The organism is Bacillus sp. RIT 809, assembly GCF_016892495.1.
In the GTDB taxonomy this organism is placed as follows: Bacteria; Bacillota; Bacilli; order Bacillales; family Bacillaceae_G; genus Bacillus_A; species Bacillus_A cereus_U.
Genome location: NZ_JAFEMR010000015.1, coordinates 1 through 115,343 on the forward strand (window position 1 = coordinate 1; position 115,343 = coordinate 115,343).

Sequence of the window (115,343 nt, forward strand, 5' to 3'; positions counted from 1 at the left end):
TGAATCGAAATATTCATAATAAACGCCATCCTTTCTGTATATTTCTACAAAAAGAATAGCGTTTTTTGATTATATAGGTACAAATTTAGTTTAGCTTGATAGCAATACGAAAAGTTCCGAAGAACCAAATTTGAGAATTAATGCAATCTTCCATTCCAAGCTATCCACATAAGAATCTATAGTACTTTGAAACTTTTTGTTTCAGATTAATATTTAGTTTTATCCTATAAAGTTAGCTTTTTACTATATCAACCGCACTATCCCACATACAGCTAAAGAATGATCCGATTTCGCGCATAAAACGTGTAAACCAATTTGCTTGTTCTACATCAGATTTTGTTACAAGGTCTACTTGTAATGATTTATCTGATAAAAATCCAGGATCTGTAATATCTTTAGGTGATATAATCATTTGACTAATTGTTACACCTTTTTTAATAGGCGCTTCTTGTTCTTTATTCGATACTTTAAATTCTTTTTTATAAACGTCATTGTTGCCCTTTGGCATTGGAAGTGAAACAGCTTGCTTCGTTTGAACAACTACATCTTTGTCCTTTGCATTTGCTACTCGCACTGTTTCATGACCTTTTACTACTGAATCTTTTCCATAGACCTTCTTCACTTCAAAATTCGCAAATCCATAATCATATAATTTCTTTGTTTCATCAAAACGTGCTGTATGAGAGTTTGCTTTTATCACTACAGAGATTAGACGCATACCGTTTCTTTCTACTGTACCAGTAAAACAATCTCCGGCTTCTGGAGTAGTTCCTGTTTTCAAGCCATCTACACCTTCGTATTGCTTAATTAAACCTTTTAACATCCAGTTAAAGTTCGTCATATCAATCGGATACTTTCCACCCTTTTGGAATGTTTTTTTAGGGATTTTTGCTATATCTAATATTTTCGGGAAATCTTGAATAAGACGTTGTGCTAAAATTGCACAATCTCTTGCAGACATTTTATTTTTCTCGTCTGGAGTTGTCCCTTCTGGGTGATGTCCTTTTAAATCTTGGTTTGTTAAACCTGTAGAGTTTACAAATTTAAAATTTTTCATTCCAAACTCTTTTGACTTATCGTTCATCATTTTTACGAAATTAACTTCTTTTCCAGCAATCTCTTCAGCTAAAGCAATTGTTGCACCGTTTGCAGAATAAATTACCATTGCCTCATATAACTCTTTGACCGTATAAGAGCCACCATTTTCTAATGGAACGTTTGATAATGAGCGATCTTGTGAAATCTTATATGCATATTCAGAAATTTTAACTTTTTGATCCCATTTAAGTTTTCCTTTATCCACCGCTTCATAGACTAAGTATTCACTCATCATTTTTGTCATACTAGCAATTGCTAATAATTCATCTGCATTTTTTTGATATAAAATTTTTCCGGAATTTGCTTCTACTAAAATTGCTGATCCTGCTTCTACGTCTAAAGCAGGGACTGTTTCCGCTGATGCACTCCCAGATGTAACAACTATGCTACAAAATAGTGTAAGCACTGTTACTATTGTAATAAATCTCTTGCAAAACATACCTTTCACTTCTGTTACCTCCAATATCTTTGTACTCAAAAAAACGTTATTCTAACATAATTCCCCAAAAAATAGACAGTGTTATCAAATTCTATATACATATAAGACATTAGGATCGCTTTCATATAGACGATCTCATCACACCCTTTTAGGCACACTGACACTTCGTATTCCCACACACATCCCTATTTTTAATACCCTTGTATTTTTCAAAATGATCCGTACTTTCATATTTTTTAGGATTACACTTAATAGACAATCTAAGTAATACATTTGTTCCACATTTACAAAAAAATAAAACCAGTGTGCCCCGATTAAATATCGAAACACACTGGTAACAGTTTTTTGTAATAAAAAAACTACATCCTATATTGAATGTAGTTTTTCTAGCTGATTTATTTATTTTTCACTTCATTTTTATAAAAAGCAAATAATGGTTCAATGGCTGGACTAGATAAAAGAGGAATTGCCTTCTTAATCAATTCTCTATCCCAATCAAACCAACGCATTTCCATTAGCATATTAATTTCTATATTAGTGAACCGTTTCTTTATTTCTTTAGCAGGATTACCACCTACTATTGTATACGGCGGAACATCTTTACATACGACAGATTCAGCTGCAATAATTGCACCTTCACCAATAGTAACGCCAGGCATTATAATAGCATTCATACCAATCCAGGCATCGCTTTTAATGACTGTATCACCCTTCGGTTCATATGATTGCTCTATTTGCTCAACGAATGGATAAACTGTAATCCATTCAGGGTGATGATTATGATTCCCACCCATTAAAATGACAACTCCACTTGCAATACAAACATAATTTCCAATAATGAGTTTATCAAGTTGCCAACCCATCTGTTCAGTTGGATTGAAAAGTACTCGAGACTTAGCATCGCCCCATAAATATCTTACACAGCCATCTTCAAAATTTTGATGACCATAATAACCTGAATAATAGGAGTACTCTCCTACTTCAATAAGTGGATTTGTTACTATGTCTTTTAAATACTTCGTTTCAGACCAATGATTATATAATGGATGCTTCATAACTATATTCCTCGCTTCTAAGTATGGTAGATTTTTGCAATTTACTTAGAAGCTTAATACGACAGCTACATTTTTAAATTTTTTCAAACGACGAATCATTATCTTCAAGCCTTTCTTTTATACTAAAAAAAGCATAACGCAATAAATTACACAAGTCAAATTGTGTAATTTCGAACACAACTTAAACTGCGTAATAATGCAATAAGAACATTAAAACAATAATAAATAAAGCCTTATTAATATAATTAAAACCATCTTCACTAGATTGCTGAAGTTCTAATAAATTTGAACCTTTTTCGAAATTTAGTTCCCCTAATAAGTATAAACTATTTATATTAATGGCTAATTTGATACCTACTGTACTTTATTGCTTCTACATGTTCATATGTAAGATGTAAACATTTTGTTAAGGTATAAATAATTCTTAATTTAATTTCTTTATTTCTAGGAAATTCCATCCTATTAAAATTACTTAAACATTTCTTTAATATGCCTATACTTTTTTCATATTCTCCATTTTTCGCAACAGCAAGTATAGCTTTTAATTTAGAAAATCCATCCATTTTGATTAAGCTTTTTTTCAAAAAGGGTGGGTTTCTTCAGTTTATAGGAAAGTAATAATTAACTCATAAAAAATACAATAAAATAGGTAAAAATGCCATGGCATCTTTACCTATTTTATGGATAAACAGGTTCTCATAAGAAATAGACAACTTCCCAAAGAACTATAAATATATTATTTTAAATTAATTGGTTGTTGTTGAGTAATACAATGAATCATACCACCATTTTTATAAAGCTCTCTTACATCAATCCCCACCACTTTACGATTAGGATAAAGTTTTTGAATCATCTCATTTGCTATTTTATCATTAGGATCATTATAGTTAGGAACTAAGATAACTTGATTCGCTATATAATAATTAATATAGGAACCTTTATAATCAAGCTGCTTCCCATTTTTTAATGTAACATTATTCTTGCTTAGCGGTAGATATACATACTTGTACTTATTACCTGTAGCATCTTTTGCCTGCAGCAACTTGTTAATATCTTTGTCAGACGCTCCCCATTCAGCTAAATCTTTTTCTTTTAACGTTATAATAGTAGATTTATCGTGGAATTTGGCGAATCCATCAATATGAAAATCAGTAATATCTAAGTTAGGTGCTCCATCTAACCAAATAAAATTTGTTACCCCAAGTTCACTAATATATTTTTCAATATCCTTTTCTGACAATTTAGCGTTCCTATTTTTATTCGTCACAGCACTTCTAGTTAATAAAGCAGTTCCATTACCATCTAATTCAAATGCGCCGCCTTCAAGAACAAATTTATTCCAATTAATTCTTTCAATGCCTAACTGTTTGCTAAGATTCTCACGAAGACGAGCATCTTTCTTATATGGCGTTTTCTTTCCCCATCCGTTAAATCCTGGATCTAATATCTTTAGATTTTTGTCATTATCGTAAACAAAAATTGGACCAGTATCTCTAGCCCATACATCGTCAGTAGGTGCGATAAAGAAATCAATTTTCTCCATATTCACTCCTTGATCCGTTAAAACTTCAATAATTCTTTCTTTCTCTTCTTGATCATATGCAACAATATGAACTTTTTCGCCTTTGCTTAAAGATTCTGTCATTTGAATCCAAATCGGTTCTACTTCTTGCTGATATTTTGGCCCGTATGTAAATTCATGAGGCCATTGTAGCCATGTTCCTTCATGTTTGCTTTTTTCATCTGGCATTGTATACTTTCCTACTTTTTTTTGCACCTCTACTTTCTTCCTATCTTCTCGCTGCGTTTTTTCAATTTCCTTCGCCTGAACTTTCTCAATTCCCTTAACTTGAGCATAACCACTAATAATAGATGTGGTTAGTACAGCACTCATACACAATTTCGTTATTTTTTGCATTTCTTAACCTCCTTTTCTGCCTTACTGTAAACCTTTACATAGTGTTAAGGTCAAGCTTTTTTAATTAAATCATTACATATGAAGCACGATTTAAATCGAACCTTTTAAAAAAATTCTGGAATTCATATAAAAGGTTTATAACAGTATAGATGAGGTACCCTAATACTGCCATTAATCCTAACGTGAAGAGTATACGAAATCGCTACTATAATCACTATTTATTCCTATAACATCCCGCGCTTTTTTCACTTGTTATCTTTTCTGCTTCTTCTATTGTATTTTTTATGAATGTATTCATTTCTAAAATTAATACAGTACATGAAATTTTATATTACATACGTATATATTTATTCAGTTTATAATTAACTATTCAAAAGCAGTTACGATTCTCTCTTTCATTTTCTGTATTACTTCACTGCTCAATACTTTTTGATCAGCAGGAAGTTTTAATATAGAAGCGGCACCCTTACTAAGGTATATTTCTTGGTCATTATTTTGATTTACTACCAATATTCCTTGCCCTTCAAATTCAAAATAACTAATATTTTTTGTATCATTTGTATTATTTTTTATTGCTTTATATAACCCATATAAATCTTTGCTTCTATTTTCTCCGCCCATTCGAATCGGTTCAGTATCATTCGCAACAATTAGTCCTTCTGGTTGCTCACCCTTCATAATAAACCACAACTTTTCATTTGTTGGTAATAGTATATGCTTAAATTCAGAGCTATTTAAAATTTGCTGTGCTGGAATCGTTTCATAGATTGGTAACTTTACTAGCGAAAATAATAACAGTCATTAAACAAATGCATGGTAGCACAAGCTTAAGTAGTTTTCCCATTAATGAACCCCCACACTTTTAATATTATTAGTTCGCATGGATATTATAAACCGTTTCATTCCACCAAAAATTATTATTGTTATAGAACGTACTGAAATTATGATTATAATGATCACCATACCAAGGGTCCATGTATGTTATATAGTCTGTTCCATTTGTACCTTTATAGAATCCATCAAGTACTAGAAAGTGTCCGATGTTAGCTCCATTTTGCCACATAATGAGTGCAATCATCGGTTGATTACTATTAATTTGATTTTTGAACCAATCATACGATTTTGCTCCAGAACTTATAGCTGAGCTAACACCATATCCCGATAATCCATATTGTATTTCACGTGAAGTTGCAGGATTATTATATGATCCACCTTTGACATACCTAACATACTGATCTTGTGAAGGAGTTTTCCCAAAATAATTTAAAACTGAAACCAAAGTGCCCGCCCAACACCAATTTGATCTTTCTTGTAATATGTTAGGAACAGATAATTTACGATTTGTTGATATATTTGGAGGATTCCCATTAATATAAGCTGACGTTCCATATACTTTTTTCCCATCTTTAAAATAATAAAACCAACGATTATCTAAATTTCCTGTCCAGTAATCTTTAACCGCTTCACCATACTCCCATCCTTTAAAGGATACTTTTGTATTTCCGGGAATCACATCTACAATATTTGCATTCAAACTTTTTTCTTCTCTAACATTTACATTCAATGGAGCAGTTGTTCCTGAAAATCCAACTTCTTCTGCTATTATTTTGTGAACTCCAATAAAACTAAATGTGAAGAACAATAACAGCATACAAACAATAAATTGCTTTCTTCCCTTCATAAGTACTAAAAAACATCAACAATTCATCCTTATTAATTGTTCAAGCTTAATATTACATACTAGCGGAAAATAACTTCTAATAAATTCCAACACAAAAAAGTAGCCTATAAATTTTTATAGGCTACTTTTCATTTTATCGTTATTACTTAGCTAATTCTTTCGTTCCCTGCATTACGTCAACGAAGAATCCCCAGTTGTTCACAACAGAAGAAATACTAATATGCTCATCTGGAGTGTGGACGTTGAATATATCTGGCCCAAATGAAATTGCATCTAATTCAGGCATTTTTTGAACAAATACACTGCACTCAATTCCTGCATGTACAGCAAAGATTTCAACATCTTTATTGTATTTTTCTTGATGCACTTTTTCAAACAAATTACGAATCTGTGAATTCGGATTGTATGGCCATTCTGGATACTCTGACTCTATTTCAAATGTTGCACCAACTAATTCGGCAATACATTTAATTTCATCTGCAACATGTTGTTTTAAACTACTTACAGAACTTCTCACTTCGTTACGTAATTTAATTTCATCTTGCAACGTTTCAATAACGCCTAAATTTGTTGAGCTTTCTACTAGACCTTTAATATCCATGCTCATACTTTGAATGCCGTTCGGAATTAAGAATAATGAAGAAATAAGCTGTTTTTGTGTTTCTTTAGCAAATACTTTTTCTACTTTCTCATCTAATTTTGTAAGTGTAACATGAACATCCGGATCAACAGCACGCATTTCTTCTTGTAATACTCGTGTCCATGATTTTAACTTTTCTTCAACTTGCTCTACATCTTCTTGACGTAATAAAATTGTAGCTACACTTTCACGTGGAATTGCATTCGTTTTTAATCCGCCGTGAGCATCACTTATATCAAATTGAATATTTATTGATAAATCACGTAAAACTCGTCCTAGTACTTTGTTCGCATTCCCACGTTGTTTATCAATTTCCATACCAGAATGTCCGCCCTTAAGTCCACCAACATATAGACGGTATGTATCCATATCAACTGGTGCCTCATCCCAAATTACTGGAATTGTTTCAACTGCTTTCGCACCACCTGCGCTACTCACTAGTAATTTATGATCTTCTTCAGAATCAATATTAATAAATATTTTTCCGTCAAAATGATTTGAATCGACAGCGAATGCACCGCCCATTGTCGTTTCTTCTTCAGTTGTAATAACAACTTCTAAAGCTGGATGCGGAATGTCTGTTGAATCTAATAATGCTAATGCATATGCAACGGCAATACCATTATCAGCACCTAAAGTAGTTTCGTTCGCATATAACATATCTCCAATAATTCTTAATTCAATTGGATCCTTCTCAAAATCATGAACTGTCGCTTGGTTTTTTTCACACACCATATCAGAGTGCCCCTGAATGATAATAGCTGGAACATTCTCATAACCAGAAGTAGCTTCTTTTTTTATAATGACATTTAACGCTTCGTCTTGAATAACTTCTAAATTACGTTCCTTTGCGAAACTCACTAAGTAATCACTAATTTCTTTTTCATTACCTGATCCTCTAGGAATCTTTGAAATTTCTGCAAAATGATAAAATACAGGGTGCTTTGTTAATTGTTCTAAAGTAGAATACATTTTTCAAGCTCCTCTCAAAATGACGAAATAATATGTAAGTCCTTTATCATTATACCACGATTCATTATTTTACCTTTCTTTTAACATTTTAAAAATTTGTTATTTTAATTAATAAGGCTTTTCATACTCTACTACTTATTAATCCACAAATAACGAAAAAAATAAAAGAAAATGCTCTATGCATTTTCTTTTATTTTTTTTACCTGTATATATTTCGAACTATTACTATTCATAAGCTTTTCTAAACGATTTATATTTTCCGTTAATGCACCCTTCACAAGAGAGAAATCTGTATTTACTTCTTCTTTTTTTTCTTTAAAAAACGAAGAATTTTGTACATTTATTTCAGCCATCTCTTCTCCCCCTTTTCAAAAAGATACAACCTTTTATTTATATTATATAGCAAATGCAAACAGAGTGTACACGTATCATTTTCTTTTTAATTCTTCTTCTAACTCTTCTACTTGCTGCAAAGTATCTCCTTTTATTAAAGAAAAATCTGTTGTATCTTCATTATCTTCTTTAAAAAAATCATTGTCATAATCTTTTATCACTACAATCACCTCTACGTGCTAGTGTAGGAATGATTGTCCGATTTTATACAAGCTTGTCTGAATTTGTTCTCCCTTTATGTATAGGTGAAAAGGACAGAAAAAGATTCTGTCCTTATTTACTAAAATAACTATGATGAATTGTTAAATTATATACATTTTCAAAATCTCGATCTTGAAGGTTATTTTTCTTCCCATCAATAACAATGAAAACATCACTAACTATTTTTGCTGGTATAATTCCGACATTTTCTACTTGCACTGCTTTCTGTTCATTCAATTGCTCGATGTGTTCTAATGGAACAATACTACTAAATTGAGAGCGGATACCACGAAAGTTTGTATTTAATTCCTTCACCGCTTCAAACACAACAATTTTCGCACCAATCTTTTCCCCATATGAATCTAAAAATGCGTTTAAGTTTTTTGTATATTCCTCTTCCGTATGCCATTCCATTGTCCCAAAGGCTGCTGGATTCACATTTTGAATAATTGTCGTATATATTTCTCCTCTTGCTTTTGAAGCAATTAATGACCTTTTAATTGATTGGACCGTCTTTCCAATATCGCTGAATTTTGCGCCCCATATTTCTGAAATATTAGGTGTCAAAATGAATGCAATATCAACGAAAATTACCATCGCAGTGAACATTAAAAGATTTTTCCAGAGGGTTAAATCTATTCCTTTTATCATGAAATAAACTGTGACTGATATTACAAACAAACCATACCAAGTTTTTCGAATTCGTTGTTTCTTCTCCTCGTACAACTCTTCATTTCTCCAATAAAAGAAAACAAGAACTACAAAGGCGATTACTAGAATAAATAAACCGATTCGAATGTTAGAGATCGTCAATCACATCACCCTCCATTCAAAAACTCTTCACGATATCATTACATGCGCAAACAGCTCTCTTTATGACAAAAGACGTGGACAACCTTCTAAATTTAGCTATATCGCATATAATTAGAAAGTGCCACGTCTTTTATCATGAATCTACATTGTATATGTAGACAAGCATGCGTTTCAAATTTTCATGTTAAAAAGAAATATGTTTCGGAATTTTCCCTTCAGGTACTTCTCCGTCCATACTTAAGTAATAATGACGAATCGGATGTAAATTTTCGTCCAATTCATAAACAAGCGGAATGCTAGTCGGTATATTTAATGTTACTACACCATCATTTGAGAGATTGTCTAAGTATTTCACAAGTGAACGAATCGTATTGCCGTGTGATGAAATAATTACTTTTTCACCATTTTTTAATGCCGGTGCGATTTTTTCATGCCAATAATCAACTACTCTTTTCTCCGTATCCTCTAAACATTCAGTTAATGGGAACTCGCCTTTTTTTAACGTTTTGTATCTCGGATTATTCGCTTCATATCGGGGATCATCTTCAGTAAGTGCAGGCGGTCTCACATCTATACTTCTTCTCCAAATATGAACTTTTTCATCTCCATATTTTTTTGCAGTTTCGTCTTTATTCAATCCTTGTAGTGCACCATAATGGCGTTCATTCAACTTCCATGAGTTATGTATAGGAACCCAAGTGAGATCCATTTCATGAAGTACAATCCATAATGTCCGAATTGCTCGTTTTAATACTGATGTATAGGCAATATCAAACGTATATCCATTCTTTTTTAATATTGTTCCTGCTTCTCTCGCTTCACTTAATCCATTCTTTGATAAATCTACATCTGTCCATCCTGTAAATCGATTTTCAAGATTCCACAAACTTTGTCCGTGACGAATGAGTACAAGTTTTATCATTATAATTCCCCTCTCGGAAATATGAATTTTAAAATTTCAATACGTACACATATAAAGTTTTTGGTAATGTGAATTTTTTATCCATAGTTGCCAAATATACAGGTGAAAATTTATGATTTTTCAAACTACAAAACAAGATACTATTTCTATCTTTTATTTTACTGGTATTTCACGCTTAGCCGTCCATGCATCAAATCCTGAACGGCTATTTGCCATTTCATTCATAACTTGATGCCAATTTTCTTCACATGATTCGCCAAACTGTTCAAAAATAGCTCCCATTTGTTCTCTTTGAACATCGCTCAGTTTTTTCTCTAAGTCTGTTCCTTCTTCTGTTAAAGACAGCTGTTTCACACGACGATCATGTTCAGCTTCATTACTCTCAATAAGTCCTTTATCTAACAGTTGGCGCAACGGTCCATGAAGAGCTTGTTTACTTATTTCTAAAAGTGATAGCAGCTCATTTACACTAAGCCCTGGAAAACGAGCGATAAAAAACAGAATTCTATGATGTACACGCTGTATACTATACTCTTTTATTATTTCATCTGGTTTTTCTGTAAAAGTTTTATATGCAAAGTAAAATAATGCTAATGCCTCATTCATTTGCTCTTCTTTATGTTGTGTCATCTACTTTCCCCCTGTATGTAAATTATACCACAACTCAATTATGAATAATTAAGTTGGTATATTGAGCCTAATTTCTTCATTCTAAAACCAACAAATTTCAACTATTATATTTTTTGAAGGCTGTTTAATTCTTAAACCATACCTTCAAATAAAGTATCCAAATTACTTTTTAAAGAATTCTTAAAGAAATAGGTTAAATTCAAATGATAAATATTGTAAAATTTATTTATTAATATTTTTTTGAAAAACTCAATTGTGATTGGAGTGTTATTGTATGCAAACAAAAAAAGTTTATCTTTATGTATTTAATACGATGTCAGACTGGGAATATGGACATTTAATTGCAGAACTAAACTCAGGAAGATATTTCAAAAAAGAGTTAGCCCCTTTAAAGGTAGTTACAGTAGGAGCTAATAATGAAATTATTACTACGATGGGAGGACTGAGCATAAAGCCAGATATTTCCCTTGATGAATGTACTCTTGAGAGTAACGATCTTTTAGTTTTACCTGGAGGGACTACTTGGGGAGAAAGCATTCATCACCCTATCTTAAAAAAAATTGGTGAAGCGTTAAAACTCGGCACTATTGTTGCTGCCATTTGTGGTGCAACTGAGGGACTAGCTAATTTCGGATACCTAGATTCTAGACAGCATACAAGCAATGACTTAGAGTATATTAAAATGGTTTGTCCTAATTATAAAGGAGAACAACTTTATAAGATGGAACCTGCAGTATGTGATAAAAATTTGATTACTGCATCAGGAGTAGCTCCTTTGGAATTTGCAATGGAAGTATTGAAAAAAATTGATGTATTTGCACCAGATACGTTACATTCATGGTATAACCTAAATAAGACTTATAAACCTGAATACTTCTTCCAGTTAATGAATTCCATTACTAGATAAGCTGAAAAATTAAATTAGCAGTTTTATATTATATAAAAACCTAAAGTTGTTATAAATACAACGGGTAGCTAAATCTATTTTAATCTTATTGAATAACGATGATCTTTCTTCTTTAGTTATAATAATGAAACGTTCTTTAAAAACCAGTGACGTTTGTAAAACAAAAAATAAAAGGGATGATACATATTAATCTTGAATCATCCCTTTTATTATGACGTTACTGTCACCATATTATTTTAATTATTCATCTCCAGCAAGAGTTAACTGCCAAGATACGCCATACTTATCATTTAACCAGCCAAACTTTTTACTAAATGGATAGGCACCTAAAGGCATAAGAATTGCTCCGTCTTGTGCTAACTTATTAAAAACAGTTTTAATTTCTTCTTCCGTTTCACAAGTTACATAAAGAGACATAGCTGGAGTGAATGTAAAATCATGCTTTACATAACTATCGATACACATGAACTCTTGGCCATTTAACGTGAATGTTGCATGAATTACAGTTCCCTCTTCACCAGGTCCCTTTTCATCGTATCGAGAGATGTTTACAATTTCTGATTGATCAAATAACGACGTATAAAAATTCATCGCTTCTTCAGCTTTTCCCTCAAACATTAAAAACGTAGTGATTTTTTGATTTGTGTTACTCATTTAGAGACATCCCCTTGTTATATATTTATGCAAAACATACATCGACCAACAAAACCGAACGTATATTCCCGTAAATATATTGTCTATAAAAACGATGAGTTTGTCAATTATCTACTTTCTTATTTCTTCTTAAATAATGCTGTCCAAAGAAATGATTCTCCAAACATATTATTTGGTTGTTCAATTTGCTTCATTTTTCTAATTTCAATTACTTCAAATTCTTTAAATATCTCTCTTAACTTTTCTTCTGAATATGCAAGACCACCTTGTAAACTCCATCCTCTATACACATCCCAGTCCGTTATTTCCGATCCATTTCGCTCATTCAAATCACCTGCTGCAAAACATGTTAATCCGAAATAACCACCCGATTTTAATGAGTTTTTAACTAGATCAACATAATTCATTCTTCTATGTGGTGGAATGTGATGCAAGCAACCGGAATCATATACAAAATCATATTCATCTTGAAAATCCAAATTAAAAATCGATTCACAAACAAATTGTATTTCTATTCCGTTTTCTAACGCCCTCTCTTTGGCCCAATCAATTCCTTCTATAGACAAATCTACGGCTGTTACATCAAACCCTTTTTTCGCTAAATAAATTGCATTTCTTCCTGGACCACATCCAAGCTCTAACACTTTCCCTTTTGAAATCCATTCTTTTTGTATATATGAAACTAAATTCTCATCTGGAACATTTGCAAAAAAAGGAACATCCTTTTCTCTATTCGTGTAAAATTCATTCCAAAATGGTACTGCGGGTCTTAATAAAGAATCCATCATCTTCAAAATATCTTCTTGTATATGTAACGTTTCATTTTTCATCAAAAGGCCTCCTGTCATAAATTCAGAATAATCCCATAATAACACACCAGAGAGTTTAAAAAAAAAAGAAAAGCTCCCCATTAATAAAGGAGCTCCGCAAACATTTTTTATTTTCTTAATAAATGTTTAAAATTACTTTTATTACGGTAAATGAAATTATATTGCTTCATAAATCGAACTTATCGTGTATATACTAATTTCAAAATAAAGAACAAAAAAGAGCCGCAATTTTTTCGCGACTCTTTTTTGTCTATCTAATAAATAAAATGATTTACAATCATATCTGAAATTTTATCGGTGATTGTTATTATTTATCAACTTATCGACAAATAATAACAACCCTCTTTATCCCGATTACTATTTTAAGATTTAACGGCCACGTCTTTGCTGACCTTGCTTTGCACTATTGTTCTTATTACTTGGTTTATTAAATGATCGGTTGTTATCATTTCTCGAACTATTTCTTGAATCGTTTCTTGGTCCACCTTTTGAACCACTTCTTGAACCTTCACGGCTATCTCTTTGACGATATTGACCTGATTTCTTTGGAGCCGGCTTTTGTACCGGTTTTCCATTTTCATCTACATGTTTTATCTTCGGTTGTTCAATTATTTCTCTTTGCAGTGGTGCACCAAGCGTTTTTTCAATTTCTTCTAAATATCTTTCATCTTTCGCTGCAACAAACGTAATTGCAAGACCTGATCCACCTGCACGTCCTGTTCGGCCAATACGGTGAATATAGCTTTCTACATCTTCAGGAATATCATAGTTAAATACGTGAGTGACACCATCTACATCCAGTCCACGAGCTGCTACATCAGTCGCAATTAAGTACTGAATTTTAGCTTCGCGGAAACTCTTCATAACTCTTTCACGTTTCGCTTGAGGTATATCACCATGAAGTTCAGCACAATTATAACCAAATCCCTTTAAATCATCATAAAGCTTACTTGCTCTAACCTTTGTACGACAGAAAATAACTGCTAAAAATGGCTGATCACGATCCATAACAAAACGAAGTGCATCTGGCTTTGCACGATCTGTCGTCTCAATGACACGCTGCTCAATTGTATCTACCGTTACTTCTTCACTTTGTATTTGAATCATTTGCGGCTCTTCCATATAACGCTTCGCTAGTTTTTTAATATCTTTTGGCATCGTTGCTGAGAATAACATCGTTTGTTTACTGTCAGGTGTCTCATCTAAAATATCTTCAATATCATATAAGAAACCGAAATAAAGCATTTGATCCGCTTCATCTAGTACAATCGTTGAAAGATTACTTAAATCAATTGTTTCGCGTCGTATATGATCTAATAATCGCCCTGGTGTTGCTACAACAATATGTGTATTACCTTTTAGTTTTCTCAATTGCTGTGCAACATCTTGCCCGCCATAAATCGCAAGCACATTAATATCTTCTCTATGAACAAGCATCTTTTTAATTTCAGCTGTAATTTGTAGTGCCAGTTCCCTTGTTGGCGCAACAATTAAAGCCTGAACATCACTAGACTCTGGATTGATTTTTTCTAAAATAGGTAAAACGAACGCTAACGTTTTACCCGTTCCTGTTTTCGCCTGTCCAATAATATCTTTTCCTGACATAATAACAGGAATTGCTTTCTCTTGAATTGGTGTTGCTTCTGTGATTCCATTTTCACGTAATGTATGATTAAAAGTTTCACTAATTCCTAATTCTAAAAAGTTTTTCATATTGACCACTTCTTTTCCTTATTTTTCACATTAGCTTTCATTGTACCATTTGTTTCGCCAAATATGAAAAATAAAAAAATTCTTACCTTCTCTTTTTATATTCACTATATACAAGTTGAACGAATTCGGTTTGTTTTCTTTCAGATTTTAAAAGTCCTTCCATATTGCCGGAAGACAAAATTTACTTCTTAATTTTTTTGTTACTCCAAATTAAACTTGTATACTTCGTATCTTCATGTAACCTTCGAAACCACTCAAATTCGCTTAATTTCGCAATATGATGTTTTAATTTCATATCATTTCGAGGATAAAATAAAATTATATCTGCTATTACATCAAATAATAAACCCATCTTCTCCCCTCCTAAAGCAACTTTTAAATTACATATGTTCTCCTATACATATATATTTCAATGTTACGGAAATATAGTTACAGGGTGATAAAATTGACCACTACATTCATAAAGATATTTTGTATATTTTTCTTACTATATTTTCAATCGACCTCAATTATTATGGCGAAATCTCAAACAGATGTAATAAGTGAATTCAAACATGCATTACTCAAAAATGATAAAAAATTAATGCAGTCATATGTAACAGAAGGGATTGAATTGCCTACTTTCCATACAGATAAACATATTCATGAAATTAAAATAGTACCGTCTCCAAAAGAAGATACTACAATTCTTATTTCTTATTTCAAAGACACTGATGATGGATTTACTATCGGTTACATTTTAGAAATAGTAACAAAAAATAATAAAATATCTCAAATTAATCAAATTTATGATGGAACTAATCCTCTTATGAAAGAAGCTACTATTGTAAAAGAATATGAAATGAAGTGTAAGGAACATATACTTACTCCTACAAAATTCCCGTTCGAAATTCACGAATTTCAAGGGTTCATCTATAACGATTACTTAGAACTACGATACTACAATGAAGATATTAATGGGATTTTAAAAATCACTGTTTCACCAGTTCAACATAAATTAGGTCAATATGTACATAAGGGAACTAAGTTTTACATTTTAAAACATAATATAAAGGCAGTATATAATCCTCATTTTGATTTAGCATATGAACTTATCTTTCAGAAGGATGGTTTTCAATATAAAATCGCCATTGGTAACAAACTACATATAAAAAGAAAATACAATTCTCAGGATTTGATTCAAATTGCAGAATCTATGAATTGAAAAGCCTATCTTTCCGATATAGGAAAGATAGGCCTTTTATTGTTTTATACAGTAATTATAAAGTACACATTTTATTTTTTCGAACAGGTACTTTCCTATTTCTTATGGAAATATACAATAAGAATAAATAATAAAATTGATTATTCTTTCGCTTCTTTGTCCATCCTTTTAAAAAATCTATGTTTTTGTAAAAGGAGTGTTTATATGGAGAAACAGACCCTTTGGAAAAAATTCAAAAAAAGCTCAGTAAACCTCGGAAAATCCAGCGTATATGAAAGTATTATTTTATTCTACACAATGAAAAAGAAAAAGTTACCTACTAAAGCGAAACTCATTATATTAGCCGCCTTATCCTATTACGTATTAACAATCGATTTCATTCCAGATATAGCTGCTATTATCGGGATTGGCTTATTAGATGATGTTTTAGCAATCGCTGTAGCGCATAAATATGTTATGCGACATGCAGACGCTGAAATTCGAGAAAAGAGTAAAATAAAAATGGAGTCATTATTTACTTCAGCACAAGCATAATGAAAGAGGAGCTAATATAATTTCTCTTAGCTCCTCTTTCATAAAACTATTTTTCAAAATACTATTTTACTTCATTAGCTACAAAAAAGTGCTCACATACACTTGAAATACGTTGCAAATCTACGTTTCCACCAGATATAACCGCTACTACTTTTTTCCCTTTAATATATTGATCAACTTTCCCTGCAAGCAGAGCAGCAGTAGCTAGTGCACCCGCACCTTCTACTACAGCCTTTCCACGTTGTAATAAGTCTTTCATTGCTACCTCTAATTCACCTTCTGATACTGTTACAATATCATCTACTAATTCTTTTACAACTTCAAACGTTAAATTTCCTGGTATTTTAACTGCGCAACCATCTGCTATAGTAGGTGCCTCGTAATGTTCTACGATTGTCCCTTTATCATAAGATGCCTTCATCCCATGAACATTTTCTGCTTGTACACCAATTATATTGATTGATGGATTAAAAGATTTTAATGCAACAGCAATACCAGAAATAATTCCGCCTCCGCCAATTGGCACAATAACCGTATCAACATCCCACATATCATCAAGAATATCTAAGCCAATTGTGCCTTGACCAGCCATTACCTCTACATCGTCATATGGATGTAAGTATGTTTCACCTGTTTCTCTTATAATCTCCTCACATTTTGCCTTCGCATCATCAAAAGTTTCACCGTATAAAACAACTTCTGATCCATATCCTCTGGTAGCCTCGACTTTCGCTAGAGGTGCAGAAATTGGCATTACGATTTTACTCTTAATACCAAGTAAATGAGCAGATAAAGCAACACCTTGTGCATGATTACCTGCCGAACATGCAATAACGCCTTTCTCTTTTTCTTGCTCTGTAAGCTGCGACATTTTATTAAATGCACCACGGAATTTAAAAGAACCCGTTAATTGCATATTTTCTAACTTCAAATGAATTTCTCCACCAGTTTTACTAGTCAAATAAAAAGATTTTACTAATGGTGTTTTACGAACGTTTCTATCAAGAATTTTTTGAGCCTTTTTAATGTCTGCTATATGTAATGGTAGTTTACTAGTTATCATACTAACACCTCTTCCAATGATTTATGATCTACTCTATTGTCATTCCTCAGTTTTCGTAAATAATAACTCCTTTATACGCAACCAACTATGTTAAGAAAACATTTGTCATACCTGTACGCCCTTCTTTAAGACACACATCTGCAAACAATTTAACATCCTCTTCATATCACGTTCTTTATAGTGATTCAGACATGCTATTTGAATCCAGTTATTCTTTTGTAAATATGCTGATTCATAATGAACAATATATCCTTGTAATGCTAATGCATCGCCTACTGCCTTAGAAGACTGCCCTTCGTTTAATTGAATGGTAAGAACAATTTGAGCGGCATGATCTTTAGGTGAAACAAGCTTTAAACCCATAGTAGTAATAGCTTGTTCAATATAAGCATACGCCTCTTTTATTTTTTCAAATGCCTCTTCATCTTCGAATCGCTTCAATGCTTCTTGCAATGCATAAATTAAATTCCATGAATGGGAGTATGGAATACTATCATCCATTTCATACATACCAATATCCATATACACAGGTATTGCTTCGTTTTTCTCTACAATGTGATTATGAAAAACGAAAGATAATCCTGTAAATGATTTAATCGCTTTTCCGCTTACACCACTTGCAAAATATACATCCTTCAAATTTATTCGTATTGCTCCAATTGAGCTTATACAATCTACACATAGTTTCATTTGATACTTTTTACAAAGAATGTCTAGTTCTTCTAAATTATTTAACATTCCAGTTGATGTTTCATGGTGAACAAACCAAAGCCATTCATAATTTCCAATTGCCATTATTTTTTCTAATTCTGTATAAATAAACGGCTCTGCCATTTCTTTTTTATACGTATCAAAATTTAAATGTGCACGTTTTGCCTGCTCAATTAATCTATTACCGAACTCCCCGTTCGCTAAAACTAGTCCTTTACCTTTTAATGAACGTAACTGTAAAGCAATTGCATCATTCGCTAACGTCCCTGTTCCTAACATAACTTGTACACGTTTTGCTTTCGTTATTTGAAGTAATCGTTTTTTTACATTTCCCATCGTCACTTGAAATGACTTGGAGCGATGGGAAATAGGCTTAGTAGAAAATGCCTTTTGGACATTCTCTTCGATGTCTACTGGGCCAGGTAAAAACGTATATTCTTTCGTCATAATCCCCCCAACACTCGACTCTTCAAACTTAGTGGGTGTAACATACATTGGCTGGAAAGCTGCTTCTTCTGTTCCAACTAGCGTATGGAAAGGTTTAAACCCCATTTGCTCATATAAAGGAAGCTCACGTGTTGTGGCTGAAATGAGTGCTAATTCATATCCATTTAGAAGTAAATAACGATGTAAAAAGCGAATTAACCCTAACAGTGCTCTTCCATTTCGATATTCACTTTCTACTGAGAGTAAACGAATTTCATATACTTTTTCTCCATGCTCTTGTAAATAAAAATCTAAATTTGAAATTTTATAATCTAACGAGAATGGTCGTTTTCCCCGCACCGCGACCATGCCTACTAATTTCTCACCATCTAAACAAATTAAATATGTATTTTCTTCATGAAATCGATCTATACGAAAACGTTCTTTCGTTTCCTCATGCTGCGGAATCTCTTCTACAAATGTTTTATAGTTCAATTTATGTATACTTTCAAATTCCCAAGCTTGATCAGCAACCTTATAAATTAACCCCATTTCTTACCTCCTTTATCTCTACTTACCGCTCACTATCAAATTAATAAAAATTATAAGTGGAGATTCCCCCACTTATAAAAGATTCACTTTATTCTCGATTTACATATAAAATAAGCACAATAATAAATGCACTTAAAATAGTCGTACCAATAGAGTAAGAATAAAAAATCATGCAAATTGGTAAACAAGCGATTGTAATTAACCCTGGCTTAGTAAATCCTTTAAATATTAAATAAAATACAATAAAAATGCCTATTAGAGTAAGCGCTATCAAATAATCAAATGCTATTAACCCTCCAATAAATGTTGAAATTCCTTTTCCACCCTTACCTTTAAACAAAATTGGATAAATATGTCCAATGATAACGGCCAATAATGCCAGCATTACGAATGTAGCATCTTCAAAAAGGTATTTTGCTATATAAACTACAATTGCACCTTTGATCGCATCACCTATAAATGTAGCGACAAAATACCCTTTTCCATATACTCGCCCCATATTTCTTGCACCAGGATTTCCGCTTCCTTCATCACGAATATCAACGTTATGTCTCCATTTTGTTACTATATAAGCGGTCAATATGTTTCCAAATAAATAAGAAGCCACTACATACAACAATTGCATACTATTAATCATGTAATCATTCACTTTCTACATGGGAATACTTATACACTATTCAATTATTATGCACATTGTACTTTTCTGACTCTACATCCCTTTATATATTTTAACATCATATTTTTACAAATCATACAAAAAATCTCATTCAGCTATTTGTACTTTAATGTATATTTCCTTCATCAAATAATATGTTCTTTTCGCTGCCATTTCTGATTGTGATACAAATGTAACTTCTCCCATACAATTTTTAAAATTATCAACTTCCTCAAATTCACAAAAAACCGCCTAAAAGCCGAAACATTCAACTTTTAAGGCGGTTTTTTCTATTTATTCTTAAACTTCTCAGTCGCTGCTCTCATCTTCACATTCAAATCGTGATCAATGGAGTCACGAATATCACGCTCTACTACCTCCATTTCCTTTTGGAAATTTTGCAAGTATATTTTTAGTTCTTCTTCTTTTTCAGGACGTTGTGATGGTGGTAATTGTACCACTAATGATAACATCGCTGTTAAATCTTTCATTAAGAACGTTTCAAGTTTATGTTGTTGTTCAAACATGCGTTGTTCTTGATAGTACGGAAGTGCATTTAATACTGAAATTGTAATGTCATCAACCGTTCTTTGTAGTGAAGGATTAATCGAGCGTTTATATGCTTGAATTGTATTTAATGCATCTGGATATCGATCATAGAAATACAATTTATAAAACGATAAGTCTGTCGGTTTTACAGTTTGCTGTGATTCTTGTCTCAAGAAATCTTTCACTTTCATTGTTGCAATATCAATATCTTCATTCGTAAGCTTTTTCGTTGTTTTTGCCATCACATGCACTTTTTTCTGCTTTTCTTTCGGTAACATTGAGAAAACTTGCTCTCTTGTACGTTGGCCCGATGAACAGAAAAGTGTATTTAATGTATTTTGTTCTTTTTTCCCTTCTGTACGAATCCAGCGATAAAAGAGTGGGTGCTGCGTAAATTCTTGTAAAAACGGTGTTGATTTGTTCGATAATTTTTCAATAGAATCTTGCGCTCTCTTATATGGTTTCGTCCATGAAAAATAAAGTTTACGTCCGAAGTATACAACTAAAACAACGACAGTAAATGCGATTAAAAGTAATGACCCTAATAGTAGTAATACTCCTTGAATGAAACTCATTTTTTCACCTCCTCTAATGATCTGTTATTTCCTTGGACGCTGAATGAGTTTCTGCTTCATCTCATCATTAAATGTGTCAAGTTCAATTACAAACTTCTTACTAGACTCAATAATACGCTCTGACGATTTCTCAGATGCTTCAATAGCAGCGAATACATTTTGGAATGATTCACGTAATTTATCCATGCTAATTGCAGGATTTTCTAGGAGTTTTGTTGTTTCTTCTGTATTTTGTTTTAATGCTTGAGAATTGCTTAATACCATTGATTCAATCGCTTCATTTGTCGCATTAACTGCATCAATTGTTTTACGTTGATTTGTTAATGCGAGCTGAATTGCAGCTGAAACCGTTACAACGTTTTGTGTCATCGTAATTGCATTGCGAATTGCTTCTGCTAGCTTTTCATTATTTTTCTTAATAATATCTACAGACGCGATAGATTGTAATAATACACTTTTTGCTTGTTGCATATTACGAGTACGCACAAGTATCTTTTCTAATGCATCATTTATTAACGGAATATCCCTTTGACGTTCTGGATTTTGTTTCTCAGCTTCAAGCATACCAGCAAGTTTTCTTCCTAAGTATACTTGTTTATCAAGAGCGTGAATTTTATCGTGTGATTGCTCTTTTAACATTTCAAGACCAACCGTATCCTCTTGCAAGTTATCACGGCCAATGAGAAGTGATCTTATAATCTCCTCGATTTGCTTATCTATAGATTGATATTTATGCACGTAATTTTCAAGCGGATTTTTCTTAAACACTTTAAACATAAGTTTCTTCATACCAGTTGCTTTTAATGAGTTTGGATCAAGTTCTGATACCACTTTTCGTAATTCTAACAATGTATTTGGAATTTCTTCATTCTTTCCATTCATCATCGCTGTCACAGGACGTTTTAAAGCTGATAGCGTTTGTCCTGCCGCTTGCTGCTCTTTATCCCCTAAGTCTCCAAGCTGCGACAATACTTTTGATAAATCTGTATTTTGCTCGCTATTTAACTTTTGTACATAAAGATCTGCTTCTTTATTCAGTTCTTCAAGTTCTGCATCTTTTATTACTGTATCCACTACTACTTCTACATTATTATCTTTCACAATCGATACAGGTTCTTTTTTCTCGAGTTCAGTCAACAAAATCGCTCCTTTATTTATATGTGCGAATTTATGTGCACTATATTTCATCTAATATATCGTATTTCATATACATTTTGCTTGCTTGAAATCGATTTTTCAAGAAATACCTGCTTATGCAGTCATTCCCTGTTTCATAGTGTAAGTATACCTGTTCTCGTCATTATTTTCCTCAGACTTAAGACCTAGAGAGTAACATACTGAAGGCGGATTCTTTACGAATTACCTTACTAATCACCACTGAATATTAAATTGAAGTTCCATTTAGTTATCCTCTTAAATTTATATAATGCTCTATCTTTTGACATATGCTATCTTTCAATGTGATAATTACATTAAGCCCACTTCTAATTATTCTTCCGCGCAACAAATGCTCCCTTTTGAAAAGCTAATAACACCGTTTCAAACGTATCATCTTCTTCAATCATCTTTATAAATTCTGCTAGTTCCTCCGCATGAGAAGTTGCATTATCAATAACAAGAAAACCTTTTGGCTCTAAAATACGTTTTATATGTTCCCACCACCACATATATTGCGTTCGTTCTGAATCTAGGAAAATAAAATCAAATGAATGATCTAATTGCGAATCTAAAAATGCTCCAGCTTCTTGATTGTGAATATCGATTCGCTGTGTGAAATTCACCTTCCTAAAATTCCCAAGTGCCTCTCCCACCCGTTCTGAAGAAAGTTCTACCGTTGTAACATTTCCATTTGTTTCTTCTACCGCATTTGCTAGCCACAATGTAGAATAACCATTTGAAGTTCCAATTTCTAAAATTTTTTTTACATTACATCCTTTTACTAAAATTGATAAAAATTGTCCCATCTCACGAGAAATATTCCGTAATTTTTCTTCCCGCGTTTTTTTATGTCGATCATGCTCTTCTCCATATTGTTCAAGTTGAGATAATAATGAATCTAACGTATCCATTCTTTTCATCGCCTTTCCAAAGCAATATGATGAAAAAGCTCTTGCTGCCCGTCTACTTTTCATTATATGCGAAACGAAAACCTTTTTCTCGTTATATGACAAAGTTTTAAATTTTTTTATAGCATATTGTTTCGTTTTTTGGTAAAGTTAATTTCTACGTGCAATTATTCCATTCACATTATTTTACAACCAGTTTTCAATTATAAAATAATATAAACCCCATTTAAATGAATCGGTATTTCAAATTCAATTAAGTGCCCTTTTCGGACGCATTTTCTTTTGTTTATATATCTCTAGAAGAAAGGATGCTTACAAATGAACGTGATTAGCTTAGATGCTGCTAGAAAGCGAAAACAGCATAAAAAATTAATGATTACTATACCGATTATTAAACGTATTTATGAAGAAGACGGGGAAATTAAATTCGAGGTAGCTGGTGAAAAAGATGTACCTCTTGAAATGTTAGAAAAGTAATAAAATAAAGACGCATTTCTGTTGAAATGCGTCTTTATTTTATATTTTTACATTTAAATGCATAAGTTTTTCAGGATTAACCATCATATCATACTGCATACATACTAACGTTTTTATTTTTTAACAAACTAAAACAATCGCTCCCTTCACATTTCAATAACTAGACTCATACCCTAATTTCAGATTGCAATACAACATAAGAGAGGCAGGTAATACAATTGACTTCCAATGTTGACTACACATCCCCCTCAACCAATTTCACCCATGATTTAAATAAAAGTAATTTTTTTAAGAAAGATGCTCAAAATTATATAAACGTACTTGGCATCAAACAATTAAACACATTAGAAAACACTTCTTTATTAGATATATATTTAAGCACAGGTAATGTTGTAGAACCACATATTCATCAAAATGCAGCTGAACTTGTTTACTGTATTTCAGGATCCGCTGTCGTTTCTTTACTTAATCCATTTACGAATCAAATATTAAACTTACCGATTAAACCAGGGCAAGTTGCTAATATTCCACAAGCGTGGTGGCATTACGAAATTGCTACAGCAGATAATACTCATTTATTAGCTATTTTCAATGCCCCAACTCCAGAAGTTATTTTTGGATCTGATATTTTAAGATTGACTCCAGCCAATATGATGGCCCATACTTATTGCCTCAACGAACAACAGTGGAAACAAGCGGTATCCCCAATTCAATCCACTACAGTCATTGGTCCTCCAGCAAACTGTAATCAAAACCGAGGAACGATAAACCAATCAACTCAATCCCCATTGCAACCACAAAATCTATATTATCAAGATTCATACTATTTCCCTCCATATTGGGGTTACTGATTTAAGTCATTTCTATTAGAAAACTATAATTCATCTCCTTGGAAAATACCTTGGAGATTTTTTTATTGTATAGTATATCCCCATTACATATTCTCAAACGTAACAATTAATAGAGTACAAACATATACTATTAATATATTTAATAGGAGGTGATGATACAATGAGTAATTATAGCAACTATCGAAAAAACTACTCTAATAATAAAAATAGTAGTTCATCAGCATCCTCTCAATCTTCCAATTCACAATCGCAAAAAGATTTAACTCAACAAGGTTATGTAAAGAAAAAAGGTTGTAATTGTAATAAAAATAAATAAGATCTTTCAGCACAAAATTCTATATTTAGCTATATAAAAAGGAATACTCTTTAAAAAGAGTATTCCTTTTTTCAATGCTCTTTTCGTACAAATTGTATAGATGATAGATCTACATTCTAAAAATATAGCCTCTCTTTAATACATCTAACTTCAGTAGGTGCTCAAGTACACTTATTTAACAGACAAGACGCAATCATTAAGATTACGTCTTTCTTTTTTACAACATAGTAACATCCTCTTGTACCTAAAGAATAGTTACCCCTGCACTCGCATAACCTTCTACAATAGTAGCTACCGTCAGACCTGAAGTTGTTACAGAGTAAACCATTAACAAACGTGTCTGTGGAGTTACTGGTATCGTTAATCCAGTTGTAATATTATTGCGAATCGCACCAATTGCAACAATACCAGTTATAGGAGGTAGTGTTACAACAGCACCTGGTATCGGTGTGAAGGTATTATCAGGATTAGGCCCTGTAGATTGATATAACTGCGCCGTAACGGTAGCACTTCCTCCTATAAGACTCAATGCCAACGTTGTACTAAAATATGCCGCAATAGAAGTAATTACCCCTGCACGTGGTACAGAAAAAGCCATATTAAGAAGTGTTCCAGTTGCACCTTCCAAATCAATTGGTCCACCAAGTGAAGATAAAGTAGGTGCGGAAGAGCCAAATCCGATAAGCCAGCCTATATTAGCTAAACCACTTCCAAGCGACGATAACGTAACAGGTATCCCCGATGCATATGGAATAATAGCTCCCTCACCTGTTGCTCCTGTTGCTCCTGTCGCTCCTGTTGCTCCTGTTGCTCCTGTTGCTCCTGTTGCTCCTGTTGCTCCTGTTGCTCCTGTTGCTCCTGTTGCTCCTGTTGCTCCTGTTGCTCCTGTTGCTCCTGTTGCTCCTGTTGCTCCTGTTGCTCCTGTTCCTACTCCTGTCGCTCCTGTTGCTCCTGTTGCTCCTGTTGCTCCTGTTGCTCCTGTTGCTCCTGTTGCTCCTGTTGCTCCCGTCGTTCCTGTTCCTACTCCTGTCGCTCCTGTTGCTCCTGTTGCTCCTGTTGCTCCTGTTGCTCCTGTTGCTCCTGGCGGAATTGGAGTAAGACTAATTAGTTGTGTTAATAGATTAAATAAAAGTCGTAAAGTTGATGGAGCAAAACAAGTCTGTATAGAGAAGAAGAAATCTGCAAGAGCGCTGTAAAATTGTTGTAATAGTACAGACAATTGCCCCAAGTCTGTATTAGGAGATTGTAATTCATTTAAAATACTTTGAACTAACTGTTTTAAATAATCTCCTTCTGTAGTTGGTAGTAATAAATTTAGTAAATCTAAGAGTTGGTTAAACAAGTTGATTAGTATCAATTTATTTGCAGCATTTGGAGTAGCAAAAAACGTTGGTATAGCTATTATTAAAGCATTTAGTAAACTAATCAATTCATTTAATTGTGAATTGCTAGGACAAACTACCTTCGGCTCACAACAACCACCTGTAATAATAATTGAATCACAGTGATTATTATCAGAACAATCATTATGTTTCATATTTTTCCTCCTTACTTATTTATTTTCCGAGTACCTTTCTATTCTAAGAGTTATTGAATATATAGTTATATTTTATTAGCTTTGAGTAATAATTTCCTCTTAGAAAAGAAAGCGCTACTAATAATTAAACAATAAAGAACGCTGTTTTAATTATCTTCACGACTCTCATATTAATTATATGTCCCTAAAAACTTAATGATTAGATTATATACCTAAACTCAGTAACACATTTTAAAATCCCACATTTCTATTTTTAATACATAATCTTATTCTCAAAAATAATCAATTCAAATGAGGCATAATAAATACAAAAAATCATATTGGTTATATAGGGATGTAGCCGCGTCTCTTATAAAAAAAAATCATAAAATAAAACATGGGACAAGCTTCATCTTAACTAGCCCCATAAATTCAAAATAGAGGTGAAATATTACATGCCCATCATTCAACCTTTTATGGCATCCAGAAGATTCACGTCCACTTTAGGTGCTGGTGCTGGTACTGGCGCGGCTTTCGCAATTGCTGCTACAGCATGCTTAAACGACTCTGGTACTACTGCAACAGCATTTCCCACTTACACATACTACAATCTTTATGTCAATGGAGTCATTCAACCTAGTGTAAACTCAACTGTCACTACAGGACCTACTGGCGCAATTACCATTCCAGGTGGAGATGCATTAGATCCTGGAATTCCGATTACAGTTGAATTTATCATCACTTAATATCTATTTTTTCAGTCAGACAGATTACTCAAATATGAGAATCTGTCTTTTTTAATGAATAGTAATAAATTGTAAAATGATTGATGAACCTTGTAAAGGCGGTTCAGAATCTACTAAAATCAACTGACCAGCAGTAACTTGGTAAAAAGGCTGTGGCTGAAGAATTCCATTTATAAACAAATTAATATATGAAACGTCATCTGGAGAGAGTATTTGTGTTGTACCATATTCAGGTATCCCATCAGCATTTGTATAAATAAGCTTTTCTCCATCTGAAAAAGTAAAATATAGTATATTTGATGTTTGTATATTACCAATAGGACCAGTTGCTCCCGTTGTTCCGGTTTCTCCGGTTGTTCCAGTTACACCTGTTACTCCGGTTACACCTGTTGCTCCCGTTTCTCCTGTCGCTCCGGTTACACCTGTTGTTCCAGTTACACCTGTTACTCCGGTTACACCTGTTGCTCCCGTTTCTCCGGTTACACCTGTTGTTCCAGTTGTTCCAGTTACACCTGTTACTCCTGTTACTCCTGTTACTCCGGTTGTTCCGATTGCTCCAGTTACACCTGTTGCTCCGGTTGTTCCGGTTACACCTGTTGCTCCGGTTGTTCCGGTTACACCTGTTGCTCCGGTTGTTCCGGTTACACCTGTTGCTCCGGTTGTTCCGGTTACACCTGTTGTTCCGGTTGTTCCGGTTACACCTGTTGCTCCCGTTTCTCCCGTTGTTCCGGTTACACCTGTTGCTCCCGTTTCTCCCGTTGCTCCGGTTGTTCCGGTTACACCTGTTGCTCCCGTTTCTCCCGTTGCTCCGGTTGTTCCGGTTGCTCCAGTTACACCTGTTGTTCCGGTTGCTCCAGTTACACCTGTTGTTCCGGTTGCTCCCGTTTCTCCCCTTGTTCCAGTTGTTCCTGTTACTCCGGTTGTTCCGGTTACACCTGTTGCTCCGATTGCTCCGGTTGTTCCGGTTACACCTGTTGCTCCGGTTACACCCGTTGCTCCGGTTGCACCTGTTGCTCCGGTTGGAATTCGAATAACTGGAAGTGGTGGAAATGTAGGTCCAATATTTTCAAAAATTGATGTTTCATTATAGTTCTTCAATTTACCACCCCCTTTCACTTAATAATTATTAAATGTATATTTCTTTTAAATGTTAAAAAACGAATTTACATTTACAACTCCTGTTAATGAACGTTATTATATTTCTTATCAAATTAATATAACAACTCCATAACTTACAGGATCAACATTAATCTGAATTTACAGAAAATACCCCTTGCTATTCCATCTCAATACGTAAGGTAATCATTCTCCAAGCCTATATGCAATACTGCTTTGACACTCAACTGTGTGTCTTTTTTATACGAAAAAAGCTATCTAATTATAGATAGCTTTTTCATAATATATTAAGAAACAGGATAATAAATTGTCATACTCACTCTTGTTAATGTTTCTCCTAAATTGTAATAAACATGTGGTCTATCCGCCTTAAATCTAATGGAATCACCACTTTTTAAATTATATTTACACCCATTTACTTCAATTGTTAATTCTCCATCAAACACTGTTATAAATTCTTCCGTTCCTTCTTTATGAGCTTCCGCACTCAAACTTCCCTTTTCTTCAATTTCAATCATATAAATTTCAAACTGTCTATTTTCTTGGAACGAAAATGAAGGAAATACTCTATACCTCCCATTATCTTCAGACAATATTTGGATATCATTCCGTAAAACTATAGTCGTATCTGGTTGTGGATTATTTATTAAAGAAGTAAAGGAAACCTTTAGTCCATTAGCGATTTTCCAAATTGTTGTAATCGTAGGACTAGATTCGCCTCTTTCAATTTGTCCAATCATTGTTTTACTCACACCTGTTAATTGTGAAACCTTTTCCAAACTCAGTTTTTCTTTCTTACGAATAGCTTTTAAATTTTTTGCAAGGATAATTTGAATTTCCTCCATAAAAACACTCCTATACAATATAACGACCATTATGTATAATAAAAAGCACACGTTATATTGTTCTTTTCGGTCATTATAACACACGAATAAGAGAGGGTTTTTGAAATGCCTATATTTTCTTTTTTATTATTTGTCTTTGTTAGTAGCTTCACACCAGGCCCTAACAATTTTTTAGCTATGACATACGCCAAGCAATATGGATTAAAAAGAAGCATTACATTTTGCCTAGGTGTGGCTTTCGGTTTTTTTATTATCACTTCATTATGTAGTTTCTTTAATATTGTACTTATAAATATTCTGCCATTAATTGAATTCCCTTTAAAAATTTTAGGTGTAGCTTATATGCTGTATTTAGCTTTTAAAATACTCACTAGTAAAGGCAATACAGATACAAATGAAAAAAGTAATAAAAACTTATTTTTAGTAGGAATTATGCTTCAATTTGTTAACCCGAAGGGAATTTTATTCGGACTGACTGTAGTATCAACTTTTATTCTCCCTTACTACCATTCATATTCTAGTTACCTTTTCTTTTCATTGTTTTTAGGCATAGTCGGTTTAATGAGTACGTTTAGTTGGTGTCTATTCGGATCGATGTTTCAAAAACTTTTATTAAAACACAACCGAATATTTAACATTATTATGGCAGTTTTATTAGTGTTTAGCGCCATTTCAATTATTATTAACTAGTTCTATACTCATTCTAATCCTTATATTTTGTTTAACTGAACCAAACGCTACAGTACGTATATCTTAAGCTTTTTCTCTTATTCTTCTAAATAGAACTTTTTTCTACCTTGTACAAGCAGTTCTTATCCTCATTAAATACAATATATAGACAAATAAAAGATAGGAGATTAAAGAATGGCTAATTATTTTTATAAACATGGTAAAAAGTACTATAAAAATTATTCATATTCTCACAATAAAAAAGAGAACTGTTTCACTAAAACGCATACGATTGCTGGCTCAAATATACCATTAGATATTATTGTACCAGCTAACACTTCAAGAATAGTTTTTGAAGATGCTACTAATAATCACAATAAAACATTACTGCAGTTTCATGTTCCTGGTACTTCTGCACCAATTGTTGTAACTATTCGTACAAGAAATTCTCGTAGACCGATTACCGCTACAATAGCTTCAGGTGAAACAAGAATTCTTCAAGTAGAAAATTTTGAAAGCCTCACTCTCACAAATAATAATAATACAAGTAGCAACATTGGTGTGTTTATCCAAAAAACGTTTTGCATCTGCTGTGATGACCAAAATGATTATTATGCAGAACAATCACATTCTCTTAACCAAAAGAGTAACTGTTTTATTGAGACTCATACCATAGCCGGTTCGGGAACTTCCTCAACTGGAAATGTACCTCTAGATATTATCGTACCCCCTAACACTTCAAGAGCGGTTTTTGAAGATTTTACTATTAATCACAACAAAACATTACTTCAAATATCTGTTCCTAACGATTCCGGTCCCATTGAAGTAATTATTCGAACAAGGATTTCTAGCACACCAATTAATGCAACTTTAGTTCCTAATGAAACAAGGATCTTTCAAGTAGAAGATTTCCAAAGCCTTACTCTCACAAATAATTCCGATACATTTGATTTTATTGATATATTTATCAATAAAACATTTTGTATTTGCTGCGATGACCAGAACAACCCTTGCGATGAATGTAACCATGAAGACAATGATTATGATTGTTAGTTTTAATGAAAAAGAAACCTTTATAAAAAGGTTTCTTTTTCATTAAAACAACTAACATCCGATGATATACGTATTTACTTATCTATCGTTTCTCGTTTCTTAATAAAATAGCATTTTTGTTTATAAATTTTACACATTTAAAGTAGAAAAGCATATGTTATTATATGGAGATCCCCTCCACTCATAAGATTCTTATCTTTCTAAGAGTACGTTTATAGGCGTGCTCTTTTGATTTTTTATCCAATAACGATTTTTACATCCACACGCTTCTTACTAGCTTCACTGCTAAATAGGACTGGATATATTTTTCTATTTTTGAATGTATAATCCAAAACTTATTACTAGAAACTGTACAAATACTAATAGCTCTTCAAAAATAGAAGCACATGCTTCTGTGGCAAAAGACAATTCGAGTTGACGAATTTGATTTTTCGCATCATCAAAATCGGAAGCTACAACTTTTTATTAAATACAGCTTCAGCCTTATGACCTTGCAGTATATATTGACAATACTTTAGCTAGTCATAGAAAATCTTATGGAACAATCGCGATATATATAAATCCAAATACTTCTCAACGGATAGGATTATGGACAGTATATGATCCATCAAGATATTTAATATATTCCTAATTTGGTTGGGTAAGTAATAGACCAATTAATCCATAATAAGAAAAAGAGGCTGCGAAATAATTACAGCCTCTTTTCTTTAATCGCATTTTTCTATTTGGTCGCCTTCTTCACCTGCATTTTCTGCCGAACTATCCGTTCCGCCTCCCACTGCATGTTGCTGTTTGGTATTAGAACTTTCGATGGCAGCGTTGGTTCCCGCTGCACTGTCTTCTCCACCACCACTTGCCACTTGAGTAGCACCAGCCTGTTCCTTACGGGTTTTATTAATTTGATTATTGATGATAAGTACAAATTCTGCCTCTTCATCCGAAGTTTCTTTTTTCATTTTATGCGGCTCAATCTGGTCCCCACTAATTCCCTTATTTATGGCTTCGCCTCCAGCGCCCACCGTTTGTTGCTGTCTGGTATTCGATGAATCAATTGCTGCATTACTTCCTGCTGCACTGTTTTGTCCGGCCCCACTGGCAATTTGTGTTGTATTCGGTGCAAATGTAATCTGATTATTAATGACAATGACAATTTTTCGTTTATCAGCAAGATTTCCCAAATTAATTTCTTCTCCATCTTTTTTTACAAATCGAAACGTGATTTTTTCATTATTTTCCATGTTCTCCCCCCCCTTTATAGTATTAAATGACTGGAGAATGATAATGGATTGGACAAGCGTATTTTTTTTATAAATATGTGCCCTCGCCCACAATGAAGGGTGTATTATCAGGTTCCGGTATTTTGCTCGTATTAGGTACGTCGACTTGACGACAGTCCAGCATCCGCCGAATTTTGGAATGCATGGAGAAAAGCCTTATAGGAGATATAGAAAGAGAGATTAGTAGAAACATTGGTATATAAAGGTTTCTAGGTTTGATTATATTTTCCTTTTCTTATTTAGATTTATCCGCCAAATATCTAGCATAGTGAATTAAATTTCTAGCTACATCTAATTCAAGATTAAATATATTAGGTACCCCTGGTCTCCAATTCACCTCAAATAACCACAATTTTTGATCTTTATCAATCCCTACATCAATTCCTAACTCATCAAATACTACATCCTTAAATAAAGAATTAAAATGGTTAGCAAAAGTTACTGCAAATCGTTCTAAATACCTTTTAATATTATACCAATCGTTATCAAACTCCGCTTTTAAAAAACATCTAAATAAGTACTGTAACCACCCTTAGCCATATTTGATACAATACTTCCTAATGGACCTATTCTCGGGAATATAGAAGTAACAACCCACCTTCCTTCCCCATTTCTTTGAACATGCAATCGAAAATCATAAACATGACCAGATTTCATTTGACATGAAATAAACTGTTGAACTATGTAACCTTGCTCTTGAATCTTATCAGATATAAAGCTCCGTAATTGTTTTTTATTCATAGATGAAATTTGTTCTGACTCATTCATACTATAATTCATCCCGTTTTTTTCAATGAAAACAATACCACTACCTTGATGTCCAGAAATTGGTTTAATAATAAGTTTTTCATAACGATTAATCATGTCAAAAAACTTATTAACATCATTTAATTCATAAAAAGGAATAAGATACTGCTTAAATTTTTTTGCTCTATTTATTCTGTTATATACACTTAATTTATTTCCAATTGAATGGCTTGTAAACGGAACTTTTTCATATAGATGATCATAGATTTGCTGATTTTTATCACTAACATGAACACTTGCATTATAAATAACATCAGGAAAAGAAAATTCTTGTTCAACCCACTTACCATTTTCATAAGTTTTACCTAAAATCTTCTCAGTTTCTATATTTACTTTCCCTAAAGTAAAATAAAAAAAGTTTATACCTTCAGCTTTAGCTACAGCAGCATAAGTATATGCTTTCTTTACGTCATTCGGATCTTTCCGATGATGAAGCATACCAATTATAGTCATGTTAGTTCTTCTTCCCTTCCTTCTAAAGATCTTTTTCAAATCAAATATCAAATTCATTATATATATATTCATGTTTTCCCTCATTCAACCATTTTTCGAAAAATCCAGAACAAGCTTAACCTCATTTTAATATTCTACCTATAGAAATAATAAATCTGAGGTTTTAAAAAATGATTAAGGTTAAGGTGACATAAAATGGATACTATTATTTTCATTGAAACAAATAAATCTGGATCAAGTAGGGAAGCAATCAAAGCAGCCGAAAAACTTAATTTCTTTACTGTTTTGTTAACTAACAAAACAAAATTTATTGAAGAACGAAATATATTCCCCGATGTACATCAAATGATTCTTACTGATATAAACGACTATGAAAATATAATTACAATAATCGAAAAAATAATAAAATCAGGGAAAAACATAAAAGGAATCTTTAGTTTTATTGATCCTTTTGTTTATGTAGCTGCACGTTTATCAGAAAATTTTTGTTCAAATATTGTATCTACTAAAGCAATCTATCATATGGAAAACAAAATATTAACTCGTAATGTACTTAAAGATTTACCAATCTCACTCAAATATTTAACTTATAAACCAACAGAATCATTATCATCTTTCCTTAAAAAAACTAAAGAGATGAATTTCCCTCTTATTGTAAAATCCCCCAAATCCACAGGTTCAAAAGATGTATTATTAATAAAAAATAAAGATCAATTAATTTTATCTATGAAAAGTCTTTTAAAAAAACTACCTAATGAAGAAATTCTACTTGAAGAATATATAGATGGACCTCAGTACTTAGTCGAAGTTTTAGTTCAAAATGGAAAAGTCCATATTATAGCAGTAATTGAACAAGAAATTACACTTTTTGAACGCTTTATTGTTACTGGTTATTCTTTACTAGGACAGGTAGACAAAAGACTATATAATAGTCTTTTCAATGCAGTTAATTCTGTTATTCAGGCTTTTAATATGAAAAATGGAGCTTGTCATCTAGAACTCCGGAGAATAAATGATGTTTGGAAATTAATTGAGATAAACCCCAGAATATCAGGTGGAGCAATGAATGACATAATTGAAATTGGACATGGAATCAACTTAGTACAAGAAACTATTCAATTAATGTTAGGAAATAAACCTTCACTAAATAAAAAACATTATAAATATGTGTATGCTCATTACCTAACAGTTAAATTTAAAGGAAAACTAATTCGAGTTACAGGGAAAAATCGTAGTTCTAGATATCCTGGTGTAGAGAAAGTTTATATAAAACCTAAAAAAGGAACTTTTCTAAAACCACCTACATCAATGGGACATCGATATGGATACGTTTTAGCAGCGTCCTATTTTAAAACAGAAGCAAAAAAAATAGCTTTAGAAGCGGCTAAAGAAATTTCTTTTGAAATCCAAAAATAATAAAAATAACATATATACACCAACAGATAAAAATATACTAAAAATCATATTTCTTATAATTTTAATTTATTTACTAAATAGACGACTCCAAAATGATTTAATTTATATATGGTAAAATATATCCATCGCTAATATGTCCAAACATGTAATTTTCATAGCAGCAAAATTACAACTAGACTTATACAACATGATTCAAAAATCAATGAAGGAATGTTTTAAGTGAAAGGACGTATTCGAAAAAGAGGAACAAAGTGGTATATTATTGTCAATATCGGAGCTGATCCAGAGACAGGAAAAAGAAGACAAAAGTGGCTTTCATGATACATTTAAAGCCTATTTGAAAAAATCCGAATTAAAAAACATTAGATTTCATGATTTACGCCATACACATGCAACGCTTCTTTTAAAACAAGGAGTACATCCAAACATTGCAAGTGAACGATTGGGTCATAAGGACGTTTTCATAACCTTAAATCGCTATTCACATTTTTCACCTGGTCTGCAAAAGGACGCTGTTAAAACATTTAGTGAAAGACTATTCGGATGGTAATGTTTGCAAATACAAAAAATACGGTTTCTCTTCCCACGAGAAACCGTATCACATCAATATTTCCGTTAAATTTTAAACTGACTCGTATACAGATCAAAGTAAAACCCTCCATCTTCCATGAGAGTTTCATGATTTCCTCTCTCTAAAACACTTCCATCTTTTATTACAAGTATTTGATCTGCTTTTTCAATCGTTTTCAGCCGATGAGCAATTACAAAGCTCGTTCGCCCTCTCATTAAATTATTTAATCCAGCTTGAATTTGTAATTCTGTTCTCGTATCAATATTAGATGTGGCTTCGTCGAGAATTAATATATCTGCATCTGCTAAAATTGCTCGTGCAATCGCAAGAAGTTGTTTTTGTCCCTGACTTAAATTCGAACCTTCTGAAGCGATTTCTGTTTCATATTGATTCGGTAAATGCTTAATAAAAGAATGTGCTGATGCAGCTTTAGCAGCGGCCATTACTTCTTCATCACTTGCTTCCAAACGCCCATACCGAATATTATCCATAATCGTCCCAGCAAATAAATACGTATCCTGTAAAACAACCCCTATTTTACTCCGCAAAGAATTAATATCATAATCCTTTATATCTTTTTCATCAATGTTAATTTGCCCTTTTTGAATGTCATAAAAGCGAGTTAACAAATTAATAATTGTTGTTTTTCCTGATCCAGTTGGACCGACTAAAGCGATGGTCTCCCCAGGATTTGCCTCGAGACTCACATCTTTTAAAATCATGTTGTCCTGTGCGTATCCAAATGAAACTTTCTCAAGCCTAACATGTCCTTGTAAATTTTGTACAAGTACTGCATCTTTTTTATTTTGAATTTCTGGTACTTCATCCATAATTTCAAAAACACGTTCTCCTCCAGCAACTGCCGCTTGAATCGTATTCATTAAAGTTGCAAATTGACTAAGTGGTCTTGAAAATTGTCGAGAATAATTAATAAAAGCTGCAATGACACCTACTGTTGTCATTCCGTTTAATACCATTACCGATCCAGTTCCAATTACAAGCCCCATTCCTAAGTTATTAATAAAGTTCATACTTGGAAAAATAAATGCTGAAAACGTTTCAGCCTTCGTTGCTGAAATTCTTAGCTGTTCGTTAATTTCATTAAAGTTATGTACGGTTTCTTTTTCTTTTCCGTATAACGTAGTTACGTCTGCACCTGTAATAGCTTCCTCGATAAATCCATTTAATTCCCCTAAATCCTTTTGACGCTTCGCAAAGTTTTTGCCACTATAAGCAACTAGTTTTTTTGTAACGAAAAACATAATAGGTACTGTAATTAAAGTTACAATTGCTAAAATCCAATCTAATGAAAACATCGCAATTGTTACACCTATAAATGTTAACGCTGATGAAATAATTTGTACAACACTTTGTGTCAAAGCTTGATTTAAGTTATCAATATCATTTGTCACACGGCTCATTAAATCACCTTGAGAACGTACATCAAAGAATCGTAGAGAAAGTGTTTGGATTTTCTCAAAAATATCTTGTCTTATTTTTTGTATAGTCTTTAATGCAACATTAATCATTACAAATGTTTGTAACCATGTTAACAATACGGTTATCCCATATATTGCAATGAGCAGCATGCACATTCTCGCTGTCCCGCTTAAATCCTTCGGTACAATGTATTCATCAATGATGACCCCCATATAATATGGCCCAAGTAAACCTAGTAATGTCGTGATAAATACAAGAATAATAACGAACATAAGAGATGCTTTTTGATACCCCATGTAGTTCCATACTCGCATTATAGTTCCTTTAGTATTCTTTGTTTTTCCCGTTTTCGGATTGTTACGTCCACCTTTATTTCCAAATTGTCCTTGAAAATTACGCATGCTCTTCCCCTCCTTCTTGCTGCAGGCTACCACCTTGGGAAAGATAAATTTCCTGATACACTTCACAAGTTGCCAATAAAGCCTCATGCGTACCATTTCCAACTAATTCACCGTTATTCAAAACGAGGATTTTATCAGCATCTATAATAGAAGATATTTTTGATGCAATTAAAAATGTCGTTGTGCCACTATATCTTGTCCTTAATGCTTCTTGTATTACAGCTTCTGACTTCGCATCAACTGCCGATGTAGAATCGTCTAATACAAGAATAGATGGCTTTCTCACTAGGGCTCTTGCAATAGATATACGTTGTTTTTGACCGCCAGATAGATTGGTTGCACCTTGTGTTAAGTTATATTGATAAGAGTCTTCCAGCTTATTTACAAACTCAGTCGCACAAGCAGATGAAGATGCTAATTCCAATTCATCATAAGTGGCATCTTCTTTGCCATAACGTAAATTCTCTTCTATACTGCCTGAAAAGAGAAGTGCCTTTTGTGGAACGAAGCCAATGGAGGCACGAAGTTTTTGTAAATCGTATGCTTTCACATTGACATCGTCTATACATACTTCACCTTGATCAACATCGTAAAGTCGTGGCAATAGTTTTGCTAATGTAGATTTACCACTCCCAGTAGATCCAATAATCCCTATTTTTTCACCTTTACGTACAGTAAATGAAATATCTTTTAAAACATATTCATTATTTTTCGTATAACTATAGCTAACATTTTTAAACTCTACATTACCACCCACTTGTTTTGGTTCATATACGTCGCCTTCAGTTGTAATATCAACTTCAGTATGTAAGACTTGTTGTACACGATCAGCTGATGGAAAAGCACGGGCAATTTGAATAAATACCATACTAATAGACATAAGTGACATTAAAATGATATTTAAATAGTTAATAAAAGCTAAAATGGCCCCTACTTGGAGTGTACCGTTAAAAACTTTCTCGCCACCCATCCATAAAGTTGCTACAATCCCGCCATTTACAACTAGCATAATAATTGGCATCATCAATGAAATAATTTGTATAGCACGAATATTTATTTCAGTTACACTTGTATTAACTTTCTCAAACTGTGAGATTTCATATTTTTGTCTTACATATGCTTTTATAACACGTACACCGGATAAATTTTCTTGTAGCTTTGTATTTACTTTATCTAATGCTTCTTGTACTCGTTTAAATGAACCGCTCGCTTGACCTGCAATCCATACAATTGCAACTAATAAAACGGGTACCACAACAAGTAAAATTGGAAATAGTTCTCTCGCTGTTACAAAGACTATAATGATACTTCCAATAAATAATAACGGTCCACGGACAAGTACACGTAACGTCATCGTCATTGCCGCTTGAATAGATGTAATATCATTTGTCACGATTGTTAATAATTTACCTGTTCCAAATGAATCACGATTTTTGCTGGAAAATGTTTCTATTTTAGCAAACACATCTTTTCGTATGTCTGTAGCGAAATTAACAGCAGCTTTTGTAGAATACATCATACAACCAAGTCCTCCAACTAAACCGATTGCTGCTGCCCCTATCATAAGAAGCCCCATTTTTATTACATAATTCAAATCCCGGTTTGCAATTCCAACATCAATAATATGTTGCATTATTGTCGGTTGAATTAAGTCCATCGCAACCTCAAGTACCATAAATAACGGCCCAATAATAGCGAAGAACATGTATGGTTTTAAATACTGTAACAACTTGCGAAATGATTTCATACATAATCTCCTTTTTTCATGAAATTACCATTGAATAATTCATATTCCTCCTTATTTAAACGATATAGTCTGTAATTTCTTCATTAGTCCTATTATATTATGTAAATTAATATTTAACATTATTAAATGATAAGCATTTATGACTTTCCGGTCAATAAATGTGCTTTATCTTACGTAAATACAAAAACCACATTCTTAATAGAAAGAATGCGGTTTTTTATTTATATTTGTTCAATTGTAAAATTCAATCACGAATCATTATTTTTAGATGGGTTTCACGTGTAAAACTTATTTTAATAGGTTTATTACCTTTATCCTCCATCAAAAGCATCTATATAAATATTTAAAACTCCGTTAAAACTGGGAATTTATATCCTTTAAAATCTAATTCTTTACTACTTCGAACCATCAAATACTTACTAGACTGTAATTCTGTATATTGTACATCATCAATCCCTAATTGATCTGGGCAAAAATAAAATTCAATCTCTGTAAATGATTCAGAGATTTCCTCACATAATTCATCTAAAATCGGAAGTACTGGAGCAAATACTCCATATAACTTTAGCTTTTCATTTTCTACTTCATAAACGATCATCGCATCTAGTTTCTTAGAATAATACAGTTTTTCATTCCATTTTAAGTCATACATATTCAAATAAAACGAAGGTTGATAATTTAGTGTTGAAAACATATTAGAAAGTCTTTGACTATTTTCAATGATTTCATTTATTAACTGTCTATCCTCTTCATTATAAAAATCTAACTTTCTAAGTATAGAATCTTTATTATTCTTTTTATCATATGGTATAGTCATCAGATATTCCTGCACAATTTGAAATCCAAATGATTTATATAGTTCAGGGGTTTCAGTAAACAAGAAAGCACATTCACATTGCTTATCAATTTCTTCTATCATCTTATTAAGCAATCGTGTCATTAGTCCTTGTCTGCGAAAATTTGGATGTGTCATTACTGATTGAACACCCGCTGCATTTATTTTTTCACCATTAATTAGTAACGGAAGTGAAAATGCCGCAACATTTGCAATCACTTTATCATCTTGTATAAATGATAAAGCTTTATATGTATAATCCCAATATCCTTTCTCTGAAAAATCATGTAATGTTTGACTTGTAATCCCAAACACTTCTTCAAATAAAGGAAATAACTGCTCTCTTTTCGGTTCTTCTAATATAATATTTGCAAAATTATCAACATTCCCCATATTGTCCCTCCATACGTCGATTCCATTAAATTAGATATACTTATATGACCTACTCCTAGAATAATAGGCCTTTCAAATCAATATATTATCATAAAACATAAAAAAATAGTCTAATTTATTTTTTGTTTTGACTATTTAAAAATAAGTCAAATAAACTCATATAAAGATTTTCGAATATTAATAAGTTTATTATATACAAATGGTGCTTTCTAATTAACTTATTACTAATAGAAATGCACCATTTATAAAAATATTATTCACTTATTATTTTGTTCCTTCAAGTCGCTCCTTCGTACTTATTTCTTCACCCCTAATACGCTTTTCAAACGTCTTTCTCCAACTAGTAGACAGTGCATTTACTTCTAAAATCCTTTTTAATCCTTCAGAGTTTTGTTTTTCTTTATGCATTATGCGATTCGCAAACGAAATTGACACAACTTTTGGATCAGGCCTCAACAATTTCAAAGTATCTACCGGTAATATCCACCCTTCTTTTAATACTCGAAAATAAAAACCTGTGTATCCTGTATCTTGAAAATATAATGGTAGCTTTGGAATATTATATTTCTTCGCTAATTTAAAACAAGGTTGTCTTGGCTGCGTTACTTGTACAATCGCTTCTCCGAGTTGAAACGTGTCACCAATACAAACATCTTCTTCACGCATTCCGCTTACTGTTATATTTTCACCGAAAGCCCCATATACAAGTTCCTGATTCAATTCTTTTTCCCAGTACGGATAGTGGTCACCAGTATAAACACAAACCGCTTTATCTACCCCTCCATGATGAACTAAATCCGCCTGTCCATCTCCATTAAACTTTAAAAATGATAAAAAAACAGGTTCCTTTACTTGCTTTTTATTTATCCCTGTTTGAATTAACTTCCCACCATACATAACCTCTTTTGGCAATCCTATATTTAAAGATAGGATTTCATATACTTTAGTCATTCAAATCCCTCCTCTTACTTGCGGCACAACTTTTCAAAAGACTCATTTATTATTTCAAACCCTCTATCTATTTCTTCGTTTGAGATAACTAGAGGTGGTAAAAAGCGTAGTACATTATCAAATATCCCCGCTCCAATACTTATAAGCCCATTCTTCCAGAATTCATCAATTAATTTTAATGTTAGTTCTTTTGCAGGTTCTTTCGTTATGCGATTCGTTACAAGTTCCATTGCAATCATTGCACCAATTCCGCGAACATCACCTATGACCTCGTATTTCAATTGCATTTCATGTAAATGTGATATTATTCTATTTCCAACTTGCTGAGCTCTTTCAACTAGATTTTCTTCTTCCATAATTTCAAATACAGCAAGACCGGCTGCACATGATAATGGACTTCCCGCAAAGGTCCCACCGATTTGCCCTCTCCCAGGAATATCCATCAACTCCGCACGGCCAACAATTGCACTTAATGGTAAGCCTCCAGCTATTGATTTTGATAATGTAATAATGTCAGGCTCTATTTGAAAATGTTCCGTTGCAAACCATTTCCCAGTTCGACCAAATCCAGTTTGCACCTCATCCATTATCATTAAAATACCATATTGATCACAAATCTCCCGGATTCGTTTTACAAATAAAATAGAAGGAACAATAAATCCAGCTTCTCCTTGTACTGGTTCCATTACGATTGCCGCTACTTTTTCAGGTGATACTTCTTCTAAAAACTTTTCAAACTGATAGATGACTTGAGAATCCACTTCTTCAGGAGAACCCCCTTCTTCAGCTCTGTAGTAGTACGGATACGGCAATATATGCATGTCTGAAACGAACGGACCAAATCCTGCTTTATATGGATTTTCTTTGGTCGATAAAGACATCGTCATTAATGTTCTCCCATGAAATCCTCGTTCAAACGAGATTACTTTACTTCTCCCTGTGACTTTACGTGCGATCTTCACAGCATTTTCAATCGCTTCCGCACCACTATTTGCAAACATCGTTTTTTTCTCACTTGTTCCTGGCACTTTTTCATTAATTTTCTCTGCTAAAGTAATGTAATTTTCATATGGAGTTACATGAAAACATGGGTGAATAAATGATTCCGCTTGTTTTTGTACCGCTCTTACAACTTTCGGATGACAATGACCAACATTTTGCATTCCAATTCCACCAGCAAAATCAATAAACTGATTTCCATCTACATCTGTAATTATCGCTCCTCTTGCTTCTTTTACATATAAAGGCGTTAAATGATATATTCCTGTCGGTACAGCCGCCTCATACCTTTTTTGAAGTACTTGTGAATAATTTCCTGGTAATACGTTCGATTTCAACAATTCTGCTTCACCTCATCTAATTTTTATAATCAATCCATTTCTGATAAAGTGATTATAAATCTCATAAAACCATTGTTCAATTCAATTATTTATATAATAATGATAGGTATATCCTATGATTAAATTTGAGGTGATTCCAATCGAATTACGACAACTAGAATACTTTTTAGCTGTTTCGAAAGAGTTACATTTTACAAAAGCAGCTGAGAAATTAAACATTTCACAACCTTCACTAAGTCAACAAATACGTGCATTAGAACATGAAGTAGGCATGCCACTTTTCGATCGAATTGGTAAAAAAATATCTTTAACTGAAGCAGGAAGAGTTTTATTATCGCACAGTAAAACAATCTTTCATGAAGTCGAACAAGCCCGTTCTGCCATTCAAGATTTAAACGGATTACAGCATGGATCCTTAACAATCGGCTCATTGTTAACCGTCGTAAATTATTTACTACCACCAGCCATTTTAAATTTCAATAATTTATATCCTAATATTGAGCTTTCTGTATTAGGTCTTCGTACAGGAGAAATTCGTGAAAAATTATTACAAAACGAATTAGATATTGGCATTACATTTCTCCCAGTGCAAGATAAAGAGATTGTTTCTATCCCACTATATAAAAGTGAACTTACATTAGTTGTACCAACCAGCCATTCTTTAACTGAACGTAAGTATGTATCTATTGAAGAATTACAGGACTACCCTTTAATTCTTCTACCTAAAAATTTCCATTTAACAGAACTAATTACATCTCATTGCCAAAACTTTAACTTTAAACCAAAGCCAATTTTAGAAATTAGTACAATGGAATCTTTAATTCAAATGGTCTCAAAAGGTATGGGAATTACAGTATTACCAAAACCTTATATAGACTTTTTGCAAAGCGAACACATTCAATCTATTAAAATTGAAAACCCCACTCCAACAATAGATATAGGACTTATTTATAGAAAAGATAAATACATGTGCGCTGCTACCCGAGAATTTATTGAACAACTAAAGTTAACAGTACATTCTCTACAAAAATAAGCATAAAAGAGATTATCCTATGAAGCCGATGCACAACGACCTATTAGAATAATTTCTTTTCATAATGAAATAAAACATTACATTTTGTGGTTTCTTTTCTAAAAACCTAGTATTCATTATAAGTGCTTAATTATTATCGTTTTATCAAGCGACATATCAGCGATATTTTATATCTATTTCGTATAGGTGTTAGCAAGTTCGTTTGAAAACTTGTTAGCACTTTTTTATAAAAATTGTATAATGCTTCAAAAAGTAGGAATCCGTTTTGATCAATCTTTTTTCAAAATGGATTCCTTTTGTCTCTTATCAATATTCAAATGTTACAGTAGTACCATTAAAACCATCAAAACAATTAGAGCAATTAGAGCAACCACCACAACCAAAACAACTAAAGCAACCGAAGCAACCAAAACAACGGAATCCACCACAACGACCACCACCACAACGACCACCACCGCCACAACCACCACAGCGACCACAACCACCACAGCGACGAGCAGCATCTTCAATATAGTAATATGGATATTGGTTTTGCTGGTCCCAATACACAATATTTCCAGGCTGATAATCATTAAGGCTTAACGCTTGTAGTTCTTGTTGAAAATTATTCATCTTCATGACCTCCGTTTATAAACTACAACCCCATCGATACTTTCCTATATTTCTGTTCGTTAAATCTAAGTAGAAATAGCGCTATAAAGTGAAACTTTAATCCGTAGGGGTTTTGTTCATCCCCCACTGATTATTAGTTGAACCAATCGGGCGTCTACGGGCAGCAGGGCTCCCACCTAACTTCTTTGCTCCAGTCGAATTTTGAGGTGGGAGTTTTACTGCCCGCAAATAGCGGGATAAACTAAGTTCAATACGTACACCAACAAAATATGACCTATCACTAGATGATGTACCTTGTTCATATGCCTATTTTTAGGTTGTTTTTACTATATTTTCATAAAGTGAAACTTTAATCAGTAGGGGTTTTGTTCATTTCCCACTGATTATTAGTTGAACCAATCTGGCGTTTCCGGGCAGTTAATGCGGGATAAATGGAAATTATAAAATATAAATTTAAACAATAACATCTAGATTTATGTCATCATTTTCTAGCTTTATAGTCGTATATTCCATAACTTTGTTTGGTCATCTTCGTATTTCCAATATGCACTCCCATCTTTATTTTTCTTCGCTTCAATATCTGCTATATCAGAGCTAATTTTATAAGTATTTATAATTAGTGATTTCTGCTAAGAAAAGTCTATTTTTATGAATGGCAAATCAGCGATGTTTTATGTCTATTCCGCATACGTGTTAGCACTTTTTTATATTTCTTCTATTGCATACACCTTCATAATTTCAATATATTTTCCCTTACCACATGGACATGGTTGCTCTCTTCTATATGATTCTTCCCAGCTCATTTAAACACACCTCTTTAACTACTTAATTTATATTATTATATAAAAAAGCCCTGCCACAAGGCAGAGCGAGTAAGATGGATTACACGTATCATATAACAATTTATATCAGTAACTGAACACTGTTAAACAGTGTTCTTTTTTGTTTAAATTAGCGTTGTTGTTCAAAATATCCCGAAGTTGTTATATATTAAAAGTGCGACATACGTTCTACATTAAACCCTTCCCTACGACTTATGTTTGAGTGCTAGGAGAAATCCTAGCTTTTATTTTCCCCTCTGAATAAAATCTAAAATTCCGTCATTTAAATACCAAACTCCGAATTCCCCTTGGAGATGAGCAGTCAGCTTTTGCTAACTGCTTTTTTTACAAATAATAATTAATTTACCCAAGAGCATTTCAAAAGATTTTCGTATGATATGGTGTATTCCTTTCTTTTGAGTGAATGATCTCGTCATGAGAGCACTTTATTAAGTGCTCTTTTCGTGTTTCAAATACATACAAAATAAAATTTTTATATTAACCTTAATTACACATTTAATTGAATATTAATTCATCAGATACAAATCATTTCTTATAAGGGCGCTCTGTACTTGCGCCGTTATATAAATATTCAAATTTATTCCCCGCATATTTTTATAAGTTGTATACAGTTCCATATGGAATTGTTGAAACAGAAATTCCGTATGGTGTAATATGATGCATTGGGTAATAATACTCCATAGATGAATAGTACGGTTGTATGCCTTGCTGTATTTGTTGCATTTGTTGCATTTGTTGCATTTGCTGCTGTGCTTGTAACGCTTGTTGAACAGCTTGAATTGTACTTTGTGCTCCGCTATACGTAATACCCGCCGTACCATACGGACGCATTCTATCTCGGGTATCAAAATATGAATAAAACATTAGTATTCAACTCACTTCCATATAAGTTATTACAAAGTATATTATGAGTATTAATTTCAGTGAGTGTTAAAAACTAGTCCACTAGCTTTTATTCAAATAACGTTTTTGTTCAACTGCCTTTTTTTAATCTCCACGCCTTATCAAAATATAATCTTATATATCTTTCTACTTATTATGATGCAAGTGTCTACACTAAATTGTTAGACAAGCATAAAATAAATTAAGTCTAATAATAAAGGAAAAATAAATATGCAAAACCGTTACATGCTTACAGTCAAACTCACCTCATTTAACGAGACAACGCTGACTGGCATTACTATAGAAGGTATCACGCTGACAGCGAACGTCACGTTAAGAACAACCTATCATCAAGCGATTCTCAATCGATTTCCCCCTCAGGACCCAGTTCGTCCCCTAGTCGTGAACTATAACGTAGCCGTCAAATCTGGCAGAAAATCTGCTATCTTGAATGCCGTGACGCAGCTCGCGAATGCTGGGGTAAGCGCGCAGGTTCGTCTGGATTCCTGCAACAATACCGTGGCATCCTTCCGTCCCGTTCCCTCAATAATATAAGTCAGATACCCGTCACAATAGGATAACGACTGTGACGGGTACGAAGCTGTTCGAGTGAATAGCCCTCAAATTTGTCCCGATCCCATTTCCCTTCACTCCTTGAATATTTTTTCAAAACCAATACATACTATTTTCAAGCCGCCGTATCCACTGCTAATACTTCTTTCTTTTGTTACAGCAGAAGCAGGTAGATTCGTCACTTATCTGCTTTCTCTGTATATTTTTTAAAATATCGAAAAGACTACCTACAAGCTGTTTGAACTAGCAGCTTCACTCTTCTTGTAATGGGAAAGCAATTTATCACAATTAGCTAACTCATTCGACTCACTGGCAGACAACCAAAATTGTTGTCTGCTTTTTGTATGGAATTTTTCATTTTGCATATACTACTTTTGAGCCTGTTTACCAATGCAAGCCATTTTGGTGTTTTGAATTCCGACTAAGCTTTTTTGTTGCATAGATTATTACATCTTTGACAACACTGGTTAAAAGCGCGCTTTCTGGTTATTCGTAGTTCTAGTCCAGAATAATTTTTCTCCTATAAAGGACAGTAGGTACGACTGCTCGTCCTTTTTTACTTATATCGCATACTCTCCCTTTTGACAGCTATGAACCACATTGCCCTCTTCATCGAATTAAGCAATTTCCCAATAAGGGTGGCAGTTGTACGCTTCTATTTCCCCATCGAACAAAACGAACAAATTAGTTTTCCAGTTTCCAACGATCGTACCCCACTTGCCAGCTACATTTACTCGCATACCCATGTAAGCAAAATGTAGATTTCGGTGGTTCTACATTTTCTTGAAAGCTTTTTCCGCGCTGTACATCTGCTTGATGTCAAAAACACCTTCGTTCTCGCACTTTACAAACTTCATGAATTCTGTCATTAGCATTTGATATCTCTTTAACTTTAAGGGTATATTCTCATGTCTTACCCAATATGCAAGAAGATGCAGTGAAAACATTCGCGAAGAGTATATTTTGATATGTGTTTGCAAAATGTTTGCAAACACATATCGAAATGCTCAAAAGCATTGATTTAAAGGCATCTATAGCACATTGAAATAAAACATTACATATAAACTCATATAATTTTAGTGCACCTTTTTTGAGATTGGAATATATTTTGTAAAATACGCCCCCACTAGCAACAATATGATTGAGACTAGCCAAGTAAAAATACCGCCAAAATGAAGCCAATATGCAGACAAATTTAAAATTGCAATTAAAAAGCAACAAATAGAAGTTAATGCACTTTTTAATCCTTTTATCCCCGCTTTTTTTCTTTTTTGATAAGTTATATACATCGAAGCGACTAGAAAAAGGATTAGAACAATTGGTAACATAGCTTGTAGCAATAGCAATCCCTCCTGTCTATTCCCACCCCTTCATTTTACCATCTTATTCCTTTTTAATCTTTAGGAGTCATTTCATTTTTCTCTTCTCTCCAAAAGTCAGCATAAGTTTTATTTTTAAAGTTCACATTCACTTCGGTAAACGGAAGGATTTCTCCAACTTTCAATGAGTACCACTCGTTTAAAAGTGGCGATCCGAAGCAAATATTCAATGTACGGTCCTGTAAATCAAATAATACAGAATGCAAAGTCCCAAACCACTCTTCATAATTATGCACCGTCACCCCGATAGGATATTCTTCTTCTACCAATCCTTTTAAAGATTCCATGCTCACCTGTTCATTTCGATTTAAATGCTCATGTAAAATGTGATATCTTTTTGTAGATTGTTCTAATTTCCTATTATTTAATTTCTGAATAGGTGAACTGACTGCATGGTTTGTTGATACGATAAAAGCTTGGCTTTCCTCATTAATTGTTGTTATTGATTTATGCCCGTCAAATATTTCAATATGTGCTGCGTTTAAAGAATCCGCTACAATTATATTAATATTACTTGCTATAGGCATTTCTTTTATTAATGATGTAGCTTCCTGCGTATTTCTACATTTCTCCAATATTACTCGAATTACAGCAAAACATTGCAAACCATTTACCATCGGTTTTCTTAAACCTTCAATATTCCCTACAGGTTGACCACATGCTGAAAATGTAATAGATAACCCATGCTCATTAACTCCTTCTGTTCGGCCAAAATATTGAGTAGAAAAGCCACTATGTGCATATGCACCTTCAACATGCGTCGAACAAAAACGCATATCATCTATTTTGGGTGATAAATCAAAATTTCTTAATACATATGTATGCTTTAAATCAGTTTTTTTAGGTAATACTGCACAATGACTACAACCTGCTTTTAATAGTGTCTGATAATAATACATCATATTCCTTGAAGGAATTTTCAATACTTCGCAAAAACCTTCAATTTCTTCATTAATTCCTGGACAATATTGTTTTAGTACATTTCTAGATTCTGTCCAATGGTTATCCGATATTAAATTTTCTTGCTGTATAAATTGTGGAATGAGATACGGGTGTTTCTTTACGAATTCCCCTTGTTGCTTACCAATTTCATAATGATTTCCTTTTAGTGACGAAAAATACCCCTTTATTTGATACACCTTAAATTCCCCCTCACATTGAATATATCCATATCATACCAAAATCCTTTTGTTCATTCTTGATGTTTTCCACTCTTTTCCACATACATTAACAATCCTTTTTTCTTTTCAATCAGGTCAGTTAATAACTATTTGATACCTACTCAAAACATTGTTAAAATTACTGTAAGAACAAGTATTCGAGAGGTTATCAGGATGAGTAAAGTATTTCGAAACTAGTTAAAATAATATCAAATGGAATAAACTCTACATTGAACCTGTTTATTGGCGTTCAACTGATTATGAAAATGCGAAAAGTTGTATTTCAAAGGGATGCAAATGGCCATATTGTTCAGTTAAAGAAAGAATATTTTTTAATCATCCATTTATTATAATGAAGGGATAAATTGTATATGAATAAAAGCAAACCAGTTGACGAATTAACTATTGAAGACTTGAAACAAAACCCAATATGGGAACGGGCAATAGATGAAGAGGAAAACGAAGAGTGCGATGAAACGTGGGTAAAACCAGTGGAAACAATAAATTTTACAGAAGAGTTAAACGGTTCAATAGTACTGGGCGAATTAATAATACATAATGATGAGAAATTCCCTATGATGTGTAGTATTGATATTGAAAATAATGAGGTATTAATTAGTTCCGTTGTTTTTTATAAGGAAAAAGAAGATGAGTATATTGCGATAGAAGATGTAGTGAAAAAAGTCGAAATGCCTTTATCAATTAATATTAATCTCACAATTAATGGAGTACCTAAAGCTTTAAAATTCTCTGCAGATAAAATTGATATTTATAAAAACACTATAAAAACTAACTTAAATTAAATTCTAATTGAAGTTAGTAAACTACTCATTAAGTAAAAAATGGGAAACCATTATAATTAACGGTTTCCCAAATATCCTTCTATATTCAATATTTATATAACTTTATACTAAATAATCCCCTTTTCCACCAATGTCTCTGCGATTTGAACTGAGTTCCAAGCCGCACCTTTTAATAAATTATCAGAAACGATCCAAAGATGGAATCCTTTTGGTGTATCAGGATCTTTACGTATTCTACCTACAAATGTATCTCTTTTACCCTCTGCACATAATGGCGTTGGATAAATTTGTTCACTAGGATTATCTTGTAAAATAACACCTGGTGCATCCCATAGTACGTCTTTAATTTCTGCAACGGTCGCTTCTTTTTCAAGTTCAATATAAACCGATTCAGAATGCCCCGATACAACTGGAACTCTGACGCAAGTAGCTGCCATTTTTAGATTTGGATCTTCTAAAATTTTCTTCGTCTCTTGAATCATCTTTACTTCTTCGAATGTGAAATCATTGTCTGTAAATATATCCACTTGCGGCAATACATTAAATGCAATTGGATAATGTTTTTTATCTTTTTTCGCTGGTAATATAGTACTCTTCACTTCTTCACCTGTAAGCATTGACTTAGCTTGTTCTTTTAATTCATGAATCGCATGAATTCCTGAGCCTGATACGGCTTGATACGTTGAAACAATAATTCGTTCTAAACCAAATGATTTTCGAATTGGCTGAAGAGCTGTTACCATCTGTAGTGCTGAGCAATTCGGAACTGCAATGATCCCTTTATGTTCCCTTAAAGTATGTGCATTTACTTCTGGAACGACGAGTGGTACATCGTGTGCCATTCGGTATTCACTTGTGTTGTCAATTACGATTGCACCACTAGAAACTGCATGATTTACATATTGTCTAGAAACTTCTCCTCCAGCACTAAAAAATGCAATGTCTACACCTTCAAAACTAGTTGATTTTGCCTCTTGTATTTTAATCTCTCGTCCTTTAAATTGTACTATCTTACCAGCAGATCGTTTTGACGAGAGTAATGTAATTTCTTCTATATTAAATTTCGTTACTCTCTCTAACAATGCAATGATTTTTTGCCCTACTGCGCCTGTAGCCCCAACTACAGCTACATGATAGCTCTTTTCACTCATTTTTTCTCCTCCAATTTTACTTGAATGAATTTCTCCACAACTTAATTTTAAAAGAAATTTAATGATTTGAAAAATTGAAATACATGATATAATCATTCACAAATCATGATAATAAAAGAGGTATCATTTATGGAAATGAGACATGTTAAAACATTTTGTGCCATTGTTAAATATGGCAGCTTTTCTAAAGCTGCTCATGCATTAGGTTATGCGCAATCTACTGTGACAGCCCATATTAAAGCATTAGAGAACGATTTAAACATTCCTCTATTCGATCGATTAGGAAAAAAAATACTTCTTACAAAAGCAGGTCATCAATTTCATCCGTACGCATTAGAATTACTTACTATTTATGATAAAGCGCAAGAAATCCCTCAAAACAGTGACCATTTAGAAGGAACATTGACTATTACATCTAATGAATCATTGGCAGTGTATCGGTTACCACAATTATTACGTACTTACAAACAGGAAAATTCGAAAGTAAATATCGTACTTGAGACAAATACCAATGAGCAAGCATTGAAAAAACTACATGAAGGAGAAACCGATGTTATCTTCATAATTGGAGAAAGTATAGAGCATAATGATTTTATTACGCGCAATTTATGTAATGAAACATTTGGATGGATTTTCCCTGCTCATTTCCCTTCAAACACTGATCCACTCCTTTTATTACAAGATACTCAATTTATATTTACAGAACAAAGCTGTGGCTATAGACCAATGGTAGATCGTTTTTTACGTCAAAGCGGAAGAAATCCTAATAAAACATTTGAGACTTCCAATGTTGAAGTCATTAAACAATCCGTTATGTGTGAGTTAGGAATTTCTATTCTCCCTTACATCGTTGTACAAGAAAGTTATCAAAAAGAACAACTTTGTTTTCAGCCCATCGAAACTCCAGCCGTCATTCAAAGCCACGTAATCTATCATAAATCTAGATGGATATCACCAGTTTTACAATCGTTTCTTACATTATTAGAGAGAATAGAAAAGTAAGCGAGTAATAACAAAAATGAGTAACTGCTCTAAAAAGCAGTTACTCATTTTTGTTAAAACATTTGTGTTCATAACAGTAAAGGTGTTTCAAAATCAATATGTATATTATTTATTAGTTTGTACCTCACCTGCAATTAATTTACTACCTGAATATGTACCTTTTTGTATAAAAACTTGATTAATTAACTCTTTTTGCTCCTTTTCTGACATTACTCCTTTCCCTTCTCCTAAATTCCCACTTTGCAATTTCCAAATCTTGTTGTGGTCCACATCAACCTTTTCATATTTTCCTTGTTTCCATCGTTCTAAAATATCCACATATGTACTTTTTTGTGCAACATCATTACTATTTATAATTTCAAGTAAACTTTCAATACGTTCTTGTGTAATAAAAATATAACCCCATTTTTGATCAGCTTTTGTTTTTTGATGTGCCATTTCATGTAATGCTGTCTGTATGTTCTCATCTGTCCATTTGAAATTTTTATTAAAACCACTATTCGGCAATGAATGATTTCCATTTTCTAACAACTTTGCATCTTCGGCTTTTACATTACTATCAGCTAGCACTTCTACTGCTGGAGCAGCTGGTGATGCCTTTTTCGCAGCTGGTTTACTATTATTCAGATAATACAGCATACCATACGTTACACCTACCCCGATTACCGCCATACCAGCTATAATTCCTATTATTTTAAATAATGTTTTCATCTCGCCTATTTCCTCCCACATAGCCCTTTTCATAATTTCTATCTATTAAAAACAGATGTAGCTTCTCTTTTTTCGCAACTTACTGCAATTCATTTTTTCATACTAATTAACATAAATATAACTATTACTTTCCAGAAATGTAGCAACTCCATCCTCATCATTACTTTTGGCAATAAATTTAGCGACGGATTTTAATTCCTCAACAGCATTGCTCATCGCTACGCCAATCCCACACTTCTCTATCATTTCCATATCATTGTAGTCATCTCCAAATGCAATTACTTCAGATACGTCTCGATTTAAGTGCTGTAGAACATGCTGAATACTATTCCATTTTGAAACATCCGCATGCATAATTTGACACAATGTTCCATTATCTGTAATGACTGCCTTGCACTCATCAGGCAATTCCTTAGTGAACTCCTTATTTATTGAGCCATTAGTACAAACAATTACTTTAGAAGCTTTTTCAAAGTTTAACTCTCTTATATCCATGACTTCACACGGCACATTACCAAAATAATCAGTAACATCAAAATTTGAGTACAGCTTATCATTTATTTCAATACAAATATGATTAAGATTATATTTTTTTGCTTTTTCTATGATTTCTAAAATATTATTCTTAGAAATCTCCTTTTTATATAAAATATCATTACCTTTAAGAACAATTGCTCCGTTATAACAAATGATAATGTCATTTTTTAACGCATTGGGAATATACCGATTTATATCTCTTGGAGGTCTTGCCGTAGCAAAAATCAATTTATCCCCTTTATTTTTACATTCTCTCAAAATATTAATAGATTTCTCTGAAATTGTTTTATCACTTCTTAATAGAGTCCCATCTAGATCCGAAATAATAACTTTCTTCATGCTTAAATTAAGTCTCCTCTCATAAATTATCATTATTTACATTAATAGAATTATTTTAATAAATTTATCAATACTTTCATTACTTTTGATGCACCTATTCCTCCTTAAACTATATAGCAAAACTTTTCATACATTTCCTTATATTGTATTTCTTTTTCGGATAAATTAAAAGATTATTCTGTCACGTTATAAAATTTCTTCTCTAATCTTTATTACATATACTAAGCATTTCATTTAAAACTACGAAACTTTATACTATTTCCACTTATAAAGTAGATGAAAAAATATTGCACTTAAATAAAAAAACGAGCGCCTTATATGACACCCGTTTCTTTTTAATATGCACGATTCTCTTGTAACCACCACGTTATAGCATCTAACCTTGAAACATCAAACCGTATTTCTTCATTCACTTTCAAATCCTTTAAACTTTTCATAATCTCCATTTCATTCATCTTTACATTTTTCGCCCCGATTAACTTGCAGTACCCTTTTGTAACATTATTTAAGTTTTCATAATAACGTTGGAACGGTTTAGCTATATGTAAATGTTTTTCAAAGTTTCTTCTTTTTCTCGTCCCATCAGACTCTTTCCGTTTTCTAAGCTCTTCCTCACTTGTATATAAATAAAAATATTGATCTGGAAAACCAATTTCTTCGTTAATTATCTTTTCTTTATAAAAGTTTTCTATTAAAGATAACGGCTGATTAAATATATCAAAATGGAAACACCAATTATAACTAAGTGGCTGATAAATATCACCATCAAGTATTACTAACTCATATTGCTGCGACTTCTGCACTGCTATATTCCAGCGCTCTACTTGTTTTTCAAAATACCATGTTCTATGTGCCTTTTTTGGTCTTTCAAATAAAAAGTTAACTTCAGGAATAATAAATGCACCGTAATTTTTTTCTAGTTCACGGCATGTTGTACTCTTACCAACAGCACTCGCTCCCTCAAACGCTATAATCCCCATATTTTCTCCCTCTTTCATTAGCTAATAATTCGTTGTTTCGCTTTTCGCCCCCATAACTGTTTCCATAAAACGATTGAAGCAATTGCAAGCATTATTGTTGTAATAATACTACCTTCAATTCCGAATGTGCCTCCGTGAAGTACTTCTGACCCATTTGTTACAGGTTTAAATAGCGGCGTTGAATATATCGTCATGCCACTAACCGCAAAACCATAGACGTTATATTGCGCCCAATTCCAAATTGAATGCCACGCGCATATCCCCCAAAGACTACTGTCTTTTAAAACATAAAATGCTGCAAATACACCAACTAATATTATATTCGATATTGAAAGAATTGTAATACCAGGATTAAGTAAATGCAGAAAACCAAATAAAAAGGACGTCACTATAATCCCAACCCATATACGACTTCTAACAGAAATAACTGGAAATAACCAGCCTCGTACAATAATTTCTTCCGTTGCACCTTGTATTAAAAAAGCAATTAAAGATCCTACAATACCAAATATGGCGGTTGCCGTAATTTGTTGCATTTCTAGTTTTACAATCCCTGTTAACACAAGTACAATTACTGGTATTGAAATAAAGACAAATCCTATTAACGCACCTCTCAAATACTTTCTTATCCATTGCACTTTCCAAAAACCAATGGATGAAAATAACCTTTTCTCTACAAACCTAATCCATAAAAAAACAAAAAATATAGCCCCACCAAACGCTAATATCATCTCAATATTATTATAAATTGCCTTTACAAATGATGTATCTGCTTTCGGTAAAAACAGCATAAATAACATAAAAAATTCACCTAAAGTTAAAAATACAATAGCTAGTAGTACAGCTAAAATAGGATGAACTTTTCTTCTTCCTTCTTTTGCTGCTTCAATTATTTTAAATTGTTTATTTTGCAATATTCTATCCCCTCCTAATTATTGTACTCCTCAGTATTATTAAAATATATATAGCCTTTCCTTTAAACTTATTTTTTAATATAAATGATCTTGGTTTAGAATAAATCCAGATTTGGAATAATATATAAATAAAAGAGATGTCTTTGTGCCTTTTACCAATTTCTCCTCATATTACTTATTGGTATTACCAGCACTTGCTATTTCCCACCATTTGTTGTAAGATAATAATTAAGGTCAATTTAACACTATACTTTCTTTGCATATTATCAAGTATCAATCAGGAATGTTTTGTACTCCTTATGGATTTTTGATAATATGTGAACTTTTATTTTCAATCGAATAAGGCCGATCATATTGTAATCTTTTTAAATTTTAGGAGGCATTACCATGACATTAACAGGTAAAGTAAAATGGTTTAACAGCGAAAAAGGTTTCGGTTTCATCGAAGTTGCAGACGGTAGCGACGTATTCGTTCACTTCTCAGCTATCACTGGCGACGGCTTCAAATCTCTTGACGAAGGTCAAGAAGTTAGCTTCGAAGTTGAAGACGGTAACCGTGGACCTCAAGCTAAAAACGTTGTAAAGCTATAATTCAATCAATAAAAAGGTTGTTACCAGCTCGGTTAACAACCTTTTTAATATATAACTAAAAATTTTTACATAAAAGGAGTGGTTACATGTATCGCAATCGAAAGAACGATGTAGCAGAAGTACCACCAGAACAAACCCCTGTTTGGGAATGTGAATCAGAGGATTGTTTAGGATGGATGAGAAAGAACTTTTCATTTGAAGAAGAGCCTAAATGCCCTTTATGTAAAAGTAGTATGAAAAGTGGAGAACGTTTATTACCTAAAATAGGTTGATTTTTACAAGCCCCTCTTATTTTAAATAAGAGGGGCTTTTTTATTAATAATGAATATCCTCTACATCTGTTCGTACAATAGAATACATTAATGCATCGTGTTGTTTATTTCCTTGATGAATGTATCCACGTAACAGCCCTTCTTGTTGAAAACCTAATTTAGATAACATATTACACGAAGTTATATTTTCAGGATATGTAATAGCTCCAATTCTAAATAAACCTAAATCTCGAAATCCATACGTAATAATTTCTCGAGCAGCTTCAGAAGCATAACCATTCCCCCAATAACGAGGATGCAAATCATATCCAATCTCTGAGCGTTTACTCCAAAGTTGTAAATTATTTAATCCAATTGTTCCTACTAAAGTATTTGTGTCTTTTAATACAATTCCCCAACGCATTGCCTTTTTCTCAAAGTAATTTTTCGAAAAAGATTCAATCATACGTGAAGCTTGTCCAAACTCAGTAAAAGAATTCATACCGTAATAACACGTTACCTCATCCAATGAGAATATTTCATATATTTTTTGACAATAAGATTGTTCTATTTCAACTAAGCGCAAGCGTTCCGTTTCTAATATAGGAAATGCCATAACCATAGGATCACTCCTTTCTCTCTACTAATTTATTATAGCAGAAAAAGTATTTATAATTAGGAAAGTCCTCAATGTCCCACAAATCAAACATTTCTAGCAAAGCTTTTCCTCATTTTCACTTACTAATGAAGCAAATGCACCCGTTCCAATTCCAATATCAATAATCTTTTGCCTCTTATTTAATTGAATCATTTCTTTCGCTTCAAGAGTACGTAACAATTCCCCCCCTCCTGTTACTCTTTTCTCATCTTCACTTAAAAATATATTTTATTCTTTTCATTTCTATCACTCCGCTCGTACTAAGCTATTTTATAATTTCGATACCATATCCTCCTTTCCCTTCTAAAACGACAACCTAATTCATACATTCATGTTAAAATATAGAAAATAAGTTTTTTTATTATGGAGGTGTAAAATTCTTATGTATATTTTCATCGGCTTATCCCTCTTGCTCATTTTACTCATTTTTTTATTCGCAAAAAAATTCACACCAAACTCATTCATGATGACTAGTTTTAAAGGAAATAGCTTTACGACATTTTCAGTTGGTATATTAATCGCTGCCACACTCTCTCTTTCATACGGAATGTATCACGCTGCAACATATCAACCTAGATATTTAGATATTAAATTACAAAATCAAAATTTTACTGTTTTCGGTAATGTTGGTGAGTTTGGTTATTTCTCAGAAGAATTACTAAAAAAAGATACAGCAGTTGAACTGTATTTTGTCTCTTGGGAAACAATACAATTAAATAATCCAGAAATAATAGTAGACTACCCTTCAGGCAAACAGAAAACATGGAAGCCTAATATAACAATAATACCTACAAATAAATTACAAGAAGAACATAATATTAAAGAACTTTATCAACTCTCACTGTATTCCTTTGAAGAATCTGGAAAAATAATATTAACTATTAAAGAAAATAAAACATCTCATAAAAAGATTGCAATTAATGTGAAATAATTACAAATAAAATGTCCCTCCAACATAATGGAGGGACATTTTATTTACATATGTATTTAATATTATTATTTTGACTGTTCATTCAATGTCGCAATTATTTCATTGGCAGTATTCTTTCCGTTTCCAATACAAGCACCAATTCCTACACCGTAATATGAAGCTCCAGCTAAGTATACATTAGGATAAAGAGCGGCCAATTTTTCTTGTAATGATTGAACAGCTTGATTATGTTCTAAATGATATTTCGGCATTAAATCTTTCCAATTTGTAACTTCAATTACTTCTGGTTCACCTTGAATTCCAAGACTCTTTTCAATATCATATAAAGCTACTCGTACTAATTCCTCTTCACTATAACTTTTGATCGTTTCATATACTGGATTAGTGCTCTTATAAAACATTCTTACTAATAACTTTTGTTTACCCGATGTATGTTTCCACTTCCTGCTTGTCCATGTGCAAGCATCACAATGTAAATCACTGTTTTCCGTTACGATAAAACCTGTGCCGTCAGCCGGTAGTTGTTCATCTAGTATGTCAAAACCTAAGTAAATACTAATAAGAGATGAGTTTTTAAACTTATTAAACTGCTCATTTAACTCATTAGACTGTAATAAAGCTTGTGCGATATCATGTGGAGCTGCTAAAACGACATAGTCAGCTTGTATTGTCTCATGATTTGCAAAAGAAACCTCATACCGATCCCCTTTTTTACTTATCGATGTTGTTACAGCACCTTTTTTAATTACAGTCTCCGTCAGCACTTCTTCTAAGCGATTAATAATCGTAGATAGTCCACTTTTAAATGATACAAATTTTTTATTTCCTGCTGATTGAAATTGTTTTTTATTCTCTTCAAAACCTTTAATAATACTTCCGTATTTATTTTTATACTCAAGTAAATATGGTAACGTAGATGCCATTGTAAGCTCATTCAATTTACCGGAATATACACCTGAAAGCACAGGCGCAATTTGTCTTTCCACTAACTCTTTCCCTAAAAAGCTTTCTAAAAATACAGCAAGTGATGTATCCTTTGTAAACTCTTTATTTTTCGTAATAAAATCTTTTAAAGCAACGATTTTCCCTTTTTTTGAGACTAGCGTACTGCTAAATAATGATTCAACACTCATAGGAATCCCAAATATAGTGTCAGCAGGAATTGGTTGTAATATATTATCAGAGTATATGTAAGAAATGCCTGTTTCGTTATATACCATTTCATTTTCTAAATTTAAATCTTTTACAAGCGGCAAAACATGTTCATTACGAGCTACGATAGAATCCGCTCCAGATTCCATAATAAAATCATTTTCTTCCACACTGTGGATTTTACCACCTAAATACTCTTCTTTCTCAATAAGGATTAAATTTAAATCTATATTATAATCCTTCTTTAATTTTTCTAAGTAAAACATAGTAGAAAGTCCAGTAATACCTCCACCGATGACAACGACTGTTTTCATATTTGCTGCGCTCCTAACCGATACAATTAATAATTCCTTTATTATTATAACCAAAAATTATCATAGTCGACTAGCAGCTTGCGCATTCTGTAAGAAATTAGACAAGATATATGAATATATTTTAGGCTGATCATTATGCACTAAATGACCTGCAAACGGAATAACAGCAATATGTATATTGTTGTTTAATTGTTTAAACGTTGTAGCGGCTGTAACTTCATCTGCTGAATCTCCCCCAACAATACACAGTGTAGGTACTTGAAGATTAGCTACATCACCTGTTTCATGAAATGGGTACCACTCCTTAACTTGCCACGATTTCAGCAACCCTTTCCAATCACTTTTTACATGAATTTGATTCATATAAGTTACAACTTCTTCATTTTCCATCAACTGTTGATGACACTTTACTTCATACTCCTGAGACTCTTCCCAATTATCTCGCTCAATAGGAAAGATACCTGAAAAAGTTAATGTCCTCACTTTATCTGGATATTTTTTCGCAAATAATAAAGCGGCTATCCCCCCTAGTGAAACACCCGCTATATGACAACTATTAATTTGCAAATGTTCTAGTGTATCATTCAAATCATCAGCAGAGCAAAGAAAATAATTATCTAATGTACCTCCTGATTCTCCATGTCCCCTCAAATCAGGACGAATTACTTTATATTGTTTTTCTGTAAAAAATTCTACCTGTTCTTCAAACTCTACTAAACCTGTCATACCACCAGAATGTAAAAGCACAATTGGTTCCCCTTCACCTGAAATATGCGTATGTAGTATCATTTATCCCCCTCCTTTAAAACTGAACATTCTATTTATTGATAGTATATCGAATATATTTCTAAATTACCAAATAAAAAAGAACTATAACATATTCAACTCACGTCATAGTTCTTTCTATTTTAAAAACATAAACCAGTTTATTAATTTGTCAATTTCTTGGCTGAGTGCTATTACTTTTTCATGTTGAAGTCCATAATTTGAGACTAGATTCAATAATTCTTCTTTTTTCAATTCAATTATTTTTTCTAACTTTACTAACTCCATGTCGTCTTTATTCGCTCCAATTTTAAAATATATGTACTTTAGTATAGCCTACTTACATAATAAGTAAAAGTCTCATACTAATGTAAAATCTTACATATTTGAAAAAATAATATATTACTAACAAAAAAAGAGACTTAAACTAAGTCCCTTATTACAGATCATTATAATTTTCTACCATATTTATTATGTAACACGTCCTTACAATCAGCCCACTTTGGAATCGTATCACTTTCCCAATTTGTAAATTCTAATTCATTCGCTATCTTTCTTGCTATTTTCATGGCTTGTAAATGGCTTCCATTACTACGATACTCTTTCATACATTCCTTATTCTCCCAAACCGTTAACGTCCAAAACGTATGCCATCCTTCTTTTGCAAATGAAGAATGTATTAAGCCATTCGCTTTATTCGCCTGTAATCCAGCTCTCGTTGTATATATAAAAAAGAACGGTAACATCCTTTTTCCTTTTAGACGCATTCTAGTAACAGAAATAAACATATTCTACATCCTCTCACGTAAAATATTATAAGTTATTACAAAAAACTTTCGTATTTTTATAAATATGTTACTGAAGCTTATGAATACGTGCCAATTACTATTAGTTAGAGACTTTTACTCATTAATATACAACAGAATTTCTCACATGTTTTATCTTTACATTCTGGAACCCTTGTTAAGTGATCAAAATAACTATATGAAAATTTAAATATGTGCCCAAAATCCCAATTAAATTCACTGTAGTCTTTAAGCCAGAATGCATTATCTAGCGGAAGTGTATCAACTTGTTTTGCTTTTGTGAGAGGTAAACGATCTATAGAAGAATTCAATATTATTTGGGCATTCGGCATTAAATTGCGACTTTTTCTAAGTACATAAACTAGCTTTAATAGTGGTTTTATTCCTCGTTGAAATAATTCTATATGCCCTAAGTCATATAATACATTAATCGCATGTGAAAAGGTAAGCATATGGCCAATTAAATCGTGATGTGATTCCGCCTTATATATAACATGAAATTTTGATAACTCATTTAAAATAAATTTTGATAATTGCTTTGGGTTTTTAATTTCACTTTGAATCTCATCATTACTTATACTTAATTGCTTTACTTCTTTAGTTGTAAAACCAATCCAAGACCTACCGGGAATTGTTTTTTGAAACGATAATATAAGGTTTGCTATATTATTAATATCTTGCTCACTCCCCCAATGACTTAACTCCTTAATGGCTAGTAAACTTAAAGAAGCGTAAATTACATTATGACCAACCCAATGGAGTTCATCAATCGTTTGTTCCAAAGATTTGATTATCGTTTCTTCAGCACTTTGATAATTGACACCTTGTTTATTATCAATTGTTTCGCCTAACCTTTGCTTATGGACCATCATTTTCGCTTGAGAATAAATGTTACAGGCAGTTTTTTCATCAATGTTATTGTTTTTAGTAAAAAAATAACTAGCAATTGCAGCTGCTCCAAAATGTGCATGCCAAATATCATTTGTTTCTTTTTTACACTGAGATATAATTGAAAGCCCATCTTTTAATACATTTATATTTTCCATCTCTATTATCCCCTCTAAATCCTAATAAAAATGGCTTTTTAGCATCTACAAAGTTGCCAAAAAGCCAGGTGAAAACTCTCGAAACATTTCTACCTTAGCTTAAGGAAGGTGTTAACACAAATAAGATATGATTCATCTCATCACTCTTATTCAAAAATCTATGCTTCACGTTCGGTGGAATACGGACAACATCTCCTTCTTCTAAAAAATATTCATTCCCTTCCAATTCCACATACACTTCCCCTTTCATTACAACTGCAATTTCTTCCTTATCTTCGTGGGAATAGTGACTTTCTGTTGTATTTGCATATCCATTTAAATCCATCATTAACATTTCAATACGAGCTTTCATAAAATCTGGTGTTAATACATCATAAACAATATGATCATTATTTTCTCGATATACTTTTTTCCGATCTTTCTTCTTAGAAATAAGCGAGTCTGTATCAATATCATTAATAAAAAGAGTAAATAGCGGTACATTTAATGCTTTCGCTATTAATTCCAATACATTTAAAGAAGGATTGGCATGTCCTCTTTCAATTTGACTAATAAGTGAAGTACTGATTCCTGCATAATCAGCAAATTCACGAATTGTCATATTATTTTTCTTACGATAACTTAAAACAGTTTGACCTAGTCGATAATGAATCATTTTTAAAACTTCCTTTCGTCCATCATAATACATCTTTCATCCCTTTTGTGCTGACATACTAAACAGTGGCAATTAATCCTTCCTTATTTCAGCTTAGGCTTATATACTAACTTTTGTACATTATATTATATACAGTTTATTATAATAAACAACAAAACGGAGGGACAAACTTTGAAATCACCTATTCTTTCATATTTCATCTTATTTTTCGGCGTGTTCGCCTTATCAACTTCAGCAATCTTCGTAAAAATAGCAGATGCCCCTGCAGCAATCACTGCTTTTTATCGATTATTGTTTGCTACGGTAATTCTTTTACCGTTTCTAATATTTAATACAAACAATCGAAGCGAACTTCGCTCATTATCAAAAAAGCAATGGGGATTTGGACTCTTATCTGGATTATTTCTAGCAGCTCATTATGTCCTATGGTTTGAATCATTACAGTATACTTCTGTAGCAAGTTCTACAGTTATCGTAACGTTGCAACCTTTATTTTCAATGGTCGGTGGTTATTTTTTATTTAAGGAACGGTTTACGAAAGGTGCGATTATAGGCTGCCTTATTGCAATTTCAGGAAGTATCGTGATTGGGTGGCAAGATTTTCAAATTAGTGGCGAGGCTTTATACGGCGATATTTTAGCTTTTATTGCTGCTGGCGTCATAACAGCTTACTTTTTCATTAGTCAACATGTTCGTAAAGACCTATCCCTAATACCGTACTCGGTAATTAGTTATGGTAGTAGTTCACTCTTTCTCGGTATATTTGCTTACACACAGCAGTCATCTTTCTTCAATTACACTGCACAAACATGGTGGTCCTTTATAGGTCTTGCATTCATTGCAACGATTTTAGGACAAACAATTTTCAATTGGTTATTAAAATGGATGAGTGCTACGGTTATCTCGATGAGTATTTTGGGAGAAACAATTGGAACTTGTATGCTAGCCTATTTCATTTTAGATGAAACAATTTCTTTACAGCAAGGACTAGGAATTCTACTTATTTTCATTGGATTAGCATCATTTTTATTACAACCGAAACAATCAAATCACAATTTATAAAGTGAAACTTTAATCAGTGGGGGTTTTGTTCATCCCCCGCTGATTATTAGCCTTCACCAAGCTGGCGTTTACGGGCAGTTTATCTCCCACCTAACTTCTTTGCTCCAACCGAATTTTGAGGTGGGAGTTTTACTACCCACAAATAGCGGGATAAACAAGAAAAGCATGACATTAGTTTGTCATGCTTTTCTTGTTTATTTATTATTGCGGAGATTGTTCCACTTGCTTTTGCTTTAGCCTTTGCTCCAATACATGAATCATGAAGAGGAAATGCTCTGCCTCTCTTGTAACATGATCAGCAAGCAATGGATTAATAACACTTCGAATTTGGCATGTTTGAATTAACTCTAATCCTGCTTTTTTGAAATTCCTTAGCTCAACAGTGGCGTTTTCACTATCTTTATTCATTTTCCCTATAATTGGATATGTCGGTTCTTTTTGATATAACATTGATTCAACATCTCTAGCTTGGTTAAGCAGAATTTCGAAATCATCACCGAATTTCAACGCTGTATGAACAAGATTTCTTTCTGATTGATCCAATAATGATCCAATAAAACGTGAGTGTTCCATCATAATACGCAGCCAGAAAACATTCTCACTAATAATCGCATCTTGAATAGGATCCATTTTCCCTTCGTTAAACTTTTGAAGTGTCCGCATAAAATATTCTGCTTCTCGTGCAACATGATCCACTAAAAGTGGGAAATTAAACCCTTTCACTTTACAGTTGATGATTAAAATTAGTAAATTTCTTTTATAATTACGAAAAGCATACACTAACTGAATGCTCTCTTCATTTAATTGCCTAACTGCTTGAACAGTTTGCGGAATAGTAAATGCTTTTTGCAGCTGCCTATCAAACTGATTATAAAATTGTTCTACCTGCTGAATTAAATTTTTATCGTTACGGTTAAATCCCTCACCAAGAAACAAAGCATGCTCTTTCATAATACGTAACCAAAATCTATTTTCAGTTATAGATCGTTCAATAAATAATTGTTCTGTTAATGATTCAGGTGGAGCTGCTTTCAATTCCGGTGGCAACAGCATAGCCCGCTGTGGGTCCATAATAAAATGTCCAGGAATAGGTTGGTCTGTCGACATTACAATCACTCCTTGTTCCTTGAATGCGCAATTATGCTATGTATGAAAATAAATAAAATTTAAATATACTTATGCGATGGTTTTTTCAAGGTTTTTGAAATTTCCACATATGCATTCCCCTTGCACATAGAAATAGATTCTATTAAGTCATATGCTTTCCAGCTCAAGATGATTCCTAATGCTTCACCCGTTAAAACATCCGTTAAATAAAAATTGCTCTTTATTTTTAACAAACTAAAAAAGCATGGCGTCCTTTTGCCATACTTTTTTCAAAACAAATCGATATTTCCGTTCAATTTACACCTCTATTTATTATGTACAATCAAACCATTTGGTCTAAAACGACTCATCATGATTTCGTTAACAAATTTCCCATGAGCCTTCAAATTCCCAACCTTTACACCCTCTTCGATAAATCCAAATTTTTCATATAATACTTTGGCTCTAGGATTCGTTTCTAATACACCAAGCTCCACTCGCTCTAACATTAGCCAATTATCAGCTAAATCAAGCATTTTTGTAAGAAGTGCTTTTCCAATTCCCTTATTGTGATATTCACTATCTACTCCGATGAATAAATCACCCGAGTGAGATCTTCGTCCTGGACTTTGGGTTAAACCGACAAATCCAACAACTTCTCCATCATATTCTGCTACAAATTCAAATTGATTCTGTGCTAAATTTCGAATTCTATTCTCCATTGCATCTACACGCATACTAGGTAGGAAAACCATATATGGTAAAACATCATCTTGAATGCATATACGATGAATTGCTCTAGCATCTTGTATTCCTACTGCTCTTACATTAATCTCCATCTTTCTCCCCTCCATTCAAATATCATATTCTAATATCCAATATTAAAATCCTGCCTACCCTTATTTCTTTGTGTTATTTTTATATAATTATTTCGATATAAAATTTATTTTTTGAACATCATCTCTTATATTCGTTCAAAATAAAAAAATTACTTAGAAGATGCTAAGTGATTTTTTGTTTAATTTTTCACCCGATTATACAACTCAAGCAGTTCTTCTACTGGAATACCGTTTATTTTCATACCAGTTATATTACAATTTTCTATCTCAACGTTTTTAAGATTACTATTACTTATTGTACATTCTTCCAAATCACATCTTTCAAATAAAATAGGTTCCTTTTCCGCTCCAAGATTTGTATTCTTGAATTGAACTCCACCTAATGTCACCAAATTAAATTTACTGCCCGAGAGATTTAAATCCGCATATGAGGAGTTCCTTAAATTTATATTTTTAAACTTTGATTGACTTAAATTACAATTACTCATATTAATATTCATTACATTGCTATTAACAAATGAACTATCTTTTAAATTCACTTGATAATACTCTGTATTTGCCAAATTACAGTTTTCGTATTGCCCACTTTTCATATCTTTATTTTTAACTAAGTTCTCTTCGCTTGAAGCTGCCTTTATTCTTTTCACATAGCAATACTCATCTTCTGTTTCATAAATTGTTTCAAAGCCCATTTTTTTATAAAAATGGTGATTATTAATTTGTCTACTAGACGTCTCAAGATCCCAAATCCTTACGCTTGGAAACTCTTCTTCTATTAAATCGATAACTTGTGACCCAATTCCTTTCCCTTGATGAATAGGATCTACAAATATACGATCTATTCTACCGTAAGACTTACCAGAAATCGTAACTATAATTCCACCGACAATTTCTTCATCCAGTATAACTTTACAATAATCCAATTCTTCAATCGAATATATAGTCATCTCAACTGAAGAATATCCTGGTGGTTGAATGTTATAATCTACAATTTTCTCTTGATCAGGCAACCATTGTTTTGCTTCTTCATCGAATGTCCTTTTCATTATTTCTGTTAACTTTTCAGCATCTAAGATTGTAGCTTTTTCAATAGATATTATCGTCATTTTGTTTTCCCCTTAAATGTTATAAACCAATAACTTATATGTACAACAAAGTTATTAATTCACTTTTGTTTTTAATACTTTTCCCATTATTACATATGGAACATCATCTTTACTTGGATGAAATGATTCCAATACATTTATCCAATCTAATTTTCCATATAAAGAACGCGCTTTTTCATTGTTTATTTGCGTGGTTAAAACACTCGTTCTATTTGGAATCCCTTCTAATAATTCATTATGTAATTTCGTTCCAAGACCCTCATTTCGATATTTCGGGTGAACTGCTAACTCTACAAATTCAAAACAATTTTCTAACCATTGGTCTACTTGTTCCGAATTTAATGATTTTCTCATTAATTGATTATAGTACTGTCCTTCCAAAGAACGATAACCATAAGTAAAACCAATAACTTCATTTTCATCATTTATTGCTACTACTCCTTTAAAATCTGTATATCCCATATGTCTTGTAATTCGTTCTACCATTTCATCAAAATTTCTTTTATCAAACACTTTACAATATAGTTTTGCCATATTAATAATTATGGCCTCATCTTTTCGTATAGGTAATATTGTCATTTCATCACTCCTATTTTTAGTGATTATATTTACTAGCACTTATAAATAATTATAAAATAAAGAATATTAAAACGGAATATGTATCTTCTTATTCATTTACTAAGTACAATAAAAAGCTCTGGAGCATTTTTATAAAAAAATTCACGCTTCAGAGCTTTTGTATATTTTTTGTTGTTTCTTCGTTATGCACCTTCCGTGCCATAGTCTTCAATGGTTAGCTTTACATTATATTTGATTGGTGTCTTACTAAACACTTTATCCCAATCCTTTTCAACTTTCTTCCATACTTTTGGATACTGGATTTTCAAACTAGTATTAAAGCCAGCAACATCAGTTTTATATTCCTTTTGAATTTTTTGTAATGTCTGTTTCACTAATCGCCTCACTTCTTGCTCCGCAGATTGTTCCGCCCTTTTGAGAAATGTATTTTTAAAAGCCTCCTCTGACTCAGACCAGTTTTCGGATAACCTTCCCACAGACTGCACATTGACATCGAAAGAGATTTTATCCCCTTTAACATGGGGCGTAATTTTACTTTTTATAGATTTCACTTCATACATAACTAATTTTTTTGTCTTTTTATCATAACTTTTCACTAAGCCACTTTTCCCTTTTGCGGTTATCCACATTAAGCCTTCTAATTCATTCTCGTTCAAAAAGCCACGGAGTTTTTTTGTGCTCCCCTTAATTACAGCAGCACCTACATATTTTACTTCTCCGTTTATGGAAATCACATTCGGTAAAAGAAAACTCGCCCCAGATTTCACCTTTCCTGGTAGTTTTGCAAGTGGCATCGGCGATAAGATTCGTGAGGATCTATATTGATTATCCTCGATTTCAATCAAGCGAAATGCTGGAATTTCCCCAGGTTCTTTTGATTTTAACGCATCACTAGCTATCCCTTTACTGACCATAATAAAGCAACTAGGTCTCATCTCATTATCACGAACGTAGATGTCCAATAACTGCGTTAAATTATATGTTCGGGCGATACTTTCACTAACAACTATTACTTTCGTATGATGAAAAATGATAGGCCTTTGCCTTCTTAATGCAACTTCACGTATTGATTGATGAAGAGAATCTCCTGTTTCTGCAACATTCATATAAGCTTTTTGTTGTGATACTCCACCTTTTCCTCCGTCTGATGATGATTGTGCTTTAACAAATTGGTAGGTGGTTGTTATTAAATTCTTCTTTTTATATCCACCGCCCTTTTCTTCAATTTCTTTTTCAATCTTTGTTTCTTTTTCCTTATCTATTGCTAAACCTACGGCGAAACCTAACTCCTCAATTTCATGACTACTCCAGCATCCTGTAAGTATTAAGAGAAAAACTATTGACGCTATGCTTATAATAATTTTTCTACCTTTAACATTTTGGTTCATGCCTTTTTTTTCCTCCCCTTCGAAATCATAAGAAGAAGAAACGGAAGAATACCAAATAAAATTATTGCTGCGTTACTAATCATATTTCCAAATTCAAATAACTCATTTATGTTTTTTGGAACTTCAGCAACGATATATATTACCGGAAGTAATCCATACAAAAAGGAATGAATATTTTTATTAAAGAGCTGCGCTAACCCTAAAGCAGCTGCATAATAACAAATTGTATATGTTGCAAAGATTTGCATAATCCATATCACTAATAGTAAAGATTCGAACCGTTCAAAAATTAAACCTTGAATTTCAAAACTTCTCATAAGGTCAATTGTAGGCCATGTTCTCAGCAATACACCATCGATAGAAAACGCTCCTATAACCATTACTACTGTAATAACATAAAAAAATAAAGGAATCGTAGTGCCAATTATAACAACTTTTACTGCTTGAGACGGTTTCTTCATAAATGCTAAAAGTAACAACATAATTTCAACACCCGAATATGCCATAGTTGTTGTTTTTAGGCCTTTTAATGCCGGAACAATCCCTAATCCTAATACAGGACGAAGATTATCGAGTTCAAATATTCCTATACTCATAAAAGATGTCACTAAAAAAATAAAAACTGTAATTGGAAAAATAATTTCAAATAAACGTGCTATCGCATTTATTCCGCCTAGATTTAAATACAGACTTATCCACATGAATGGTATAAGAATAGCCCAGTCAGGCGTACCTTCTAATAGAAAGAAACTTGTTATACCTTCCAACGTTCTAAGTTCAAAGGAAGAAAGTGTTAAAAAGTAACCGATAATCAACAAACTAATTAACACTCCAAGCCATTTCCCTACAAGTTCTTGGCTATATTGATAAAATGTTTTTTCAGGAAATTGTTGACTTAACTTCACGATAATTATGCCTGCAACTATCGCAATTAATCCTCCTAAAATAACCGTTATCCAAACATCAGGAGTTTGCACTTTCTCAGCTGCTGTTCTAGGTAAAGTGAGGATTCCGACAGCAAGTATATAATTGATAAGAATCACAGCTGCTTGTGAAGTGGGAATTTTGTCCTTTGAGTTCATAATCATTCCTCTTCACTTCCTTTCCGTACATAGTCTTTTAAATTCAACATTTTTGGACGTCGCTTCATCATCTGAATTGGCATACGAACAATAAAATCCTTCCAATCGGTAAATTGATATAAGACAGCCGGGCTAGCATAAGGTACACCAAAACTTTTAAGCCTTGAAATATGACTGCATATAAATAAGAAAAATAGAATAACTCCATATAATCCGAATATAGCAGCGAAAAACATAGCTACAAAGCGAAGAATACGTAATGGAATTGCTGTACTATAATGAGAAAGTGCAAAAGAAGAAATAGCTGTGGCCGCCACAACAATTACCATTATTGGACTCACAATTCCAGCTGATACAGCTGATTGCCCAATGATTAATCCTCCTACAATTCCCATCGCTGAACCAATAGGCTTAGGTAGTCGTAGCCCTGCTTCTCGTAAAATTTCAATTGCAATTTCCATAAATAATCCTTCTATAATTGCAGGAAACGGGACGCCTTCTCGCCCTCCTATAATTGAAATGGCTAACTTAGTTGGAATCAATCCAGGATGGAATGAAATAAATGAAATGTACAGAGCGGGAGCAAATAGAGAAATAATAGCCGTTCCAAAGCGCAATAACCGAATCAGCGTACCTGGTATCCAGCGTTCATAATAATCTTCGGGTGATTGCATCATCATACTAAATGTAACCGGAACAATTAATACAAAAGGTGTTCCATCTAATAAAATTGCAACCCTTCCTTCCATTAATGCAGCGATAACTTTATCAGGACGTTCCGTACTCTGTACTTGCGGGAAAGGACTAAGATAATTATCTTCAATAAGTTGTTCTATATAACCTGATTCTGGCACATTATCAATATTAATTTTCTCAATTCTCTTCTTAACTTCTTCTACTAATTCTGGATCAGCAATCTCTTTCATAAAGGCAACAACCAAGTCTTTCTTAGCCCGTTCTCCTACATGAAATTTCACTAATGATAATCCTTCATTTTCACCGTGTAACCGTAACAAAGCAGTATTGTCCGATAAAACTTCTGTGAAACCTACCCGTGGACCCCTAACCGATCCCTCTGATATTGGCTCTTCAATATTACGTGTTTTTCCTTTTTTTGTATTAAGTATGAATACATCTGATAATCCATCAATTAATAATGCCGTTGAACCCATTAACACCTTTGACATCATTTTTTGCACAGATTGTACTTCTTCCACTCCACTAATAGGAAGAACTCGGTTTTTAATAAACTCTTTTGAAACACTATCTTTCATATTAGATGATTCATCTTTATACTCATCAGGAAAATTACACATTAATGATTTCATAATGTGCATATCAATAAGATCTTTATCTGACAGCCCTTCTACAAAAACAAGAACTGCGCGGATGCTAGTCCCGCCGATATTAAACTCTCGACAATAAACGTCCGAATTATCAAGAGCCTCTTTTTTTATTACCTCTAAATCTAAGTTGAAATCACCTGTAAAATAGGCTTCAGGAACTTTAGTAGGCTCATCTTCATATGTATTACTTTGATTTTCACTTTGATTAACCATTGAATCTTGAGCTTTCACCTTCATCACTCTTTCTCCAAAAAATCTTCTTATACCATTCTTCTTTACATATCAATATTTGTTTTCACTTGGATGTAGTTCGTTAGATTATTCTTTTTCTAATGCGCGAATCCAACTAAAAAATCTTGAAATTATATATGGAATGAACAGTACGATAAAGGCTTGTATAAACACTTTCCACTCAGGTACATACGAAACAATCGTGTCCCACATTTTAATCATCCTATAACAATACATAATTTTAGAAATTCCTCACTCAATTGGAATTTCTTATGAATTATTATGTCTGATAAGAAAAATTTTAATGCACTTAAAACTTCATCATACATTTCATCTATTTTTTTCGTTACATATTCAAAATGATCATTCTATATCAGACCAACAAAAAAGAAGGTGGCCTAAAAATCAGTTTTACTGACTTTATCGGCAACCTTCTTTTATAAAGTATCTTCTTTTTGTAATTGCTTTTCTTCTTTCCAAAGTTTTCCTGGCCAAAAAGCGAAACGTCCTAATACAACTGTAATTGCTGGTACTAATAATGGTCTCACAATAAACGTATCTAGTAATACACCGATTGCAGTCACAATACCAAATTGAACAAGAACTTGGATTGGCAACGTACCTAATACTGCAAAAGTTCCTGCTAAAATTAAACCAGCTGATGTAATTACACTTCCTGTTTGTATAACACCATTTTTTACTGCATCTACATGATTTTGTTTCTTTCTATTTTTCCATATTTCTGAGACCATAAAGATATTATAATCTTCTCCTAAGGCAACTAAAAATACGAATGCATATAACGGTATCGCGCCTTGTATTGCGGGAGCTCCCATACCAAAGTGAAGTACTATCCATCCTGCTCCTAGCGCTGAGAAAAATGATAAAACGACAGTTACAATTAAATAGATCATCGCGACGATAGAACGTAAGTAAACAAGCAATAATAAAGCGATAATACTAATCATCACAGGAATAATAACCGCTTCATCACGTTCTGTTATTTGTTTTGTATCATATAAGGAAGCTGTTTCCCCGCCAATCCACAATTGATTTTCTGCATTACTAATCCCTGTGTCTTTTAATACTTTTTTTACACTATTTTTCAATTCAGGGATTTGATCTAATGCTTCAATTGAGTATGGGTTTTCCACTAAAGAAACTTCATACATTTGCAATTGATTATTTTCTTTTCCCTTCATTGGTTCTTTCACTTTATTAACAAAGGATAATTTCTCTATTTCTTGTTTAATAGGTAAATCTTTTCCTTTTGAATCAACTACAATCTTTACTGGTGCTAATTCTCCAGCTGAAAAATGATCCGTGATTAATGTAAATCCTTCACGTGATGGCATATCTTTCGGGAATGATTCTAATAAATCGTACGTGTATTGAATACGTGGTACAAATGAAGCCAATCCTCCTAATAAAAATACAGTTAGCATAATAATTGTCCACGGTTTACGTACAACAATATCACCAATCTTTTTACTAAAGGCCCCCTTTGTAGTTTTTACTTTTAAAACTTTCTTTTTCGCAAACTCTTCATTCATTGCAGTTGTTCTCGGTATGAATGGGAAGAATGCAACTCTACCAAAAATTAATAATAATGCCGGAAGAATTGTTAGTGCAGCGATTCCCATTATGAAAACAGCAACACTAAATGGTACTGCAAATCGATGAAAGGCTCCATAATGTGCAAGCAATAATGTTCCTAATCCTAATACTACAGTTAGTGCACTCATTATAATTGCACCACCTGAAGCTTTTATCGCAAGTTGCAGTGCCTTATATTTACTTTCTTCTTCTAACAGATACTCCCTATACCTTGAAATTAAAAATAAACAGTAATCCGTTCCTGCTCCAAACAGTAAGACAGTCATAATTGATATAGCCTGTGCATCTACTTTAATCCATCCATTGTCTGCTAAAAAGCCCAGTGTCGGACTGATAATTCCATATGCAAAGCCAACAACAAGTAAAGGTAAAATTGCTAAAATTGGAGAGCGATACAATAAAATTAATAAAACCAATACAAGTAATACAGTAGCGACTAATAATTTCACATCAGCTTGACTAAATAAACTTACCGCATCCGTTTGAATACCTACCGGTCCAGATAATCGAACATGTAAACCAGAGTCGGTAATTTTTTGTTTGAACGGATCTTCATCCACTTTACTATTCACTATTTTTCGTAACTCTTCTAAATTACCTTTTAATATATCCGTTCCAGCAGATTTATTAAAAAATATTGGTGTGACAAATGATGTACCATCTTTTGATGTACTTTTTGACAATACTTGCTCTGGAATTGTATCAAATGGTGGTAATGTTGATTGTTCTTTTAAAGGACTGGCCTTTAATTCTTTATAAACGTCTTGTATGAGTTTATAATCCTTTGACTGTAATCCACCATCTCGATGCCATACTACTAACAACGGATTTCCTGCATTATTAGGAAATTCTTTTTTCATAAGTGCTTCAGCTTGCTGTGACATAGCTGTTTCAGGTAAATTTTTCGGATTCGGTTCTTTCATACTGTTTACTTGTGGCAACGTAAATGAAAGTACCAATGTAATAAGAATCCAAACCGATAAAGTTATCCATTGCGTATTCTTCCCTGCTACAAGCTTCCCTAACATATGTAACGGGTGCTTTTTCATAAAAACCCACCTTCCTTTTCCCCACCAATATTAATTATATATACTGGTCGGTTAATTAATCAAGAATGATTAAAAAATTATGTTATAATTATCTCAATCATAAATGTCAGGAGCGAATGTATTTGGATCAAAAACAACGTCCTCTCGGAAGGCCTCGTCAAAATAAAAATACAAAATCTACAAAAGCAATCATTTTAGAAGTTGCAACTAGGTTATTTCTCACTCAAAATTATCAAGTTGTTTCGATGGATGAGGTCGCGAAAGAATGTGGTGTTACAAAAGCAACCGTCTACTATTACTATTCAACAAAAGCGGATTTATTTACCGCTACTATGATTCAAATGATGGTACGAATAAGAGAAAATATGGATCAAATCCTCTCTACAAATAAGACTTTGGAAGAAAGATTATTGGACTTTGCTACAGTATACTTACACGCAACGATGGATATTGATATGAAGAACTTTATGAAAGATGCAAAACTATCCTTATCTGAAGAGCAATTGAAGGAATTAAAAAATGCCGAGGATAACATGTATGACGTATTGGAAAAAGCACTCGATAATGCGACGGCCCTTGGAGAAATACCTAAAGGAGATCCTAAATTTGCTGCCCATGCTTTCGTAGCTTTATTATCAATCGGGAATTTTAAAGATGAGAATCACAATCCTACTCTTGCAAATATAGATGAATTAGCAAAACAAATCGTTTCGTTTTATTGGAATGGGTTAAGTCATCAAAATTAAATTGATTATATTTAATAAAGAGCACGTTTGAAATTCCTTCAAACATGCTCTTTATTAATTTAAGGGTTTTATTTATATACTAGCAATTAGATTATACTTTAGCACCGATTAACAAAAGATTCTTATCTACAGCTTTTGAATTTGTGCATTTATATTCCCCTTACTTAATCCACCATGGTAACAAACTACGGATTCTATATCTAAATCTAAATACTTTTTCAAAGACTGGTGTGCTTCCTTTACATCCAAAGTAGTCGGGGCATGAATTCCCCCTAAAATTCCGTTTACGCTATACATTGAATCCCCAGCGATAAGAGTTTTACTTTGTCTCAAATATAAACTAATATGACCAGGAGTGTGCCCTGGGGTATGAATAATAAGAATACCACCGCAATAGGAAAGTTCTTGACCGTCAATCAAAGTATCATCCACTTTTCCTTTCGGAGGATTCTGTACTTGTGCATCCTTCAATAAGGGTAACTCCCCCTCGATATATGGCTTGTCTAGCTCGTGAGCATAGACTGTTATATTACTTCCACAGTTTTGTAATAGTTCAGGAAGACTACCTATATGATCTATATCCTGATGCGTCAAAATCACGACTTTTAGTTTACCAAACGATACTCCAACCTTATCCATTTCTACTTGTATATCTTCAATTTGTCCAGGAAATCCAGTATCTATTAAAACTGCCATTTCATCATCCCATAAAAGAATTGGGTGAATAATATACCCTTGGAATTCAAGATGTAACATCTCTACTCCTTTAGCAATCTCCATAACTTTATGCTCCTTTATGATAAAGTTTGAACATATGTACAAGTACACCGAAAATATAAAGCCACGCTATCTTATAATATGTTTTTTCATCCCAATTGAGAATGCCTCAAACCCAATAGATTCATAGTAAGATTGCAAATTTTCTACACACATAAGTTGTGGAATAACCTTATTGTGTTCACAATGCTGTATTAATCGTTTCACTATTTCTTTCCCAATGCCACTAGACTGATACTTTGGCAATACACCTACTCCACAAATAATGCCTGTTATTACTCCATCTGATATAACACGCCCCATCCCTACTAACTTCTTATCATCAAAAACATAAATTACATGCCAACTTTGTTTACACATTTGTTCCAATTCATTAACCGTTAATTTAAGAGAATTCCATCCTAAAGATTCATATAAGGCTAATAATCCATTGAAATCCGTTGGATGTTCAATTGTGTAATTTATACTATTATTCATGTGAATACTCCTTATTCTCTCGTTTGTTTGTATTTCATAAAATTACCCTTAATATGAAATTAACTTAAACAAACTTCAATAAGAAAAATATAATTCCTTCTCAACATAAAATAAAAAGAAGTTAACCTCACCTAAGTTAACTTCTTTTATATAAATCTATCATTATATTATCAACCAAAAATCATACAGCTACAGACGATAAGAACAAACAAAACTAATAAACTATTTGAGAAATAACCCATAGAATACTACCCCTTTATTTAATTATGTTAAAGATTTTACCATAAAATTATTTATAGCATAATAACTGAAAAAGACATTACATGCATTAGTTATATGTATTTAGTAATATTTTATTTTCTATCATATTCTCCTACCCCAAAAACACCTCTTATACTCTTCTACCTCTGTTTGTATAGTTCCAAAAATAATAACATAGTAAATATTTGTTTACTATAATCAATTAAACAATTTGATTAATCATTAAAATAGTAATAAAATAATTACTAAATACATAAAGGAAGCGAAAATAATGCCCCAAAACGAATTATTAAACGAATACATGAATTTATTATTAAATATGTCAGGTACTTTCAAATTATTATCAGAGAAATCCACTGAATTTACACATTTAGAGCAACACATAGTTGAGTATATTGCCCAGAAAAAGGTCGCTGTAAATTTAAAAATGATTGCTAGTTATTTAAACATACCTAAACAACAATTAAGTGTAACCGTTCGTAATTTAGAGAAAAACGGATACATTATAAAAAAACAAGATACAGTAGATAAACGAGCTGTTTTAATTTCCTTAACAGATAAAGCTGAAAAAGCACATTATGAAAGATGGAAACAAATTTATAATAATTTCACTAGTAATCTTGAAAAACTCAATGAAGAAGATCAACATGATTTAACTTACGGACTGTATAAAACAAATAAAATGCTATCAAAAATGCTAAATAACGACTAATCATATATATATAATATTTTTTATTATTAAACGGAGGACGTTTCATGGTTAAAGAAATAGATTTACAATCAGTTCAAGGTACTATGCTTATTCCACTATGGGGACGAGCGTATGGTAGTGAGAAAAACAAGGATATTTTAGATGATACGGAAGCTATTCGGATTATTAAAGAATGCGACTTTGATTTCTCTAAAATAGCAGATACATTTGGCGAATACGGATGTATCACTTACATTACCCGTGCACGAAAAATTGATGATACTATAAAACAATTTATTACAAAGAATCCGAATGCTACTATAGTAAATATCGGTTCTGGACTAGACACTACTTTTTCAAGAATTGATAACGGTACTATACAGTGGTATAACCTTGATTTGCCTGATGCGATCGCTTTCCGCAAAACATTAATTGAAGATACACCACGAAATATAAACATTGCCAAATCATTTTTTGACACTTCTTGGTTCAACGATATAAAATATGATCCAAAAGACGGTATTCTTTTTATATCAGCAGGTGTGTTTTATTACTTTAAAGAAGAGGAACTGAAGGAGATAATTGTCGCTATGGCAAAACGTTTTCCTGGAGGAGAATTATATTTTGATGCTGAATCAAAGTTCGTACTGACGCTTTCGAATGCTACTGTAAAAAAATCTGGTAATAACGGTGCTATGATGTATTTTTATGTAAACAATCCAAAATCAATAGAAAGATGGTCTTCTAACATAAAAATATTAAGCTGTTCCCCTTTCTTTAAACATATACCTACAAATAAAGATTGGGATGGAAGTACACGAATCATGATGCGGATTGTAAATTTAATAAAGATGTTGAAGTTCGTTCATATACGGTTTGAAAAATGATTAATCTATAGCTTATATATTATATCGTATACAAAAAAGACCTCGATTTTATTAAATTCATATAATAATAGGATAGTTAGTCCATTATGAGGGCTAATTATCCTTTTTTATTTACATAATGAATGAAATAAGCAAAAAAATAAACATTCAGTTTAATCAGTATAATATAGATATATACCTTGAAACGTTCGTTTGGTTTTGGGAAGAGGACAAAGCCTCGGTGCGAAGGCAGCACTCCACTTTCGAGGACATTAAATAAACAATCCTAATTTGATTAGAGGTAGCCTAAAGATAAACAAAGGACGGGAGAGTATTTTAATGAGAGCTCAAGAAATACCCATTGTTAATAGAAAGGCTTACCCTTTACTGAATTCGGAAGGAGGACATGCTTCAGTTATAATTTGTCACTATTTGGGTTATAAATCAGTCATTTTATCTTTATCTGGATTTCCCCCAAAACTAATGGGCTGTTCTCCTTTTCAATAGTTTCGAGTTAGGTCCGGGATTTCTAAAGGTCGCGTACGTTCCAAACAATCTCACCACGCTCGTCCCACGTACTGTGATGCCTCTCAAATCCTATCTTCTCTAACACCCGGAAAGACGCAACATTCCAAGCGCCTACAGTCGACCAAAGTCTGCGGCGCCCGGTAGCAATCGCAGCGTCCAGCACAACGGATGCTGCCTCAGTCGCATAGCCTTTACGATGAGCACTGCGGAACAACTCGTATGCGATCTCCGGCTCTTCCAGTGTGGAACGACCGATAATCAAGCCACAGTATCCGATGAAATCACCTTCGTCTCGCCTTCGAATAGTGAGAAGGGAAATACCATTTTCACTTGCTTTCTTACGCATCTCGATAAGCATGCTACGAACGGCGTCAAGGGTTGGCATATCCACACCACGTTCGCCAATTAATTCTCTCATCCAGGCTGAATCAGATTCCTCCCACATACTCAAATCAAGTCGTTCAGTTTTCAGCTGGAACTCCATAGCTTTAAATAAAGTTGTCATAGTGGAAACCTCCTAGTTATGTCACTGCACTCATAATAGCTTCGCACCTCATCACCACATCAGGTTGGAAACCCGGCTATTTTCCAACTCTCGCGAGAATTTATAGCAACAGTGTACAAAAAATTAGTGTTATTTTATGAATAGGTAATTACCCTACAAAATAGACCTTTTTATCAAACTTTTTTCAAAACTAACTATAATATAAAAGCAAAAACATATTATACATATCAAATAGGTCCTTGCCTTTACTTTTATTGACTTCAACAACTATAACCTAAATATAATTCGGACGAGGTCTTTTTTACTTATCTTTCAACTAAGCTAATTGCTAACTCACGTTTGTATCGAATAGATGTGAAACCTTCACCTACAGGTAGTCCATAAGCTGGTCTTTCATCTTGGTATTTAAATCCAACTGCTTCATAAAATGGAATCCCCATAGCATTATCTTTTGCAACTGAAACCCATTGTTCTTTTGCACCACGTTCAATTTGATCATTTGTAATTATAGAAAGTAATTCTGTACCGATACCTTCTCTTTTTCTATTTGGATTTAAATATATTACAAATAACTCTGCTGTTGCTTTACCAGTGAAACCACCAGCACCGAGTATTTCTCCATTATCACTTGCAACAAACCAACCATTCCACTCTTGCTTTTCTATATTCAATCATATTGCATCCTCCCAAATTATAAATAAACAATTCACACATTGTATAATTCAATATTCAAACAATTAATCCTATCCGTGTTTTTATACTATATTTCTAAAAACTCTATAATCGTTTCACATACATTATCTGTTTCTTCGATATCTGGAAAATGTGCACTATTTTCAAATATAACAAGTTTACTATTTTTCATATGACTCGTTATCCTTTTGCTCATTTCCACACCAGTATTATAGTCATGCGCTCCAACAATGACACATGTATCTTGTTCCAAATCATTAATGCGCTCAATAAGCGGTACAATTGATTTCGTTTCAAAAATAACTTTACTCATCTTCCCTGTATTACTTAAATGACTTTCTTCCCAAAGACTACGATTTAACTTTGCAAATTCTTGATTTTTAAACAATAGCCGATCAACAACTTCAGTATCAACAATGTTCCAAACTTGATTATTTTTTTCTTTCAAGGAGATTTCCGACTTACTAATTATAGATATTTGTTCTTTCATTTTCCCTTCCGTTACTTTTAGGAACCCTTCTATCTGCACATTATACACTTCATCATAATCGTCTAATAATGGTGCCTGTAATACCATTTTCTCAACTGCTTCTGGGTATTTTAAAGCATACTCTAAACAAAGTTGTCCACCAAAAGAATATCCTAACAAATTTACCTTGTTTATATTTAATCGCTTTCTTAATTCCTCCAAATCTTCTGCTAAAGTATTTATAGAATAGTCATTGTCATCTTGAGGTGCCTCGCTACGCCCACATCCTCTTTGTTCATAATAAACTACAGTTAAATATTCTTCTAATTTCATTCCCAGAGTTCTCTCAAATACATAATGATTACCGCCTGGACCTCCATGTACAATAATGAGAGGAACTGTATTATGAGCTGCCCCTGCAACTTTACACCAATGCTTAATACCGGAGACATCTAAATAAAGTTCACGATCTTTTAACATATAATTAGTCACTTTTCGTCTCTCCCTTATGTATAATACCCTTACTATTAGACTTTCATTTTTAACTAGCTACTAAATGTATGAGTTTTCCTTCCGACTAAGTCCTACTCCAAAATGAATTTTATCCCACCACAAATCGAGATCACATTCACTTATATTTTTTCTTTACATACTTAGCTCTCCCCTTTAAATTGATATTAATTTTTCAACGGGCGAATAAACGCTACATTTTTCCATATAAAGTCCAAACAAATAGTACAACGAAAGCTGTACCCTTATACAAAAAAGGTACAGCTTTTTAACAACATACACTAAAAGGTTTTATATATTTAAATGTTGAATTAATAAATTTAACATCCATTAAAATTAATGATACTTATCCATAGGAGGTTTAATAACATGAATGAATCTGAATTTTACTCGTATCACATCGTTACAAAAAATAAAATGAAACTTGGACAAACAATCCACTTTGATAAAAATCAAAATAATACCCTATATCACTTCTTTTTTGAAAGAGAACAATTAAATTCTAATGGTGAAGACTCCATTCAAATTTTAAAAAGTCATTATACTAATGAGGAATTACATATAAATAATGAAAATGCTAAAGTAGTTATAAATTATATAGATCAAACAATTAGAGCGGTTAGAGAAACGATTGTCGAAATGGTTAGGCTGCAAGAATATCCTGAATACCCTTCAAGGTTGTCTTGCTTATATGCTTCCAAAAGCTATGAAGATGCTTTGAAATGGAAAGCGTTATTTGATTCTTACAACCGAGAAGTTTTGCAACTTGTTAAACTACGAGTAATCGGAAGGTCATTTGAAGGTGACGGAAATCTTTTACCGAAAGAAGATGGTATTCCTTTCGCTCAAAAAATTGAACAGGCTAGAGAGTATTGGAAAGGAAACGTTAGAAATGAACTTCCTGAGCTACTAATTAATGGGAGAATTGAAGTGGTAGAAATTATTGATGATTTTTCCCAAATTCATATTTAATTCCTGACTAAATATTATAGGATGGAGATTACAATGATGAAAAAAGTGTACTTCAATCATGATGGTGGTGTAGATGATTTAATTTCATTGTTCCTATTACTTCAGATGGACAATATTGACCTCACAGGTATTTCTATTATCCCAGCAGATTGCTATTTAGAACCAGCGCTATCTGCAAGTCGTAAAATTATCGATCGCTTCGGAAAAGGTAATATTGAAGTAGCAGCGTCAAACTCTCGTGGGAAAAATCCATTTCCAAAAGACTGGCGGATGCATGCATTTTATGTAGATGCTTTACCAATTTTAAATGAGTCTGGGAAAGTTGTAACACCCGTAGCGGCCAAACCTGCGCATCACCATTTAATAGAAACTCTTCTACAAACTGAGGAGAAAACAACTTTATTATTTACAGGTCCTCTTACCGATCTTGCCCGTGCACTATATGAAGCGCCTGTAATCAAAGAAAAAATTGAAAGCCTCGTTTGGATCGGCGGTACATTTCGTACTGCGGGCAACGTACATGAACCTGGGCATGATGGAACAGCCGAGTGGAATTCGTTTTGGGATCCCGAAGCAGTCGCTCATATATGGGGCACTAATATAAAAATTGATTTAGTAACACTAGAAAGTACAAACCAAGTTCCGCTAACTTTAGACGTACGTGAACGCTGGGCAAAAGACCGTAAATATATTGGTGTCGATTTCCTTGGTCAATGTTATGCAATGGTCCCCCCTCTCGTTCACTTTTCAACTAACTCTACCTACTATTTGTGGGATGTATTAACTGCTGCTTTTGTTGGGAGAGCTGATCTTGCAAAAACAAAAACGATTACTAGTATCGTTCATACATACGGACCCAGCCAAGGACGTACAGTGGAAACTGCTAACGGAAGACCAGTAAATGTCGTTTATGATGTGAAACGTGATGCATTCTTTGAATATATTACTGAATTAGCTAAAAAGGCTGCTAATCACAACCAGTGTTGAAAGCCGTATAAACCCAGGTGATGAGCCAGCAAAAAAATTTAGAAATTGGTTGGGACTAAATATTTAATTATTAAAAAGAGTATTGAATTAATTTTCAATACTCTTTTTGTGCAGTTAAATTGCATTTGATCAGAATAAGCATCAATTTAATTAGAGTTAGGTTTTACAGATTAACCATTTCATAACCATTTACAAAGTACGTTATTGTTTCTAGCTCATCTTCATTTAATTCTCTATCTAGTTCTTGTTTATATGCTGCTTTTATCTTCTCTTCATCGCCTTTATGAGTTTCCGTATAAGTTCCTACTGTTTTTAGCAAATGAATTTCTTGTAAAAACTCATCACGATTTATAGCTGCCCCATGGGAAAGAATATATGTCTCAGCATCAAATTTCTCTAATTCTTGTATCAATTTAAACGTTCGTTTCGTTGTATAGTTCCGCTTTGCAGAAAAGATATCTGCATATATACAGTCTCCTAAAAACAAAATCTTTTCTTCTTTAATATAAATAACAACAGAGTCATGAGAATGGTCTCCGCCCACATGCTCTAACACACATGTCACATCACCAAGGTCTAATTCAAGTTGTTTCTGAAAGGTTAAGGGCGGCGGAAGAATTTGAATATTTCTTGGTTTTTCACTGAACTCTTTTTTTATACAGTCCGCACAAAATTCAATTTCTGTACCTTCTTTCACTCGTGCGTCCAATGCCTCATCCGACCACTCATAAGAAACTAGTGTCTGCATCTCTTTTTTTGTTTCAAAATGTGCGATAGACAATGCATTTTGTAATACAGGCAATCCAAAAATATGATCCCAGTGCCAATGCGTTAATGCTACAAAATCAGGATTTGAGATATTTTGCTCTTTTAGCATTTCTAAAAACAATTGTGCATGTGCTTCTGAATTACCTGCATCTATCATCAAAGTCTTTTCTTTTCCAACTACCATTCCTAAAATAGGTCTATCTGTCTCTGAAACAGGTGTCATATACCAAAATGAGTTTCCTATTTTTTTAATTTGCTGCATAACTATTGCCTCCATTTTATGACTGTGTAACAATTTCCAGCCGAGAAATTTCTTTATTCTTTATTTTGATTACTAGTAAATAACAATGTCAGAAATGAAATCATTCTACATTTTTTATTATCTAGTGAAATACAAATACTAATGATAATTTTGACAGGTAATCCTTTCTCTATATTTGTTACCTTTAATCTATTTTACGCTACGAACTTGCCTTTAAATTATATTACAATTTGTATAAATGAGATACATTTTACAATATCGAAGGGGTGTTGAACCGTGAATACAAAGGAAACAATCATGCCCTATTTCGGTAATGTGTTAACAGGTAAAAAGTTGATTAATGAATTTAATAAGGAGGGCTACCATGTTATCAGCTGAATAAAAAGCAGCAACTATACAGTTGCTGCTTCCAACATTTCTTTTTGTATTTCAACACGTTTGATTTGGTGAGGGTCTTTAGAAAGAATTTTAAATGCATATCCTTCGCTATTCACTGTTTGTCCTTCCTGGATATCATAATTCTGCATCAGAATCCAACCACCAATCGTGTCAACATCACTATCATTCATATGTAATCCTAGTAAATCATTTAATTCGCTAATTAATACTTTACCTTCTACGACAACATGACCTTCATTCATTTGCTGGATGGGTGGACGCTCATCTTCATCGTATTCATCACGTATTTCTCCTACAATCTCTTCCAGAATATCCTCAATGGTTACAATACCAGCCGTACCGCCGTATTCATCATATAAGACAGCCAACGGAATACGTTTCTTTTGCATTTGTAGTAAAAGATTATGTATTGGTATGGTCTCAATTACTTCAATTACTGGACGCGTATACGATTGAATAGAACTGAATTCTTTTGTTTCCTTATTTATATAACGAATAAAGAAATCTTTCACATTCACCATGCCAATGATTTCATCTTTATCTTCCCCAAATACTGGGTAGCGTGTGTACTTTTCATCACGGATTATTTTCATATGGTCTGCTAAAGAATTATCTACATGTAGCCCTATAATTTCTGTACGAGGGACCATGATTTCTTTCGCAATACGATTATCAAATTCAAAAATATTATTTACATATTTGTATTCAGCTTGATTAATTTCTCCACGTTCATAACTTTCAGAAAGAATCAATCGTAATTCTTCTTCTGTATGTGCTACATCATGCTCTGATGCAGGTTTTAAGCCGAACATTCCGGTTATCATCCTTGCAGAGCCATTTAACAAGCGAATAAACGGATACATGATTTTGTAGAACCAGATAAGCGGAGCCGAAAGTAATAAAGTAACCTTCTCAGCCTTTTGAATCGCCAATGTTTTTGGTGCTAATTCACCAACTACAACATGTAAGTACGTCATTATAGTAAAAGCAATTCCTAAAGATAATACACCTGCAATGGAAGGATTGATGTTCCACTTATCAAATAAAGGATGTAAAAGTCTCTCAATCGTTGGTTCACCTAGTGCTCCAAGTCCCATTGCTGTAACTGTAATCCCTAATTGACAAGCTGACAAATATTCATCCAAGTTTGATGTCACTTTCTTAGCTGCCAGCGCACCCTTCTTTCCTTCTAATACAAATTGATCAATCTTTGAACCTCTTACTTTTACAATAGCAAACTCAATTGCCACGAAAAATGCAGTACATGCGATTAAAACCGCTACCATGATTAAATTAAATATGTCCAACTAATTCCCTTAGCTTCCTTGAAACTAAAGGATTCACCTCCTGATATATTTTCTCTTTCCATACCTACAATTTCATACACTTTAACATGAGATTGAATACAATCTACATTCTCAAAATGATGAGAGGTACTTTGAGAAAATCGAGGTCATTTAGCCACCTATCCGAGTCAACATCTGAGTCCAATACATTTCCACCGCCTTGATTAAATTATCTATATGTTAGCATGAGAAATAAATCCCAGTCAACGTTAACATTTGAAATACCCTGAAAATTAAACAAAGAACTTCTCTCCCCTGTTTCCTTAGATTTCTTAATGCGTGCACCAAACACTATACCATACCCTCCGCTTCCACTAACTATATTATTTTTTGTTCATTATTTACATTCCTTCTCACAGTAAAAAGTAAAGCGCAGTAATTTTTATCAGACTTTTCGAAAACACTTTGACACACATATTAGCCAATGCTAATATGAATGAAGAATAAACACATTAGTAATGACTAATACGATTGGAGTGAATACGATTGTGCAACTCAAATGACTTAGATATTAAAGCCAAATTTATTCGAGGCTTTGCTGATAAAACAAGACTTCAGATTCTTCAATGTATGTTAGATGGTGAAAAAACGGTATCCGAAATTGTAGAAATCACTAAAGGAAATCAGTCAAATATCTCACAACACCTAAACTGTTTAAAGGGCTGCGGCATCATCCTAGGTAGACAAGAAGGAAAATATGTCTACTATTCCTTACGCAGTACACAAATTGAACAGTTACTTACAATGTTCGATGTTGTCTTTCATGAGGTACAAAATGAAGTAGCATCATGTGACAAAAACGATGGTTGTTTATCTCAAAAAGGAGAGAACTGACATGACAGATAAAAAGATGAGCGGAAAACAAGCGAATTGCTGTCAAGATTCTTCCATAGCACCCACAAAAGAAGAATTAGCAACGGAAACTTCATCGTGTTGCTCTTCAAAAAAAGAGATTCCAATTATCCCTATTACTAAGGAAATCTCTTGCTGTAGTAGTAACAACAATTCTATTAAAACTGAAACCTGTTGTTCATCTGAATTAGACCTATCCAAAGAACCAGTGACATCAAAATCTTCTTGCTGTAGTGACCCATCAGCTCTTCTTAATACTCAAAAAATATCAGGAGATGGCGTACAAACTTATCTTGTAGAAGGTATGGATTGTGGGGCATGTGCTTTAACAATCGAAAAGCATCTACACAACGTTTCTGGCGTGGAAGAAGTTCGAGTAAACTTCGCTACTGGAAAAATGCATATTCGTCATGACCGGAATGTGGATGACATTATAAAAGAAGTGTCTAACGCAGGATTTGAAGCGTCTCTAGCTGGAGCTCGTAGAGGGGCAACACCTGTTTCAAAATCAAAAAATACAACTTTGATTCTCTCAGGTTTATTTTTAGCTTTAGGATTTGGAGGAAGTTTTACAATCATATCCCCTCTTCTTATTACACTTCTCTATGCTATGAGCATTGGTATTAGTGGTTATAAACCTGCTAAAAGTGCCTTTTATGCAATTAGAAGTAAATCGCTCGATATGAACGTTCTCATGATATCAGCCGCTATTGGTGCTGCATTAATTGGTCAATGGCTAGAAGGCGCAACAGTTGTTTGGTTATTTGCATTAGGGGCAACGCTACAAAATAAATCAATTGAACATACACGAGAATCTATTCGTGGATTAATTGATTTAGCACCATCAGAAGCTTGGATAAAAATTGGAACTGAACTTATAAAAAAATCCGTTGATGATATTGCAGTAAATACAGCGATTGTTGTAAAGCCAGGTGAGAAAATCCCATTAGACGGCACAGTTATAGGAGGCACTTCTACTGTAAACCAAGCGCCGATAACTGGTGAATCAATCCCAATTGATAAACAAATTGGTGATTCCGTATATGCAGGAACGATTAATGATGAAGGTTCTCTTGAGATTACAGTCACTAAACTTGTTGAGGATACTACGTTATCTCGAATTATTCATCTTGTAGAGGAAGCACAGGAAAATAAAGCACCGACAGAAGCATTTGTGGATCGTTTTGCAAAAATCTATACACCTATCGTTTTTGTATTAGCAATTGGTGTCATGATTATCCCTCCCCTTCTTGGTATGGGCGAATGGATGGAATGGTTTTATAAAGGATTAGAACTTCTTGTTGTTGCGTGTCCTTGTGCTTTAGTTATCTCAACTCCTGTTGCTATTGTATCTGCAATTGGAAATGCAGCAAGAAACGGTGTACTCATTAAAGGTGGTACTGCTCTAGAAATCGCAGGTTCATTAAATGCTATTGCGTTTGATAAAACAGGAACATTGACTGAAGGAAAACCAAAAGTAATGCATGTACGCAGCGTAGATTGTACTGAAGATGCGTTATTATCCATCGCAGCAACAATTGAAGAATACTCTAATCATCCCATTGCCAAAGCAATTACAGCATATGCGAAAGAGCATCAAACTTCTATCCAAAGCGGAACAGACTTCCGCACCATTGTAGGAAAAGGTGCGCAAGTAACGATAGATGGCGAAACATACTACGCTGGAAATAAAGCATTATATGAAGGTTTTGGAGTTTCACTTCAAATGTGGAACGAACCGATTCAGGAGATGCAAAGAATTGGTCAAACCGTGATACTTGTTGGAACGAACAAAGTCATTTTAGGAATGATTTCAGTAGCAGATTCCATTCGTTCTACTACTTATGGAACAATTCAAGAATTAAAACAATCAGGTATTCGGGAAACTGTTATGTTAACAGGAGACAATGAAGGAACCGCAGAACACATTGCACAGAAAGCAAAAGTAGATCGCTATTTTGCTAACTTACTTCCAGAAGATAAGGTTCATTCTGTCAAACAACTTCAATCTGAAGGAAAAACAGTGGCTATGATTGGGGACGGCATAAATGATGCCCCTGCCCTCGCTACTGCAAACCTAGGGATTGCAATGGGCGGTGCAGGAACTGATACCGCAATGGAAACGGCAGATATTGTATTAATGGCAGATAATCTTGAAAAACTTCCTTATACAATGAAACTTAGCCGGAAAGCATTGCACATCATAAAACAAAATATTTGGTTCTCATTGATTATTAAATTTATCGCCCTTGCCTTTATCTTCCCAGGTTGGCTTACTCTTTGGATGGCTGTCCTAAGTGATACAGGCGCTGCACTTATTGTAATCCTTAACAGTATGCGTTTATTACGGAACAAATAATAAGATAAGGAGCTACTGAGTAGCTCCTTATCTTATATACAAATTGAATTAGGATGTAGAAATGTTATCATTTAGTGGACGTTTACAAAAATAAGCGTTACTGCGAGAACAACTGATTTACTATGAACCTATGCCAACACATTCTATCTTTTCCTCATCTTCTGATTTAAAGATCATCCTCTTCTTGTTTTTCAAAATCACTCCATGTCCAATTGGTCCAATCATTATTTACTTTCCCTACAGTTATCAAATTCACACTATTTAATTCAATCGCTTTAGCTAAACTTTGAAAGAATATGCTCTCACTCGGTTTTTGATCATCACTAACATCAGGATGTTCCCATTCTTCTGTTTGATAAAATAGATTTGGTTTAAATTCTGCATTGATTTCATCTAACATGTCCGAGGGCTTTATCCAGAATTTCTCCTTATATACAGAAGTTAAATAACGAATAAGTTTGGTAGGATGAAATGAATCCGTTTCAATTCCTAAACGCTTATACTCTTCTACCGTTGGTGTTAAGGTAATATGTTCTCCTTTCAACAGTAGCTCCATATGAAAAGGATCTACAAGGAAACGATCTTCATCATCGTACCAATACTCTTCTTTTACCAGCGTTAAGATTTCATCGAAACATGAAAAAAACCCTTGCTGTCTCATGCTATTACTATACACATAGAAGTTATTCGATATCTCAAGGTTTGCATCAACACCCACAACCTCAAATACAATGAACCACTTGTCTTCCTCTCGAAAAACAGATATTCTGGATTGTGCTAAGTCAAAATTATAGTTATCAAGTACTGGAAAATCAAACTCCCCCGCGTACCTATCTAGTGTTTCAAGTATTTTTTCTGCTTTCATAACATTACTCTCCATAAAGTTAGTATAGTAAATTTTTATTACATTCGTTTTTCTTTATTTAACTCATAAACATTATCTAAATACCAGGACATTTTTTTATGTCCCTCTAAAATGGCAAATATCCAGTTTTATTTATTTGTATATTATATAAAACTCTAATAGCATAGTAAACAACATTTGATTATGACGCTATCCTTCATTTTCTCTATAATTGTATTTTCACAGTCCCCACCGTAACACCCCACTGCAGCTCCTCTTATTCTTCCTTACAATAAAAACAAAGACACATAGTCTATTGTTAATGTGAAATACAGTTTGATCATTTTTTCTAATAACTTACTATATAAGAAAAGACGCGTTTCTATATAAACGCGTCCGATTGTTATATTCTTAGGAGCATTTCTTTATGTCACTTATCAACTAATACTCAGCATCCCTATCTTTTCTTCCGGCAAACTACCACCATAGAATAACAATCCTCCTGCAACTCATTCCCATCCCAATCATTGTATATATGTAACAATTCAAATCCATTCTCTACTAGCAATCTTTCTAACTCCTGCGGATACGTATAGCGAAGATCAATCGTTGTTTTCAATTCCTCTACTAGCGTATTATCCTCATAAAACCTTCTTGTTGTTATGTAGTGCTGTATTTGCTGAATTGAATCATAATTCAGCTCAGTATATAAATCACATCTTCTTCCCTTTTCATCTGTAATAGTTGTCCAATATTCTTCTGTAGATGGTTGCATTAATTCTTCTTTTGAAGGAAAACGTGTATCGAATATAAATATACCATTCTCAGCTAATACATTATGAATAGATGTTAACAACTGATTTTGATGTATATTCGTAAGAAAATGCTGGAATCCATGGCCAACCATATATGCTAACGGAATTGTTTCTTCGACGCTCAATTGCAAGCAGTCTTGCTGTAACCATTTCCCTTTCGTATATCTCTTCGCTTCAGTAAGCATGCCTTCATGTATATCTACACCAATCATTTGATATCCGTTTTCTATGAATGGAATTGTAACTCTCCCTGTTCCACAGGCTATATCTAGAATCCATTCATTTTGTATATTTAGTTTTTGCACCCATGATAGTAAGAACGGAAAATCTGACAAACTTTTATTTTCTACATCATACCGTTCTGGATTCTCACATTCGGATAAAGTGAAACTTTAATCAGTGGGGAGTGTCCATCCCCCACTGATTATTAGTTGAACCAATCGGGCTTTTACGGGCAGTTGACCTCCCGTCTAACTGCCTCGCATTCCCTGACTTTTGAGATGGGAGTCTTATTGCCCGTTAAAGCGGGATAAACTCCATTTTGTTTGCAATCTTATTCCCCATTTCGCATCTTCTGTTAAATTCGATATATAGATTATAACGAGTTGATAGATTTTTCTCTATAATCAAACATAATTATTTGGACTAATCTCCCTCCCCCATTAGTAAGCTGAAATTAAGGGTATAGAATCGGAGTGTGATAATATGGAACGTCTATGGATTCCAATAATCGTTACGTTTTTTTCGTTTGGTGGATTACTATTAGGAGGTGCTGTTGGAGTAGCAACACGCCAACTAATTGAAGAAAAGATGCATCGCTTATACGCATTATGTGGTGGGATTTTACTTGGATTATTATCACTTGAAATTATTCCTGAAACATTTTCAAGCTATGAAATAATTGGGCCTATGCTCGGTATAGCTATCGGTATTTTAGTTATGAGCTTATTAGATAACTATTGCCATCATCCGATTATACATAAGAAAGATCAACAAGCATGGCAAACCTTCCTTTTTCTTTCTTTCGCTATATTCATTCATAATATGCCGAGTGGATTTGCGTTAGGAACAGCGTTTATAAATCATAATGACTCTGCCATTCCTTTCTTACTTGCGATTGTCATTCATCATATTCCAGAAGGGTTAGCTTTAATTATTCCATTTCTCTTTACAAAACATAAATACATTTCATTTTTATTAACAACTTTATTACTTTCTCTTATCCTAGGGACCGGTACTGTTTTTGGCATTATGATGGACGGGAAAGCTCTCCATTTACAAGGACTTATTATGGGAAGCGCAATTGGTTCTCTTGGCTATGTCACAATTCACGAAATGCTTTGGAAAGCAAAAAAACAGCTACCTTTCCTTCCGTTTCTATCGTGGTCTATTAGTGGATTTTTACTAATAACAGTCTTCACTCTTTTCACTGGCCATCATTAAAACAAATAAGTTATATCATTTGTATATTTTTCCTTTTTCTCCAAAACATAATAGTATCTACCTATTATAAGGAGGAACGATTATGTTTGGGAAAACAGCTGGTGAAGCATTAGTAGATCTTTTAATTGATTGGGGCGTAGAACACATATATGGTATGCCTGGAGATTCCATCAATTCTATAATTGAAGCTTTAAGAAAAAAACAAGATAAAATTAAATTTATTCAAGTTCGCCATGAAGAAGCTGGCGCGTTAGCAGCGGCAGCCTATGCAAAATTAACAGGAAAACTTGGTGTTTGTATGGCTATTGCAGGACCTGGAGCTATTCATTTATTAAACGGTTTATACGATGCCAAACTCGATCAAGCTCCCGTACTAGCAATTTCAGGACAAGTAGAAAGCGATTTACTCGGAACGGATTTTTTCCAAGAAGTAAACTTAGAAAGAATGTTTGATGATGTTGCCGTTTATAACCAACGAATAATGTCAGCTGAACAGTTACCTGCTGTAGTGAATCAAGCGATTCGAATGGCATATACAAAAAAAGGTGTATCAGTTCTTACAATTCCAGATGATGTTCCGAAATTCGAAGTGAAAAATGGTGCACGTATTACAAACTCTTCCTTTACATTACCTGAAATATTTCCGCAAGAAGAAGATTTAGCTATAGCAAAACTCGCACTTAATGAAGCTAAAAAACCTGTTATTTTAGCCGGGAAAGGAGCGAAACATGCGAGAGAGTCTTTACTTGCATTTGCAGAACATATCGGTGCTCCAATCGTACTTACATTACCAGCTAAAGGGATTGTTCCTGATGAACACCCTCTTTGTATCGGTGGATTAGGATTAATCGGGACGAAACCTTCTTATGAAGCAATGAAACATGCAGATACTTTAATTATGGTGGGCACTTCTTATCCGTTCACTGGTTTCTTACCCGAAAAAGCAAAAACACTTCATATTGATACAGACCCCGCACAAATCGGGAAACGTTATACGACAGATATCGGCTTAGCTGGTGACGCTGATAAAACATTAAAATGGTTAATTGAAAATGTAGAAAAACACGAGGACCATTCCTTCTTAGAGCATCATCAAGAAATGATGAAAAAGTGGGAAGAAAAATTACACAGTCAAGAAGAAGATTCTTCGACTCCAATTAAACCACAGCGAGTTATGCATGCACTGCAGAAAGTAGCAGAAGATGACGCAATTCTTTCAGTCGATGTCGGAAATGTAACAGTATGGACTGCAAGGCACTTCCGTATGACAAACCAGAAATTTATCATTTCTAGTTGGCTTGCAACACTTGGCTGCGGTTTACCTGGTGCACTTGCTGGACAAATTGCTTTCCCGGATAAACAAGTGTTTGCAGTTTGTGGTGACGGCGGGTTTGGAATGACAATGAATGACTTCGTAACAGCTGTTAAATATAAACTACCAATTGTTGTCGTTGTATTAAACAATAATAAAATTGCTATGATTAAATTTGAACAAGAAGTTATGGGAAATATTGAATTTGGTACAGACTTAACGAATCCTGATTTCGCAAAATATGCTGAGGCGTGCGGTGGTATTGGATACCGAGTAGAACATTTAGATGACTTACTTCCCGCCTTTGAAAATGCAGTTAAACAAAATAAACCGTGCATTATTGATGTAGTTGTAGATGTAAATGAAGCACCAATGCCAGCAAAAATCACATTTGGTCAAGCAGCTGGTTATACGAAACATATGATAAAAGAATTATTTGAGGAAGGTAAGATTGATTTACCACCACTTTAAACGAAAAAAGATAGCTGAAAACAATTTGTCTTCAGCTACCTTTCTTTATTTTTGTACCTCTTTATAGAAAGAAAAATCATTCATAGTAGGTTGTATTTGTTTCTCCACTTTCACTTCTTCCGTCTTCCGATTCGCTTTTCTAACATTTCCTAGCTTAATCGCATCTTGCATACTATTACTAATCAGATTTCCCGACAATATTGTCATACTATAAAAAGCAATTGGTATAAGTACAATCCATGTATGTGTAGTTAAGTGACGGAAATTTTGTCCGATTAAACCTGTCCACTCTTTTGTTACACTATCTGCATCTATACCGCCAAAGATTATTGTTCCGCCAAAAAATAATCGCAACAAACCCAGATGTAAGAGAAGTAATAAAGTGCTAACAAATTGCTGGGCTACTAATAAAAGAAATGATGGTAACATATGCGGCCATACATGACGCTTCAGTCTTTGCCACTTACTTCCTCCAAGCACTGTTGCCGCCAACATAAATTCTTCTTTCTTAATACGCTTGACTTCTTGCGCTACATACAACATAACTGTCGGTACTGCAAGACATGCAATAACTATAATTTGAAACGCAACTCGCAAATGAAACGGAGCAGCTGCCTCTCCACTGTCAAACATTAAAACTTCCTTTAAAATAAAATAGGAAATCATAACCATTGGTACAATACTGAATGGATCAAAAAAGGATGAGATAACTGGGAATGAGCGTTTACTGTACATACCAAGTAATAAACCTATCCCTCCCCCAATCACTATACGTAAAATTGCAATAACTATACTTGCTCCAACTGTCCATTTTGCTCCCTCTATTATTAGTTGAAAAAGATCGCGGCCTTTCACATCACTTCCAAACCAAAATTCACTTGATGGTGAAAATGGAGCAGCCTCCAATTCTCCTTTTTCGTTATACATCATCGTTAGTTCGCGAATATTCCCATCAAAAAACAACGTATTCCCAATACTAACAATCATAAGTACACTTAAAAAAGTAACACCAAACCAAAATCTTATATCCCTTTTTACAACTTGCCACATACTATACCCGCTCCTTTATAACATTTTGTAAGAACGTATGTAATAAACGAAATACTACAAAAAGCGGTACGTATAATAAAATTAAACTTACTGTGAAAATTTCTATGTTCGAATGTTCTTTTACAAATACAAACATTCCATATGTGTTAAAAATCCATTCAATAATATATAAATTGGATAGCATAAATAAAATATTTGTTTTCGCATAATAAACTGTCGTCAATAAAACATTTCTTGAAATATGATGTGTCAAAATATGCCGTAAGCTTAACCCTTTACTCTTGGCAAACATACTATAATCTTTCTCTAATTCTTCTCTGAACCTTAATAACAAAAGTTTAATAAACAATAACGTTGTCGGTATTGTAAGACATATAATCGGTAACAAACGTACTCTTTCTTCCCCTAATCCAGCCAGTTTGATTGGCATAAACCCTGTTTTTTGAAAAATAATTACGACAAGAAGTTGCGATAATAAAATAAGTAAAATATCTGGTATGCTCTCAAGGGTAAGAAAAATCCCGTTCCACATTTTCTGTGTCATATGAGTACGCTGCAGTACAAAAACAACAAGTACATACGCTATACATAAAGAAAGTAAAAAAGCTGAAAGAAATACTATCATCGTTTCAATATAATGGATCCAAATTTGCGGAAATAATTTTCTCGGCGCTTGAAATCCATATGTAATTTCAGTTGGGTGAAGTACTTTCTCACCAACATATATAATTGCATTCCAAAAACCGATTAAATCAATTTGCAATCCTTTAAATAACCGAGGGAGCGCACCTAGACAGATTATACATAAGATTGCAGCAAATAATTGTAAACAAGTAATTCCACACCACTTAGCAGTTCGCATCAACATAACTATTCCCCTTACCATTTAATAGAATATTCAGAAATAAAAGTTAGACATATTACATCTCTTCAGCTATACCCTGCACTCTCTTTTGCCCACTAGGTAATATAGCTTGATAAAGGCACGTAACAGATAATAATAAACCAAATAGAGCATACAAACTATTTACCATTTGGATTAATACCTGTTGCTGCACCGTATTGATCTAACAAGTAAAACATTAAAGAAATTCCGGCAATCATAGAACCGAGTCGCTCTAAAATATTTGCTAGAAAAAAGCGTGCATACACTTTCTTTCAAAATAACTGTAGCATTTCTTTCATACTCAATATCCTTTCTCTCGACAAAATATTATTATTTCAGTCATTTATCGGAAGTCTTGTTATATTTTTCGACCATTATCCAATCTTTTCCTTCTTTATAAAAAACAAGCTAAAAAAAGACCCTTGTTCATACATACAAGAGTCTTTACATTTTTCTTTGCTTCACGAATTTGTCGTGGATATTTATCTAAAATCTTTAAAATTCTCGCTAATACCTACTTAATCTCTCAATTTTTTTAATTTCCTAAAGTTCGGATACATTTGATTTACTTGACGAATGTTTCGCACATCCATTTATAAAACTTTTCCTTCTCTTCAAATTGCGGATAATGAGCTGATTTCTCAAAAGTAATAAATTCTTTTTTATCCGCTTCAATCATATCAAAATATTTTCTTGCTGCAAGAAATGAAGTATTATAATCGTATTTTCCCATAAGAAAATAAAACGGTAGATTCAGCTTAGTTACTTTAGTAGGTAATGGATTCTTTAAATCTTTTTCTAATAAAACTGTTTGAGAATAGGATAATCCATAGTTATAACGAATTACGTCAAACAAGTTATATTCATTACTGAATAACATCCCTATGTTATCACCATCTGGATTTTCAATAAGTCTTGAAGTTCCACCGTATTTCGCAACATAATTTCGCGGGGTATATGTATCGCCATTTTTAATTTGTTCAGTTAACCCTTTTAAATGTGAAACCTCATCCGCATTCCCAGCATTTTGTGCCTGTTCAATAACATAGTTTAAACTATCCATCTCACTTTCTACTGTATCGCTCATCTGTCCAATGCCAATGTATGCTTCATATTTTTCAGGAGCTTTGTTGGCAGCCTGTATTCCAATATATGTACCATAAGAATGGCCTATTAAAATTACTTTTTCTTTGCCTAGACGTTTTGAAACGTAATCCGTCATAGCTAATAAATCCTCCACGAGTAGATTTGATGAAAGATTTGAATAGTCTTCAAAGAAATGATACGATTTTCCACTTGCTCTTTGATCATAATTAACAATCGTAAATTTATCTTCCAGTAAGTCTTGATATTTTTGAGCATACGGTATTTCTGAAGAACCTGGTCCACCATGAACAAAGATAATAACTGGATTACTCTTATCTTTGCCACGTATCATAATTTCATGATCACTTCCATTTATCTCGACTTGTTCTAATGTACTTATACTGTTATTACCCTTTATTTGCGAAGTCCATGTGGGGAATAATAGAGCTATGATTAGTAATAGTATAGTAATGACTCCAATAATTTTTATTGATTTTTTCATAAGTCAATTCCTTTCTGTTAAATTTATTTACATATCAATTTAATTCTGTAAAACTACATAAAATCACCACTAAAAATAAGCATATAAAACAATTACACTTTTCTATTTCATCCCAATCTTTTTGTGCATTATTAATTTCCCATACACTTCTTAACTTTCTACTACATTAATTCTTAATATTTTCTAAACTTTCAATATCCCCTTACGAATTTAAAGTATTGATTCTTGACAACATCTTGCGTACACGTATCTATGTATAACACACATAGAAAAAAGCCCTTGTTTTCATAACAAGGACTCTTTCGTTAAACTACTTCACCACTTCTTCTTTCGGCATTACCATACCTTTATAAAGTTGGACAGTAATCCAATAATAAATGAAATAAATTACTATGAAGATTCCTATTGGCATCCACACTTTTACAAATGGGTCAACTAATATGAAGCTGAATAAGTTAAGCCCTACTAAAACGTGGGAAATTCCAATAATTGCTGGGAAGATAAATAAATATGAGATTTCTTTATATATACTTTTTGTTAACATACTACGCCTCACACCGATTTTTCGTAGCATTTCATAACGGCGTACATCACGAGAAGCTCCTGTTAATATTTTAAACATAAGAGAACTCGCCATCATCGCTAAAAATGCAATTCCAAGGAAAAATCCCATAAACATTGTTCCGCTCATGAAACTATTCATGAACTGATAAATTGTCATTTTCGTATATAAGTCTACTTTTGTACCTGTTGTTTTTTCAATTACTTCTTCTTGTCTCTTATCTATTTCGATCAACAGTGGTTTATATTTTTTCATATCGTCTACTCTTACTAAAGTTACACTATGTTCCGTTCCTTGAACCGCTTTATAGTTTTCCTCATCAGCAATCCTTACAGGTTTTCCGTTAAATTGATTAAATGTAATTTGCAGTTCGCTTGCAATTGCATCCTCCCAATCTTTCGGCATGTTAGGCAATTTATTCTCATTTTTTTGAGCTTCCATAGATGTATATAAAGGCTCTGCCAAAGGCTCATTTACACGTTTACGAGCAGGTTCTTTTAAAGTTTTTGTATCAAAATGATCTGAAATAAGTGGTGGTTTTTCAGTTAAGTCGTTACGTAAATAATAAACCGCTTCTCCATCTACTTTATACTTATACTTGCTTTCTTCAACAATTTCCATTTCTTTTAATGCTGCTTTATCTTGTTCATTTGGATCATGAATTACGACATCATATACACGTGAGAAGTCTGTCATAATACCTACATTCTTTTGAAACGCCATACCTGCTGTCATGGCACCTGCACCTAATGCAATTAACATCGCTACAGTGCCTAGTACTCTCGATAAACTAGTTACTCGAAAACGTAACTGTGCATAAGTAAAACTATTTAATCCCGTTTCATTTCGTTTTTTATTCCCCTTAATTTTCATTACAAAAAGTGGGAGTAACGAGCTAAAAATGAAATACGTTCCTAATGTCGTAACAATTGTCGCTATTATAAATCCTAGTTCAGCAAACATTTTTATATTTACCATAAAATAGTATCCTGTACTTACTAGCAATACACCTAGTACTGTCATAATAACTGTGCGAGTTTTACTTTTCTTCACTTCATCTTGCGTTTCGTCTTCACGTATTAACTCTAATTCTGTTTTACGTAATAATCGGAAACTATTCATTACACCAGTAATGAAAAATAATATTAAGAAGAAAATAGATGTAACTAATATAGCTGGTGTGTATACAGATGCGTAATTACCTTTTGCTGAAATTTCCATTCCATTCATTAACAAATTTCCTGCTACACTAGCTAGTATGATTCCTACTAAAATACCGATAATAATACTGACAATACCCATACCAAAAGTCTCAATAAATAATAATTGCGCTACTTTTTTCTTTTTCGCTCCAAGCATCATGTACATACCGAGTTCTTTTCTTCTTAATGTAAGTAAAAAAGAATTGGCATAAATGATGTAAAAAACTGTAATGAATGAGAGCAATATTGCACCAACCCAGAAGACGAGCCTAATACTACTAATGAGACTATTATCTTTTGTAAATTCACTATTCATCGCCATCGTTTGGAACATGTAAAAAATACTAATACTAATGACTAGACCAATAAGTAAAACCATATAATCCTTTAACATTTTTTTCATACTATGACGTGATAATTTGAATAACATAGTCTCGCCCCCTTACTTAGGCTCAGCTGCTGAGCCCATTTGGGCAAGCACACCTAAAATGTCTTGATAGAAATTTTCTCGTGTTCCTTGACGATTTAACTCTTTATAAAGTAGACCATCTTGAATAAATAAAATACGCTCACAGTAACTCGCACTAAATGCATCGTGTGTTACCATCAAAATACTGACATTGTGATTTTCATGTAAATCTTGCATCGCTTCTAATAAACTTTTTGCATTTTTACTATCAAGTGCTCCTGTCGGTTCATCTGCTAATACGATTGCCGGATTATGTACTAAAGCTCGTGCTGCCGCTGTTCTTTGTTTTTGTCCACCAGAAACAGCAGTCGGATATTTTGTTAAAATTTCAGTAATCCCTAATTTCTTTGCTACTTCATTTACTTTTCCAGTAATCTCACTTGACGGTATGCCTTGCAGGGAAAGTGGTAAAGCGATATTTTCATAAATTGATAAATTTTCTAGTAGATTAAAGTCTTGAAAAATAAATCCTAATTTTTGAGAACGAAAATCTGATAATGCATTCCCCTTCATAGAAGTAATATTTGTGCCAGCTATTGTTACACTACCACCTGTCGCTTGATCAAGTGTACTAATCACATTTAGTAATGTCGTTTTACCAGATCCAGAAGGACCCATAATCCCTACAAACTCTCCTTCTTTAATACTTAACGAAACACCCCTTAATGCTTTTGACTGATTCTCATTTCTTTTCCCATACGTTTTTTCTACACTTTCTACAGTAACTACATTTGTTGACATCTCTTTCACTCCATCCCTTTTGTATAGTATAAATTCCCCATATATTTCTTATATTTTTCTCATAAAAATTCTTAAGAATTTTTAAATTTTCCAAATGCAGATTGAGATACATAAGAAATACGAACGATTTCTCTGCTTAATATTCTCATTTTTCTAAAATCCTTTCATTCGATTTTCCTTACATTTACCTTACATTTTTGTAAGGTAAAATAAAACATACCACTTCATAAGAGCATTTCTTTGGAATGAGAAATGCTTTTTATTTTCATCAAAATTAAAAAGATATTTCAATAACAATAATAATAAAATAAAAAACAATACAATTTTATTGCAAAACGATAAATTTCATAGTAAAATCATGTTGTTATTGCATAAGCGAGGTGCTTTTTATGAAACAAGTTACGACACTCTTTTTAAAGCTAGCTATTATTTTTATAGGAATCCCAGTTCTTGCATTGTGCATATTTTTGGTGCCTAAGATCGGGAATTTTGCTGGAGAATTGTATCCGGATATTGCTTATATGAAATCTCTCATTTTAATCGATATGTACGCGGCAGCGATACCTTTTTACTTTGCTCTGTATCAAGCTTTTAAACTTTTAAGCTATATTGATAAGAACCAAGCGTTCTCGGAATTATCAGTAAAGGCTTTAAAGAATATAAAATACTGTGCCATCACGATCAGTACCTTGTACTTGCTAGGTATGCCACTCTACTATCTCATGGCGAAAAAAATTGATCCTCCAAGTTTCATACCAATCGGATTGACCATCATTTTCGCCTCTATGGTGATCGCCGTTTTTGCTGCTGTTCTCCAAAGGCTTTTACAAGAAGCTATTAATATAAAATCAGAAAATGATTTAACGGTCTGAGGTGGAGGATATGGCAATTATTATTAATATTGATGTGATTTTAGCAAAACGAAAAATGAGCGTAACGGAGCTTTCGGAGAGGGTTGGGATTACGATGGCGAATCTTTCCATTCTGAAAAATGGGAAAGCAAAAGCGGTTCGTTTTTCAACATTAGAAGCGATATGTAAGACTTTAGATTGTCAACCAGGTGATATTTTGGAGTACAAAAGCGACGAATACACTCAATAAATACAGACAACAACTTTCTTCAACCAATGGGATTAAATAGTGAAATTAAAATGAAGGGATAGCAATTAAGCTATCCCTTCTCTGCGTTTATTATTGTTATTTAATATATCTTTAATTACTTTAACTTCAGTATTACATAATTAATGGTGTGTTTTATTATCAATCTCTATTTCCTATTTTTTATTTCCTCTTTCATACTTTCCACAAACGCATCTAGTTCAACAACTTCTGACTTCTCTTCACCATATTTCCGTACATTTACAGCTTCGCTTTCCATTTCCTTATCCCCAATAACAAGGACATATGGAACTTTCTGCATTTGCGCTTCTCTTATTTTATATCCTAATTTTTCACTTCGAATATCCCGTTCAACACGAATACCCGCTTGTTTTAGTTTATCTTCAATTTCTTTTGCATACTGTTCATGCACTGCATTTGAAACTGGAATTACTTTCACTTGAACCGGTGCCACCCACGCTGGGAACGCGCCTCCAAAGTGCTCAATTAATATTGCTAAGAACCGATCTAAAGATCCTAAAACTGCTCGGTGAATGACAACTGGTCTTCTCTTTTCATTATTCTCATCTATATAATTTAAATCAAATTTCTCTGGCATTTGGAAATCAAGCTGGATTGTTCCGCACTGATGACTTCTATTTAAAGCATCTTTAATATGGAAATCAATTTTCGGTCCGTAAAATGCACCATCACCTTCATTTAATCTATATTTATAATTTAATGATTGTAATACATTTGCTAATGCTGCTTCTGCTTGCTCCCATAATTTATCATCACCCATTGAATCTTCTGGACGAGTAGAAAGCTCTACTTCATACTCAAATCCAAAAGTTTTATATACGTAATCAATTTGCGCCATTACTGATTTGATTTCATCTTCAATTTGTTCTGGTGTTACAAATAAATGAGCATCATCTTGGCAGAAAGTACGAACTCTTAATAATCCGTTTAAAGCGCCACTAAATTCATGTCGATGCACTTGACCGAACTCACACATACGAATCGGTAATTCACGATAAGAATGTAATTTATTTTTAAACATAAGCATATGGCCTGGGCAGTTCATCGGTTTTAATGCAAAACTTTTATGATCCACTTCTGAGAAATACATATTGTCTTTGTAATGTCCCCAGTGTCCTGACTTCTCCCATAATTCTTGATTCATCATAAATGGAGTACGCACTTCTTGATAATTGTACTCATTTTGAATTTTTCTTAAAAATGCTTCTAATTCATTGCGAATAATCTGTCCTTTTGGCAAGTAAAACGGCATTCCCGGAGCCTCTTCCGAAAACATAAACAATTCAAGTTCACTACCTAATTTCCGATGATTTCTCTTCGCAGCCTCTTCAACAAAATGCAAATAATTTTCTAATTCTTTTTGTGAAGCAAATGCCACACCGTATATACGCTGAAGCACTTGATTGTTACTATCACCTCGCCAATATGCACCAGAAACATGAGTTAATTGAAATGCTTTCAGATAACCAGTAGATGGCAAATGTGGTCCTCTACATAAATCTACAAATTCACCTTGTTTATAAAGTGTTACACTTTCCTCATTAGGAATTGCTTCTAAAAGCTCTAATTTCAAACTATCATTCATTTCTTGAAACAGTTTTTTTGCTTCTTCTCGAGAGATTTCAACTCGTTCTATCTTTACATTTTCATTTATAATATTTTTCATTTCTTTTTCTATTTTCGGTAAATCTTCTACGTTTACACTACTTTGAAGATCCATATCATAATAAAATCCATTCTCAATAACTGGCCCTACTCCAAGCTTCACATCACCATAAATTCTTTTCACAGCTTGCGCTAATATATGTGCCGCAGAGTGTCTTGCAATTTCTACACCTTCATTTGAGTCAATAGTAATAATTTCTACTTCTGCATTCTCTTCAATGTTTCGTCGTAAATCAAAAGACTGCTCATTAACTTTTCCTGCGACTGCTTTCTTTTTCAAGCTGCTACTAATCGAACCAGCAATTTCTTCTAAAGTAATACCTTTCACAAATTCTTTAACGCTACCATCTGGAAATTTAATTTCAATCATCTGTTCTTTCATTTTTCATCTCTCCATTTCATAATAAAAAGCACACTCATCCCTAAAATAGGGACGAGTGTGCTTTTACCCGTGGTTCCACCCAGATTCCCATCACAAAAATGTAATGGCTTCTTTTACGGTAACGTCGTTTACACGGCACTAGATACTTGATTTCCCCAGTGCAGCTCTAAGGTGGTAAGTTATTTTTCTGCGTTAGGAAGTTCTCAGCTTTCCTTCCTTCTCTGTATAACCGGTTAAAATAACTCATGTCCTTTTCTTCGCTTATTATGAAATAAAATATAAAAAAGCATATTCATCCCTAGTAAATAGGGACGAATATGCTTATATTCGTGGTTCCACCCAGATTCCCATCACAAAAAACATAATGGCTTCTTTTGCGATAACGTCGCTTACACGGCACTAGATACTTGATTTCCCCAGTGCAGCTCTAAGGTGGTAAGTTATTTTTCTGCGTTAGGAAGTTCTCAGCTTTTCTTCCCTCTCTGTATAACCGTTTAAAATAACTCGTGTCCTTTTCTTTGCTTTTGTAACAAATCCATTTATTGTTATTTAATATATCCTATTCAATCCATTTTTACAAGTGTTAAAAATACATTTTTTATTCAATAAAAAAAGAAACCAAAAACATTTTTTGATTTCCCCTTCTCTTTTTTACCAATCTTGTGGTTCGTAATTCAAATCTGAAAATAGTCGTTTTTTCTCTTTTTTCGATAAATCTCTCCACTGTCCAACTGGTAAATTATTCAACTCAATATTCATAATTCTCGTACGTTTTAACGTGTATACTTGATAACCTAAAGCTTCACACATACGGCGAATTTGACGATTCAATCCTTGTGTTAAAATAATTTGGAACTCATATTTTGATAACTGTGTTACTTCACATGGAAGAGTTTTTGTATCTAAAATTTTAACCCCTGCTGCCATTTTCTCTAAAAACTCCGGTGTAATCGGCTTATCTACTGAAACGATATATTCTTTCTCATGTTTATTTTCAGCACGTAAAATCTCATTAACGATATCGCCATCATTCGTTAACAAAATTAAACCGTCTGAGTCTTTATCGAGACGTCCGATGTGATTAATTCGTAAAGGATGATTCACTAAATCGATAATATTACCTTTTACTGCTTTTTCACTTGTGCATGTAATACCTACTGGTTTATTTAAAGCTATATACACATGGTCTCGAGCAATACGAAGTTGCTCTCCATTTACTCGTACGTCATCACCTGGATTTACTTGGTCACCAATTTTTGCAACCTTACCGTTAATAATTACTCTTCTCTCATTAATTAACTTATCTGCTCCACGTCGAGACGCTTTTCCAGCTTCACTAATAAATTTATTTATACGCAAATTAGGCACATCCTTTTCATAAAAAATTTCAAGCTCACACTGCTTCTACCGTACAATACAAAAGGGTAAGCCTCCTATTATAACTTAAATATATTAACATGAAAGGGTATATGACGTCTTCACTTAATTACATGTTTACACGAAAATAATTGGTCCTCTTTTCCTTTTCACCTCAAACTGTTTAGCAGTCAATAGATTAACCCTTGAATATAACATCATTTATTTACTTTTTTCATAGATAATATACCGATATAAGTTTGATTAATAATGCCTAAATAACTCAAAATATGTGAAAAACAAAAAAGAATCCTTTTGAAAATAATCAAAATGGATCCTTCTTCAGCTAAAATAATACTAGTTTTTATACAAAAGGGTTTTTAATAATTATAACCTTTAATTGAAAACATCATTCAATATCATTCAACAAACAAAGTAATCTCAAAAGCCCCTAATTTTTTATGCTTCAATATTTTCTTCACACACTCCAAAAAGAAGCCCTTGATTATCTATACAATAAGCAAAGTAACCCATATTAGGAATAGCAGTTTTAGGTACAACTACTTGCCCACCATTTTCAGTAACTTTATTTATGTACTCATCAACTGAAGGTACTTCAATCGAATTAGTCGTCCTAGTAGCACCATCAGGTGATTTCATTAATCCACCATCGATACCAGGTCTATCACTCTCACCTGTAATTATGAACCAATAGTCATGTGGCCCAAGCATTTTTTCAAACTTCCATCCAAAACTATTTGTATAAAATTGAATAGCTTCTTCAGGGTTTGGGACTTGCAATTCAAATCTTAAAACTTTACTCATTTAAATACCCCCTCTTGTTCTTGTACAAAACAATTATACAAGAACAAACGTTCCATTTCAACTTTATCTAAACCAGCTACTTTAACAAGTTCTAACTTTATTTCGAAGCGGCAACAGACCATTCTTCCTTCCTAATAACTTTCTTTCCATTTATATTTTCAACATACTCATTTACATTTGCTAACTGATATAACTCAGGAAAAATTTCTTTCATATAACGTTCATGTACTATTTCATCTTGCCAATAAGTTAATACTATGTAACGATTTTCATTCTTTAAAGACTTCCCTACAACTCCACCTAATATCCCTTTTGCATTTTCCATTCCTTTATTCCAAATTGTTTCTTGCGTATGTAAAAAATTCTTTTCTTTTCCTTCTTTCACATCGCAAATTGCAACTCTTACAAATGACCCTTGTGCAATTACGTCTTTCAAAGGAGTTTCTGTTATATCATACAACGTTTGAAACATTTCAATATTACAGGAAATATATGTGCCTTCTTGATTACTATTTAAAAAAATTGTATCATGAGCATCATTCATGAATGATTGATATGCATTTCTATCTTCCCATAAAGTATATACACACGCTTCTTCTTCATTCCACCCACCAAATTGTCCATGGAATCCGTCTAAATACTGTAAATCACGCCATTTTTCTTGTGCATCAGAAAACAATTCTCTTTTCTCTTCTTCCACCTTGCAAAATATTGTTTTTAATAGCATTTCTAATCCCCCTTATGATACGGTTCATTTCCTTCTTGCAACAATTTGTTTACATAATAAAATTATGTAAACAAATTGTATCTGCTGTTATACTCAATACACAAATAACCATTTTTAGTCACTCTAAATCTATCAAACCACTAAATTGATTTTATTTCAAATAATTCGGAATTTAAAGGGGGTGTAATCCTATACGGATTACATCTCACTCTTAACTCACTTACATATTTACTATTTCAAAATAAAAAATGATTGCATTTCGCTAATTGTATATCTATAATATTTTTATTGATTCTATACACAATCAATACGTTTAAGTTTTTAATTTTATAATTCGGATGAACCATTCAGGAGAAGGTCTATTGATCTACCGACGGGGCAAGAAGTTGTTAAACGAACTTTGAAACTCTCAGGTCTTGGTTACAAGTAGAACTGCATGGGGACGAATCTCTGGAGAGACTCCCTCTCGCTTTTGTATAGCGCGGAGGAAAACGAGCACCGAAGGAGCAAATCCGCTACTTTAGCGGATAATCTCTCAGGTAAAAGGACAGAGACAAGCGAAAGAAAATGCCGATTTGTATCGGTTTATTTTTCTATCCCTTGTTTCTCCAGAGACCATTTCATTTCCTTGAAGTGGTTTTTATTTTTTCTAAAAAAGGAGAATACAGATGGAAACAGTAAGTAAAGTATTAGAACAAATTAATCAGTATGTGTGGGGGTTACCAACTTTGTTGCTACTCGTTGGAACTGGTATCATTCTCACAGTGCGCTTAAAAGGTTTACAGTTTAGTAAACTAATATACGCTCACAAACTAGCTTTTAAAAAATCAGAGGATACATCATCTTCTGGAGATATTAGTCACTTCCAAGCACTGATGACAGCTATGGCTGCAACGATTGGTATGGGAAATATAGCAGGTGTTGCAACAGCTGTTACTATTGGTGGTCCTGGTGCAATCTTTTGGATGTGGATTACTGCTTTGTTCGGTATGGCAACAAAGTATGCCGAGGCAATTCTTGCGGTGAAATACCGTGTTAGTAATGAAAATGGTGAATACTCAGGTGGACCAATGTATTATTTAGAGCGTGGCTTAGGTAAGAAATGGCTTGCTGTTTTATTCGCTATATTCGGTACAACTGCTTCTTTCGGTATCGGTAATATGGTGCAATCTAACTCAGTTGCAGAGGCAATGCGAATTAATTTCTCTTTCCCCCCTGCTTTAACTGGTATATTAATGTCCTTTTTAATCGCTATTGTCATTTTAGGCGGTGTAAAAAAAATCGGGAAAGTGACGGGATTTATCGTTCCTATTAAAGCTTTCTTTTATATAATTGCTGGTCTTATTATTATTTTCTATCACTTTGATCAAATTCCAGAAGCATTTTCACTTATTTTTTCTGGTGCATTTCAAGGTACAGCTGCTGCTGGTGGTTTTATCGGAGCAACAGTTGCATCTGCAATTCAAATCGGAATGGCACGTGGTGTATTTGCTAACGAGGCTGGTTTAGGAAGTGCTCCTATTGCTGCGGCTGCTGCCAAAACAGATTCACCTGCAAAACAAGCTTTAGTTTCTATGACTGGTACTTTTCTAGATACATTTATTGTATGTACAATTACGGGGCTAGTATTAATTACTACAGGCGCATGGAAATCAGGTAAAACTGGTGTTGAAGCTACAACATTAGCATTCCAATCCGTATTCGGTACTGCTGGTAGTATGATTCTCGGTATCGCCATTATATTATTCGCCTACTCTACTATTTTAGGTTGGTCGTATTACGGAGAGAAGTGTGTTGCTTATTTATTCGGACAAGGTGCTGTACGATATTATAAAGCAATCTTTATCGTTATGATTGCTATTGGCGCTAATTTAAAATTAGGTGTTGTATGGACATTTGCCGATATTGCGAATGGACTTATGGCGATACCAAACTTAATTGGTCTAATTGGATTAAGTGGTGTAGTTGTCGCTGAAACAAATCGGTTTCTACAAGCAGAAAAATTAAAAGAATTAAATAAAAAACGTGTAAGTTAATTTATTTCTAAAAGGAATGATTCATAAAGTGAGATCATTCCTTTTTCTTGTTATGCCCTCTCTATTGTAGAAAATATATCAGTTGCTTCTGAACTTCCGATTCTCTATCAGCCTTTGCAATTCCTTTTTCTTCAATAACATGTTTATTTATAGTTTTATATTTTACGTACGTATGAAATTCCGTTTTAAATGGAAACGGTGTAATTCGAATTATTTCTTCATCCACCCAATCAGCTCGAATAGGTTTCCCATCCTTACTATTAAAGATTTCTGTTCCTTCAAAACCATCTTTAAACAAATCAATTTCATTTTTCTTTTTTACACCAGGCTTATTCATGCATACATATAAAGAAAGTTCATCACAAAACTTTAATAATCTATAATGTTTATCGAACATCGCAAATTGTTCTTTTGTTAACGTTTTCAATATTCTTTTTTGTCGTTCCAATTCCCCTGTATAAAATGACATCATCTCTTCGTCTTCCTCATTTAATGGAAACGATAAAAAATGTTTACTACAAAGTAACGCCCCGTATGGATTTGACTCTTCAATTGCATTCAAACCAATCGTATAAAAAACAAAGCGTAATGAACTTGGACAATCCATAAATGTATATGGAATATTTTTAGAATCATTCAAAATTGGTACTTTATCAAGCTCTATCCATCCTCTATCATGTTCGTATATTGCATCAATTGTCTCTTTTAAGTATGTTTTATCTTCAAAAATATCTTCTTTTATATGGCTTGCAATCTCACCAGCTAAAAAACCATGATCATGTTGACGAATTAATATACTTTCTTTCTCATTCTTTTCACGAAAAATCATCCGTATACTCCCCCCTCATCTTCATATTATAGCTTGTCGTATGCATCAATTCTTAATAAATCCCTTTAATTTGCAGGGATTCAGTTTCTTTCAACGAAATTAACATAACTATACAGCATTCTTCCTAATTACGAAGATAGCTTTATCTTTACTAACCATTATACTAAAACATTCATTCTAAAAAATTTTTTATGAGGTGAAAACATGAACAAAACAGAATTAGTTAAAAATGTGGCACAATCAGCTGATATTTCTCAAAAGGAAGCTTCTGCAGCTGTACAATCCGTATTTGACACAATTGCTACTGCATTACAATCTGGCGATAAAGTTCAACTAATCGGCTTTGGAACTTTTGAAGTGCGTGAAAGATCTGCTCGTACAGGGCGTAATCCGCAAACTGGAGAAGAAATTCAGATTGCTGCTGGTAAAGTTCCAGCATTTAAAGCAGGTAAAGAATTAAAAGAAGCTGTAAAATAAACAAGAAACCAGCCATTTTATAGGCTGGTTTCTTGTTTATTTCTTATTTAAGCAGTTCCTGTATATTCTCTGCATGATACACTTCACAAATATAAAATATACATTTGCAGTTCCTTACAATTTGATATTTTCTAGTTGGATAAACATTCGCTGAAACAGAACATCCATCAAACAATTCAATAATATTTCCAGATGGCTGATATCCTTCATATAATACGTTTCTTCTTACTTCCATCTTTTCTATAAGTTTTTCAACTGGAATATTTCCATCCTCTAATTCTTGCTTTATAGTATGTGGTAAAAACGAAGTGTCTGCAAAAATTAGATTTTCAGATAACACCTTACCTTTATAACTAACATTAGATACGCGGTAAAGAAATGTTCCGTTTTTATCAAAGAAATTTTTTGCTTCTTTCGGAATGTACTGTCTATCAATTACCTCTTGTTCTAGAACATCAAATTGAACTGTATCATTCAAAAGCTTTTCTAAAGCAAGAATAGATGATGTATCTCCAGAAAATAAAATATTTTTAATTGCTTGTACATTATAAGTTAATTCGCTTTTTCTATTTTCCGCCACTAACATGAGGAACACCTCTTCTATAAATTTTTTTATTAAATTGATTTATAATTTAATAGCGATACCGCGTCTAACTGCGTAATTTCAGTTACTTCTTTACTAAATATTGCAATGGAAGCCATATAATCTAAACTAGGTCTTACATCTTCCATCACTGTATTTTCTGCTAACTCTTGTCTATCCTTAAAAATTAACAATTCGGGAGGGTCATTTGGAGCTGATACTGTAATTTCTACTGGTGGAATCAATAGTCCTTCACCTGTCGCTTTCAGCACTGCTTCTTTTCGAGTCCAATATGTTAAAAATCCTTCTAGTCGCTGCTCATCAGGTAATTTCATAACTTGTGCTATTTCAATGTCTGTTAATACGCCCTCTGCCATTTTCATAACATCTATATTTGGATTCATTTGTTCAACATCAACACCAACAGGTGCAGATTCTGTAAATGCCACGACAACCCACTCACCCGAATGGGAAACGGATATTTGCGGCATACCTTCTGGTAATTGAGGTCTACCGTGTTGTAAATTACATACCGGGCACATTCGATCAATCGGTACTTGAACTGGCGACATAGAAAGTATCTTTCCAAGAACTAACCTACTAATTACACAACCTATTATAAAACGTGCACGATCTGCCGAATGATGATATGAATTTGCTTTCTCTCGCTCTACATCATTTAGTAAATTGTAATGCCATGATTGTAAATCTGAAATTCTCGCCCACCATATTTGACAACTATTCTCATTAAGAGTTGGTACAGAATCTACAACTTTACTCTCTATCATGTAAACTCTCTCCTTTTAAATACCAATATCACTTTATTTCAAAAGAGTATTAGCATGCTGCAACTCATTCATTTACGACTTCTTTCTTTTTTTGTAATACAGATACCGGCTTTTTATTCTTCTTTGACATTACCTCTTTATCGGAAATACGTAAAGAAAATAGTAATGCTACCAGTAAAAACATTGCTGATCCAATTAATGCAGCTTGATATGGTAAGAAATCTGATTGTACATTATTCTGTACGTTATTACTTCCAAAACCAGATAGTATACTAGCTAAAACAGCAACTCCTATGGCAGATCCTAATCGATTTTGCACATTGAATATAGTAGTTGCTCTACCCATAGAAGGTGGTGCAATATTGTTAAAAGCAGAAAATTGAACTGCACCGACAGATTGACCTAAGAAAATACCTATGCCAAACAATAGTGCCCGTATTTGCCATGGATTCGTATCATGATTTACAAAACTTAATAAAATAAATATAACCGCTGTACTTATTAATCCAATAGAGATTACCTTTCGAGCTCCTAATTTCTTATACGACCATGGTACAAACTGTGAAGAAATCATTAATCCAATCGCCTCTGGGAATGTCGTAAGACCTGATTCCAGCGCGGAAACTCCTATTACATTTTGATACATAAGCGGAAAAATAAATAACATTCCTAGTAAACCAGCTGATGAAAACAACGAAATAAGACTCATTTTTCTAAAGACCGGTTCTTTTAATAAGCGTAAATCTAACATCGGTTGCTTTACTTTCAGTTCTACAATTATAAACAATGTAATGAATACAATCCCAGCTATTCCAGTACTTATTATTTCTGGAGAAATCCAACCTTTTGACGGGCCTTGACTGAGTGCATAGATGAGCATCGCAAAACCTGGTGCTGAAAGAACAAAACCGATAGAATCAAAACGACCAGCCGATTTTTCAATATGCTCTGCTAAAAATAGAAGTCCAAATAGCAACGCAATGATACCAAACGGCAGATTAATATAAAATGCCCAGCGCCAAGACATTTGATCTACAAAGAAACCACCAATAATTGGTCCGATCGCTGGTGCTACAGCAATTGGAAGTACAATAAATCGAGAAATTTTTGGTCTTTCCTCTGGTGAAAATGTTCGGAATAACATCGCCATCCCGACTGGTGTTAAAAGTCCGCCACCAGCACCTTGAATGATACGAAAAATGTTTAATGAAGTAATATCATTAGCAATTCCACATAATGCAGATGCAATTGTAAAAACGAAAAGAGCAGTTAAAAATACTTTTTTCGTACCAAAGCGATCTCCTAACCAACCAGAAATCGGAAGAAAAACAGCTAAGCTAACTAAATACCCAATATTTACTGTCCCCATTGCAGAAGGAGGTACTTGTAGTTCTTTACTTATCGTTTGCAGTGCTACATTCACAATCGTTGCATCCATCGCAGCCATAAACATCGCTGTTATATAAACGATGCTTACAACTACTTTTGGATTTATGTTTGCTTTCATTATTGTTTTCCTACTAATATTTTTTCGCTAATTTGATTTTTTTTCGGATCTAAATCGTTCCAGTTAACTTCAACGTATTCTAAGCAAACTTGTCTGCTAGCTTCTTCATGTACAACATTCCATCCAATAGGTACATCGAGAAAGGCAGGCCAGAGAGAATACTGGCCCTCCTCATTCATTAATACTTTATATGTGTAATTATCATTTTCAAATGGATTCGTCATACTTTACTTACCCCTTTCTTATTCTGCAAATATTCCGCTAATACTTGTCCAATTTCTGTAAGTGGACCTGGTTGACATAAATCTTTATGTCTACAATCAATATCATGCTGCACGATTTCCCCGTCTAAATAATTTAGCCACGTATTTGGAGAAATAGGATCAAACCAGTCTGGTATAACAGTAGATCTAAAGAATAAAATATCTCCGTTATAAACTTTCGGTACGTATTTCCCTAACAACCCTACCGAATTTACATAAGTTTCTTTCAAGTTCAAAATAGTCTCTTCTTCAAGACTTGCTAATGCACTTCCATCTTTGCGAAGTATTGCAACCGCACTTTCCATAGTAAGTGGTTTACCATCCATGTTATCTGGATCATATCCACCTAAAGCAAGTAATGCGATTAACGCTTCTTCTTCAGTAGGTGCTTCCGTATTTGGTAAGAAATGACCAGGATAAGAATCAAGCATAACGAGTAATTCTACTTCTTCCCCTTCATTTTGTAGTTGCGCCGCCATTGCATGAACAACATTTCCTCCAAGCGACCAACCGAGTAAACGATACGGTCCGTGAGGCTGTACTTCATGAACGTGTTTTAAATAATCCGCCGCCATCTCCTCTAAGCTTTTTGGAAGTTCTTCATTTTTAGCGATACCACGTGCTTGTACACCATAGATTGGATAATCTGTTCCTAAAGATTTCATAAGTCCTGCATAGCACCAACTTAATCCACCTGCTGGATGTACACAAAATAGTGGTAATTGATCTCCGCTTGCTCGTAATGGAAGCAACACATCAAGTGCACTTTGACCATTCCCCATTTCAAGTCTTTCAGCAAGCCCTGCAACAGTAGGTGCTGCAAATAAAGTTCCGATATTTAGTTCAACTCCAAGTGCCTCTTTAATGCGACTCATCAGCTGCACTGCAAGAAGTGAATGACCACCAAGATCAAAGAATCCATCATCAATTCCAATTTGAGACACACTTAAAACTTCTGTAAACAAGTCACATAATATTTCTTCTTGCGGTATTCTTGGTCCGCGGCTAGAAGATGATGCAATAAATTCTGGAGCTGGCAATGCCTTTCTATCTAATTTACCGTTTGGCGTTAAAGGTAACTCATTTACTACTACAAAAGCGTATGGAACCATGTAATCTGGTAAACTACCTCCCGCATGCTGACGCATTTCATTCGTATCAATCGTTTCATTATTTGATGCGACGATATAAGAAACTAATCGTTTATCCCCTGGTTGATCTTCTCGTACAATAACAGCTACTTGTTCAACTTTAGGATGTTTCATTATTACCGCTTCTATTTCCCCTAATTCAATTCGGAATCCACGAATTTTAATTTGATGATCTGCACGTCCTATATAATCTAACGTCCCATCTTGACGCCAACGTGCTAAGTCTCCTGTACGATACATTCTTGTACCTGGCTTACCAAATGGGTCTGCAATAAAACGTTCAGCAGTTAATCCTGCTCTTCCTAAATATCCACGAGCGAGCCCTGCACCTGCAACATACATTTCTCCAACTACTCCAGGTGGCATCGGTTGTAAATAGTTATCTAATACGTATACTTTAAGATCCGGTATACTGCACCCGATTAAACTATTTGCCCGTAAAGATACGATACTTTCATCTAATTCAATATAACTAACATGTACCGTCGTCTCCGTAATACCGTACATATTAATCAGCTTCGGTGAGTTATGAGGATGACGACTATACCAATCTTCTAATCGACTTAGTTCAAGTGCTTCTCCACCAAAAACAACATATCGTAAAGATAATTTTTGGCCAATCTCTTCATTTTCACGATCTGCTTGCATCAGTTGATAGAACGCTGATGGAGTTTGGTTTAAAACAGTCACCTTTTCCTGAACAAGCAGTTGTAAAAATTCTTTCGGTGAGCGACTTACAGTATGTGGTACTACGACTAGACGCCCTCCATATAATAAAGGTCCCCAAATTTCCCAAACTGAGAAATCAAAAGCGTATGAATGGAACATCGTCCACACATCGTCTGCGTCAAATTGGAACCAATGATCAGTTGCTCCTAAAAGTCTTACTACATTTTGATGAGGTATCATAACGCCTTTCGGTCTACCTGTTGAGCCTGACGTATAAATAACGTAAGCAATATGTGAAGGAGATAACGGCTTAATGCGCTCCATTTCATCAATATTGTCTTCACTATATTTCTCAATTTCTTCTATTATGTTCACATCATCAACTAAAATCTTTAGTGCCTCATCACATTCAATTTCCACATCTGAATTTGTTAAAACACACGATGGTTTCGCATCGTGTAGCATAAATGAGATACGATCTGACGGATAATCCGGATCTAACGGAAGGTATCCCGCACCAGCTTTAAGAACAGCAAGTAAGCTTACAACCATATTTAAAGATCTCGGCATCGCTAAAGCAACGAGTTGATCAGGACCGATTCCTTTCGCTATTAACAAACGAGCTATTCTATTCGCTTTTCTATTTAGCTCTTCATAAGTTAGCTTTTCATCTTCAAAGACGACAGCAATAGAATTTGGACTTACATAAGCCTGCTTTTCAAATAATTGTGGCAATGTCATTTCAGGTACAATTTGAAAACCACCATTCCACTTTTGTAAAACTGTATTTCGCTCTGCTAAAGTTAATATTTCTAATCTACCAATTGATTGATCCGGATGTCTTGCCGCATCATCTAATAACAGAATGAATCTTTCTATTAGTTTTTGAACCGTTTCACGTTTATATAAATCGGTACTAAACTCTAACAATCCGTGTAAGCCGTTTGGAGTACCATCAACTCCGTTACTCTCGCTAATTTCAAATGTTAAATCAAATTTTGCAGAGCCAACACTTTGAATTTCAAGGCTCGCTTCTAAATCTGGAACATCAAACGTTGCTTCTGGTGTATTTTGAAAAGCTAACATAACTTGAAACAGCGGGTGACTATTTCGAGTACGTACTGGGTTTAACACTTCAACGAGTCGTTCAAATGGAACATCTTGATTTTCATAAGCTGCTAGATTTGCCTGCTTCACTCTA

Annotated in this window: 109 protein-coding genes, 7 pseudogenes, 1 riboswitch and 2 other annotated features (1 of these 119 running past the window's edge); of the genes and pseudogenes, 33 read left to right on the forward strand and 83 right to left on the reverse strand. The window is 33.4% G+C overall.

Annotation, left to right across the window (positions count from 1 at the left end):
- Positions 1 to 232 precede the first annotated feature (232 nt).
- The 12 genes and pseudogenes from JTF23_RS16780 to JTF23_RS16830 form a co-directional block, all read right to left on the reverse strand.
- The gene (locus JTF23_RS16780) at positions 233 to 1,546 is read right to left on the reverse strand and encodes a D-alanyl-D-alanine carboxypeptidase family protein (RefSeq protein WP_286675578.1); all 1,314 of its coding nucleotides are present in this window, start codon (positions 1,544 to 1,546) and stop codon (positions 233 to 235) included.
- Between the two features lie 386 nt (positions 1,547 to 1,932).
- The gene (locus tag JTF23_RS16785) at positions 1,933 to 2,592 is read right to left on the reverse strand and encodes a CatB-related O-acetyltransferase (protein ID WP_204209212.1); all 660 of its coding nucleotides are present in this window, start codon (positions 2,590 to 2,592) and stop codon (positions 1,933 to 1,935) included.
- A gap of 181 nt (positions 2,593 to 2,773) precedes the next feature.
- Positions 2,774 to 3,116: pseudogene (locus JTF23_RS27885) on the reverse strand (XRE family transcriptional regulator); the annotation flags it as partial.
- A gap of 212 nt (positions 3,117 to 3,328) precedes the next feature.
- Complete coding sequence (locus JTF23_RS16790) at positions 3,329 to 4,510, reverse strand: agmatine deiminase family protein (RefSeq protein ID WP_204209213.1); 1,182 nt, start codon at positions 4,508 to 4,510, stop codon at positions 3,329 to 3,331.
- Positions 4,511 to 4,876: 366 nt separating this feature from the next.
- Positions 4,877 to 5,354, reverse strand: a pseudogene (locus JTF23_RS16795) (hypothetical protein).
- A 27-nt stretch (positions 5,355 to 5,381) separates the two neighbouring features.
- Positions 5,382 to 6,191 carry a C39 family peptidase gene (locus JTF23_RS16800; protein ID WP_204209214.1) on the reverse strand — a complete coding sequence of 270 codons (810 nt, stop codon included), beginning with the start codon at positions 6,189 to 6,191 and terminating at the stop codon, positions 5,382 to 5,384.
- Between the two features lie 142 nt (positions 6,192 to 6,333).
- Positions 6,334 to 7,803, reverse strand: coding sequence for an aminoacyl-histidine dipeptidase (gene pepD, locus JTF23_RS16805; protein WP_204209215.1), 1,470 nt, complete (start codon positions 7,801 to 7,803; stop codon positions 6,334 to 6,336).
- Between the two features lie 176 nt (positions 7,804 to 7,979).
- Positions 7,980 to 8,156 (reverse strand): stage II sporulation protein SB, encoded by a 177-nt coding sequence (spoIISB, locus tag JTF23_RS16810; protein ID WP_002200471.1) that lies wholly within the window; start codon positions 8,154 to 8,156, stop codon positions 7,980 to 7,982.
- 75 nt (positions 8,157 to 8,231) lie between these two features.
- A complete protein-coding gene (locus tag JTF23_RS16815; protein ID WP_000588712.1) occupies positions 8,232 to 8,357 on the reverse strand; it encodes a hypothetical protein in 126 nt (41 codons plus the stop codon).
- Positions 8,358 to 8,469: 112 nt separating this feature from the next.
- The gene (locus tag JTF23_RS16820; protein WP_204209216.1) at positions 8,470 to 9,210 is read right to left on the reverse strand and encodes a type II toxin-antitoxin system SpoIISA family toxin; all 741 of its coding nucleotides are present in this window, start codon (positions 9,208 to 9,210) and stop codon (positions 8,470 to 8,472) included.
- Between the two features lie 184 nt (positions 9,211 to 9,394).
- On the reverse strand, positions 9,395 to 10,132 hold the full coding sequence (gene gpmA, locus JTF23_RS16825; protein ID WP_204209217.1) for a 2,3-diphosphoglycerate-dependent phosphoglycerate mutase: 738 nt from the start codon (positions 10,130 to 10,132) through the stop codon (positions 9,395 to 9,397).
- A gap of 153 nt (positions 10,133 to 10,285) precedes the next feature.
- Complete coding sequence (locus JTF23_RS16830; protein WP_204209218.1) at positions 10,286 to 10,762, reverse strand: MarR family winged helix-turn-helix transcriptional regulator; 477 nt, start codon at positions 10,760 to 10,762, stop codon at positions 10,286 to 10,288.
- Positions 10,763 to 11,036: 274 nt separating this feature from the next.
- Between JTF23_RS16830 and JTF23_RS16835 the strand changes: the two genes are divergently transcribed.
- Entirely contained in the window at positions 11,037 to 11,669 is a 633-nt protein-coding gene (locus JTF23_RS16835) for a type 1 glutamine amidotransferase family protein (protein ID WP_204209219.1), read from the forward strand.
- Positions 11,670 to 11,909: 240 nt separating this feature from the next.
- On the opposite strand, the gene JTF23_RS16840 is transcribed toward JTF23_RS16835, so the two are convergent.
- From JTF23_RS16840 to JTF23_RS16855, 4 genes and pseudogenes are all read right to left on the reverse strand, one after another.
- On the reverse strand, positions 11,910 to 12,323 hold the full coding sequence (locus JTF23_RS16840) for a VOC family protein (protein ID WP_204209220.1): 414 nt from the start codon (positions 12,321 to 12,323) through the stop codon (positions 11,910 to 11,912).
- 119 nt (positions 12,324 to 12,442) lie between these two features.
- Entirely contained in the window at positions 12,443 to 13,153 is a 711-nt protein-coding gene (locus tag JTF23_RS16845; RefSeq protein ID WP_204209221.1) for a class I SAM-dependent methyltransferase, read from the reverse strand.
- A 369-nt stretch (positions 13,154 to 13,522) separates the two neighbouring features.
- Positions 13,523 to 14,875, reverse strand: a complete 1,353-nt coding sequence (locus JTF23_RS16850) for a DEAD/DEAH box helicase (protein WP_204209222.1) — start codon at positions 14,873 to 14,875, stop codon at positions 13,523 to 13,525.
- 73 nt (positions 14,876 to 14,948) lie between these two features.
- Positions 14,949 to 15,218 (reverse strand): annotated as a pseudogene (locus JTF23_RS16855) (hypothetical protein).
- A gap of 60 nt (positions 15,219 to 15,278) precedes the next feature.
- Between JTF23_RS16855 and JTF23_RS16860 the strand changes: the two are divergent.
- Both JTF23_RS16860 and JTF23_RS16865 read left to right on the forward strand, forming a co-directional pair.
- Complete coding sequence (locus tag JTF23_RS16860; protein WP_204209223.1) at positions 15,279 to 16,070, forward strand: hypothetical protein; 792 nt, start codon at positions 15,279 to 15,281, stop codon at positions 16,068 to 16,070.
- Positions 16,071 to 16,274: 204 nt separating this feature from the next.
- Positions 16,275 to 16,604 (forward strand): YkvA family protein, encoded by a 330-nt coding sequence (locus JTF23_RS16865; protein WP_070128385.1) that lies wholly within the window; start codon positions 16,275 to 16,277, stop codon positions 16,602 to 16,604.
- A gap of 61 nt (positions 16,605 to 16,665) precedes the next feature.
- Here the strand turns inward: JTF23_RS16865 and tdcB are convergent, their stop codons facing one another.
- The 6 genes from tdcB to JTF23_RS16895 form a co-directional block, all read right to left on the reverse strand.
- Positions 16,666 to 17,667, reverse strand: coding sequence for a bifunctional threonine ammonia-lyase/L-serine ammonia-lyase TdcB (tdcB, locus tag JTF23_RS16870; protein ID WP_002157827.1), 1,002 nt, complete (start codon positions 17,665 to 17,667; stop codon positions 16,666 to 16,668).
- Between the two features lie 105 nt (positions 17,668 to 17,772).
- Positions 17,773 to 19,356 (reverse strand): aminotransferase class V-fold PLP-dependent enzyme, encoded by a 1,584-nt coding sequence (locus JTF23_RS16875; RefSeq protein WP_204209224.1) that lies wholly within the window; start codon positions 19,354 to 19,356, stop codon positions 17,773 to 17,775.
- 88 nt (positions 19,357 to 19,444) lie between these two features.
- On the reverse strand, positions 19,445 to 19,993 hold the full coding sequence (plsY, locus tag JTF23_RS16880) for a glycerol-3-phosphate 1-O-acyltransferase PlsY (RefSeq protein WP_002109931.1): 549 nt from the start codon (positions 19,991 to 19,993) through the stop codon (positions 19,445 to 19,447).
- 308 nt (positions 19,994 to 20,301) lie between these two features.
- Positions 20,302 to 21,135, reverse strand: coding sequence for a DUF3974 domain-containing protein (locus JTF23_RS16885; RefSeq protein ID WP_002085563.1), 834 nt, complete (start codon positions 21,133 to 21,135; stop codon positions 20,302 to 20,304).
- A 24-nt stretch (positions 21,136 to 21,159) separates the two neighbouring features.
- On the reverse strand, positions 21,160 to 22,272 hold the full coding sequence (locus JTF23_RS16890) for a toxic anion resistance protein (RefSeq protein WP_002109928.1): 1,113 nt from the start codon (positions 22,270 to 22,272) through the stop codon (positions 21,160 to 21,162).
- A 347-nt stretch (positions 22,273 to 22,619) separates the two neighbouring features.
- The gene (locus JTF23_RS16895; RefSeq protein WP_078181928.1) at positions 22,620 to 23,213 is read right to left on the reverse strand and encodes an O-methyltransferase; all 594 of its coding nucleotides are present in this window, start codon (positions 23,211 to 23,213) and stop codon (positions 22,620 to 22,622) included.
- Positions 23,214 to 23,519: 306 nt separating this feature from the next.
- Here JTF23_RS16895 and JTF23_RS16900 point away from each other — a divergent pair, with 306 nt between their 5' ends.
- The 3 genes from JTF23_RS16900 to JTF23_RS16910 all read left to right on the forward strand — a co-directional run bounded on the left by JTF23_RS16900 (position 23,520) and on the right by JTF23_RS16910 (position 24,845).
- A complete protein-coding gene (locus JTF23_RS16900; protein WP_002157830.1) occupies positions 23,520 to 23,678 on the forward strand; it encodes a hypothetical protein in 159 nt (52 codons plus the stop codon).
- 218 nt (positions 23,679 to 23,896) lie between these two features.
- Positions 23,897 to 24,529, forward strand: a complete 633-nt coding sequence (locus tag JTF23_RS16905) for a cupin domain-containing protein (RefSeq protein ID WP_002157831.1) — start codon at positions 23,897 to 23,899, stop codon at positions 24,527 to 24,529.
- A gap of 160 nt (positions 24,530 to 24,689) precedes the next feature.
- Entirely contained in the window at positions 24,690 to 24,845 is a 156-nt protein-coding gene (locus tag JTF23_RS16910) for a hypothetical protein (RefSeq protein WP_204209225.1), read from the forward strand.
- A gap of 244 nt (positions 24,846 to 25,089) precedes the next feature.
- On the opposite strand, the gene JTF23_RS16915 is transcribed toward JTF23_RS16910, so the two are convergent.
- The gene (locus JTF23_RS16915; protein ID WP_204209226.1) at positions 25,090 to 26,382 is read right to left on the reverse strand and encodes an exosporium glycoprotein BclB-related protein; all 1,293 of its coding nucleotides are present in this window, start codon (positions 26,380 to 26,382) and stop codon (positions 25,090 to 25,092) included.
- 434 nt (positions 26,383 to 26,816) lie between these two features.
- On the opposite strand from JTF23_RS16915, the gene JTF23_RS16920 reads away from it, so the two are divergent.
- Positions 26,817 to 27,107 carry a DUF4183 domain-containing protein gene (locus JTF23_RS16920; protein ID WP_204209227.1) on the forward strand — a complete coding sequence of 97 codons (291 nt, stop codon included), beginning with the start codon at positions 26,817 to 26,819 and terminating at the stop codon, positions 27,105 to 27,107.
- Between the two features lie 51 nt (positions 27,108 to 27,158).
- On the opposite strand, the gene JTF23_RS16925 is transcribed toward JTF23_RS16920, so the two are convergent.
- Both JTF23_RS16925 and JTF23_RS16930 read right to left on the reverse strand, forming a co-directional pair.
- The gene (locus tag JTF23_RS16925) at positions 27,159 to 28,205 is read right to left on the reverse strand and encodes a DUF4183 domain-containing protein (protein WP_213020090.1); all 1,047 of its coding nucleotides are present in this window, start codon (positions 28,203 to 28,205) and stop codon (positions 27,159 to 27,161) included.
- A gap of 305 nt (positions 28,206 to 28,510) precedes the next feature.
- Entirely contained in the window at positions 28,511 to 29,068 is a 558-nt protein-coding gene (locus JTF23_RS16930) for a helix-turn-helix domain-containing protein (protein WP_002109916.1), read from the reverse strand.
- A 105-nt stretch (positions 29,069 to 29,173) separates the two neighbouring features.
- Here JTF23_RS16930 and JTF23_RS16935 point away from each other — a divergent pair, with 105 nt between their 5' ends.
- Complete coding sequence (locus JTF23_RS16935) at positions 29,174 to 29,758, forward strand: LysE family translocator (RefSeq protein ID WP_002157837.1); 585 nt, start codon at positions 29,174 to 29,176, stop codon at positions 29,756 to 29,758.
- Positions 29,759 to 29,932: 174 nt separating this feature from the next.
- Positions 29,933 to 30,790: an exosporium protein D gene (locus JTF23_RS16940; RefSeq protein ID WP_070128373.1), complete on the forward strand. Its 858-nt coding sequence runs from the start codon at positions 29,933 to 29,935 to the stop codon at positions 30,788 to 30,790.
- 707 nt (positions 30,791 to 31,497) lie between these two features.
- On the opposite strand, the gene JTF23_RS16945 is transcribed toward JTF23_RS16940, so the two are convergent.
- On the reverse strand, positions 31,498 to 32,028 hold the full coding sequence (locus JTF23_RS16945) for a hypothetical protein (RefSeq protein WP_002109913.1): 531 nt from the start codon (positions 32,026 to 32,028) through the stop codon (positions 31,498 to 31,500).
- Between the two features lie 274 nt (positions 32,029 to 32,302).
- A pseudogene (locus tag JTF23_RS16950) lies at positions 32,303 to 33,399 on the reverse strand (YheC/YheD family endospore coat-associated protein).
- Positions 33,400 to 33,522: 123 nt separating this feature from the next.
- On the opposite strand from JTF23_RS16950, the gene JTF23_RS16955 reads away from it, so the two are divergent.
- From JTF23_RS16955 to JTF23_RS16960, 3 genes are all read left to right on the forward strand, one after another.
- Positions 33,523 to 34,743 carry an ATP-grasp domain-containing protein gene (locus JTF23_RS16955; protein WP_204209229.1) on the forward strand — a complete coding sequence of 407 codons (1,221 nt, stop codon included), beginning with the start codon at positions 33,523 to 33,525 and terminating at the stop codon, positions 34,741 to 34,743.
- A gap of 219 nt (positions 34,744 to 34,962) precedes the next feature.
- On the forward strand, positions 34,963 to 35,064 hold the full coding sequence (locus JTF23_RS28220; protein WP_232304310.1) for an Arm DNA-binding domain-containing protein: 102 nt from the start codon (positions 34,963 to 34,965) through the stop codon (positions 35,062 to 35,064).
- The gene (locus JTF23_RS16960; protein ID WP_374100903.1) at positions 35,024 to 35,293 is read left to right on the forward strand and encodes a tyrosine-type recombinase/integrase; all 270 of its coding nucleotides are present in this window, start codon (positions 35,024 to 35,026) and stop codon (positions 35,291 to 35,293) included. Before JTF23_RS28220 ends, JTF23_RS16960 begins: the two co-directional genes overlap by 41 nt.
- Before the next feature lie 65 nt (positions 35,294 to 35,358).
- On the opposite strand, the gene JTF23_RS16965 is transcribed toward JTF23_RS16960, so the two are convergent.
- The 5 genes from JTF23_RS16965 to gabT form a co-directional block, all read right to left on the reverse strand.
- Positions 35,359 to 37,155 (reverse strand): ABC transporter ATP-binding protein, encoded by a 1,797-nt coding sequence (locus JTF23_RS16965; protein WP_204209230.1) that lies wholly within the window; start codon positions 37,153 to 37,155, stop codon positions 35,359 to 35,361.
- Entirely contained in the window at positions 37,148 to 38,902 is a 1,755-nt protein-coding gene (locus tag JTF23_RS16970; RefSeq protein ID WP_204209231.1) for an ABC transporter ATP-binding protein, read from the reverse strand. Before JTF23_RS16970 ends, JTF23_RS16965 begins: the two co-directional genes overlap by 8 nt.
- Positions 38,903 to 39,245: 343 nt before the next feature.
- Positions 39,246 to 40,130, reverse strand: coding sequence for a GNAT family N-acetyltransferase (locus JTF23_RS16975; protein WP_204209232.1), 885 nt, complete (start codon positions 40,128 to 40,130; stop codon positions 39,246 to 39,248).
- A 264-nt stretch (positions 40,131 to 40,394) separates the two neighbouring features.
- A complete protein-coding gene (locus JTF23_RS16980; protein WP_204209233.1) occupies positions 40,395 to 41,081 on the reverse strand; it encodes an MOSC domain-containing protein in 687 nt (228 codons plus the stop codon).
- Between the two features lie 14 nt (positions 41,082 to 41,095).
- Positions 41,096 to 42,421, reverse strand: coding sequence for a 4-aminobutyrate--2-oxoglutarate transaminase (gene gabT / locus JTF23_RS16985; RefSeq protein WP_204209234.1), 1,326 nt, complete (start codon positions 42,419 to 42,421; stop codon positions 41,096 to 41,098).
- Between the two features lie 130 nt (positions 42,422 to 42,551).
- Between gabT and JTF23_RS16990 the strand changes: the two genes are divergently transcribed.
- Positions 42,552 to 43,454 carry a LysR family transcriptional regulator gene (locus JTF23_RS16990; protein WP_088079225.1) on the forward strand — a complete coding sequence of 301 codons (903 nt, stop codon included), beginning with the start codon at positions 42,552 to 42,554 and terminating at the stop codon, positions 43,452 to 43,454.
- 306 nt (positions 43,455 to 43,760) lie between these two features.
- Here JTF23_RS16990 and JTF23_RS16995 read toward each other — a convergent pair whose 3' ends face one another.
- Both JTF23_RS16995 and JTF23_RS17000 read right to left on the reverse strand, forming a co-directional pair.
- On the reverse strand, positions 43,761 to 44,066 hold the full coding sequence (locus JTF23_RS16995) for a heterocycloanthracin/sonorensin family bacteriocin (protein ID WP_204209235.1): 306 nt from the start codon (positions 44,064 to 44,066) through the stop codon (positions 43,761 to 43,763).
- 1,436 nt (positions 44,067 to 45,502) lie between these two features.
- On the reverse strand, positions 45,503 to 45,772 hold the full coding sequence (locus JTF23_RS17000) for a DUF3947 family protein (RefSeq protein WP_204209236.1): 270 nt from the start codon (positions 45,770 to 45,772) through the stop codon (positions 45,503 to 45,505).
- 1,468 nt (positions 45,773 to 47,240) lie between these two features.
- On the opposite strand from JTF23_RS17000, the pseudogene JTF23_RS28360 reads away from it, so the two are divergent.
- Positions 47,241 to 47,330, forward strand: a pseudogene (locus JTF23_RS28360) (tyrosine-type recombinase/integrase); the annotation flags it as partial.
- 109 nt (positions 47,331 to 47,439) lie between these two features.
- On the opposite strand, the gene JTF23_RS17005 reads toward JTF23_RS28360, so the two are convergent.
- Together JTF23_RS17005 and JTF23_RS17010 are read right to left on the reverse strand one after the other, a co-directional pair.
- Positions 47,440 to 47,703 carry a hypothetical protein gene (locus JTF23_RS17005; RefSeq protein WP_071151261.1) on the reverse strand — a complete coding sequence of 88 codons (264 nt, stop codon included), beginning with the start codon at positions 47,701 to 47,703 and terminating at the stop codon, positions 47,440 to 47,442.
- 53 nt (positions 47,704 to 47,756) lie between these two features.
- Entirely contained in the window at positions 47,757 to 48,881 is a 1,125-nt protein-coding gene (locus JTF23_RS17010) for a C45 family autoproteolytic acyltransferase/hydrolase (protein WP_071151260.1), read from the reverse strand.
- Positions 48,882 to 49,273: 392 nt separating this feature from the next.
- Between JTF23_RS17010 and JTF23_RS17015 the strand changes: the two genes are divergently transcribed.
- Entirely contained in the window at positions 49,274 to 49,705 is a 432-nt protein-coding gene (locus JTF23_RS17015) for a hypothetical protein (RefSeq protein ID WP_204209237.1), read from the forward strand.
- 107 nt (positions 49,706 to 49,812) lie between these two features.
- On the opposite strand, the gene JTF23_RS17020 is transcribed toward JTF23_RS17015, so the two are convergent.
- Positions 49,813 to 50,856 carry an aspartate-semialdehyde dehydrogenase gene (locus JTF23_RS17020; RefSeq protein WP_204209238.1) on the reverse strand — a complete coding sequence of 348 codons (1,044 nt, stop codon included), beginning with the start codon at positions 50,854 to 50,856 and terminating at the stop codon, positions 49,813 to 49,815.
- 129 nt (positions 50,857 to 50,985) lie between these two features.
- Here JTF23_RS17020 and JTF23_RS17025 point away from each other — a divergent pair, with 129 nt between their 5' ends.
- The gene (locus tag JTF23_RS17025) at positions 50,986 to 51,858 is read left to right on the forward strand and encodes a LysR family transcriptional regulator (protein ID WP_204209239.1); all 873 of its coding nucleotides are present in this window, start codon (positions 50,986 to 50,988) and stop codon (positions 51,856 to 51,858) included.
- A gap of 105 nt (positions 51,859 to 51,963) precedes the next feature.
- Here JTF23_RS17025 and JTF23_RS17030 read toward each other — a convergent pair whose 3' ends face one another.
- The 4 genes from JTF23_RS17030 to JTF23_RS17045 form a co-directional block, all read right to left on the reverse strand.
- Positions 51,964 to 52,569 (reverse strand): PRK06770 family protein, encoded by a 606-nt coding sequence (locus JTF23_RS17030; protein ID WP_204209240.1) that lies wholly within the window; start codon positions 52,567 to 52,569, stop codon positions 51,964 to 51,966.
- A 102-nt stretch (positions 52,570 to 52,671) separates the two neighbouring features.
- Complete coding sequence (locus JTF23_RS17035) at positions 52,672 to 53,445, reverse strand: HAD family hydrolase (RefSeq protein WP_131231871.1); 774 nt, start codon at positions 53,443 to 53,445, stop codon at positions 52,672 to 52,674.
- Positions 53,446 to 53,780: 335 nt separating this feature from the next.
- On the reverse strand, positions 53,781 to 54,443 hold the full coding sequence (locus JTF23_RS17040) for a nucleoside/nucleotide kinase family protein (RefSeq protein WP_204209241.1): 663 nt from the start codon (positions 54,441 to 54,443) through the stop codon (positions 53,781 to 53,783).
- A complete protein-coding gene (locus JTF23_RS17045; RefSeq protein WP_204209242.1) occupies positions 54,443 to 55,339 on the reverse strand; it encodes a CPBP family intramembrane glutamic endopeptidase in 897 nt (298 codons plus the stop codon). The genes JTF23_RS17040 and JTF23_RS17045 overlap by 1 nt, the downstream gene beginning before the upstream one ends.
- A 387-nt stretch (positions 55,340 to 55,726) precedes the next feature.
- Between JTF23_RS17045 and cspD the strand changes: the two genes are divergently transcribed.
- Both cspD and JTF23_RS17055 read left to right on the forward strand, forming a co-directional pair.
- Positions 55,727 to 55,930, forward strand: a complete 204-nt coding sequence (gene cspD / locus JTF23_RS17050) for a cold-shock protein CspD (RefSeq protein ID WP_002012849.1) — start codon at positions 55,727 to 55,729, stop codon at positions 55,928 to 55,930.
- 86 nt (positions 55,931 to 56,016) lie between these two features.
- Positions 56,017 to 56,202 carry a cold-shock protein gene (locus JTF23_RS17055; protein ID WP_000286202.1) on the forward strand — a complete coding sequence of 62 codons (186 nt, stop codon included), beginning with the start codon at positions 56,017 to 56,019 and terminating at the stop codon, positions 56,200 to 56,202.
- A 43-nt stretch (positions 56,203 to 56,245) separates the two neighbouring features.
- Here the strand turns inward: JTF23_RS17055 and JTF23_RS17060 are convergent, their stop codons facing one another.
- Both JTF23_RS17060 and JTF23_RS28135 read right to left on the reverse strand, forming a co-directional pair.
- The gene (locus JTF23_RS17060) at positions 56,246 to 56,797 is read right to left on the reverse strand and encodes a GNAT family N-acetyltransferase (protein WP_033710605.1); all 552 of its coding nucleotides are present in this window, start codon (positions 56,795 to 56,797) and stop codon (positions 56,246 to 56,248) included.
- A 96-nt stretch (positions 56,798 to 56,893) separates the two neighbouring features.
- The gene (locus JTF23_RS28135) at positions 56,894 to 57,019 is read right to left on the reverse strand and encodes a hypothetical protein (RefSeq protein WP_286674639.1); all 126 of its coding nucleotides are present in this window, start codon (positions 57,017 to 57,019) and stop codon (positions 56,894 to 56,896) included.
- Between the two features lie 202 nt (positions 57,020 to 57,221).
- Here JTF23_RS28135 and JTF23_RS17070 point away from each other — a divergent pair, with 202 nt between their 5' ends.
- The gene (locus JTF23_RS17070; protein ID WP_204209243.1) at positions 57,222 to 57,770 is read left to right on the forward strand and encodes a hypothetical protein; all 549 of its coding nucleotides are present in this window, start codon (positions 57,222 to 57,224) and stop codon (positions 57,768 to 57,770) included.
- 65 nt (positions 57,771 to 57,835) lie between these two features.
- On the opposite strand, the gene JTF23_RS17075 is transcribed toward JTF23_RS17070, so the two are convergent.
- The 6 genes from JTF23_RS17075 to JTF23_RS17100 all read right to left on the reverse strand — a co-directional run bounded on the left by JTF23_RS17075 (position 57,836) and on the right by JTF23_RS17100 (position 62,541).
- A complete protein-coding gene (locus tag JTF23_RS17075) occupies positions 57,836 to 59,236 on the reverse strand; it encodes a protoporphyrinogen oxidase (protein ID WP_002157858.1) in 1,401 nt (466 codons plus the stop codon).
- A gap of 60 nt (positions 59,237 to 59,296) precedes the next feature.
- On the reverse strand, positions 59,297 to 60,025 hold the full coding sequence (locus JTF23_RS17080; protein ID WP_002141734.1) for an alpha/beta fold hydrolase: 729 nt from the start codon (positions 60,023 to 60,025) through the stop codon (positions 59,297 to 59,299).
- A gap of 114 nt (positions 60,026 to 60,139) precedes the next feature.
- Positions 60,140 to 60,289, reverse strand: a complete 150-nt coding sequence (locus tag JTF23_RS17085; protein ID WP_002012842.1) for an aspartyl-phosphate phosphatase Spo0E family protein — start codon at positions 60,287 to 60,289, stop codon at positions 60,140 to 60,142.
- A gap of 161 nt (positions 60,290 to 60,450) precedes the next feature.
- Positions 60,451 to 60,789: a hypothetical protein gene (locus JTF23_RS17090; protein WP_002109886.1), complete on the reverse strand. Its 339-nt coding sequence runs from the start codon at positions 60,787 to 60,789 to the stop codon at positions 60,451 to 60,453.
- A 104-nt stretch (positions 60,790 to 60,893) separates the two neighbouring features.
- Positions 60,894 to 61,853 (reverse strand): hypothetical protein, encoded by a 960-nt coding sequence (locus JTF23_RS17095; RefSeq protein ID WP_204209244.1) that lies wholly within the window; start codon positions 61,851 to 61,853, stop codon positions 60,894 to 60,896.
- A 94-nt stretch (positions 61,854 to 61,947) separates the two neighbouring features.
- Positions 61,948 to 62,541, reverse strand: coding sequence for an XRE family transcriptional regulator (locus JTF23_RS17100; RefSeq protein ID WP_080013718.1), 594 nt, complete (start codon positions 62,539 to 62,541; stop codon positions 61,948 to 61,950).
- A 138-nt stretch (positions 62,542 to 62,679) separates the two neighbouring features.
- Here JTF23_RS17100 and JTF23_RS17105 point away from each other — a divergent pair, with 138 nt between their 5' ends.
- A complete protein-coding gene (locus JTF23_RS17105; RefSeq protein ID WP_070128356.1) occupies positions 62,680 to 63,570 on the forward strand; it encodes a DMT family transporter in 891 nt (296 codons plus the stop codon).
- Positions 63,571 to 63,771: 201 nt separating this feature from the next.
- Here JTF23_RS17105 and JTF23_RS17110 read toward each other — a convergent pair whose 3' ends face one another.
- The 9 genes from JTF23_RS17110 to JTF23_RS17145 form a co-directional block, all read right to left on the reverse strand.
- Entirely contained in the window at positions 63,772 to 64,677 is a 906-nt protein-coding gene (locus JTF23_RS17110; RefSeq protein ID WP_002109881.1) for a DUF2935 domain-containing protein, read from the reverse strand.
- 305 nt (positions 64,678 to 64,982) lie between these two features.
- Positions 64,983 to 65,495, reverse strand: coding sequence for a GNAT family N-acetyltransferase (locus JTF23_RS17115; RefSeq protein ID WP_204209245.1), 513 nt, complete (start codon positions 65,493 to 65,495; stop codon positions 64,983 to 64,985).
- Positions 65,496 to 65,674: 179 nt separating this feature from the next.
- On the reverse strand, positions 65,675 to 66,601 hold the full coding sequence (locus JTF23_RS17120; protein WP_204209246.1) for a GNAT family N-acetyltransferase: 927 nt from the start codon (positions 66,599 to 66,601) through the stop codon (positions 65,675 to 65,677).
- 54 nt (positions 66,602 to 66,655) lie between these two features.
- Positions 66,656 to 67,180 (reverse strand): GNAT family N-acetyltransferase, encoded by a 525-nt coding sequence (locus tag JTF23_RS17125; RefSeq protein ID WP_204209247.1) that lies wholly within the window; start codon positions 67,178 to 67,180, stop codon positions 66,656 to 66,658.
- Positions 67,181 to 67,362: 182 nt separating this feature from the next.
- Positions 67,363 to 68,568 carry a Ger(x)C family spore germination protein gene (locus JTF23_RS17130; RefSeq protein ID WP_204209248.1) on the reverse strand — a complete coding sequence of 402 codons (1,206 nt, stop codon included), beginning with the start codon at positions 68,566 to 68,568 and terminating at the stop codon, positions 67,363 to 67,365.
- The gene (locus JTF23_RS17135; protein WP_199661257.1) at positions 68,565 to 69,656 is read right to left on the reverse strand and encodes a spore germination protein; all 1,092 of its coding nucleotides are present in this window, start codon (positions 69,654 to 69,656) and stop codon (positions 68,565 to 68,567) included. The genes JTF23_RS17130 and JTF23_RS17135 overlap by 4 nt, the downstream gene beginning before the upstream one ends.
- Positions 69,653 to 71,233 (reverse strand): spore germination protein, encoded by a 1,581-nt coding sequence (locus JTF23_RS17140; protein WP_204209249.1) that lies wholly within the window; start codon positions 71,231 to 71,233, stop codon positions 69,653 to 69,655. Before JTF23_RS17140 ends, JTF23_RS17135 begins: the two co-directional genes overlap by 4 nt.
- Before the next feature lie 81 nt (positions 71,234 to 71,314).
- Positions 71,315 to 71,440 (reverse strand): hypothetical protein, encoded by a 126-nt coding sequence (locus tag JTF23_RS28140; RefSeq protein WP_000263529.1) that lies wholly within the window; start codon positions 71,438 to 71,440, stop codon positions 71,315 to 71,317.
- A 224-nt stretch (positions 71,441 to 71,664) separates the two neighbouring features.
- Entirely contained in the window at positions 71,665 to 73,893 is a 2,229-nt protein-coding gene (locus JTF23_RS17145) for an MMPL family transporter (protein ID WP_204209250.1), read from the reverse strand.
- A 122-nt stretch (positions 73,894 to 74,015) separates the two neighbouring features.
- On the opposite strand from JTF23_RS17145, the gene JTF23_RS17150 reads away from it, so the two are divergent.
- The gene (locus JTF23_RS17150; RefSeq protein WP_002109870.1) at positions 74,016 to 74,639 is read left to right on the forward strand and encodes a TetR/AcrR family transcriptional regulator; all 624 of its coding nucleotides are present in this window, start codon (positions 74,016 to 74,018) and stop codon (positions 74,637 to 74,639) included.
- A 126-nt stretch (positions 74,640 to 74,765) separates the two neighbouring features.
- On the opposite strand, the gene JTF23_RS17155 is transcribed toward JTF23_RS17150, so the two are convergent.
- Both JTF23_RS17155 and JTF23_RS17160 read right to left on the reverse strand, forming a co-directional pair.
- The gene (locus JTF23_RS17155; protein ID WP_204209251.1) at positions 74,766 to 75,419 is read right to left on the reverse strand and encodes an MBL fold metallo-hydrolase; all 654 of its coding nucleotides are present in this window, start codon (positions 75,417 to 75,419) and stop codon (positions 74,766 to 74,768) included.
- Between the two features lie 66 nt (positions 75,420 to 75,485).
- The gene (locus JTF23_RS17160; protein WP_199661262.1) at positions 75,486 to 75,893 is read right to left on the reverse strand and encodes a GNAT family N-acetyltransferase; all 408 of its coding nucleotides are present in this window, start codon (positions 75,891 to 75,893) and stop codon (positions 75,486 to 75,488) included.
- Positions 75,894 to 76,425: 532 nt separating this feature from the next.
- Between JTF23_RS17160 and JTF23_RS17165 the strand changes: the two genes are divergently transcribed.
- Both JTF23_RS17165 and JTF23_RS17170 read left to right on the forward strand, forming a co-directional pair.
- Positions 76,426 to 76,866: a MarR family winged helix-turn-helix transcriptional regulator gene (locus JTF23_RS17165; protein ID WP_204209252.1), complete on the forward strand. Its 441-nt coding sequence runs from the start codon at positions 76,426 to 76,428 to the stop codon at positions 76,864 to 76,866.
- A gap of 44 nt (positions 76,867 to 76,910) precedes the next feature.
- A complete protein-coding gene (locus JTF23_RS17170; RefSeq protein WP_204209253.1) occupies positions 76,911 to 77,732 on the forward strand; it encodes a class I SAM-dependent methyltransferase in 822 nt (273 codons plus the stop codon).
- A gap of 508 nt (positions 77,733 to 78,240) precedes the next feature.
- On the opposite strand, the gene JTF23_RS17175 is transcribed toward JTF23_RS17170, so the two are convergent.
- From JTF23_RS17175 to JTF23_RS17185, 3 genes and pseudogenes are all read right to left on the reverse strand, one after another.
- Complete coding sequence (locus tag JTF23_RS17175; protein ID WP_002200529.1) at positions 78,241 to 78,744, reverse strand: GNAT family N-acetyltransferase; 504 nt, start codon at positions 78,742 to 78,744, stop codon at positions 78,241 to 78,243.
- A gap of 305 nt (positions 78,745 to 79,049) precedes the next feature.
- A pseudogene (locus tag JTF23_RS17180) lies at positions 79,050 to 79,415 on the reverse strand (GNAT family N-acetyltransferase); the annotation flags it as partial.
- A gap of 89 nt (positions 79,416 to 79,504) precedes the next feature.
- On the reverse strand, positions 79,505 to 80,386 hold the full coding sequence (locus tag JTF23_RS17185; RefSeq protein ID WP_213020092.1) for an alpha/beta fold hydrolase: 882 nt from the start codon (positions 80,384 to 80,386) through the stop codon (positions 79,505 to 79,507).
- Between the two features lie 399 nt (positions 80,387 to 80,785).
- Here JTF23_RS17185 and JTF23_RS17190 point away from each other — a divergent pair, with 399 nt between their 5' ends.
- Both JTF23_RS17190 and JTF23_RS17195 read left to right on the forward strand, forming a co-directional pair.
- Positions 80,786 to 81,388, forward strand: a complete 603-nt coding sequence (locus JTF23_RS17190) for a DUF2441 domain-containing protein (RefSeq protein ID WP_002200532.1) — start codon at positions 80,786 to 80,788, stop codon at positions 81,386 to 81,388.
- A 21-nt stretch (positions 81,389 to 81,409) separates the two neighbouring features.
- Complete coding sequence (locus tag JTF23_RS17195) at positions 81,410 to 82,375, forward strand: nucleoside hydrolase (RefSeq protein WP_204209255.1); 966 nt, start codon at positions 81,410 to 81,412, stop codon at positions 82,373 to 82,375.
- Between the two features lie 163 nt (positions 82,376 to 82,538).
- Here JTF23_RS17195 and JTF23_RS17200 read toward each other — a convergent pair whose 3' ends face one another.
- Together JTF23_RS17200 and JTF23_RS17205 are read right to left on the reverse strand one after the other, a co-directional pair.
- The gene (locus tag JTF23_RS17200) at positions 82,539 to 83,420 is read right to left on the reverse strand and encodes an MBL fold metallo-hydrolase (protein WP_204209256.1); all 882 of its coding nucleotides are present in this window, start codon (positions 83,418 to 83,420) and stop codon (positions 82,539 to 82,541) included.
- A gap of 377 nt (positions 83,421 to 83,797) precedes the next feature.
- Positions 83,798 to 85,111, reverse strand: a complete 1,314-nt coding sequence (locus JTF23_RS17205; protein ID WP_002200535.1) for a hemolysin family protein — start codon at positions 85,109 to 85,111, stop codon at positions 83,798 to 83,800.
- 525 nt (positions 85,112 to 85,636) lie between these two features.
- Between JTF23_RS17205 and JTF23_RS17210 the strand changes: the two genes are divergently transcribed.
- Both JTF23_RS17210 and JTF23_RS17215 read left to right on the forward strand, forming a co-directional pair.
- A complete protein-coding gene (locus tag JTF23_RS17210; protein ID WP_002109853.1) occupies positions 85,637 to 85,984 on the forward strand; it encodes an ArsR/SmtB family transcription factor in 348 nt (115 codons plus the stop codon).
- A gap of 1 nt (position 85,985) precedes the next feature.
- Positions 85,986 to 88,361 carry a heavy metal translocating P-type ATPase gene (locus JTF23_RS17215; protein WP_204209257.1) on the forward strand — a complete coding sequence of 792 codons (2,376 nt, stop codon included), beginning with the start codon at positions 85,986 to 85,988 and terminating at the stop codon, positions 88,359 to 88,361.
- Between the two features lie 166 nt (positions 88,362 to 88,527).
- Here the strand turns inward: JTF23_RS17215 and JTF23_RS27895 are convergent, their stop codons facing one another.
- Positions 88,528 to 89,226 carry a DUF7003 family protein gene (locus JTF23_RS27895; RefSeq protein WP_252188029.1) on the reverse strand — a complete coding sequence of 233 codons (699 nt, stop codon included), beginning with the start codon at positions 89,224 to 89,226 and terminating at the stop codon, positions 88,528 to 88,530.
- Positions 89,227 to 89,662: 436 nt separating this feature from the next.
- Positions 89,663 to 90,355 carry a class I SAM-dependent methyltransferase gene (locus JTF23_RS17225; RefSeq protein ID WP_204209258.1) on the reverse strand — a complete coding sequence of 231 codons (693 nt, stop codon included), beginning with the start codon at positions 90,353 to 90,355 and terminating at the stop codon, positions 89,663 to 89,665.
- A gap of 370 nt (positions 90,356 to 90,725) precedes the next feature.
- Here JTF23_RS17225 and JTF23_RS17230 point away from each other — a divergent pair, with 370 nt between their 5' ends.
- Positions 90,726 to 91,463: a ZIP family metal transporter gene (locus JTF23_RS17230; protein ID WP_002031888.1), complete on the forward strand. Its 738-nt coding sequence runs from the start codon at positions 90,726 to 90,728 to the stop codon at positions 91,461 to 91,463.
- A gap of 82 nt (positions 91,464 to 91,545) precedes the next feature.
- The gene (locus JTF23_RS17235) at positions 91,546 to 93,246 is read left to right on the forward strand and encodes a pyruvate oxidase (RefSeq protein WP_204209259.1); all 1,701 of its coding nucleotides are present in this window, start codon (positions 91,546 to 91,548) and stop codon (positions 93,244 to 93,246) included.
- A 45-nt stretch (positions 93,247 to 93,291) separates the two neighbouring features.
- Here JTF23_RS17235 and JTF23_RS17240 read toward each other — a convergent pair whose 3' ends face one another.
- From JTF23_RS17240 to JTF23_RS17265, 6 genes and pseudogenes are all read right to left on the reverse strand, one after another.
- Positions 93,292 to 94,296 (reverse strand): ABC transporter permease subunit, encoded by a 1,005-nt coding sequence (locus tag JTF23_RS17240; RefSeq protein ID WP_204209260.1) that lies wholly within the window; start codon positions 94,294 to 94,296, stop codon positions 93,292 to 93,294.
- Position 94,297: 1 nt separating this feature from the next.
- Positions 94,298 to 95,164: an ABC transporter permease subunit gene (locus JTF23_RS17245; protein WP_204209261.1), complete on the reverse strand. Its 867-nt coding sequence runs from the start codon at positions 95,162 to 95,164 to the stop codon at positions 94,298 to 94,300.
- 188 nt (positions 95,165 to 95,352) lie between these two features.
- Positions 95,353 to 95,481: pseudogene (locus tag JTF23_RS27900) on the reverse strand (MFS transporter); the annotation flags it as partial.
- A gap of 266 nt (positions 95,482 to 95,747) precedes the next feature.
- On the reverse strand, positions 95,748 to 96,770 hold the full coding sequence (locus tag JTF23_RS17255) for an alpha/beta hydrolase (RefSeq protein ID WP_204209262.1): 1,023 nt from the start codon (positions 96,768 to 96,770) through the stop codon (positions 95,748 to 95,750).
- 310 nt (positions 96,771 to 97,080) lie between these two features.
- Positions 97,081 to 98,964 (reverse strand): ABC transporter permease, encoded by a 1,884-nt coding sequence (locus JTF23_RS17260; RefSeq protein WP_204209263.1) that lies wholly within the window; start codon positions 98,962 to 98,964, stop codon positions 97,081 to 97,083.
- A gap of 12 nt (positions 98,965 to 98,976) precedes the next feature.
- Positions 98,977 to 99,753, reverse strand: coding sequence for an ABC transporter ATP-binding protein (locus JTF23_RS17265; RefSeq protein ID WP_307839213.1), 777 nt, complete (start codon positions 99,751 to 99,753; stop codon positions 98,977 to 98,979).
- A 380-nt stretch (positions 99,754 to 100,133) separates the two neighbouring features.
- On the opposite strand from JTF23_RS17265, the gene JTF23_RS17270 reads away from it, so the two are divergent.
- Together JTF23_RS17270 and JTF23_RS17275 are read left to right on the forward strand one after the other, a co-directional pair.
- Positions 100,134 to 100,616: a DUF2975 domain-containing protein gene (locus tag JTF23_RS17270; protein ID WP_204209265.1), complete on the forward strand. Its 483-nt coding sequence runs from the start codon at positions 100,134 to 100,136 to the stop codon at positions 100,614 to 100,616.
- Between the two features lie 10 nt (positions 100,617 to 100,626).
- Complete coding sequence (locus tag JTF23_RS17275) at positions 100,627 to 100,845, forward strand: helix-turn-helix domain-containing protein (protein WP_105587059.1); 219 nt, start codon at positions 100,627 to 100,629, stop codon at positions 100,843 to 100,845.
- Between the two features lie 166 nt (positions 100,846 to 101,011).
- Here JTF23_RS17275 and thrS read toward each other — a convergent pair whose 3' ends face one another.
- The 4 genes from thrS to JTF23_RS17295 all read right to left on the reverse strand — a co-directional run bounded on the left by thrS (position 101,012) and on the right by JTF23_RS17295 (position 105,839).
- Positions 101,012 to 102,931: a threonine--tRNA ligase gene (gene thrS / locus JTF23_RS17280; RefSeq protein ID WP_204209266.1), complete on the reverse strand. Its 1,920-nt coding sequence runs from the start codon at positions 102,929 to 102,931 to the stop codon at positions 101,012 to 101,014.
- Between the two features lie 44 nt (positions 102,932 to 102,975).
- Positions 102,976 to 103,198, reverse strand: a binding site (T-box leader).
- A gap of 37 nt (positions 103,199 to 103,235) precedes the next feature.
- Positions 103,236 to 103,459, reverse strand: a binding site (T-box leader).
- A gap of 123 nt (positions 103,460 to 103,582) precedes the next feature.
- Positions 103,583 to 104,290, reverse strand: a complete 708-nt coding sequence (locus tag JTF23_RS17285) for a pseudouridine synthase (protein WP_204209267.1) — start codon at positions 104,288 to 104,290, stop codon at positions 103,583 to 103,585.
- A 456-nt stretch (positions 104,291 to 104,746) separates the two neighbouring features.
- The gene (locus tag JTF23_RS17290; RefSeq protein WP_199660185.1) at positions 104,747 to 105,112 is read right to left on the reverse strand and encodes a VOC family protein; all 366 of its coding nucleotides are present in this window, start codon (positions 105,110 to 105,112) and stop codon (positions 104,747 to 104,749) included.
- A gap of 97 nt (positions 105,113 to 105,209) precedes the next feature.
- On the reverse strand, positions 105,210 to 105,839 hold the full coding sequence (locus JTF23_RS17295) for a YdbC family protein (protein WP_002200554.1): 630 nt from the start codon (positions 105,837 to 105,839) through the stop codon (positions 105,210 to 105,212).
- 440 nt (positions 105,840 to 106,279) lie between these two features.
- Positions 106,280 to 106,400, forward strand: a riboswitch (glycine riboswitch).
- 107 nt (positions 106,401 to 106,507) lie between these two features.
- Between JTF23_RS17295 and JTF23_RS17300 the strand changes: the two genes are divergently transcribed.
- Positions 106,508 to 107,875 carry an alanine/glycine:cation symporter family protein gene (locus JTF23_RS17300; protein WP_204209268.1) on the forward strand — a complete coding sequence of 456 codons (1,368 nt, stop codon included), beginning with the start codon at positions 106,508 to 106,510 and terminating at the stop codon, positions 107,873 to 107,875.
- A gap of 61 nt (positions 107,876 to 107,936) precedes the next feature.
- Here the strand turns inward: JTF23_RS17300 and JTF23_RS17305 are convergent, their stop codons facing one another.
- Positions 107,937 to 108,704, reverse strand: coding sequence for a DUF3891 family protein (locus JTF23_RS17305; RefSeq protein WP_204209269.1), 768 nt, complete (start codon positions 108,702 to 108,704; stop codon positions 107,937 to 107,939).
- Between the two features lie 204 nt (positions 108,705 to 108,908).
- Between JTF23_RS17305 and JTF23_RS17310 the strand changes: the two genes are divergently transcribed.
- Positions 108,909 to 109,181 (forward strand): HU family DNA-binding protein, encoded by a 273-nt coding sequence (locus JTF23_RS17310; RefSeq protein ID WP_001043960.1) that lies wholly within the window; start codon positions 108,909 to 108,911, stop codon positions 109,179 to 109,181.
- 43 nt (positions 109,182 to 109,224) lie between these two features.
- On the opposite strand, the gene JTF23_RS17315 is transcribed toward JTF23_RS17310, so the two are convergent.
- The 5 genes from JTF23_RS17315 to JTF23_RS17335 form a co-directional block, all read right to left on the reverse strand.
- A complete protein-coding gene (locus JTF23_RS17315) occupies positions 109,225 to 109,767 on the reverse strand; it encodes a chorismate pyruvate-lyase family protein (RefSeq protein ID WP_078181582.1) in 543 nt (180 codons plus the stop codon).
- A 29-nt stretch (positions 109,768 to 109,796) separates the two neighbouring features.
- Positions 109,797 to 110,552: a 4'-phosphopantetheinyl transferase family protein gene (gene sfp / locus JTF23_RS17320; RefSeq protein WP_204209270.1), complete on the reverse strand. Its 756-nt coding sequence runs from the start codon at positions 110,550 to 110,552 to the stop codon at positions 109,797 to 109,799.
- Between the two features lie 64 nt (positions 110,553 to 110,616).
- Positions 110,617 to 112,059, reverse strand: coding sequence for an MDR family MFS transporter (locus tag JTF23_RS17325; protein ID WP_204209271.1), 1,443 nt, complete (start codon positions 112,057 to 112,059; stop codon positions 110,617 to 110,619).
- Positions 112,059 to 112,283 (reverse strand): MbtH family protein, encoded by a 225-nt coding sequence (locus tag JTF23_RS17330; protein WP_002157915.1) that lies wholly within the window; start codon positions 112,281 to 112,283, stop codon positions 112,059 to 112,061. Before JTF23_RS17330 ends, JTF23_RS17325 begins: the two co-directional genes overlap by 1 nt.
- Positions 112,280 to 115,343, reverse strand: partial view of an amino acid adenylation domain-containing protein gene (locus JTF23_RS17335; protein WP_204209272.1) — the end only. 4,097 nt of this gene lie beyond the right edge of the window; only the last 3,064 of its 7,161 coding nucleotides appear in the window; its start codon lies beyond the right edge, outside the window — the gene reads right to left on this strand; the stop codon is at positions 112,280 to 112,282. The genes JTF23_RS17330 and JTF23_RS17335 overlap by 4 nt, the downstream gene beginning before the upstream one ends.

Excerpts from the sequence above, each read along its gene's own strand:
- thrS (WP_204209266.1), bottom strand. The coding sequence starts at position 102,931 with ATGAAAGAACAGATGATTGAAATTAAATTTCCAGATGGTAGCGTTAAA.
- JTF23_RS17245 (WP_204209261.1), bottom strand. The coding sequence starts at position 95,164 with ATGTTGATGCGAACTGCTAAGTGGTGTGGAATTACTTGTTTACAATTA.
- JTF23_RS16885 (WP_002085563.1), bottom strand. The coding sequence starts at position 21,135 with ATGAGTTTCATTCAAGGAGTATTACTACTATTAGGGTCATTACTTTTA.
- JTF23_RS17015 (WP_204209237.1), top strand. The coding sequence starts at position 49,274 with ATGAATAAAAGCAAACCAGTTGACGAATTAACTATTGAAGACTTGAAA.
- JTF23_RS17200 (WP_204209256.1), bottom strand. The coding sequence starts at position 83,420 with ATGGAGGCAATAGTTATGCAGCAAATTAAAAAAATAGGAAACTCATTT.
- JTF23_RS17075 (WP_002157858.1), bottom strand. The coding sequence starts at position 59,236 with ATGAAAACAGTCGTTGTCATCGGTGGAGGTATTACTGGACTTTCTACT.
- JTF23_RS17315 (WP_078181582.1), bottom strand. The coding sequence starts at position 109,767 with ATGTTAGTGGCGGAAAATAGAAAAAGCGAATTAACTTATAATGTACAA.
- JTF23_RS16860 (WP_204209223.1), top strand. The coding sequence starts at position 15,279 with ATGTTACGGAAATATAGTTACAGGGTGATAAAATTGACCACTACATTC.
- JTF23_RS17325 (WP_204209271.1), bottom strand. The coding sequence starts at position 112,059 with ATGAAAGCAAACATAAATCCAAAAGTAGTTGTAAGCATCGTTTATATA.
- JTF23_RS27895 (WP_252188029.1), bottom strand. The coding sequence starts at position 89,226 with ATGAAAGCAGAAAAAATACTTGAAACACTAGATAGGTACGCGGGGGAG.
- JTF23_RS17165 (WP_204209252.1), top strand. The coding sequence starts at position 76,426 with ATGCCCCAAAACGAATTATTAAACGAATACATGAATTTATTATTAAAT.
- JTF23_RS17240 (WP_204209260.1), bottom strand. The coding sequence starts at position 94,296 with ATGTGGCAAGTTGTAAAAAGGGATATAAGATTTTGGTTTGGTGTTACT.
- JTF23_RS17030 (WP_204209240.1), bottom strand. The coding sequence starts at position 52,569 with ATGAAAACATTATTTAAAATAATAGGAATTATAGCTGGTATGGCGGTA.
- JTF23_RS17295 (WP_002200554.1), bottom strand. The coding sequence starts at position 105,839 with ATGCTATTAAAAACAATATTTTGCAAGGTGGAAGAAGAGAAAAGAGAA.
- JTF23_RS16995 (WP_204209235.1), bottom strand. The coding sequence starts at position 44,066 with ATGAATAATTTTCAACAAGAACTACAAGCGTTAAGCCTTAATGATTAT.
- JTF23_RS17190 (WP_002200532.1), top strand. The coding sequence starts at position 80,786 with ATGAATGAATCTGAATTTTACTCGTATCACATCGTTACAAAAAATAAA.
- JTF23_RS16940 (WP_070128373.1), top strand. The coding sequence starts at position 29,933 with ATGGCTAATTATTTTTATAAACATGGTAAAAAGTACTATAAAAATTAT.
- JTF23_RS17195 (WP_204209255.1), top strand. The coding sequence starts at position 81,410 with ATGGAGATTACAATGATGAAAAAAGTGTACTTCAATCATGATGGTGGT.
- JTF23_RS16930 (WP_002109916.1), bottom strand. The coding sequence starts at position 29,068 with ATGGAGGAAATTCAAATTATCCTTGCAAAAAATTTAAAAGCTATTCGT.
- JTF23_RS17060 (WP_033710605.1), bottom strand. The coding sequence starts at position 56,797 with ATGGCATTTCCTATATTAGAAACGGAACGCTTGCGCTTAGTTGAAATA.
- spoIISB (WP_002200471.1), bottom strand. The coding sequence starts at position 8,156 with ATGGCTGAAATAAATGTACAAAATTCTTCGTTTTTTAAAGAAAAAAAA.
- JTF23_RS17055 (WP_000286202.1), top strand. The coding sequence starts at position 56,017 with ATGTATCGCAATCGAAAGAACGATGTAGCAGAAGTACCACCAGAACAA.
- JTF23_RS16975 (WP_204209232.1), bottom strand. The coding sequence starts at position 40,130 with ATGGGGAATGTTGATAATTTTGCAAATATTATATTAGAAGAACCGAAA.
- JTF23_RS17140 (WP_204209249.1), bottom strand. The coding sequence starts at position 71,233 with ATGAAGGTGAAAGCTCAAGATTCAATGGTTAATCAAAGTGAAAATCAA.
- JTF23_RS16830 (WP_204209218.1), bottom strand. The coding sequence starts at position 10,762 with ATGACACAACATAAAGAAGAGCAAATGAATGAGGCATTAGCATTATTT.
- JTF23_RS17185 (WP_213020092.1), bottom strand. The coding sequence starts at position 80,386 with ATGTTAAAAGATCGTGAACTTTATTTAGATGTCTCCGGTATTAAGCAT.
- cspD (WP_002012849.1), top strand. The coding sequence starts at position 55,727 with ATGACATTAACAGGTAAAGTAAAATGGTTTAACAGCGAAAAAGGTTTC.
- JTF23_RS16920 (WP_204209227.1), top strand. The coding sequence starts at position 26,817 with ATGCCCATCATTCAACCTTTTATGGCATCCAGAAGATTCACGTCCACT.
- JTF23_RS17330 (WP_002157915.1), bottom strand. The coding sequence starts at position 112,283 with ATGACGAATCCATTTGAAAATGATAATTACACATATAAAGTATTAATG.
- JTF23_RS17100 (WP_080013718.1), bottom strand. The coding sequence starts at position 62,541 with ATGTATTATGATGGACGAAAGGAAGTTTTAAAAATGATTCATTATCGA.
- tdcB (WP_002157827.1), bottom strand. The coding sequence starts at position 17,667 with ATGATAACTAGTAAACTACCATTACATATAGCAGACATTAAAAAGGCT.
- JTF23_RS17270 (WP_204209265.1), top strand. The coding sequence starts at position 100,134 with ATGAAACAAGTTACGACACTCTTTTTAAAGCTAGCTATTATTTTTATA.
- JTF23_RS16980 (WP_204209233.1), bottom strand. The coding sequence starts at position 41,081 with ATGACTAAAGTATATGAAATCCTATCTTTAAATATAGGATTGCCAAAA.
- JTF23_RS17255 (WP_204209262.1), bottom strand. The coding sequence starts at position 96,770 with ATGAAAAAATCAATAAAAATTATTGGAGTCATTACTATACTATTACTA.
- JTF23_RS17215 (WP_204209257.1), top strand. The coding sequence starts at position 85,986 with ATGACAGATAAAAAGATGAGCGGAAAACAAGCGAATTGCTGTCAAGAT.
- JTF23_RS16900 (WP_002157830.1), top strand. The coding sequence starts at position 23,520 with ATGAACGTGATTAGCTTAGATGCTGCTAGAAAGCGAAAACAGCATAAA.
- JTF23_RS17070 (WP_204209243.1), top strand. The coding sequence starts at position 57,222 with ATGTATATTTTCATCGGCTTATCCCTCTTGCTCATTTTACTCATTTTT.
- JTF23_RS17145 (WP_204209250.1), bottom strand. The coding sequence starts at position 73,893 with ATGAAAAAGCACCCGTTACATATGTTAGGGAAGCTTGTAGCAGGGAAG.
- JTF23_RS17135 (WP_199661257.1), bottom strand. The coding sequence starts at position 69,656 with ATGATTATGAACTCAAAGGACAAAATTCCCACTTCACAAGCAGCTGTG.
- JTF23_RS16935 (WP_002157837.1), top strand. The coding sequence starts at position 29,174 with ATGCCTATATTTTCTTTTTTATTATTTGTCTTTGTTAGTAGCTTCACA.
- JTF23_RS16945 (WP_002109913.1), bottom strand. The coding sequence starts at position 32,028 with ATGGAAAATAATGAAAAAATCACGTTTCGATTTGTAAAAAAAGATGGA.
- sfp (WP_204209270.1), bottom strand. The coding sequence starts at position 110,552 with ATGATAGAGAGTAAAGTTGTAGATTCTGTACCAACTCTTAATGAGAAT.
- JTF23_RS16785 (WP_204209212.1), bottom strand. The coding sequence starts at position 2,592 with ATGAAGCATCCATTATATAATCATTGGTCTGAAACGAAGTATTTAAAA.
- JTF23_RS28140 (WP_000263529.1), bottom strand. The coding sequence starts at position 71,440 with ATGTGGGACACGATTGTTTCGTATGTACCTGAGTGGAAAGTGTTTATA.
- JTF23_RS16910 (WP_204209225.1), top strand. The coding sequence starts at position 24,690 with ATGAGTAATTATAGCAACTATCGAAAAAACTACTCTAATAATAAAAAT.
- JTF23_RS17080 (WP_002141734.1), bottom strand. The coding sequence starts at position 60,025 with ATGATACTACATACGCATATTTCAGGTGAAGGGGAACCAATTGTGCTT.
- JTF23_RS17020 (WP_204209238.1), bottom strand. The coding sequence starts at position 50,856 with ATGAGTGAAAAGAGCTATCATGTAGCTGTAGTTGGGGCTACAGGCGCA.
- JTF23_RS16895 (WP_078181928.1), bottom strand. The coding sequence starts at position 23,213 with ATGAAAAGAATGGATACGTTAGATTCATTATTATCTCAACTTGAACAA.
- JTF23_RS16970 (WP_204209231.1), bottom strand. The coding sequence starts at position 38,902 with ATGAAATCATTTCGCAAGTTGTTACAGTATTTAAAACCATACATGTTC.
- JTF23_RS17155 (WP_204209251.1), bottom strand. The coding sequence starts at position 75,419 with ATGGAGATTGCTAAAGGAGTAGAGATGTTACATCTTGAATTCCAAGGG.
- JTF23_RS17290 (WP_199660185.1), bottom strand. The coding sequence starts at position 105,112 with ATGAGTAAAGTTTTAAGATTTGAATTGCAAGTCCCAAACCCTGAAGAA.
- JTF23_RS17120 (WP_204209246.1), bottom strand. The coding sequence starts at position 66,601 with ATGACGATAATATCTATTGAAAAAGCTACAATCTTAGATGCTGAAAAG.
- JTF23_RS17275 (WP_105587059.1), top strand. The coding sequence starts at position 100,627 with ATGGCAATTATTATTAATATTGATGTGATTTTAGCAAAACGAAAAATG.
- JTF23_RS17230 (WP_002031888.1), top strand. The coding sequence starts at position 90,726 with ATGGAACGTCTATGGATTCCAATAATCGTTACGTTTTTTTCGTTTGGT.
- JTF23_RS17170 (WP_204209253.1), top strand. The coding sequence starts at position 76,911 with ATGGTTAAAGAAATAGATTTACAATCAGTTCAAGGTACTATGCTTATT.
- JTF23_RS16865 (WP_070128385.1), top strand. The coding sequence starts at position 16,275 with ATGGAGAAACAGACCCTTTGGAAAAAATTCAAAAAAAGCTCAGTAAAC.
- JTF23_RS16840 (WP_204209220.1), bottom strand. The coding sequence starts at position 12,323 with ATGAGTAACACAAATCAAAAAATCACTACGTTTTTAATGTTTGAGGGA.
- JTF23_RS17110 (WP_002109881.1), bottom strand. The coding sequence starts at position 64,677 with ATGTCGACAGACCAACCTATTCCTGGACATTTTATTATGGACCCACAG.
- pepD (WP_204209215.1), bottom strand. The coding sequence starts at position 7,803 with ATGTATTCTACTTTAGAACAATTAACAAAGCACCCTGTATTTTATCAT.
- JTF23_RS16915 (WP_204209226.1), bottom strand. The coding sequence starts at position 26,382 with ATGAAACATAATGATTGTTCTGATAATAATCACTGTGATTCAATTATT.
- JTF23_RS17310 (WP_001043960.1), top strand. The coding sequence starts at position 108,909 with ATGAACAAAACAGAATTAGTTAAAAATGTGGCACAATCAGCTGATATT.
- JTF23_RS17125 (WP_204209247.1), bottom strand. The coding sequence starts at position 67,180 with ATGACAATATTACCTATACGAAAAGATGAGGCCATAATTATTAATATG.
- JTF23_RS16800 (WP_204209214.1), bottom strand. The coding sequence starts at position 6,191 with ATGAAGGGAAGAAAGCAATTTATTGTTTGTATGCTGTTATTGTTCTTC.
- JTF23_RS17040 (WP_204209241.1), bottom strand. The coding sequence starts at position 54,443 with ATGAAAGAGGGAGAAAATATGGGGATTATAGCGTTTGAGGGAGCGAGT.
- JTF23_RS17130 (WP_204209248.1), bottom strand. The coding sequence starts at position 68,568 with ATGAACCAAAATGTTAAAGGTAGAAAAATTATTATAAGCATAGCGTCA.
- JTF23_RS17115 (WP_204209245.1), bottom strand. The coding sequence starts at position 65,495 with ATGGAGATTAATGTAAGAGCAGTAGGAATACAAGATGCTAGAGCAATT.
- JTF23_RS17025 (WP_204209239.1), top strand. The coding sequence starts at position 50,986 with ATGGAAATGAGACATGTTAAAACATTTTGTGCCATTGTTAAATATGGC.
- JTF23_RS17300 (WP_204209268.1), top strand. The coding sequence starts at position 106,508 with ATGGAAACAGTAAGTAAAGTATTAGAACAAATTAATCAGTATGTGTGG.
- gpmA (WP_204209217.1), bottom strand. The coding sequence starts at position 10,132 with ATGATAAAACTTGTACTCATTCGTCACGGACAAAGTTTGTGGAATCTT.
- JTF23_RS17090 (WP_002109886.1), bottom strand. The coding sequence starts at position 60,789 with ATGTTTATTTCTGTTACTAGAATGCGTCTAAAAGGAAAAAGGATGTTA.
- JTF23_RS16955 (WP_204209229.1), top strand. The coding sequence starts at position 33,523 with ATGGATACTATTATTTTCATTGAAACAAATAAATCTGGATCAAGTAGG.
- JTF23_RS16790 (WP_204209213.1), bottom strand. The coding sequence starts at position 4,510 with ATGCAAAAAATAACGAAATTGTGTATGAGTGCTGTACTAACCACATCT.
- JTF23_RS16835 (WP_204209219.1), top strand. The coding sequence starts at position 11,037 with ATGCAAACAAAAAAAGTTTATCTTTATGTATTTAATACGATGTCAGAC.
- JTF23_RS17035 (WP_131231871.1), bottom strand. The coding sequence starts at position 53,445 with ATGAAGAAAGTTATTATTTCGGATCTAGATGGGACTCTATTAAGAAGT.
- JTF23_RS17175 (WP_002200529.1), bottom strand. The coding sequence starts at position 78,744 with ATGACAACTTTATTTAAAGCTATGGAGTTCCAGCTGAAAACTGAACGA.
- JTF23_RS17000 (WP_204209236.1), bottom strand. The coding sequence starts at position 45,772 with ATGTTTTATTCATATTTTGATACCCGAGATAGAATGCGTCCGTATGGT.
- JTF23_RS17160 (WP_199661262.1), bottom strand. The coding sequence starts at position 75,893 with ATGAATAATAGTATAAATTACACAATTGAACATCCAACGGATTTCAAT.
- JTF23_RS17085 (WP_002012842.1), bottom strand. The coding sequence starts at position 60,289 with ATGGAGTTAGTAAAGTTAGAAAAAATAATTGAATTGAAAAAAGAAGAA.
- JTF23_RS17235 (WP_204209259.1), top strand. The coding sequence starts at position 91,546 with ATGTTTGGGAAAACAGCTGGTGAAGCATTAGTAGATCTTTTAATTGAT.
- JTF23_RS16875 (WP_204209224.1), bottom strand. The coding sequence starts at position 19,356 with ATGGGGTTAATTTATAAGGTTGCTGATCAAGCTTGGGAATTTGAAAGT.
- JTF23_RS17095 (WP_204209244.1), bottom strand. The coding sequence starts at position 61,853 with ATGGAAAATATAAATGTATTAAAAGATGGGCTTTCAATTATATCTCAG.
- JTF23_RS17260 (WP_204209263.1), bottom strand. The coding sequence starts at position 98,964 with ATGTTATTCAAATTATCACGTCATAGTATGAAAAAAATGTTAAAGGAT.
- plsY (WP_002109931.1), bottom strand. The coding sequence starts at position 19,993 with ATGATTAATAGTATGCAATTGTTGTATGTAGTGGCTTCTTATTTATTT.
- JTF23_RS16845 (WP_204209221.1), bottom strand. The coding sequence starts at position 13,153 with ATGAAAAATGAAACGTTACATATACAAGAAGATATTTTGAAGATGATG.
- JTF23_RS17305 (WP_204209269.1), bottom strand. The coding sequence starts at position 108,704 with ATGATTTTTCGTGAAAAGAATGAGAAAGAAAGTATATTAATTCGTCAA.
- JTF23_RS16965 (WP_204209230.1), bottom strand. The coding sequence starts at position 37,155 with ATGCGTAATTTTCAAGGACAATTTGGAAATAAAGGTGGACGTAACAAT.